At 31.9% G+C, this 84,012-nt stretch carries 69 protein-coding genes, 1 pseudogene and 1 riboswitch; of the genes and pseudogenes, 32 read left to right on the plus strand and 38 right to left on the minus strand.

Annotated features, from left to right (window positions below):
- Positions 1–715 precede the first annotated feature (715 nt).
- Positions 716–3,070, minus strand: a complete 2,355-nt coding sequence (pbpC, locus tag AQ1689_RS08850; protein ID WP_101955865.1) for a penicillin-binding protein 1C — start codon at positions 3,068–3,070, stop codon at positions 716–718.
- 143 nt (positions 3,071–3,213) lie between these two features.
- On the opposite strand from pbpC, the gene AQ1689_RS08855 reads away from it, so the two are divergent.
- Entirely contained in the window at positions 3,214–4,167 is a 954-nt protein-coding gene (locus AQ1689_RS08855) for a tRNA dihydrouridine synthase (RefSeq protein ID WP_101955866.1), read from the plus strand.
- Between the two features lie 84 nt (positions 4,168–4,251).
- Here AQ1689_RS08855 and AQ1689_RS08860 read toward each other — a convergent pair whose 3' ends face one another.
- On the minus strand, positions 4,252–5,565 hold the full coding sequence (locus tag AQ1689_RS08860) for a DEAD/DEAH box helicase (protein WP_101915746.1): 1,314 nt from the start codon (positions 5,563–5,565) through the stop codon (positions 4,252–4,254).
- 220 nt (positions 5,566–5,785) lie between these two features.
- Between AQ1689_RS08860 and AQ1689_RS08865 the strand changes: the two genes are divergently transcribed.
- Complete coding sequence (locus tag AQ1689_RS08865) at positions 5,786–6,568, plus strand: alpha/beta fold hydrolase (RefSeq protein ID WP_101955867.1); 783 nt, start codon at positions 5,786–5,788, stop codon at positions 6,566–6,568.
- A gap of 922 nt (positions 6,569–7,490) precedes the next feature.
- Here AQ1689_RS08865 and AQ1689_RS08870 read toward each other — a convergent pair.
- From AQ1689_RS08870 to AQ1689_RS08885, 4 genes are all read right to left on the minus strand, one after another.
- On the minus strand, positions 7,491–7,925 hold the full coding sequence (locus tag AQ1689_RS08870; protein WP_101915743.1) for a hypothetical protein: 435 nt from the start codon (positions 7,923–7,925) through the stop codon (positions 7,491–7,493).
- 223 nt (positions 7,926–8,148) lie between these two features.
- The gene (locus AQ1689_RS08875; protein WP_101915742.1) at positions 8,149–9,651 is read right to left on the minus strand and encodes an aldehyde dehydrogenase family protein; all 1,503 of its coding nucleotides are present in this window, start codon (positions 9,649–9,651) and stop codon (positions 8,149–8,151) included.
- 137 nt (positions 9,652–9,788) lie between these two features.
- Complete coding sequence (locus AQ1689_RS08880; protein ID WP_101955868.1) at positions 9,789–10,808, minus strand: PLP-dependent cysteine synthase family protein; 1,020 nt, start codon at positions 10,806–10,808, stop codon at positions 9,789–9,791.
- Between the two features lie 101 nt (positions 10,809–10,909).
- Positions 10,910–13,096 carry a S9 family peptidase gene (locus tag AQ1689_RS08885; RefSeq protein WP_394364672.1) on the minus strand — a complete coding sequence of 729 codons (2,187 nt, stop codon included), beginning with the start codon at positions 13,094–13,096 and terminating at the stop codon, positions 10,910–10,912.
- A gap of 124 nt (positions 13,097–13,220) precedes the next feature.
- Between AQ1689_RS08885 and AQ1689_RS08890 the strand changes: the two genes are divergently transcribed.
- From AQ1689_RS08890 to AQ1689_RS08905, 4 genes are all read left to right on the plus strand, one after another.
- A complete protein-coding gene (locus AQ1689_RS08890) occupies positions 13,221–13,544 on the plus strand; it encodes a YbaB/EbfC family nucleoid-associated protein (RefSeq protein ID WP_058884980.1) in 324 nt (107 codons plus the stop codon).
- Positions 13,545–13,546: 2 nt separating this feature from the next.
- The gene (locus AQ1689_RS08895) at positions 13,547–13,840 is read left to right on the plus strand and encodes a DUF2752 domain-containing protein (protein ID WP_232121076.1); all 294 of its coding nucleotides are present in this window, start codon (positions 13,547–13,549) and stop codon (positions 13,838–13,840) included.
- 13 nt (positions 13,841–13,853) lie between these two features.
- Entirely contained in the window at positions 13,854–14,186 is a 333-nt protein-coding gene (locus AQ1689_RS08900) for a CCC motif membrane protein (protein WP_058884978.1), read from the plus strand.
- Between the two features lie 281 nt (positions 14,187–14,467).
- Positions 14,468–17,494 (plus strand): DEAD/DEAH box helicase, encoded by a 3,027-nt coding sequence (locus AQ1689_RS08905; RefSeq protein ID WP_101955869.1) that lies wholly within the window; start codon positions 14,468–14,470, stop codon positions 17,492–17,494.
- Positions 17,495–17,951: 457 nt separating this feature from the next.
- On the opposite strand, the gene rocD is transcribed toward AQ1689_RS08905, so the two are convergent.
- Positions 17,952–19,196 (minus strand): ornithine--oxo-acid transaminase, encoded by a 1,245-nt coding sequence (rocD, locus tag AQ1689_RS08910; RefSeq protein WP_101955899.1) that lies wholly within the window; start codon positions 19,194–19,196, stop codon positions 17,952–17,954.
- Between the two features lie 455 nt (positions 19,197–19,651).
- Here rocD and AQ1689_RS08915 point away from each other — a divergent pair, with 455 nt between their 5' ends.
- The 8 genes from AQ1689_RS08915 (at position 19,652) to AQ1689_RS08950 (ending at position 26,399) form a co-directional block, all read left to right on the plus strand.
- On the plus strand, positions 19,652–20,833 hold the full coding sequence (locus AQ1689_RS08915) for a mechanosensitive ion channel (RefSeq protein ID WP_158508512.1): 1,182 nt from the start codon (positions 19,652–19,654) through the stop codon (positions 20,831–20,833).
- Positions 20,834–21,052: 219 nt separating this feature from the next.
- Positions 21,053–21,541 carry a lipocalin family protein gene (locus AQ1689_RS08920; RefSeq protein ID WP_101915737.1) on the plus strand — a complete coding sequence of 163 codons (489 nt, stop codon included), beginning with the start codon at positions 21,053–21,055 and terminating at the stop codon, positions 21,539–21,541.
- A 67-nt stretch (positions 21,542–21,608) separates the two neighbouring features.
- A complete protein-coding gene (locus tag AQ1689_RS08925; protein ID WP_101915736.1) occupies positions 21,609–22,304 on the plus strand; it encodes an OmpA family protein in 696 nt (231 codons plus the stop codon).
- Positions 22,305–22,406: 102 nt separating this feature from the next.
- Positions 22,407–23,858: a 23S rRNA (uracil(1939)-C(5))-methyltransferase RlmD gene (gene rlmD, locus AQ1689_RS08930; protein ID WP_101915735.1), complete on the plus strand. Its 1,452-nt coding sequence runs from the start codon at positions 22,407–22,409 to the stop codon at positions 23,856–23,858.
- 24 nt (positions 23,859–23,882) lie between these two features.
- A complete protein-coding gene (locus tag AQ1689_RS08935) occupies positions 23,883–24,359 on the plus strand; it encodes a DUF6452 family protein (RefSeq protein WP_101915734.1) in 477 nt (158 codons plus the stop codon).
- Entirely contained in the window at positions 24,340–25,038 is a 699-nt protein-coding gene (locus AQ1689_RS08940) for a DUF6048 family protein (protein WP_101915733.1), read from the plus strand. Before AQ1689_RS08935 ends, AQ1689_RS08940 begins: the two co-directional genes overlap by 20 nt.
- Positions 25,039–25,100: 62 nt before the next feature.
- Positions 25,101–26,048, plus strand: a complete 948-nt coding sequence (locus tag AQ1689_RS08945; protein ID WP_101915732.1) for an isopenicillin N synthase family dioxygenase — start codon at positions 25,101–25,103, stop codon at positions 26,046–26,048.
- 27 nt (positions 26,049–26,075) lie between these two features.
- A complete protein-coding gene (locus AQ1689_RS08950; protein ID WP_101915731.1) occupies positions 26,076–26,399 on the plus strand; it encodes a translation initiation factor in 324 nt (107 codons plus the stop codon).
- Positions 26,400–26,781: 382 nt separating this feature from the next.
- Here AQ1689_RS08950 and AQ1689_RS08955 read toward each other — a convergent pair whose 3' ends face one another.
- Positions 26,782–27,819, minus strand: a complete 1,038-nt coding sequence (locus tag AQ1689_RS08955; protein WP_101955870.1) for a cytochrome-c peroxidase — start codon at positions 27,817–27,819, stop codon at positions 26,782–26,784.
- 69 nt (positions 27,820–27,888) lie between these two features.
- Between AQ1689_RS08955 and AQ1689_RS08960 the strand changes: the two genes are divergently transcribed.
- The 5 genes from AQ1689_RS08960 to AQ1689_RS08980 all read left to right on the plus strand — a co-directional run bounded on the left by AQ1689_RS08960 (position 27,889) and on the right by AQ1689_RS08980 (position 31,595).
- Positions 27,889–28,587 (plus strand): HmuY family protein, encoded by a 699-nt coding sequence (locus tag AQ1689_RS08960; protein WP_101915729.1) that lies wholly within the window; start codon positions 27,889–27,891, stop codon positions 28,585–28,587.
- Between the two features lie 20 nt (positions 28,588–28,607).
- Positions 28,608–29,318, plus strand: coding sequence for a hypothetical protein (locus tag AQ1689_RS08965; protein WP_101955871.1), 711 nt, complete (start codon positions 28,608–28,610; stop codon positions 29,316–29,318).
- A 353-nt stretch (positions 29,319–29,671) separates the two neighbouring features.
- The gene (locus AQ1689_RS08970) at positions 29,672–30,541 is read left to right on the plus strand and encodes a nucleoside phosphorylase (RefSeq protein ID WP_101915727.1); all 870 of its coding nucleotides are present in this window, start codon (positions 29,672–29,674) and stop codon (positions 30,539–30,541) included.
- Positions 30,542–31,402 (plus strand): substrate-binding domain-containing protein, encoded by an 861-nt coding sequence (locus tag AQ1689_RS08975; protein ID WP_101955872.1) that lies wholly within the window; start codon positions 30,542–30,544, stop codon positions 31,400–31,402.
- Between the two features lie 28 nt (positions 31,403–31,430).
- Positions 31,431–31,595 (plus strand): hypothetical protein, encoded by a 165-nt coding sequence (locus AQ1689_RS08980; RefSeq protein WP_159459675.1) that lies wholly within the window; start codon positions 31,431–31,433, stop codon positions 31,593–31,595.
- Positions 31,596–31,647: 52 nt separating this feature from the next.
- Here AQ1689_RS08980 and AQ1689_RS08985 read toward each other — a convergent pair whose 3' ends face one another.
- A complete protein-coding gene (locus tag AQ1689_RS08985) occupies positions 31,648–32,289 on the minus strand; it encodes a protein-L-isoaspartate(D-aspartate) O-methyltransferase (protein WP_101915725.1) in 642 nt (213 codons plus the stop codon).
- Between the two features lie 317 nt (positions 32,290–32,606).
- On the opposite strand from AQ1689_RS08985, the gene AQ1689_RS08990 reads away from it, so the two are divergent.
- From AQ1689_RS08990 to AQ1689_RS09000, 3 genes are read left to right on the plus strand one after another with little or no spacing between them, the layout of a single operon-like run.
- The gene (locus tag AQ1689_RS08990) at positions 32,607–33,572 is read left to right on the plus strand and encodes a Gfo/Idh/MocA family protein (RefSeq protein WP_101915724.1); all 966 of its coding nucleotides are present in this window, start codon (positions 32,607–32,609) and stop codon (positions 33,570–33,572) included.
- 54 nt (positions 33,573–33,626) lie between these two features.
- Entirely contained in the window at positions 33,627–35,453 is a 1,827-nt protein-coding gene (locus tag AQ1689_RS08995; RefSeq protein WP_101955873.1) for a fibronectin type III domain-containing protein, read from the plus strand.
- 49 nt (positions 35,454–35,502) lie between these two features.
- Positions 35,503–36,390, plus strand: coding sequence for a 3-hydroxyacyl-CoA dehydrogenase family protein (locus AQ1689_RS09000; RefSeq protein ID WP_101955874.1), 888 nt, complete (start codon positions 35,503–35,505; stop codon positions 36,388–36,390).
- A 108-nt stretch (positions 36,391–36,498) separates the two neighbouring features.
- On the opposite strand, the gene bshA is transcribed toward AQ1689_RS09000, so the two are convergent.
- The 5 genes from bshA to dnaB form a co-directional block, all read right to left on the minus strand.
- Positions 36,499–37,626, minus strand: a complete 1,128-nt coding sequence (gene bshA, locus AQ1689_RS09005; RefSeq protein WP_101955875.1) for an N-acetyl-alpha-D-glucosaminyl L-malate synthase BshA — start codon at positions 37,624–37,626, stop codon at positions 36,499–36,501.
- Positions 37,627–37,744: 118 nt separating this feature from the next.
- Complete coding sequence (locus tag AQ1689_RS09010; RefSeq protein WP_101915720.1) at positions 37,745–38,590, minus strand: transketolase; 846 nt, start codon at positions 38,588–38,590, stop codon at positions 37,745–37,747.
- Positions 38,591–38,666: 76 nt separating this feature from the next.
- A complete protein-coding gene (locus tag AQ1689_RS09015; protein ID WP_101955900.1) occupies positions 38,667–39,851 on the minus strand; it encodes an asparagine synthetase B in 1,185 nt (394 codons plus the stop codon).
- Between the two features lie 76 nt (positions 39,852–39,927).
- Positions 39,928–40,227 carry a hypothetical protein gene (locus AQ1689_RS09020; protein ID WP_101955876.1) on the minus strand — a complete coding sequence of 100 codons (300 nt, stop codon included), beginning with the start codon at positions 40,225–40,227 and terminating at the stop codon, positions 39,928–39,930.
- A gap of 82 nt (positions 40,228–40,309) precedes the next feature.
- Entirely contained in the window at positions 40,310–41,836 is a 1,527-nt protein-coding gene (dnaB, locus tag AQ1689_RS09025) for a replicative DNA helicase (protein ID WP_101955877.1), read from the minus strand.
- A gap of 139 nt (positions 41,837–41,975) precedes the next feature.
- Here dnaB and AQ1689_RS09030 point away from each other — a divergent pair, with 139 nt between their 5' ends.
- The 4 genes from AQ1689_RS09030 to lysA all read left to right on the plus strand — a co-directional run bounded on the left by AQ1689_RS09030 (position 41,976) and on the right by lysA (position 47,073).
- The gene (locus AQ1689_RS09030; RefSeq protein WP_101955878.1) at positions 41,976–43,046 is read left to right on the plus strand and encodes a DUF3810 domain-containing protein; all 1,071 of its coding nucleotides are present in this window, start codon (positions 41,976–41,978) and stop codon (positions 43,044–43,046) included.
- A 16-nt stretch (positions 43,047–43,062) separates the two neighbouring features.
- Positions 43,063–43,635 carry a hypothetical protein gene (locus AQ1689_RS09035; RefSeq protein ID WP_145993749.1) on the plus strand — a complete coding sequence of 191 codons (573 nt, stop codon included), beginning with the start codon at positions 43,063–43,065 and terminating at the stop codon, positions 43,633–43,635.
- A gap of 44 nt (positions 43,636–43,679) precedes the next feature.
- Positions 43,680–44,918: a peptidase T gene (gene pepT / locus AQ1689_RS09040; protein ID WP_101955880.1), complete on the plus strand. Its 1,239-nt coding sequence runs from the start codon at positions 43,680–43,682 to the stop codon at positions 44,916–44,918.
- A gap of 946 nt (positions 44,919–45,864) precedes the next feature.
- The gene (lysA, locus tag AQ1689_RS09045) at positions 45,865–47,073 is read left to right on the plus strand and encodes a diaminopimelate decarboxylase (protein WP_101955881.1); all 1,209 of its coding nucleotides are present in this window, start codon (positions 45,865–45,867) and stop codon (positions 47,071–47,073) included.
- 454 nt (positions 47,074–47,527) lie between these two features.
- On the opposite strand, the gene rplI is transcribed toward lysA, so the two are convergent.
- The 4 genes from rplI to mqo all read right to left on the minus strand — a co-directional run bounded on the left by rplI (position 47,528) and on the right by mqo (position 50,215).
- Entirely contained in the window at positions 47,528–47,977 is a 450-nt protein-coding gene (gene rplI / locus AQ1689_RS09050) for a 50S ribosomal protein L9 (RefSeq protein ID WP_101915713.1), read from the minus strand.
- Positions 47,978–47,992: 15 nt separating this feature from the next.
- Entirely contained in the window at positions 47,993–48,295 is a 303-nt protein-coding gene (gene rpsR, locus AQ1689_RS09055) for a 30S ribosomal protein S18 (RefSeq protein ID WP_101915712.1), read from the minus strand.
- 3 nt (positions 48,296–48,298) lie between these two features.
- Positions 48,299–48,640, minus strand: coding sequence for a 30S ribosomal protein S6 (rpsF, locus tag AQ1689_RS09060; RefSeq protein WP_101915711.1), 342 nt, complete (start codon positions 48,638–48,640; stop codon positions 48,299–48,301).
- A gap of 90 nt (positions 48,641–48,730) precedes the next feature.
- On the minus strand, positions 48,731–50,215 hold the full coding sequence (gene mqo / locus AQ1689_RS09065; RefSeq protein ID WP_180947564.1) for a malate dehydrogenase (quinone): 1,485 nt from the start codon (positions 50,213–50,215) through the stop codon (positions 48,731–48,733).
- Positions 50,216–50,502: 287 nt separating this feature from the next.
- Between mqo and AQ1689_RS09070 the strand changes: the two genes are divergently transcribed.
- The 3 genes from AQ1689_RS09070 (at position 50,503) to AQ1689_RS09080 (ending at position 54,545) form a co-directional block, all read left to right on the plus strand.
- The gene (locus AQ1689_RS09070; protein WP_101955902.1) at positions 50,503–52,719 is read left to right on the plus strand and encodes a RelA/SpoT family protein; all 2,217 of its coding nucleotides are present in this window, start codon (positions 50,503–50,505) and stop codon (positions 52,717–52,719) included.
- A gap of 75 nt (positions 52,720–52,794) precedes the next feature.
- Positions 52,795–53,244: a Fur family transcriptional regulator gene (locus AQ1689_RS09075; RefSeq protein WP_101915709.1), complete on the plus strand. Its 450-nt coding sequence runs from the start codon at positions 52,795–52,797 to the stop codon at positions 53,242–53,244.
- 29 nt (positions 53,245–53,273) lie between these two features.
- Entirely contained in the window at positions 53,274–54,545 is a 1,272-nt protein-coding gene (locus AQ1689_RS09080) for an adenylosuccinate synthase (protein WP_058884946.1), read from the plus strand.
- A gap of 69 nt (positions 54,546–54,614) precedes the next feature.
- Here the strand turns inward: AQ1689_RS09080 and AQ1689_RS09085 are convergent, their stop codons facing one another.
- Positions 54,615–56,045 (minus strand): pyridoxal phosphate-dependent decarboxylase family protein, encoded by a 1,431-nt coding sequence (locus AQ1689_RS09085; RefSeq protein WP_058884945.1) that lies wholly within the window; start codon positions 56,043–56,045, stop codon positions 54,615–54,617.
- 153 nt (positions 56,046–56,198) lie between these two features.
- Here AQ1689_RS09085 and AQ1689_RS09090 point away from each other — a divergent pair, with 153 nt between their 5' ends.
- Both AQ1689_RS09090 and AQ1689_RS09095 read left to right on the plus strand, forming a co-directional pair.
- Positions 56,199–57,839, plus strand: a complete 1,641-nt coding sequence (locus AQ1689_RS09090) for an OstA-like protein (protein WP_145993750.1) — start codon at positions 56,199–56,201, stop codon at positions 57,837–57,839.
- 10 nt (positions 57,840–57,849) lie between these two features.
- Positions 57,850–59,031, plus strand: a complete 1,182-nt coding sequence (locus tag AQ1689_RS09095; protein ID WP_101955882.1) for an aspartate aminotransferase family protein — start codon at positions 57,850–57,852, stop codon at positions 59,029–59,031.
- A 461-nt stretch (positions 59,032–59,492) separates the two neighbouring features.
- On the opposite strand, the gene ilvA is transcribed toward AQ1689_RS09095, so the two are convergent.
- From ilvA to AQ1689_RS09160, 13 genes are all read right to left on the minus strand, one after another.
- Positions 59,493–60,755: a threonine ammonia-lyase IlvA gene (gene ilvA / locus AQ1689_RS09100; protein ID WP_101955883.1), complete on the minus strand. Its 1,263-nt coding sequence runs from the start codon at positions 60,753–60,755 to the stop codon at positions 59,493–59,495.
- A 4-nt stretch (positions 60,756–60,759) separates the two neighbouring features.
- Positions 60,760–62,277, minus strand: a complete 1,518-nt coding sequence (ilvC, locus tag AQ1689_RS09105) for a ketol-acid reductoisomerase (RefSeq protein ID WP_101915706.1) — start codon at positions 62,275–62,277, stop codon at positions 60,760–60,762.
- Positions 62,278–62,310: 33 nt separating this feature from the next.
- The gene (gene ilvN, locus AQ1689_RS09110; RefSeq protein ID WP_101955884.1) at positions 62,311–62,829 is read right to left on the minus strand and encodes an acetolactate synthase small subunit; all 519 of its coding nucleotides are present in this window, start codon (positions 62,827–62,829) and stop codon (positions 62,311–62,313) included.
- A 21-nt stretch (positions 62,830–62,850) separates the two neighbouring features.
- The gene (ilvB, locus tag AQ1689_RS09115; RefSeq protein WP_101915704.1) at positions 62,851–64,584 is read right to left on the minus strand and encodes a biosynthetic-type acetolactate synthase large subunit; all 1,734 of its coding nucleotides are present in this window, start codon (positions 64,582–64,584) and stop codon (positions 62,851–62,853) included.
- A gap of 11 nt (positions 64,585–64,595) precedes the next feature.
- Complete coding sequence (ilvD, locus tag AQ1689_RS09120) at positions 64,596–66,275, minus strand: dihydroxy-acid dehydratase (protein ID WP_101955885.1); 1,680 nt, start codon at positions 66,273–66,275, stop codon at positions 64,596–64,598.
- A gap of 690 nt (positions 66,276–66,965) precedes the next feature.
- Entirely contained in the window at positions 66,966–67,685 is a 720-nt protein-coding gene (locus tag AQ1689_RS09125; protein WP_101955886.1) for a hypothetical protein, read from the minus strand.
- A 51-nt stretch (positions 67,686–67,736) separates the two neighbouring features.
- Positions 67,737–67,949: a hypothetical protein gene (locus AQ1689_RS09130; RefSeq protein WP_101915701.1), complete on the minus strand. Its 213-nt coding sequence runs from the start codon at positions 67,947–67,949 to the stop codon at positions 67,737–67,739.
- A gap of 357 nt (positions 67,950–68,306) precedes the next feature.
- The gene (locus tag AQ1689_RS09135; RefSeq protein WP_180947565.1) at positions 68,307–68,480 is read right to left on the minus strand and encodes a hypothetical protein; all 174 of its coding nucleotides are present in this window, start codon (positions 68,478–68,480) and stop codon (positions 68,307–68,309) included.
- 171 nt (positions 68,481–68,651) lie between these two features.
- A complete protein-coding gene (locus tag AQ1689_RS09140; RefSeq protein ID WP_101955887.1) occupies positions 68,652–70,616 on the minus strand; it encodes an AAA family ATPase in 1,965 nt (654 codons plus the stop codon).
- A gap of 218 nt (positions 70,617–70,834) precedes the next feature.
- Positions 70,835–71,950 (minus strand): 3-isopropylmalate dehydrogenase, encoded by a 1,116-nt coding sequence (gene leuB, locus AQ1689_RS09145; RefSeq protein ID WP_101955888.1) that lies wholly within the window; start codon positions 71,948–71,950, stop codon positions 70,835–70,837.
- Between the two features lie 10 nt (positions 71,951–71,960).
- A complete protein-coding gene (gene leuD, locus AQ1689_RS09150; RefSeq protein WP_101915697.1) occupies positions 71,961–72,539 on the minus strand; it encodes a 3-isopropylmalate dehydratase small subunit in 579 nt (192 codons plus the stop codon).
- A 2-nt stretch (positions 72,540–72,541) separates the two neighbouring features.
- A complete protein-coding gene (gene leuC / locus AQ1689_RS09155) occupies positions 72,542–73,924 on the minus strand; it encodes a 3-isopropylmalate dehydratase large subunit (RefSeq protein WP_101955889.1) in 1,383 nt (460 codons plus the stop codon).
- A 32-nt stretch (positions 73,925–73,956) separates the two neighbouring features.
- Entirely contained in the window at positions 73,957–75,132 is a 1,176-nt protein-coding gene (locus AQ1689_RS09160; protein WP_101955890.1) for a 2-isopropylmalate synthase, read from the minus strand.
- Between the two features lie 131 nt (positions 75,133–75,263).
- Here AQ1689_RS09160 and AQ1689_RS09165 point away from each other — a divergent pair, with 131 nt between their 5' ends.
- Positions 75,264–76,856 carry a hypothetical protein gene (locus tag AQ1689_RS09165; RefSeq protein WP_101955891.1) on the plus strand — a complete coding sequence of 531 codons (1,593 nt, stop codon included), beginning with the start codon at positions 75,264–75,266 and terminating at the stop codon, positions 76,854–76,856.
- Here the strand turns inward: AQ1689_RS09165 and metF are convergent.
- The 6 genes and pseudogenes from metF to AQ1689_RS13310 form a co-directional block, all read right to left on the minus strand.
- Positions 76,848–77,804, minus strand: coding sequence for a methylenetetrahydrofolate reductase [NAD(P)H] (gene metF, locus AQ1689_RS09170; protein ID WP_101955892.1), 957 nt, complete (start codon positions 77,802–77,804; stop codon positions 76,848–76,850). The genes AQ1689_RS09165 and metF overlap by 9 nt on opposite strands.
- 310 nt (positions 77,805–78,114) lie before the next feature.
- Positions 78,115–80,805 (minus strand): methionine synthase, encoded by a 2,691-nt coding sequence (gene metH, locus AQ1689_RS09175; RefSeq protein WP_101955893.1) that lies wholly within the window; start codon positions 80,803–80,805, stop codon positions 78,115–78,117.
- Complete coding sequence (locus AQ1689_RS09180; RefSeq protein WP_101955894.1) at positions 80,796–81,788, minus strand: homocysteine S-methyltransferase family protein; 993 nt, start codon at positions 81,786–81,788, stop codon at positions 80,796–80,798. The genes metH and AQ1689_RS09180 overlap by 10 nt, the downstream gene beginning before the upstream one ends.
- Positions 81,789–81,838: 50 nt before the next feature.
- Positions 81,839–81,997: riboswitch (SAM riboswitch) on the minus strand.
- Positions 81,998–82,065: 68 nt separating this feature from the next.
- Positions 82,066–82,956, minus strand: a complete 891-nt coding sequence (gene cysM, locus AQ1689_RS09185) for a cysteine synthase CysM (protein ID WP_101955895.1) — start codon at positions 82,954–82,956, stop codon at positions 82,066–82,068.
- 3 nt (positions 82,957–82,959) lie between these two features.
- Positions 82,960–83,715 carry a serine O-acetyltransferase EpsC gene (gene epsC, locus AQ1689_RS09190; RefSeq protein ID WP_101955896.1) on the minus strand — a complete coding sequence of 252 codons (756 nt, stop codon included), beginning with the start codon at positions 83,713–83,715 and terminating at the stop codon, positions 82,960–82,962.
- 138 nt (positions 83,716–83,853) lie between these two features.
- Positions 83,854–84,012, minus strand: a pseudogene (locus tag AQ1689_RS13310) (ferredoxin--NADP(+) reductase); the annotation flags it as partial.

The following is an 84,012-nucleotide window of genomic DNA, read 5'->3' on the forward strand; positions in this document are numbered from 1 at the left end:
TCAATATTTTCAATGAACCTGATTTATTAAAATCAGAGATAAGTTACACTTATCATTTTTTGTAGAAATGTTAGAATTGAACTAACTGATTTTTATTAAAAATCATTCCGAAATTTCTTGATCGTTTTGCTTTAGTGTATTTCTTAAAGCGGTTGCAAATATACATCTTTTAATTTGTTTTAAACAAGCTAAATTTAACTTATTTTAAAAAATGTTTTAAATGAACGTTTATAACACTGCGATAACTAACATCGCTGTTACGGACTACAAACTTACGACTCTTTTTTGTGTTTTTAAGCTTTTTTATGCATTTATTTTTAATAAATTTAACGAATTACTGATTATCAGTTAATTGGTCTTTTAGCACTACTTTTTACTGTTGGCTTTTGGGGTCAAGTTTAGCAACAATTGTATTATGAACTAATATATTTTTCTGGCGACACATAGGTTTACCCCTACTTTATTTTTGTCCTTATATATATAGGTGTTAAAATTTGAAGTTATTTTGATTATTGTCGTCACCTGAAAGATGCTCACGATAACCAATTCATAGTCGATTGGCTTGGTTTGCAAAAATTATTATTGATTTATCAAATTATCAAAATGAGCACAAATGCCTAGCCCCGATTGACGCTTTGTTTGAGCTCTTTTTTGTTTTTCTTTTTTAAAAACAAAAAAAGCGAGTGCGGAAAGCGGGAAATTGCTTCAAAAAAAATTAAATAACAGCTATAAAGCAAATTTTCTCATTTCCTAGATTGTCTATTACTGTAATTTTATGGTTTCCTTTTTTAGGAATTATCGCCTGTTCGTGATATTGAGTCGTATTACCTATAAAAACACCGTCTAAACACCAATATAAAACAGCATCCGCACTAGTATGAGTTACTTTTAAAATAATTGGATTTAATTTCTCAACGCCTTTTGTTAGTGATATTTTAGAACGAAATTTTGTTGGAAAAACAAAACTCATCATATTATTTTCGAACTCATTACAGCCATTTTTAAAGCTTGGTAATTCACGGTAATTTGCGTTTTTTTGCTTGTAATAATGCGCCATTAAAGGAGGTAAAACAAACCAAGTTTTCGCTTTCATATTACTTACAGCTTCGCAATTAGAGGTTACTTGAAAAATTTCTGACGCATCAACTGTTATTTGCTTGTGATATGGACAAGGCTTTGCTCTTACGCCATTTTTAGGAATTCTCTTTATAACCGATTTACAAATTGGCAACGCCAAATATCCGCTTTTTTCGCAGATATCTCCTTCAATTAATGCTTCAAAAGGTTCTAAAAACCAATCTGATTTTGGCAACACATCAAAAACGTTAAATAGCAAAGGAGCGGCACTTCCTACGCCTGTTAAATCAGGCCTTCCTTCTCCGTCAGAATTTCCAACCCAAACTCCGACAACATATTTAGGAGTTACACCAATTGCCCAAGCATCTTTATTGCCGAAACTTGTACCCGTTTTCCATCCTATTTTTTGAGAAGAATCAAAATATTTCCATGATTGATCGACAAGAGGTCTGTTTACTTGAGTTAAAGTATTTAATGTTGTAAAGGCTACGCCTGCATCAATATGTGTGTAGTTTTTTTGGGTTTTACCAAAATTTATTTTAGCTGAATTTAAATAACTCGGTTCTAAAAATTCCTTTGAATAATATTGATGTTTTGTAGCTTCAAAATGATTTACAATACTCGCATAGCTTGCAAATGTTTTACACAAATCCCACAAACTCGCTTCTGCTCCACCTAAAATTAACGATAATCCATAATAATCTGCCGATTTATCGATGTCATTAATATGATACGCTTTTAAATTTTCTCTGAATTTTTCTAATCCGTATGATTTTAACATTAAAACCGATGGAATATTTAAAGAACGGGTTAAGGCTTGGTTGGCAGGAACGGCACCATCAAAAGTTAAATCGTAATTTTTGGGGGTATAACCCGCTATTTCAATAGGAATATCAGCCACTAATTGCGTGGGTAAAACACCTCCTGATTGCAACATTTGTGCATATAAAAAAGGTTTTAAAGTACTTCCCGTACTTCGTGCCGAAATAACATTGTTTACATCTTTTTGATGCGCTTTATCCGTTGGCGAATTACCTACATAACTTATGACTTTTCTGGTAGCAACATCTAAAACTACTACAGACATATTATATACTTCATTCTGTTTTTGATGTAAATAGTGCTGTTTTACCAAGTTATTTACCTGTTTTTGTAAATGGATATCTAAAGAGCTTTGTATATATTTTCCTTGGTGTTTTTTAGCTATTTCTTGCACAAAGTGTGGTGCTAAGTTTGGTAATCCGTAAGGTTTTTGAGGCAAGGTTTCTTCTAATGCTAATTGATAGGTTATTTTATCTATAATTTTCTGTTGATATAATTTTTTAAGTAATCTATTTCGTTTTTCTTTTAATCTTTGTTGATTTTTCCCTGGATAAATTAACGAAGGTGCATTTGGTAATACAGCTAAAGTTGCTGTTTCTGCCCATGATAATTGATGTGGTTGTAATCCGAAATAGCGCCAAGAAGCCATTTCTAAGCCAACGACATTTCCCCCGAAAGGAGCGTGAGAAGCATATAACTTTATAATATTTTCTTTTGAATATCTAAATTCTAATCGAGTTGCTAAAACGAGTTCTTTTATTTTCTCGATATAAGACCTACTTTTATTTTTTCTTGATAATCGAATTACTTGTTGTGTAAGCGTACTTCCGCCTCTAATTACTCGTTTTGCTTTGATATTTTCAATAAAAGATTTTCCTATTGATATTGGATTGAAACCAAAATGCTGATAAAAATGAGCGTCTTCAAATTGTAAAATACAGGCTTCAAATTTTTTAGGTACGGAGTCTAATTCAGGAAATCGCCATTGCCCATCTTTTGCAATAACAGCTCCTAATAATTCATTGTTTTTTGCAGTTACAACGGTTGATGTTGGCACTAAAAATAATTGTTGTGGTAAACAAAAATAATATAGTATTGTTATCAATGAAAAAATGCTAATAACCAGTTTTTTAAATTGATACTGTTTTAAAAAGTTAAAAAGTGTGTTCATGTAAATTTTTCATGCAGATTTAATACAGATTATGTTTCTAATCTTTATTTTAAAAGTATACTTTCAAAAGTATAAAGTTTAAGCGTAAAAAATCAAGGATAAGTAAGTTATCTTTGTGACTTATTAAACATCAGAAATTTTACATGAGTTTTACGTTACTTTCATCACCATTACAAGGTTTTACCGATTTTAGATTTAGAAATGCACAACATAAATATTTTGGTGGTATTGATACCTATTATGCGCCATATATTCGATTGAATGGCAAAATGGTTATAAAATCGAGCTATAAGCGTGATTTATTACCCGAAAACAACAATACGTTAACCGTTATTCCTCAGGTTATTACTAATGATCCTGATGAATTTTTATTCGTTGCTAAATATGTACAAAGTTTAGGTTACAAAGAATTAAACTGGAATTTAGGTTGCCCGTATCCGATGGTTACAAAATCGGGAATGGGTTCTGGATTAATTTGTAATCCTGCTAAAATTGACGAAGTTTTACACAAAGCACACAACGAATCGGATATTTTAGTGTCAATGAAAATGCGAATGGGTTATGAAAATAGTGAGGAGATTTTAAACTCCTTCCCTATTTTAGATAAATATCCTTTAAAAAACATCGCCATTCATGCACGTATAGGAAAGCAATTATACAAAGGCGGTGTTGATTTAGATGCTTTTCAAAAATGTATTGATGTTGCTAAACATCAATTATATTACAACGGAGATATTACTAATGTTGCTGGTTTTAAAGCGATGCAAGAGCGTTTTCCTAGTATTAGTCATTTTATGATTGGGCGTGGTTTAATTGCCGATCCGTTTTTACCACAAATGATTAAAGACAATACCACGGAATATCCTGAAGATAGATGGAAAATTTTTGAAGCTTTTCATAATGAAATTTATCAGCAATATGACGAAGCTTTATCGGGACCAACACCTATAAAAATGAAAATGTTAGGTTTTTGGGAGTATTTTTCGAAGTCATTTGATAATCCGCAGAAAACCTACAAACAGATTAAAAAAGCTGGAAATCAGAAAAAATATCAACTAGCTGTAAAAGAAATTTTAAGTAATGAAAAAAAGCTTTAATCGTTATTCTGTAATTAATTTATAATAAAAAAGGCTATTTCTTAAATTTAAGAAATAGCCTTTTTTATTATTTTTGATTAATTATTAAGCCAAAGTAATACGTACTTTTTTATTTTTTAAACGCGTATTATTTAATTCTTCAATTAATTTTTTTGCTTCACTTACAGGAACTGCGATAAAAGCACAATCTTGCTTTAATTCAATAACTCCTAATTGTTCTTTTGTTAAGTTTCCTTTTTTAAAGAATAACCCTGCAATATCTCCTTTTGATATTTTATCTTTTCTTCCTCCTGAAATAAACAACGTTTCCCAATAATGCGCTTTTATTTTTTGTTTCTGAGAAATATCTTCATTAGGAATATTTTTAAGAAAGTCTGGTAAATTTTCTTTCTGCCATTTTAAAATATATGCTGTTCCTTTTTCATTTACACGTGCAGTTCTACCATTTCTATGCGTAAATTCCTCAATTCTTTCTGGTAATTCGTAATGAATAATATATTTCATTTCAGGAATATCAATACCTCTTGCCGCTAAATCGGTTGCAATTAATACTTGACTTGTTCCGTTTCTGAATTTTATTAATGAACGCTCACGATCTCTTTGTTCCATTCCTCCAGAAAAACAACTGTGTGCAATTTTATTTTTTTCTAAAAATTCGCTTACGTGATTGATGCTATCTTTTAAGTTACAAAAAATAATTCCTTGCTGATTTCCTACATGTTGTAATAATTCATGTAAGGTTTTATTTTTGTTTTTAATAGGAGAAACAACTGTTTTTAAAGTTAATTGTCTTGATTTTTTTCCTGTTAAATAATTTAATACCGTTGGTTTGGTTAAACCTACAAATTGTGGAATTTCTGTTTCTTGCGTTGCAGAAGTTAAAATACGTTTTTTCAGATTTGGTAATTGATTGATAATTCCTCTCATTTCAGATTCAAAACCAACTTCTAATGATTTATCGAATTCATCTAAAATTAACGTTTTGATACCATCTTTAGAAAAACGTTCGTTTGCAAAATGATCTAAAATTCTACCAGGCGTACCAATTAAAATACTTGGTATGTGTTTTAATTCAATTTTATCTTTTGCCATTGAGCGCCCACCGTACACAGCATTTACTTTAAATCCTGTTCCCATTTCACGAATTACCTGTTCTATTTGAATGGCTAATTCTCTTGATGGCACTAAAATTAATACCTGAATATCTTTATTTTCTGGGTCAATTAACTTCAAGGCTGGTAATAAAAACCCTAAAGTTTTACCCGTTCCTGTTGGCGATAATATAACCGTATTTGCGTTTGTTTCTACTACTGAAATGGCTTTTTTTTGCATTTCGTTTAACTCATAGATATTTAGTTTTGCTAAAATATCTTCCTGTGTTTTTACTGTCATTGCCATAATATTTATATCTATGAAGTTTTTTTATGAACTTTTAAAGCCGCAAAGATAGGCAGTGTATCTTTATTTATCTTAAATTTAGCCTAAAAACACGCGTTATTAGTTACTGCTTGTTTAAAATGAAGCCTAATTTGATTTTTTTAAATCAATTCAATAAAAATTTTAACCAGTAAAGTTGTTTAATTGAATTATTTTTGCGTGAATTTTAAATATTTTTAATTTGTTAAATTACTATTCTTACGAGCACACAAGTTCATTACAATGGGTAACATTTGTACACGGAGCAGGTGGAAGCAGCGCTATTTGGTACAAACAAGTTCGAGAATTTAAAAAACATTTTAATGTTTTAATTTTAGACTTACGTGGTCATGGCGATAGCAAATCAATACTAAAAACACCTTTTCAGAAAAAATATACTTTTGATGCTATTACTGATGATATTTTAGAGGTCATCAATCATTTAAAAATTACAAAATCGCATTTTGTAGGCATTTCACTAGGGACTATTTTAATAAGAAACCTTGCCGAAAAAAAACCCGATTTGGTAAAAAGCATGATTATGGGCGGTGCGATTATCAAGCTAAACTTACGCTCTCGTTTTTTAATTTTTGCAGGAAACTTATGTAAATCTATTGTTCCTTACATGCTATTATACAAGCTTTTTGCCTTTGTGATTATGCCGAATAAAAATCATAAAAAATCACGATTACTTTTTGTGAATGAAGCTAAAAAATTATATCAAAAAGAATTTTTACGATGGTTTAAACTAACTTCTGAAATAAATCCGTTATTGCGTTTATTTAGAATGAATGACCTTAAAGTCCCTACCCTTTATATTATGGGCGAAGAAGATTATTTGTTCTTACCGAGCATTAAAAACATAGTCGAAAAACACCTAAAAGCATCTTTAGTGATTGTTGAAAAATGTGGACACGTTGTTAATGTTGAAAAAGCAACTATTTTTAACAATAAAACCATTCAGTATATTAATTCAATTGCTTAACGCCTATTTTTTTCATCAAAAAGTCAAGTTAAAGAAAAATCTAACGAAAGATAATTTGAAGCAATTTCCCGCTTTCCGCACTCGCTTTTTTTATTTTTTTGAAGAAAAAAAACAAAAAAGAGCTCAAACAATTGCTACAATCGGGGCTAGGGTTTTTAGTTTCAAAAGAAATTAAGACTACTCAAAAGATAATTTTAGTTAGCGCCTGTTTAAAAATTAAATAAACTGTCAGTTCGAGTGTTTTTTTCCTTCAAAATAAATCAACAGAAAACAATTCAAATTCTCGATACAATTTCAATTCCTTTTAGTCATTAAAATCACTCGAATTGACAAGAATCATCAAAAAAAGTGAATAACTACGGAAAATAAGGATGCGAAACTTAAGCTAAACTCAGTTTTACGGATGGAAAATTTAAATATAATTTAAAACAAGTTCTTAAAAGCTTAAAAACTGTCAGTTCGAGTGTTTTTTTCCTTCAAAAAAAGGTATCGAGAACTTTTTTATCATCAAAATAAACCAACAGAAAACAATTCAAATTCTCGATACAATTTCAATTCCTTTTAGTCATTAAAATCACTCGAATTGACAAGAATCATCAAAAAAAAGGAAATAACTACGGAAAATAAGGATGCGAAACTTAAGCTAAACTCAGTTTTACGGATGGAAAATTTAAATATAATTTAAAACAAGTTCTTAAAAACTTAAAAACTGTCAGTTCGAGTGTTTTTTTCCTTCAAAAAAGGTATCGAGAACTTTTTTATCATCAAAATAAACCAACAGAAAACAATTCAAATTCTCGATACAATTTCAATTCCTTTTAGTCATTAAAATCACTCGAATTGACAAGAATCATCAAAAAAAGCCTAAACAAATAATTGCTTAGGCTTTTATCAGTACTATTTAAAAATAGTAATAACCATATTACATACTAAATAACTTATTTACCTCATCTAAGGTTAACAATTTAGATTCAGTTAAAACATCTGGCTCTCTACTTACGTATTGTTGAATTTTCATTTTAACAATTCCTTGCTCTCTTACATACTTAAAGTAAACAGCTTCTCCGTTTGCTTTAATTTGATACCTACTACCAGTAGATTCCTCAAAACCTCTAGCAATAATTTGATGTAATTTAGCGGCGTCGTTATCTACATTTTTAAATGAAAACGAAATGTATTCATTTACCGTATTGTTAATGTTTTTATAAAACAAATTATACGCCTCATTACCTACTTTTTCTAGGTAAACAAATTCTACTTGCCCAACAACATCTATTTTTGTTTTTTCAACAAATTCAATTTGAGAATACGATGCAACAGAAAAAAACAATGTTGCAAAAAAAAATAGTTTCTTCATAAATATTAAAATTTTAATTCGCTATAAATATATTTTATTATATTAAAAGAATAACGCTTTATTATAAAAAATTGTATTTTTTTTTGCATTAAATAAAACAGCTATAAAAAACTCAAGTAAAAATAACCTAACACTTTATTTCTACAGCCTATTTTATATGATACAAACAATAAATGCTTCTAGAATATTCTAGAAGCATTTATATCATGTTTTTTAATTAAATTTAAAAGAATCCCATTGGTTTTTTATCATAAGAAATTAGCATGTTTTTTACAACACGGTAATGATCTAAAGCCATTTTGTGGTTTTCACGACCAAAACCAGATTCTTTTACCCCTCCAAAAGGTGCGTGAGCAGGATAAGTATGATATTGATTTACCCAAACTCTACCAGCCTGAATAGCACGAGGAACCTCATATAATTCATGAGCATCACGAGACCAAACACCAGCACCTAATCCGTAAGGAGTATCGTTTGCAATTGCAATAGCTTCTTCCGTAGAACTGAATGTTGTTAAAGCTACAACTGGGCCAAAAATTTCTTCTTGGAAAATACGCATGTTATTCTTTCCTTTTAAAACAGTAGGTTGAATATAGTATCCTTCTGAAAGCTCTCCCTTATAGTTACCTGCTTCTCCACCAGCAATTACAGTAGCACCTTCTTCTTTACCAATTTTAATATAGCTAAGAATTTTATCATACTGAGGTTTCGATACTTGAGAACCAATCATTGTTTCAGGATCTAATGGATTTCCTGTTTTGATAGCTCCTAAACGCTCTTGCATTTTTTCAATAAATTGATCAGCAATATCTTCATGTACTAAAATACGAGAAGGTGCTGTACAAATTTCTCCTTGATTAAGTGCAAACATTAATGCTCCTTCAATAGCTTTACTAAAGAAATCATCATCATGATCTGCTACAGATGGGAAAAATACATTTGGAGATTTACCACCCAACTCCATTGTTACAGGAATAATGTTTTCAGCTGCATTGTGTAAAACTTTACGACCTGTTTCTGTAGAACCAGTGAAAGAAAGTTTAGCAATACGCTTAGATGTTGCTAGAGCTGCACCAGCTTCTGCACCAAAACCAGTTACAATATTTAATACACCTGCTGGTAAAATATCACCAATAAGTTCCATTAAAGCGATAACACTTGTAGGTGTTTGTTCTGCTGGTTTAACAACTGCAGTACAACCTGCTGCTAAAGCTGGAGCAATTTTCCACGCTAACATTAACATTGGAAAGTTCCAAGGAATAATTTCACCAACAACACCAATAGGTTCGTTTAATACAATACTAACGGTGTTTTTGTCGTGTTCAGAAATACTTCCTTCATCTGCACGAATAACTCCTGCAAAATAACGAAAATGATCAATACAGTAAGGGATATCTGCCGCACGAGATTCACGAATTGGTTTCCCATTATCAATAGTTTCTAAAGTAGCTAAGTACTCGAAGTTGTCCTCCATTACTTGCGCTATCTTTAATAACATATTACTACGATCTGTTACTGAAGAAGTACTCCAAGAAGGAAATGCCTCATGTGCTGCGTCTAAAGCAAGATCAATATCTTCTTGCGTTGAACGTGCAGCTTTGGTAAACACCTTACCATCTACCGGTGATACATTATCAAAATACTGTCCTTTAACAGGAGCTACGAATTTACCTCCGATAAAGTTATCATACTTTTCTTTAAAAATAGGTTTAGTTACATTTGCCATAATTATTTTTTTTTTAAAAAACCTGCTAAAACAAGTCTTGTAATTATGTTACAAATATAGGTTGATTTGCAAATTCGTTACTTATTGATACAGTTCAATCACTTATGAAATAAGTTCAATTTTATTTCAGCCTATTTTTAAACCTCAACGAAAGAATTACATTCTAAAAAACCCTGCTCTTTCATCCAAGTATCCGAATATATTTTATTCATATAACGAGAACCGTGGTCGGGTAAAAGTAATACAACGACACTATCTTTGTCAAAATATCCTTTTTCGTTGTATTGTTCGGTCGCCTGTAAAACAGCGCCAGAAGTATATCCGCAGAATAATCCTTCTGTTTTTACTAATTTTCTTGCAGTAAGCGCAGCATCTTTATCGGATACTTTTTCATAAATATCAATCACATCAAAATCCGTGGCTGTTGGAATTAAATTTTTCCCTAAACCTTCAATTTTATAGGGTGATATTTCATTTTCATCAAACTCGCCTGTTTCATGATATTTTTTCAAAACAGAACCAATGGCATCAACTCCTAAAACTTTTATCTTCGGATTTTTCTCTTTCAAATACTTCCCTGTACCCGAAATCGTTCCGCCTGTTCCGCTTGCAATAACTACGTGTGTTACCTTTCCTTTCGTTTGTTTCCAAATTTCAGGACCTGTACTTTTATAATGTGCTTCTATATTCAGCTCATTGAAATATTGATTGATATAAATAGACCCTGGATTTTCTTTATGTAATCTTTTTGCTACTTCGTAATACGAACGAGCATCATCCGCAGGAACATTTGCAGGACAAACATGTACCTCAGCCCCCATTGATTTTAACATATCAATTTTATCTTGTGATGATTTATCGCTTACCGCTAAAATACATTTATAGCCTTTAATAACACTAATCATCGCTAATGAAAAACCGGTGTTTCCTGAAGTTGTTTCAACAATTGTATCTCCTTTTTTTAAGATACCTTTTTTCTCGGCACTTTCAATAATATGCAACGCAATTCTATCTTTTGCCGAATGCCCCGGGTTAAAAGCTTCTACTTTGGCGTAATACGTTCCTAAAAAGTTTTTTGTTATTTTGGCTAACCTTACCATAGGGGTTTGCCCTATTAAATCTAAAATTGAATTGGTAATTCCTTTGTGTCTGTTCATTGTTCTCTTAATAATAAAGCGTCATTGTAAAAGTCATTCTAAAAATATAAAAATTGACTTCTTACAATGACGCTTGCACTAAATTAGCTACAAAAGTATCATTATTTTTCTAACTTATCCTCTAACATTAAAAAGAAGCTATATTCTTCTGCTATTTCTTTTAAGGCATCAAACCTACCAGAAGCACCTCCATGACCTGCATCCATGTTGGTATGTAGAAATAATAAATTATCGTTTGTTTTTACATCTCTAAGCTTAGCAATCCATTTTGCAGGCTCCCAATATTGTACTTGACTATCGTGTAGTCCTGTAGTAATTAACATATTCGGGTATGCCTTCGGAGCTACTTGGTCATAAGGAGAATACGATTTCATATACTCATAATATTCTTTATCATTCGGATTTCCCCACTCGTCATATTCACCTGTGGTTAATGGAATGGTATCGTCTAACATGGTCGAAATAACATCTACAAAAGGAACAGCAGCTATAATTCCGTTATATAATTCAGGATTCATATTAATAATTGCTCCCATTAATAAACCACCCGCAGAACCACCCATGGCATATAAATGCTTTGGCGATGTATAATTATTATCTATTAAATACTTAGAACAATCTACAAAATCGTTAAACGTATTTTGCTTGGTTAGCATTTTACCATCTTCATACCAAGCGCGTCCTAAATACTCACTTCCTCGAATATGTGCCAAGGCATATACAAAGCCTCTATCTAACAAACTTAAACGTGTTGTTGAAAATCCGTCAGAAATTGTATGCCCATAAGAACCGTACGCATATTGTAAAATTGGGGTATCTTTGGTAAGCTTGGTATTTTTATGATGTACAATTGACAACGCCACTTTTTTACCATCACGAGCTGTTACCCAAATACGCTGACTTACATAATTATTTTTATCAAACTTCCCACCTAGAACCTCTTGTTCTTTTTTAATTTCTTTGGATTGATCTCTCATATTAAAATCAATCACAGAACTTGGCGTAGTCATTGAATTATATGAATAACGAATTACATCAGTATCAAAGTCTGGATTTCCGTGTACTCCTGCCGAATAGGTTTCTTCCGAAAAAGGTAAATAATAATCTTCGGTATTATCCCAACGTTTAATACGAATTTTATTTAAACCGTTGGTTCTTTCCTCTAAAACTAAATACTCTTTAAAAATTGAAAAATCTTCAAATAAAGTATCTTCTCTATGCGGAATTACATCCACCCAGTTTTCTTTGGTTGTTTTATTTTCTGGAGTTTTCATCAACTTAAAATTCGTTGCGCCATCTTTATTTGTTTTGATATAAAAATGATCTTGGTAATGTGCAATATCATATTCTAAATCACGCTCACGAGGTTGAATCATTCTAAAAGTTCCGTTAGGATTATCGGCCTCTAAAACCTGATATTCGTTAGAAACCGTACTATAAGAACCCATTACTAGGTATTTCTTCGATTTTGTTTTGGTGATAAAAGCACCAAAAGTTTCATCTTTTTCTTCAAAAATTAATACATCATCAGCTGTATCAGTTCCTAAAATATGTTTGTAAATTTGAGAGCTACGTAAGGTTTCAGGATCTTTTTTAGTGTAAAAAATTGTTTTATTATCGTTTGCCCAAACAGCCCCACCCGTAGTATTTTCTATTTTATCAGGATAAATTTCACCTGTTTCTAAATTTTTTATTTTGATACTATATTGACGACGACTTACCGTATCGGTGGCAAAGGTTGTTAATTTATTATCAGGAGAAATACTTAAACCTCCTAATTGAAAATAATCATATCCTTTCGCTTCATTATTTACGTTGAACATAATTTGTTCATCAGCCTCTAAAGTTTCCTTTTTACGACTGTGAATAGGATATTGCTGTCCTTTTTCGTAGCGTGTAATATAAAAATAACCATTACTTTTATAAGGTACAGATTGGTCATCTTCTTTAATACGCCCTTTCATTTCCTCAAATAATTCTTCTTGAAAACCCTTGGTATGCTTTATTTTTTGCTCGTAAAAGGTATTTTCATCAGTTAAATAATCGTACACTTTTTGAGTTTGTGCGTCTTTAACTTCTGCATTTTTTTGCGCATCTGTTAAACGCATCCAAAAATAATCGTCGGTACGTATATCTCCGTGCTTTTCTAAGGTTTTTGGTTGCTTATCAGCAATTGGAGCAGTACTATTTTCTTGATTATTTTTTATATTATTTTTATTCATGTCTTTGGTTTTGCAACCAACAAAAATAAGGCTAAAAGCAATGATATACGGTATGTTTTTTTTCATTTTAGTTAAAATTAGTTAAATTATTGTCTTATTATTTCCCTTTTTCTTCGGATAAATTAAATTATTAATTTGCTTGTGAAAGTACTATTTTTGCTATTACTATAAACCATTAAATAGAAAACAAATGTTTGGAGATATTTCAGGAATGATGAGTAAAATTAAAGATGCTCAAAAAAATGTAGAAGCTACAAAAAAGAGGTTAAACACCGTTTTAATTGACGAAGCAACCGATAGCGGAAGTTTAAAAATTACAGTAACAGCTAACAATGAAATTAAAGCAATTTCAATTCACGAATCTTTATTAGAAGATAAGGAAGAGTTAGAAGATTATTTAATTTTAACCTTAAATAAGGCATTAAAAAGAGCAGGACAAATTAACGAACACGAATTAGCTGTTGCCGCTAAAGATGGTATGCCAAACATTCCAGGAATGGATATGTTTAAATAAAAATGTTTTTACAATTAGAAAACTATATGTTGCCTTGCCTAAACAAAAAATTCTTCGGAATTGATTGTTTAGGCTGTGGTATTCAGCGGGCTTTAAGCTTTATTATACAAGGCGAATTTACCGCTGCCTTTAAAATATACCCTGCTATTTACACGCTTTTATTACTAGCCTTAGTACTTGTTATCAACTTCTTTTTTGATGTTAAAAATGCTCAAAAAACAATTCGTATTTTAGCTGTAATAAATGTGCTTATTATAGTAATCAGTTATGTTATGAAAATGAATCAACTATTTTAAAAAAAGAAACTATATGGATCAAGAAAATTTACCAAACGCAACCGTTGCTTTAGTCTTAGGGATTTTATCAATTTTAACCTGTTGTTTTTACGGAATTATAGGGTTACCCTTAGGAATCACTGCCGTTATTTTAGGAAATAAAGCCGTAAAATTAGATGCTGAAAACCCAGAACAATATACGGGTGTTAAAAATGCAAGCGCAGGTAAAATACTAGGAATTATTGGTATTGTACTTAATGTTCTTTATGTTCTTTGTATTGTATATGTATTTTCATTAATCGGATGGGATGCTATAGGAAATGAAGAGTTAATGCTAGAAAGATTAAACGAATTACAGAATCAATAAATATTATTATTTTTGATAAAAAGCAACTTATTATAAAATAAGTTGCTTTTTTTATGCTTAAATTTTTAATCTAGTACAGACGCGATTTATCGCGTCTCACATAATAATTTTCAAAACATAATAAATATCATCAAAAATATTAATCCTCAAAAAAGACGCCATAAAAAAAGACGCGAGGCATCGTGTCTCTACCCCCACCCGTTTTTTGATGATAAAAAATTAATGTAATTTTGTGAACTATTTTAGTACAGAATTTATAAACTACGCACTTCTTCACAGGCATGAAAAACGAAAAAACTTGGTTACAATATTATAAAAATAGTTTATCTGATAGCGAAAACTTAGCCATTGATATTGATAAAATAAAAAACTTATTTCAACAAGAAACAACTGATTTAAGCAATGCGATTATCAACACAAAACAAGCCAATGAATTGTTGGATATCGAAGAAAGACGAATTAACCGAATAAAAGGAATTCGTAAAAAAGACGACCCTAAATGGTACAAAGTAGCACAAACAAAAATAGTTTTATCTCCTTTTCATTTAACATATCAAACCGATAATTCTAACGATAATTTAAAACACAAACCAAAAGATATTTATCCGTTTTGGATAATTGCCACAGTAAACCGTTCGGGAGAATTAAAAGCTCCTAAAGAATTATTTCCGTTAATTGTCCGTAATTATTTAACACCGATTGCCGATATTAAAAATGATTTTATTTTTTCTGAAATTGATACCGTTTTAGATGCAAAAGATATAGAAGCTCCTCAAACTGATTATGAAGACGAAACGGTATCTTGGGCGGAATATTGGGCATATATAAATGATGTGTTTTCACAAATTACTACAAATAGTTTACAAAACTATCAAGTAGAAAAATACAACACGCAATATCAATTGACCTATTTTGCTATTAGTTCAAAAATTTCTACAGCAAAAAGCATTCTTTTTTTATATGAAAACCTCTTAAAAGAAGAAGAATACAAGGATGAATTACCTGTTTTATCAAAAATAATTGACCCTTTTGCCAAAGATGAAAAAGATAAAAAACATCCCATTACCGATGCTGATTTTTTAAATTACAATCACTTGCACTTAGGGCAAATGTCAAATAAATTTCCGCTATCTATCAGCCAACGTAAAACCTTATTATCTTATTTAACATCCCAAGAAAATGCCGTAACAGCAGTAAATGGTCCTCCGGGAACAGGAAAAACCACTCTTTTACAAAGCGTAGTGGCTACCGAATTTGTAAAAGCAGCAATACAAGGAGAAGATGCGCCAGTAATTTTAGCCTGTTCAAACAACAACCAAGCGGTTACCAATATTATTGATAGTTTTATCAATTCTAAAAGTTCGTTAGAAGAATTATCGGCACGTTGGATTCCTAATTTTAACGGATACGCAACCTATTTACCTTCCAATTCTAAAAATGAAAAATCATTAAAAAACATCAATTTTTTAAAAGGAAATATGTTTGGCAATGAAGGAACTTTATGCGATTTAGAAAATGAACAGTATATCTATGAAGCTGAATATTATTTTTTAACCAAATACTGTTATTATTTTAATACAGAAACCAATTCATTAGAAGATGTTTGCGACCATTTACAAGATGAAATAATTACCATTCAAAACACCTTAATTGAAGGTGTTAATTTTTCAAAAGATTATATAAGTAGCATTAATTTTATCAATACAATTCTTTTAAATAAAGCAGATTATATTCAAAAAGATGCCTTTAAAATTGCCAAATTAAAAGAATGGCGCACTGTAATAACTCGCCTGAAATCAACAATAAATAAAACTAATTTTACGGATAAAATAATTCAATATTTTAAAATAGAAAGTACTATTTCTAACGCTAATAATCATGCCAATAATTCATCCGAAGCTATTTTTAAAATATCCGAAGAAACAAGTGCTGATTTTGATAAAACCATTTTATTAATCAAAGAATGTATTACAAATTTAAACACCGCCTTACAATCAAATTTGCAGTTAAAAAACTGGAAAACTCAAAACAGTATTAAAGGATTCCCTTATATTTCAGAGGCTAAAATGTGGGATAACGAGTATGAAAAAATAAATTCAAACAATCATACTCCTCGTTTTTTTTACGATGAAATAGACATGGAATTACGCCATAAAGCATTTTTATTTGCTGTTCATTATTGGGAAGCTCGTTGGTTAATTGCTACAAAATACGCACTAAACAATAACACTGAAAAAGGAACTGGCGAAAATTCTATTAAAAATAAATGGAAGCGTAGAGCCATGCTAACCCCCTGTTTTGTAGCCACTTTTTATATGGCGCCGAGTCATTTTTTATACAGCCAATTTTTGGGCGAAAATGACAACGGAAAACCTGATTTCGACTATTTACCTTTATATAATTTTTTAGACCTTCTAATTGTTGATGAAGCTGGACAGGTAACTCCCGAGGTTAGCATTCCAATGTTTTCTTTGGCAAAAAAAGCCTTTGTTATTGGCGATTTAAAACAAATTGAACCAATTTGGTCTATTCCTTCAAAAATTGATATTGGAAATTTAACCACTCTTAATATGCTTCAAAATGAAGAAGATGAAAAATATTTAAAAAATAAAGGATTTTTAGCCTCAAGCGGTAGCATTATGAAAATGGCACAAAATGCCTGTGCATTTGAAACAGTAATATCCGAAGAAAAAATACAAGGATTGGTTTTATTAGAACACCGAAGATGCAACGATGAAATTATCAATTTCTGTAATGAACTCGCCTACAACGGTATTTTAAAACCCATGAAAGGAAAGGCGAAAGAGAATCAAATTTTCCCGTCAATGATGGCGTATCATGTAGCAGGAATTAGCGAACGTAAATTTAACAGTCGCTGTAATATTAGCGAAGTAAATGCCATTATTACCTGGCTACAACAAAACAAAGAAAAAATTCAAAAGGCTTATAATGTTGAAAATATTGAAAGTATTTTAGGAATTATCACGCCTTTTGCCAGTCAAAAAGGAGAATTATCACAAGCATTAACCCAGGCAGGTTTTAAAGTAAACGATATTAAATTAGGTACGGTTCATGCCTTGCAAGGTGCCGAACGCAATATTATTTTATTCAGTTCGGTATATTCGAACGAAGATCAAGGAACGCTATTTTTTGAAAAAGATAACAAACCTAATATTTTAAACGTAGCAGTTTCGAGAGCTAAAGATAGTTTTATTTTATTTGGTGATACTAGAATTTTTGACGCATCAAAAAACACGCCGTCTGGAATTTTAAAAAAGCATTTACATATTTATGAAATGGAGAAGTAATATATAATTGTCAGAAGTAAAACTGTCAGTTCGAGTAATTTTTTTCTTTCAAAAAAATTGTATCGAGAACTTATTTAATAGTAAATTCAAATTTATCAACGTAAAATAATTCAAATTCTCGATATAATTTTAATTCCTTTTAGTCATTAAAATCACTCGAATTGACAAATAACTGCGGCAAATCAGAATATAAAATTTAAACAGGCACTACAAAAGATTTATTTGAAGCAATTTCCCGCTTTCCGCACTCGCTTTTTTTTGAAGAAAAATCAAAAAAAGAGCTCAAACAGATGCTTCAATCGGGGCTAGGCATTTGTACTCTATTTTTTATTCTTTCAATATTGAATAATTATTTCATCCGAAGAAAAAAATACAAAAAATTACGCACAAAAAAAAAGGAACGATTAAAAAATCGTTCCTTTTATATACTCACTTTTATATTAAAAATTTCAGAAGCTTATTTTTTAAACTCAGAAATAGTTTTCTTAATAATAGCGATACAATCCATTAATTGCGCTTCAGTCATCACTAAAGGTGGTGCAAAACGGATAATATTTCCGTGTGTTGGTTTTGCTAATAATCCGTTATCACGTAACTTCATACAAATATCCCAAGCAGTTGAGCTTTCTTCAGTATCGTTAATTAAAACAGCGTTTAATAACCCTTTTCCTCTTACAGACAATACTAAATCACTTTCTTTTGCAAATTCAGCTAATTCAGCTCTAAAAATTTGCCCTAAACGCTCTGCATTATCCGCTAAATTCTCATCTAATATAACTTCTAAAGCAGCCGTTGCTACAGCAGCAGCAATTGGGTTACCACCAAAAGTAGAACCGTGATTTCCTGGCTTAATAACATCCATAACGTTGTTATCAGCTAAAACAGCAGACACAGGATATGCTCCTCCTGAAATCGCTTTTCCTAAAATTAAAATATCTGCTTTTACATTTTCATGGTCAATAGCTAACATTTTACCAGTACGTGCAATTCCTGTTTGAACCTCATCAGCGATAAATAATACATTGTGTTTTGCACACAAAGCTTTTGCCGCAGCTAAATATCCTTCTGAAGGTACGTAAACACCCGCTTCTCCTTGAATTGGCTCTACTAAGAAACCAGCAATATTCTTATCGCTTTCTAAAGTTTCTTCTAAAGCTTTTAAGTTATTATATTCTATTTTAATAAATCCGTTTGTAAATGGACCAAAGTTCTTACGAGCTACAGGATCATTAGAAAAAGAAATAATGGTAGTAGTACGCCCATGAAAGTTATTTTCACAAACAACTATTTGCGCATCATTTTCGTTAATTCCTTTTACTTCATAAGCCCATTTTCTACATAATTTTAAAGCCGTTTCAACAGCTTCAGCACCAGTATTCATTGGTAATAATTTGTCAAAACCAAAAAGTTCAGTAGCAAATTTCTCATATTTCCCTAAGATATCGTTATAAAAAGCACGAGAAGTTAACGTTAATGTCTTTGCTTGGTTTACCATTGCATCTACAATTCTTGGATGACAATGCCCTTGGTTTACTGCAGAATATGCTGATAAAAAATCATAATATTTTTTTCCTTCAACATCCCATACGTGTACACCTTCACCTTTACTCAGTACTACTGGTAACGGGTGGTAATTATGTGCTCCGTACTTGTTTTCTAATTCAATCGCTTCTTGCGACGTTAATTGTTTTAAATCAGCCATTTTAAAAATAATTTTAGGTTTGTACTTTGGTTTAAACAAAGCATCGTTTAGCATATTTACCATGCAAACATTTATAAATCTCGCTAAGCAAGTAAAATAAGCGTTCCTTATCTACCTTTATCCTTCCGAAGAGGTTTCGAAAATTCAGCGTGGGAAAGAAATCATCCCTAAAAAGAGTTGCAATTTACTAAATATTAAATAGCTTTTAAAGCCTTGGTCTTACATTTTTTTAACAAAAACAAAACTTCTAATTATTCATCGTTTATTCATCGTATTCTTATCTTTTAACACCCCCCTTTTACAGTTTTAATTAGCGGTTATAAATCAATATATTACAAGTATATTTTGTTTAATTATTTTCTTTAATTAAACAAAAATTAAATTTATTTAACCAACTATAAAAGTGACTAAAAAGAAAAATAAGGGTCATAATGATAACTAAAAACCAAAATATTATGAATCAGATATTAAATACTTACAATCAAATTACAGGCAGTTTTGGTAAACCAATTAGCGCTTTACTTATTATTGTGCTAGGATGGCTAATTGCCAAATTAATAAAAACACTAATCGATAAAATAAGCGACAGCAGTGGTTTAAATAACACGCTAAGCAATAGCAAAGTGCGTTTTGGTGACTTAATTTCAAAATTAGCATACTATTTAATAATGATCTTTGTTTTTATGTTAGCTCTAGACAAACTAGGAATGACAAGCGTTTTAGAGCCAATTAAAGGATTATTAAACGGGTTTACTCAATTTATTCCTAATATTGTAGGCGCAGGGCTTGTAGGCTATATTGGTTATATGCTAGCTACTATAGTTTCTGAATTAGTGGGCTTATCGGGAGGAACAATTCAAAAATTTGCACCAAAATTAAACCTACCTGAAAATATTAATATTGTTACTATCCTTAAAAAGGTTGTATTTATTTTTATATTTATTCCGCTTTTAATTGCCGCTTTAAATATTTTAAATATTGAATCTATTTCTGAACCAGCAACAAACATGCTAGAGATTTTCTTTGCTGCAATTCCTAAAATATTAGTTGCTACATTAATCTTAATTATTTTTGTTATTGGTGGTAAGTTTTTAAGTAATTTAATTAAAGATTTATTAGATAGTTTAAACTTAAACGAAATATTAAAAAGCGCTAATTTAGATTCTTTTACAGGTAAAGCAAATGTTGAAAAATTAATTTCAAATATTGTATATGCTTTTATCGTATTATTTGGTGTAATGACTGCTATTGATAAATTAGAATTCAGCAAGCTTTCTGAAATTATGAATACCGTTTTAAACCTTGCAGGAAATATTTTATTCGGATTACTTATTTTAGCAATCGGAAATTGGATTGCAACTATCGCTTCTAAAAACTTTATGAAAAGTGATGACAATAAATTTGTAGGAAGTATTGTTAAAGTTGCTATTTTGGCAGTTTTCTTAGCAATCGGATTAGGTAAAATGGGTATTGCTGATGATATTATCAATTTAGCGTTCGGAATAACACTTGGCGCAGTAGCATTAACAGTAGTACTTTCTTTTGGATTAGGTGGTCGTGAGGCTGGCGGTAAACAAATGGAAAAAATATTAAATAAATTTAGCAAAAACACAAATGATGTTGCCGATAAAAAATAAGGTTAAAACAACGGCTATCAACTAATTACAAAAGCACCTCTATTGAGGTGCTTTTTTATTAAAATAAAAATGGATATTTTAATTGGTTTACAAGTATTTTTAAGTGACCTTTAAGCAGCAAATGTATCTTACTTATAGTGAAGATAAATACCGCATATTTTTCATCAAAAAAACAACTTACTTAAATTCTTATAAACCTAAATCAAATTATAAAAAAAAATGAAAAAGACCTTACTTTTTATGCTATTTTTAGCTACAATTTCAACAACTATTGGCTGTAAAACGACCGCATCGGCGGTAAACACCAAACTAGACAATAAAACCGAAAAAATCCTAAAAGGAAACTGGACTATTAGCGCAGTCAATTACACAGGTGCTAACTTATTTAAAGTAACCTCGTTTAATATTGCCGATTCTAACTGTTTTGTAGGAAGTAATTGGAGTTTTATTTCTAACAATAACAAAGGGCAAATGAGCCTTAACAACCCGAGTACTTCTTGTGTTGATTTTAATTCGCCAACTACTTGGTACATTAACAAAGATGGAAATTTTGTATTAAAAATAATCAACAGTCATAAAGCGAAAAACGTAAATAATGGCTTTGTTTTAAACATCAATAACTTAACACAAACAAGTTTTGATTTAGTTGATAAAATTAACGTTGCAGGTGCAATTAAAAACATCACTTACTCTTTTCAAAGAAAATAATACAACACTCATTTAGCAGTAAAAATCACATACTTTTAAAAACAACATCATTTTTAAAAAATACATCATGAAAAAAACAATTATTTATAGCTTTTCGGTTTTAGTTCTAACAAGTAGTTTACTTACTTCTTGTGGCGCTGTTAAAAATGCTAATAACACCCAAAAAGGAGCCGTAATTGGTACTACTGCGGGCGCAATTTTAGGCGCTGTTCTTGGTAATAATTTAGGGAATGGTAAAAACTCAGAACTAGGCGCTGTTTTAGGAGGCGTTGTAGGTGGTGTTGCCGGCGGAACTATCGGTAATAAAATGGACAAACAAGCCCGTGAAATTAAAGAAGTTTTACCCGGAGCTGAAGTAGAAAGAGTTGGTGAAGGAATTATGCTTACTTTAGGTGAAAGTGCCGTTCGCTTTAACACCAATAAATCGAGTTTAACAACAGCTGCTAAAGCAAATTTAGACAAATTAGTTCCTGTTTTTGAAAGCTATAACAATACCGATATTGTAATTTATGGCTATACCGATAGTACTGGTAGGGCTGAATACAACCTAACTCTTTCGGGTAAAAGAGCCGATGCGGTAAGAAATTACTTAGCTAGTAAAGGACTTTCAGCAAGCCGATTTAAAACCAAAGGTTTAGGAATTAACGACCCAATTGCCTCTAACCAAACAAAAGAAGGAAGAAGTAAAAACAGGCGTGTTGAATTTGCTATTGTAGCTAACCAACAAATGATTAAAGAAGCGAAACAAGAAGTAAAACAATAAGAATTTCGTTATTTTATATAAAAGGCTACTCAAATGAGTAGCCTTTTTTGTGCAATCAATCCATAACTTTTCATAATTTTGCAAACTTATACATAACAGAAGATGCCACGTAGAGAACGAAATAAATTTGTAAGAAAGAATCAAGTTTTAGAATTAAGAATTGAAGATTATGCTTTTGGAGGAAAAGGAATCGCAAGAATAAAATCCGAAGAAGGTAGTTTTGTTGTTTTTGTACCTAATACGTTACCAGGTCAATTGGTAAAAGCACAAATTAGCAAATCGAGTAAAAAATATGCCGAAGCAAAATTAATTGATGTTTTAGAAGCGTCAAAAGATGAAGTTGCCCTGCCTTTTCAAGACATTCCAGGAGCACCTTATATTCAATTACCCATTGAATTACAACATCAATATAAAAAAGAAAGTACCTTATCGTTATTTAAAAGGATTGGTAAAGTTGAAAATATTGAAGACTTATTTGATGAATTTATCAGCTCTCCAAACGTATTTCACTACAGAAATAAAATGGAATATGGTTTTTCAGCAATTGGATATGATAGAGTTAACAAAACCGATGCCGATTTTTTTACCTTAGGATTTAAACGCCGTGGAACTTGGTGGATGGGTGATAACCTAAACAAAGATTCTGGTTTATTTGACACCCAAGTTGAAGACAGCTTAAAAATAATTCGTGAATACTGTGAAAAAACAGGTTTAGCGCCTTGGCACGGACCAAAAAGAGAAGGTTTCTTCCGATATTTCGTAGTACGTAAATCGTACAAAACCAACGAATTATTATTTAATTTAGTAACTACTTCTGCTGATTTACCAAAATTTGACATGCCCGCTTTTGTGAGTTTATTAAAAGATATTTTTGGAGATCGTTTAGCAGGATTACTACACACAATTAACGATGAAGTTGGCGATAGAACCATTGCAACATCAGGAAGTATTGAGCTTATTACTGGTAAAGATAAAATTGTGGAAGAATTATTAGGTTTAAATTTTGAAATTAGCATGAAAAGCTTTTTTCAAACGAATCCTAAATCGGCAGAAAAACTATACACCAAAGTAGTTGATTATGCTTTAGAAAACAAAGAAGCTATTGACAACACCGTTGTAATGGATTTATTCTGTGGAACAGGAACTATCGGGCAAATTTTAGCATCAAGAAGTGAAAATGCCAAAATAGTTGGAGTTGATATTGTAGCCTCTGCAATTGAAGATGCCAAAGAAAATGCCAAACGAAATAACATTGAAGGCTTACAATTTTATGCTGCCGATGTTGGTAAATTTTTATATGAACATCCGCAGTATCAAAATAAAATTAAAACCATTATTTTAGATCCTGCTCGTGCTGGTATTGCTCCGAAAACATTGCGTAAAATCATCCGCTTAAATGCCGACAGAATGGTCTATGTTTCTTGTAATCCTGCAACACAGGCTCGTGATACTGAAGAATTAATGAACGCTGGTTATAAACTAAAAAAGATTAGTTTAGTAGATCAGTTTCCGCACACAGCACATATAGAAACTGTTGTTTTATTCGAAAAATAAACCTTTTACCTTATTAATTATTAAATGAAAAAATATATCCTTCTTTTGTGTAGTTGTTTTATAGGATTTTCAGCTTGTGAAAAAGATGATTTCTGTATTCAAAACCCTGTAACACCTAACTTAGTGTTGCGTTTTTATGATAAAAAAGATACTTCTAAAAAAAAGAAGGTTACCCGTTTTTCTATTATAGCACAAGGTAAAGACAGTCTTTTTGTAAATAAAGAAGCTGATTCAATAAATATCCCTTTAAACAGTTTGGCTACCCAAACTGTTTATACCTTAAAAATGAATGCTACCGATAATTTAGCAATCAATAACAAAATAGCGACATTAACTATAAATTATAAGCCCGAACAAGCTTATGTTTCTCGTTCGTGTGGCTATAAAGTTATTTTTAATGATGTAAATTTAAAGCATACAGGTTGGATTGATAACATATCAACTTCTGAAATTACGACTATTGACAATCAAACAAAAGCACATGTACAAGTATATTATTAGTAGCTATTTACTATTTGTTTCTGTAAATGGTTTTTCTCAGAAAACAGCATCATCTGAAATAAAAAAAGACACGCTAACCTATAAAACACGTACAGGTTTACGTTTAGGTGTTGATATCAGCAAACCCGCATTAGCAATTGTTGACAAAAGTTACAGTGGTTTAGAATTTGTAGGTGATTATCGTGTTTCTAAAAATTGGTATGTAGCCGCCGAAGTAGGCTACGAAGAAGAAATTAGCTTTGAAGACTTTACCTGTTCAACCGCCAAAGGAAATTTTATTCGGCTTGGTGCTAACTACAATGCCTATAAAAATTGGCTAGACATGAATAACGAAATTTATGTTGGCTTTAGGTATGCTGCGGCGCTTTTTGATCAAACTTTAAATAGCTATAAAACAAATGTTGGCACGCCTTATTTTCCTTCAAACACTATAAAAAAACCGATTACAGAAACAGGGCTTACCGCACATTGGACTGAAATTCAACTAGGTATTAAAGTAGAAACATTTAAAAACTTATTTTTAAGCGCAGGCGTTTCTTATAAGGTAATGCTTCACTTAAACGATCAAAAAAACTTTAAAACATTATATGCCCCAGGCTTCAATCGTGTTTTTGAAAGCAATACTGGTTTTGGGTTTAATTACAGCATTTCCTACTTTATTCCTTTTGTTAATAACTAATTTAAGCTACTAAGCCTTATTTTTACTACCTTTACACCTTGTAATCATTAAACTTATTAACAATGAATAAAATTCCAAGCGTAAATTTAGCAGATTTTTTATCTGAAGATAAAAATAGAAAACAAAAATTTATCAATGAAATTGGTGACGCTTATCAAAACATCGGTTTTGTAGCTTTAAAAGGTCATTTTTTAGATGATGAGTTAGTTGATAATTTATATACTGAAATTAAAAACTTTTTCGATTTACCAACCGAGATAAAAGAGAAATATGAAATTCCTGGTATTGGCGGACAAAGAGGTTATATTTCTTTTGGAAAAGAAAGTGCTAAAGGAAAAAAAGAAGGCGATTTAAAAGAATTCTGGCATTTTGGGCAGTATGTAGATGCGGCATCTAAATACGCTAAAGAATATCCTGAAAATGTAAACGTTGAAGAACTTGCTAAGTTTAATGAAATAGGTAAAAAAACCTATCAAATGCTAGAGAAAACAGCCAAATATGTGCTACGTTCATTGGCGTTACATTTAGATTTAGAGGAAACTTACTTTGATAATTTCATTAAAGATGGAAACAGTATTTTGCGTCCTATCCACTACCCGCCTATTCAAAGCGAACCTAAAGGTGCTGAAAGAGCAGCTGCTCATGGCGATATTAATTTAATTACCTTATTAATGGGTGCGCAAGGAAAAGGATTGCAAGTTCAAAACAATAATGGTGATTGGCTTGATGCCGTTGCGCAACCTGATGAATTGATGATTAATGTGGGTGATATGTTGTCGCGCCATAGTAATAATAAATTAAAATCAACCATACATCGAGTAACCAATCCGCCGAAAGAATTATGGGGAACATCGCGTTATTCAATTCCATTTTTTATGCACCCTGTTTCTGATATGAAATTAGATGTTTTAGAAAATTGTATTGACCAGCAAAACCCAAAACAATTTGAAGATATTACCGCTGGTGAATTTTTAGACGAACGCCTACGTGAATTAGGCTTAAAAAAATAAGCCAAAAAAACAACAATATAAACAAGCATGGATTTTAAAGATCAATTAAAAAACTTATTTCCCGATCATCAAGAAAGCGAAGTAAAGGTTGAAAAAAAGTCAGCAATTTGGCTACAAGACGACCCGATACTTTGTAAGTATGAAAAACGCAAAGGAAAACCTACTACTATTTTAGATGGCTATACCGGCGCTACCGAAGATTTTAAAAAATTAGCCAAAGAGATTAAAACCAAACTTAGTGTTGGTGGTAGTTTTAAGGATGATAAAATAATTATCCAAGGTGATTATCGTGATAAAATCATGCAAATTTTAAAAGATAAAGGCTTTAACGTTAAACGTGTTGGAGGTTAATCTAAATCATAAAAAAAAGTGTTAGAATTTACAAATTCTAACACTTTTTTTTATTTTAAGAGCCTAGCCTCCAAAAAATTTTGTAACATCAAAATAGTATGGCAAGGGTTTAAAACCCTTGTTTTAAAAATAAAAATGCGTCAAACTGAATTTAGTTCAGTTTCACATCCTGATTTGCCGTCGTTTTTTGCCACTATATTTTTTCAGATGAAATTGAAACAAATTCTAATTATCTTTTAAGTTTAAAATTTTCTTTGTAGCAAAACCCCCTAGCCCCGATTGAAGCATTTGTTTGAGCTCCTTTTTTGATTTTTTTCAAAAAAGAGCGAGTGCGGAAAGCGGGAAATTGCTTCAAATAAATATCAAAGAAAACAAATACTTTTTATAAATTTTCTTTATCTGAAGTAAGAGTTTCTAAAAATGCTTTTATACTCTTAATATCCGATGCTTCTAAATCTTTGTCTAACTGAACTTTCCCCATTATTCTGATGGCATCTTCTAATTCAGCAACACTTCCGTCATGAAAATAAGGCGCTGTTTTTGCTACATTTCGTAACGATGGCACTTTAAAAGCATACAAATCAACCTCTTTATTTGTTAATAAAAACACGCCTTTATCAATCACTTTACTTTTAGTATGCTCCCAGTAAGGTCTTATATCACTACCAAAACCTCTAATTTTTCCGCCACCAACTCCCGGGCCGTCATGGCAATTAACACAACCTCGAGACATAAAAACAAACAAGCCTTTTTTCTCTTGCTGATTTAATGCTTGCTGATCTCCTTTTAAATATTCGTCAAATTTTGAAGGCATTAATAAGGTTCGCTCAAAAGCGCCAATGGCTTTTGTTAAATTATCAAAACTGATTGGATTCGCTTGATTTGGATACGCTTTTTTAAATAAATTTTGGTATTTTTCAATTTTACTAATTTTATCAACAACGGCTTGTTCACTTTCCATTGCCATTTCTACAGGATTTAAAATGGGCATTCCTGCTTGTTCTTCTACCGTTTTTGCTCGTCCGTCCCAAAATTGAGCAATATGCAAACTCGAATTAAATACCGTAGGCGCATTTCTAGTACCTGTTTTACCATCAACTCCTTTTGATACCGCTTCGGTATCGGCACCAAAATTTTCTAAATCATGACACGATGCACAACTAATCGTATTATCTTTTGATAACCTTTTTTCTTCAAATAATAATTTCCCTAAAAATACTTTATCGTTAGTAAGCTCATTAAAAGAAACATAATCGTTTGCTGGCAATGGCGAAAAAATTCTAGTTGCTTCCGATAATAAATTTTTATAATCGTCTTTTTCAGGTATTTCAACCACTTCTTTATTTTTACTACACGAATAAAAAATAGCAAAGCCAACTATCAATATTATTCTTAAGTTAAAAAAATGTTTGTTTTTCATTATTTTTATTTGATTTTAGTTTAAATTAAATACATTTGCAAATATATAATTAATCTAAATAAAGATAGAATGAAATTTAAATATCTTTTAGTGCCAATTTTAGCTAGTATGCTAAATATTTCATGTAATAGCGATGATCAAAAACCAACTAAAAAAGAAGAAGCTTCCTTTTTAGACCCTCGAATTACTGATTTTACAACTATTGAAAAAAAAGGCAATACGGTATATGTTAAAAACATGTTTACCTCTCCTGAAGATCAAAACAAAGACCTTGTATATACCAAGTTTGATCTTGAAAAGGCAAAATATGTAACTGATGATTCTTGGGATATTGCATTTGCAAGTAGAATTATCATTATAAATGGTGGCGAATGGACGCAAGGTTACACCTCGGGAGGTGTTCACGAACCTATGCGAACAAAAAACGCCTCCGCAGCTATTATTAAAGATGATTATGAAAATATATCTGTAGTTCCTACCGATGCTATTTTTAAGCAAGATGGTGTTGGAAAAACGGCTATTGATGATTTCGGAAAAGGAATGTTTGACCCTTATGCAATGCACGCTGACCACACACTTCGAGTAAAAAAGAACCGTACTTTATTGGTAAAAACTAAAAATGGACACTACGCTAAAATAGCTATTGAAGATATTTATAAAAACGGCGATACCTCTGGTACAATGAATGAGGTTCTTGGGCATAAATACCCGTATTATACCTTCAAATATTTTTTAAACCCTGTTGCAGGAAACAAAAAACTTAATTAAATAATCATAAATAAATAGTCATGAAAAAAACAGGAATTCTGTTAACAAAAGCAATTTTAGTACTTCTTTTTACAACCTTTACAGCATGTTCAGACAGTGGAGATGATTTACCTGTAGTAAAAACAAATACCAAAACTTTAGAAATTACAACAAGTGCTATTGGTGACCAAACCCAAACAGCAAAACAAACTGGTGACTTTCAAAAATTCAGTTTTAAAGAAGGTGCTTTAGAGGCAACTAGTGATGCTTGGGATTTTGCTATAAGAGGACGTATTTTTCTAGTAAATGGACTTTCAAAATATGGTGGTGGCGAAAAAATCGGATTAGCTAACGAGCCTACAAGAACTCAAAATGTTGCTGTTTGTGAAGGAAATGACATGTTTGAAACTCGTACTTCTGCCCTTGGTTTACCAGACCATATTTACAAGCAAGATGCTTTAAATATGGGCTACGAAAACTATGCTGCAGCAATTAGCTGGTTGCCTAGAAGAGGTGGCGCTGACCCTAGAGAAACTTGGTATTTTAGATCGTCTCAAGACCGTGAACTTTTATTATTAAAACCGATGGTTTTTGTATTTAAAACTCACGATGGGCATTTTGCTAAAATGGCTATAAAATCAATTGTTAGAACAAATACTGATTTTGACAAAAAGGAAGATATTGACTATGTAATTCAATATTATTACAATCCTGAAAAAGGAAACCCTAATTTAGATGAAAAAATACAATAATTTTTAATTTTAGTTTCTCATAATTTTTCTAAATGTTTAAAATAGGACTGTGTAATAGCAGTCCTATTTTTTTTTATAATTATTTTTTTTTAATTTAATTATTTGAAGCTATTTCCCGCTTTCCGCACTCGCTCTTTTTTGAAAAAAATCAAAAAAGGAGCTCAAACAAATGCTTCAATCGGGGCTAAAAAACCTCACTTATTAAAAAAAGACAAAAAACAGTACTTTTTTTAAAAAAAACTAACAATCTAAATAAATACTTTAGTAAAATACCTGCTATTTTTTATATATTACACCCCCTTAAAAAAAGCGATTTATATATAAAATAAATACGCAATTAAAAATTACATTAAATGAACATTCAAAATTCTGAACTTATTTTAAATCCTGACGGTAGTATTTATCATCTAAATTTAAAACCAGAACATATAGCGACTGATATTATCTTTGTAGGCGATCAAAACCGTGTAGAAAAAGTAACCGAACACTTTGATTCTATTGAGTTTACCACACAAAAAAGAGAGTTTAAAACCACCACAGGAACTTATAAAGGCAAGCGACTTACCGTAATTTCAACAGGTATTGGTCCTGATAATATTGACATCGTTTTAAATGAATTAGACGCCTTAGTTAATATTGATTTAGAAACACGTAAAATAAAAGAACAGCATACGGCGTTAAATATTACCCGTATTGGAACTTCAGGATCTTTGCAAAAAAGTATTCCTGTTGATAGTTTTTTACTAAGCACTCACGCTCTAGATTTAAACGGAATGCTACATTCATATCAAGTAACTGAAATTTCTCACCCAGAAATGGAAGATGCTTTTATAAAACACACCGATTGGAGTGCTAAAAAACCATCACCTTTAATTGTTGCTAACAGTACATTTTTAGAAGATAAATTAACCTCAGCAAAAATTTATAAAGGAATTACTGCTACCGCAGGAGGTTTTTACGGACCTCAAGGGCGTGTATTGCGTTTGGCTTTGCAAGACGCTACCTTAAATAATAAAATAGATAGTTTTGAGTACCAGCAAAATAAAATCACTAATTTAGAGATGGAAACTTCTGCTATTTATGGTTTATCAAAATTATTAGGACACAATGCGGCATCAATGAATGCGATAATTGCCAACAGAGCAAATGGTACTTTTAGTGAAAACCCTAATAAAGTAGTTGCCGATTTAATTATATACACATTAAATAAATTAGTTTCGTAAATGACAAACTTAAAAGTTGGTGGTGTACCAGAACACTTTAATTATCCGTGGTATGTTGCTTTAAAAAACAAAGAATTTACCAAGCAAAATATCAATTTACGTTGGCAAGATTTCCCTGGCGGAACAGGTGCTATGTGTAAAGCATTACGATCTGGAGAAGTAGATATCGCTATTGTTTTAACCGAAGGAATTATTAAAGATATTAGTAATGGAAACCCGTCTAAAATAACACAAACTTTCGTGAAAAGCCCTTTAATTTGGGGAATTCATGTTGCTGCAAATTCAGCCTTTAAAAAAATTGAAGACCTCGAAAATGCCACGGTTGCTATTAGTCGTTTTGGTTCAGGATCTCATTTAATGGCCATTGTAAATGCGCATAATAATGGTTGGAATATTGACCAATTAAAATTTAAAGTTGTTGGTAGTTTACAGGGCGGAATTGACGCCTTAACAAATGGCGATGCTGATTATTTTATGTGGGAGCATTTCACCACAAAACCGTTGGTCGATAACGCTACTTTTAGACGCTTAGGAGATTGCCCAACTCCTTGGCCTTGCTTTGTTATTGCTGTTAGAAATGAAGTATTAGAAAATAATTTTGAAGAAGTTAAAAAAGTCTTAACTATTATTAATCAATATACAGGTAATTTTAAAGACACCCCTGATATTGATAAAATACTAGCCCATAGATATGAGCAACAATTAGACGATATTCAAAAATGGCTTTCAATAACCCAATGGAATGATGGCGAACCTGTAACTGAAAAATTAATAAGCAGCATACAAAATAAAATGCAAGGTTTTAACGTTATTGATACTAAGAGAGATTCACCTGAGTTAATCAGAAATATGTATCTTTGATTTTTTAAAGATTTTTAAACCAAACAAAATGAAAAAATTAGTAGTTATTGCCATTTGTACGCTTAGTCTTATCGGTTTTACTTCATGTGGAAGCACAAGCCCTTGTGGTTTGGCTAAAACTGAGCAAACAAAACAAAATCAACAGCAATTAGAAATAATTGTTGCCGATGACGCAACTGAACTTACCGCATAAATATTTGATGTATCAAGTATCATAAAAATCCGCTTTTTTTAAGGCGGATTTTTTAGTTTTTCTTTTGTAACATTGGTACAAATTTAAAATCACCTAATTCATGTTTTTCAAATTCTTTTGCTGATTTTCTAATAAACAAAGTCATTACTTGCTCTTTATCGCCTACAGGAATTAACAGCCTTCCTCCTACTTTTAATTGACTCAACAAGGGTTTTGGCACAAAAGGTGCACCTGCGGTTACAATAATTTTATCAAAAGGCGCTTCTTCGGATAAACCAATATAACCATCACCAAAAATAAAACGCTTTGGACGGTAGCCTATTTTAGGTAAAAAAAGTGATGTTTTTTTAAACAATTCATGCTGACGCTCAATAGAATATACTTTTGCTTTTAATTCTAACAACATCGCTGTTTGATATCCTGAGCCTGTTCCTATTTCAAGTATTTTATCGCCAGTTTCAACAGCTAAAACCTGCGACTGAAACGCTACCGTATATGGATGTGAAATTGTTTGTTCGGCAGCAATAGGAAATGCTTTGTCTTGATAAGCATGTGCCTCAAAACTGCTATCAATAAATAGGTGTCTAGGAATTTTACGCACTGCATTTAATACCTTTTGATCAATAATTCCTTTTGATGCTAAAACAACTGCTAGCTTATTTCTTAAGCCTTGATGCTTAGTGGTGTCTCTCATTCCTTGTAATATAATATTTAATTTGATACTATGACAAAAATATCACAGTAGTAATACGCTAATTATCAACAAAATTTAAGCATAAAAAATGTATGATACTATACGATAGTACTTGACATGAATTGTCTGTAATAATTTAATTTCAACATTTCAAAAGTAGTAATAAATATGTATAAAATTGTATCTTTGTTTGTATTGCTTTTTTGGGTACATCCGAAGCGATTTTTAAATTAAAAATACGGTTATTTTAAAGAGGTTTTTTTATTGAAATTTCAAAAATAATCACATAAAAATAATTACACAAAATTAAACACATTATGTTAAAAGCTGGAGTTTTAGGTGCAGGTCATTTAGGTAAAATTCACTTGCGTTTGTTGCAAGAATCTGAAAAATATGAATTAGTAGGGTTTTACGATCCTTTTACTGAAAATGCTAAAAAAGTAGCCCAAGAATTTGGCTACAAACTTTTTAATTCTGTTGAAGAATTAATAGATGCTGTAGATGTTATCGATATTGTTACCCCAACATTATCTCATTTTGACTGCGCTAAAAAGGCTATCGAAAAAGGAAAGCATATTTTTATTGAAAAACCAATTACAAGTACGGTACAAGAAGCCGAAGCCATTAGAACATTGGCAAGTCAATATCATATTAAAGGACAGGTTGGGCATGTAGAGCGTTTTAACCCTGCTTTTACCGCAGCAAAAGATATGATAAACACACCAATGTTTATTGAAACTCATCGATTAGCCGAATTTAATCCTCGAGGAACCGACGTGCCTGTGGTATTAGATTTAATGATTCATGATATTGATATTATTTTATCTGTAGTACAATCAAAAGTAAAAAGTGTACACGCAAGTGGTATTGCCGTAATTTCTGATACCCCTGATATTGCCAATGCACGTATTGAATTTGAAAATGGTTGTGTTGCTAATTTAACAGCAAGCAGAATTTCAATGAAAAACATGCGTAAAAGTAGGTTTTTTCAAAAAGACGCCTATATTTCTGTTGACTTTTTAGAGAAAAAATCTGAAGTTGTAAAAATGAAGGATGTTCCTGAAAACCCTGATGAATTTGCCATGATTTTACAAAATGCCGAAGGTGTTAAAAAGCAAATTTATTTTGACAATCCTAACGTTGTTAAAAACAATGCTATTTTAGACGAATTAGAATCATTTGCCGATGCTATTAATAATGAAACAACTCCTATTGTTTCTTTACGCCAAGGAACCGAAGCTTTACGCGTAGCTCACATGATTATTAACTGCTTTAAAAAATAAAACACAAACCTTGTTTTTGGCGTTATTTTAATTTAAATAATTTTAATTATATCAATGAAAAAAAATTTAACCTTCACACCTAGTTTATCAATACAATCTTTTATTTTCTTATTTTTTATAGCTTTAAGCTCCTTAACTTCTTGTTCGGAAGAAGAGCAAGAAGATCGCTCGATATCTATCAATAGTATTGATGCTGAAAATATTCAATTTAACAGCACAACGCTTAAATGGTATTCAAGTATTTCAGGAGAAAAAACGACAACAGTTTTTGATATTTATTTAAATGATAAATTAATTAAAAAAGGGTATGAAAAGAACTCTTTTGAATTATATAATTTAACGCCAAACACTCAATATTCGGGTAAAATTATCGGAAGAACTAATTTCGATACCAACGTTGAAAAAATATTTTCTTTTACAACTGCCGACTATCCTGATCCTTTATCTTTTAATGTTTTAGCCACTAAAATAACTTCTGAAAGTGCCGTTATTACCTGGAAAACACCTAAAACTTTAGATCAAGCAACTTTAACCTATAGCATTTATGTTAATGGTGAAGTTAAAAAAGAGAATATTGCCGAAAATACCGCAGGAAACTTCTATAAAATAACCGATTTAGTTCCTTATAAGGAATATATTATACGAGTTATTGCAACAACTGATAAAAATAAACAAACATTTAAAGAAATTAGCTTTAATGCTTTTGCAACCAGTTTTCAAGAGCTGACATTAACTTCTAAAAATATTACACAAACAGCAGCGAATATTGATTGGAATGTTTCAACGGTAGATTATTTAGATGCTAATATTATTACTTATGATATTTATTTAAACGGAACTTTACTTATTGAAAACACTACTGAAACAACACATCTTTTACAAAACTTAACACCGAATAAATACTATACCGCTAAAGTAATTGCCAAACTAAAAAATGGCGATTCAATACCTAAAAAGATTGAATTTAAAACCTTAGGAACACCTCCTTCTGATTTTACAGTGTCATTAAAAGGGGAAGCTCAGCCAAATTGGACGGAAACTCAATGGACACTACCAACCGTTGCTGATGATGTTTCGTTTAAATATAATCTTTATTTAAATGATGAAATTATTGAACATGATATTTTATCATTCGTTGATAACCGTACACTTACTGACTTAAAAGAAGCTACTCTATATACGCTTAAATTAGTTGCAATTGCCAATAACGGAACAGAAACTTTTTCGAATACAATTACATTTAAAACTATAACTTACCCTAAAATAAATGGTGATTTAATACTTAATTTTAGTAATAATTTAGGAACTTCAGTCATCGCTTATTGGACACCTGTTAGCTATACTCATAATAATGAAAACAAAAGAGTTTATTATAATATATCAATAAAAGAATTAAATAATTATGATGACTCTACTACTAAATTAAGCCGTTACTTAAACAATTTAAAGCCCAACACAAGCTATACGGTTCGTATAAAAGCAACCGTTACTGATAGTGGTTTTAATAATTACATCCCTTCAAAAACGATAGAAAAAACAGTTACAACAGCCCAAGATTATCCATTACACCCAACTATAAAAATTACAGAGGCTATTTTATATGCTAAAAATAGCAGGTATTTTCCTGGTCAAATTAGGGTTAAATTTTCAGAAAAAATCAGTGATATTGATGTGGAAACTTTTTTTGCTTCTACCATGTTTATGAATAATTTTCAAACCTATTCTTCTTCTATTTTAAGTAATAAATTATCTAACAGCAAATATGATTATATCGTAAATAATTTTGGAGGTAATGTTATTGTAAACCAAGGTTATGTTGTATTTAATGATGCTGGAAAAACATACCGAATTCCATATAGTTTTCATATAGTTTTCATATAGACAGTAATTAAATTCATTATATATAACACATTAAAAAAATCAAAAGAACATGAAAAACATCGCTGTAATAGGAGCTGGAACTATGGGAAATGGTATTGCACATACCTTTGCTCAATTCGGATACACCGTTCAACTTATTGATATTTCTCAAACTGCTTTAGATAAAGGTATTGCTACGATTACCAAAAATTTAGACCGAATGCTTGGTAAAGAGAAAATATCCGAAGAAGATAAAAAAAACACCTTACAAAATATTTCAACACATACTTCTATCAAAAAAGGCGTTCAAAATGCCGATTTAGTGGTAGAAGCTGCTACCGAAAACCTAGCGTTGAAATTAAAAATATTTAAAGAATTAGACGAAGTTTGCCCTGAAAAAACCATTTTAGCAAGCAATACCTCTTCTATTTCTATTACACAAATTGCAGCGGTTACCAACAGACCCGAAAAAGTAATTGGTATGCACTTTATGAACCCTGTGCCGATTATGAAATTGGTAGAAATTATCAGCGGTTACAATACTACTGATGATGTATTGAATTTCACCGTTGATTTATCTAAAAAAATAGGTAAAACACCTGTTAAAGTAAACGATTACCCAGGTTTTGTAGCAAATCGTATTTTAATGCCAATGCTTAACGAGGCTATTGAAACCCTATATAATGGCGTTGCTGGTGTTGCTGAAATTGATACGGTAATGAAGCTCGGAATGGCACACCCAATGGGACCGTTACAACTAGCTGACTTTATTGGTTTAGATGTTTGTTTATCTATATTAAACGTATTGTACGACGGTTTTAAAAACCCTAAATATGCACCCTGCCCCTTATTGGTAAACATGGTAAATGCAGGTAAATTAGGCGTAAAATCGGGTGAAGGTTTTTACGATTATTCAGAAAATAGAAAGGCTGAAAAAGTTGCTAAAATGTTTTTATAATTTTTTTATTTTTATTGATTCATATAAAAAATCAGCAACTTTTTCTATTGAAAATTTTGCTGATTTTTTTTTTAACTTAACACCTCTTTTACAGATTATTTCTTAGAATTATTTCTTAGAACATTTTTTATAAATATCTTCATACATTGGCAATATCTTTTCTAACGAAAATACTTTAATATGTTGTTTTGCGTTTTCTTTAAATTCTGCTAAAATAGCTTCATTTTTTAAAATTTTAATCGCATTTGTTGCCATATCGTTTACATCGCCTAAATTACTTAAATACCCTGTTTTTCCATGGATATTCACCTCAGGTAAACCACCACAATTTGTTGAAATAACAGCTGTACTAGCTGCCATTGCTTCTAAAGCTGCTAAACCAAAGCTTTCAGTTTCTGAAGGCAATAAAAAAACATCAGAATAACATAATATTTTAGCTACTTCATTACTATTTCCTAAAAACAACACTTTGTCTTCAATATTTAGTTTTTTAGCTAAATTTTCAGCTTTTAAACGCTCAGGACCATCACCTACCATTAATAATTTTGAAGGAACTTCTTTTTGAATTTTATTGAAAATTTCAATAACATCTTGGGTTCGTTTTACAGGACGGAAATTACTAACATGAGTTACAATTTTTTCTTCAGCAGTAGCCAAAGCAATACGTTTACATTCTCCTTGATGTGCTTGATCGTATTTTTCGCCATCAATAAAATTATAAATTACTTTAATATCTTTTTCAATGTTAAATAAACGCAGCGTATCTGCTTTTAAACTATTAGATACTGTGGTTACCTCATCCGATTGATTAATACTAAACTCAACCGCAGTTTTATAAGTTGGATGGCTTCCAACTAGCGTAATATCGGTACCGTGAAGCGTAGTTACTACTTTTATATTAATATTCTTTTCTTGAAGCATTTTCTTCGCCATATACGCCGCATAAGCATGTGGAATCGCATAATGTACGTGTAAAACTTCTAATTGATATTTTTCAACAACCTCCACCATTTTACTTGATAAAGCCAATTCATAAGGTTGGTATTGAAATAACGGATACTCTTCTAAAACAACTTCGTGAAAATGCAATCGATGCGAAAAAAAATCTAATCGAACAGGCTGATTATAGGTTATAAAATGAACCTCATGTCCTTTATCGGCAAGTGCCATTCCTAATTCTGTCGCCACAACGCCACTTCCTCCAAAAGTTGGATAACAAACAATTCCTATTCTCATAATTAAAGTTGATGATTATAACAGTAAATTTACAGTATTTCTTATGTTTTTATGTGAATAAAAGCATAAAAAAATCCCGCTATAAAGCGAGATTTTAATTTTTTATCTAAAGAATAATTTAGTAATCTCCTAATGTTTCAGGGTTTTGAGCTAATGATTCTGCTAATTGTGCATCACTTGGAGCTTTACCATGCCAAGCGTGTGTATTCATCATAAAATCGATTCCATTCCCCATTTCTGTATATAATAATACACAAACTGGTTTTCCTTTACCGGTGCGAGATTTTGCTTCAGCCATTCCTTTTAAAATAGCTTCTACATCATTTCCTTTTTTAATTTTTAATACATCCCAACCAAAAGCTTCAAATTTCGCTTGTAAGCTTCCCATTGCTAAAACCTGGTCCGTTGTACCGTCAATTTGCTTTTCGTTTACATCAATTGTTGAAATTAAATTATCAATTTTTTTCGCTGATGCATACATTGCTGCTTCCCAGTTCTGCCCTTCTTGTAATTCACCATCACCATGTAATGTATATACAATTTTATCATCTTGGTTTAACTTTTTAGCCTCTGCTGCACCAATAGCAACACTCATTCCTTGTCCTAAAGAACCCGAAGCAATACGGATACCTGGTAAATGATCGTGTGTTGTTGGATGCCCTTGTAAACGGGTGTTTAATTTTCTAAAAGTAGCCAATTCTGCTACTGGAAAAAAACCACTATGTGCTAAAACACTATAAAAAACTGGCGATATATGCCCATTTGATAAAAAGAATAAATCTTCTTTATCTCCGTCCATTTTAAAATCAGTAGAATATTCCATGATTTCTTGATACAAACAGGTAATAAATTCTGCACATCCTAAAGAACCTCCTGGGTGTCCTGAATTTACTGCGTGTACCATTCGAACGATATCTCTACGAACTTGTTGTGTAAAATCTTGTAGTTGTTGTGTTGTTGGCATTGTTGTGTTGTTTTGATGTGTCTTGTTATATCTAGGCAAAAGTAACGGTTTATAAAACAATTGCCAATTACTTTTTTTAAGTTTTTTGCTTTTTCTTTTTTGCCGCAGGAAATAACACATTATTTAAAATTAAACGATATCCTGGTGATGTAGGATGTAACTCTAATTCGGTTTTTGGGTCGCCAATTCTATGTTGATAATCCTCAGGGTCGTGACCTCCATAAAAAGTAAACATTCCTTTTCCTTTTGTTCCGTGGATATATTTCCCTTCTCCATTGGTCGGATTCTCACCTAAAACTAGCACGGTAGATTTTATTGTATTACCATCAAACGAAGTAGTTTGCCCCATAAACCCTTTGACTAATTGCGTATGATTCTGGGTAAGCATGGTAGGCACTTGATCCCACTTTGCCGAAAACTCTTTCAAGGTAAAATAATCTACTTCTTTTTTTATTTTACGCTTACGAGTCATATCAATAGAAGAAAATTCGTAGGTTGTTGGGTTACGAATCAATTCAAAATCTTTAAAAGCAAAGGTCTTATTAAAATTTATTTTTGATTGATAATTAGCTTCCGAAGCATCTGAGTCAAACATTCCTTCACAAATATCTACGCCATCGGCGGATAAAGCGATGTCAAAACTATCGGTTGCTGAGCACATGGCAAACATAAAACCACCACCAATTACATAATCTCTAATTTTTTTAGCAACAGCACTTTTTTCTTCGGATACTTTTGCATACCCTAATTTTGTTGCCAATGCTTCTGCATCTTTTTTCTGCTGAATATACCAAGGAGCTGTTCTAAAAGCTCCGTAAAAACGACCATATTGCCCTGTAAAATCTTCGTGATGCAAGTGCAACCACTCGTATAATAACAATTTATCATTTAAAATTTCTTGATCATAAATTACATCAAAAGGAATTTCGGCATAGGTTAACACCATGGTTACCGCATCATCCCAAGGCATTTTTCCTTTTGGAGAATACACCGCTATTTTAGGCGCTTTTTCGAGCGTTACAGCTTCTTGATTCTTTGAAGGTGATGAAATTTCTTCTAAAATTAATTGGGCTTTAGCATCTGAAATTACTTGATACGAAACTCCTCTAATTTTACATTCTTTTTCTAGCGAATTATTATTTTCTAGTAAAAAAGCACCACCATCATAGTTTAACAACCACTTTGATTTTAAGCCGTTTTCTAAAGCATAATAAACAATTCCGTAGGCTTTTAAATGATTTTTCTGATTTTCGTTGCTCATCGGAACATACAAAAAAGATGCCCAAAGCGAGTTTGAAATCAATAAAAATAATACGATATGTAGTGTTTTTTTAAAACTAACCATTATCAATCGGTAATTGATTTACAATTTCATTAATTTTACTTCTTAACTCTGGTTTTGTTAGGTAAGCGTTCATCAATGTGTACAAATCAAAATCTCCAACCGAACCTGCATTAAGATTTAATACATCTGTAAACGCTACTACTGCCTTATCAATATCATTATTATTAATAAATTGCGGAGAAGCAGGTTTTTTCTTTTTAGTTAATGCTGGCTGACCATTATATTGGTATTGTGAAAATTGATTTAAAAAATCAATAATTTTTTCATGTCTTTCTTGATTACTTAATTTCATATCTAAATATTTTTTAAACTAAAATACACAATTACCAAGTAGCAATTGTGTATTTTATATGTTTTTATGATTTTTTTAAAAATTAAAACGGCACATCGTCATCGCTAGGACCAAAAGCATCTTCTGGCGAAGCAAAATTACTAGAGGCTACTTCGTTATTAAAACTGTCGGCAATACCGCCATTCATACTCGATTCAAATTCACTACTATTTCCTTCATCTAAATCAGAAAACAAGGCTAAATGTCCTGTAAATTTCAAACGAATATTATCCATTCCTCCGTTACGATGTTTTGCAACAATAAACTCTCCCTGTCCTTCACATGGCGTATGATCGTCGTCATCCCATTCGGTCATTCCGTAATATTCAGGACGAAAAATAAACGAAACAATATCAGCATCTTGCTCAATTGCTCCTGATTCACGTAAATCAGAAAGTAATGGTCTTTTTGAACCTCCACGAGTTTCCACGGCACGTGATAACTGCGATAATGCAATTACAGGAATACTCAATTCCTTTGCCAATGCCTTTAAATTTCGAGAAATTGTTGATATTTCTTGTTCACGATTTCCTGACGAACCTCCTGCAGTCATTAATTGTAAATAATCAATCACAATTATTTTCACATCGTGTTGCGATACTAAACGCCTGGCTTTTGCACGTAAATCAAAAATTGAAAGTGCAGGTGTATCATCAATAAAAATTGGCGCATCTGAAAGTTTTTTAACCTTTACATTTAGCTGTTCCCATTCATGAGGTTCTAAATCTCCTTTACGTAATTTTTCTGATGTCAAGCCTGTTTCCGAAGAAATCATACGGGTAATTAACTGTACCGATGACATTTCTAATGAAAAAACAGCGACACCATGCCCAAAATCAATTGCCATATTTTTAGCCATTGAAATTACAAATGCCGTTTTTCCCATACCAGGACGTGCGGCAATAATAATTAAATCGGAAGGTTGCCAGCCCGATGTTAAGGCATCTAATTTGCTAAAACCTGTTTGCAAACCACTCATTCCGCCTTTTCCTGAAATTTCTTGTATTCTATTAATAGATTGCTGTACTAATGAATCGGCTCTTTCGGCTCCTTTTTTAAGATTTCCTTGGGTTACTTCAAATAATTTACCTTCGGCTTCGTCTAATAAATCAAAAACATCAACAGTTTCGTTATAAGAGTTTTCAATGATTTCCGAAGAAATGGTAATTAACCTACGTTGAATGTATTTTTCTAAAATAATACGGGAGTGAAACTCAATATGTGCCGAAGAGGCTACTTTTTGAGTTAAACCGATTAAGAAAAAATCACCCCCAGCTACGGCTAATTTTCCTGTCTTTTTTAATTGATTTGATACTGAAAGCAAATCAATTGGTTCAGAATTTTGAAAAAGCGTATAAATTGCCTGATACACTTCTTGATGTCTTTTGTCATAAAAAGATTCAGGCGCAAGAATATCAATTACCTCGTCAATTCCTTTTTTATCAATCATCATAGCACCCAAAACTGCCTCCTCTAGCTCTAAAGCTTGTGGTGGTAATTTTCCTTTTTCAAGACTAACAGTTCTACTGTTATTCGTTTTTCTTCCTCTGTCAGATTGAGTTCGTTCCATGGGGCAAAGATAATTTTTTCAACTGATATTTTTAGTAGCAGTCTTTAACTTTATTTATCAAAAAATAACCTACAAAAAATAGTCATTATTTTGCTTAAAACCTAGTGTTTTTACAGCTAACTTTCTTATTTTTGAAGATATGAAACAGGCTAAAATAAAAATAATTATAGCACTTACCCTACCTATTCAACTATTTCTTGTACATTTTTTAAGTAAAAAACCACAATGGATAGCTCACTATTATAGCAACGGAATTTATCCTTATATTTCTAAAACACTACGGCTGATTTTAGGTTGGATTCCTTTTTCTGTAGGCGATATATTGGGTTTAGTTTTATTATTTCTAATGATAAAAGCCTGTTACTCTTTGATTAAAAATAACTTTAAAAATAGTGTTTCAAAATTTTTACAGTTTACAGGTATTTTATCGCTGCTTTATTTTTGCTTTTATGCCTTTTGGGGATTGAATTATTTTAGAGAACCTTTGGCTGAAAATTTAGGATTAAAACAAGCAAATTATAGCACGGAACAACTTATTGAAACTACGCAAAAAATTATTTTTGAATTAAATAAAACACATCTAGATATTACCCATAATGATACTATTAAAGTAACTGTTCCTCACACTCGAAAACAAATATATGGCTTAGCCACTAGCGGATACAAGCAGTTAGAAAAGCAATATCCGCAGTTAAAATATCAATTTCCATCAATAAAAAGCTCGGTAGTTAGCTTATTTCAATCTTATAACGGAACTGGCGGCTATATTAACCCTATTACTAGCGAAGCACAAATAAATGACCTGCTTCCTAAAACAGGTTATCCTGCAACAACTTGCCATGAAATGGCGCATCAAATTGGTTGGGCAGCTGAAAATGATGCCAATTTTGTAGGCTTTTTGGCGGCTATTTCAAATGAAGATCTGTATTTTAAATATTCTGGATACAGAATGGCGTACACCTATTGTATTAACCAGGTTTATAAAAGAGATAAAAACAGCGCGAAAAAGCTAAGAAACACCGTAAATAAAGGGATTTATAAAGATTATAACGACAGTTATTTACATTGGCAGCAATTTAAAAACCCTATTGAACCGTATTTTAAAAAAGGATACAACGCTTATTTAAAGGCAAACAACCAAGTAAATGGTATAAAATCGTACAGTTATGTAGTAGATTTGCTCATTGCTTATTTTACTCAAAAAAACTAAAATTAATTACTTATTTATGAACTATTTTTCAGCTTTTGTTGCATTTTCTGCAAGCCTTATTTTACTAACTTCTTGTAATTCATCTTCCGAATTAAAAAAAGATTTCACCTGTAAAAATGATGCTTTTTATCAGGAAAACACTCTTAAAGAACAAGAAGATTTCCGAAAATATTTTACAACCTACTTCCCTAAAAATTGGAAAGTAAATTTATATTACGACACTAAAAAAACATCTATTTATGCCGCAGATACCACTGTTAATTTAACAAAAACAACGCTTATCGATGTAACATTGGTACACAATACTGTTTATATTGATCAGACTTTTGCCCAAAAAATTACAGCAGACAACAAAAAAATGGGCTTAACAGAACTTAAAACAAAGCACTTACAATTATTTAAGAAACCTTCTTATTATAGTTATGCCCAAGGAAAAAAAGGCAAACATTCCTATCATATTTTAAATACCTTTACAAAAATAAACACCGATAATTTTTTACACGTTAAAACGGAAGTTTATGGCGATTCTTTGGTTACAGAACGCTTCTGCAAAGCCATCGAATTAATCGAAAAAATAAACCTAAATTAATATTTTTAGAACATCCAATAGAAAATAACATAAATAAAAACACAATGAACAAACAACATATTATCAATCGTTTTATCAAATACGCAACTATTGATACCGAAAGTAACCCTAACAATCCTGCGTTTCCAAGTTCTGAAAACCAATGGGATTTAGCAAAAGTTCTTGAAAAAGAGCTAAAAGAAATGGGAATGGAAGACGTTGAATTAGACGAAAACTGTTACCTAATGGCTACTTTACCTAGTAATTTAGACTACGAAGTGCCAACTATCGGTTTTGTTGCACATATTGATACCAGCCCAGATTTTACGGGTAAAAATGTAAAGCCTCAAATTCATGAGAATTACGACGGAAAAGACATTCTTTTAAATAAAGAAGAAAACATTGTGTTGTCTGCTGATTATTTTGAAGATTTATTACAATATAAAGGACAAACAATTATTACTACAGACGGTACCACGCTTTTAGGTGCCGACGATAAAGCAGGTGTTACCGAAATTGTTTCGGCAATGGAATACTTAATCCAAAATCCTGAAATTAAACACGGTAAAATTAGAGTTTGTTTTCCACCTGATGAAGAAGTTGGTAAAGGAGCGCATATGTTTGACGTAGAAAAGTTTGGGGCTAAGTGGGCATATACCATGGACGGAAGTCAAATTGGAGAGCTTGAATATGAAAACTTTAATGCTGCAGGTGCTAAGATTACTGTAAATGGTAAAATTGTACATCCTGGTTATGCCAAAGGAAAATTAATTAATTCAATGACTATTGCTAGCGAATTAATTAATAAGTTACCTAAAAATGAAGTTCCTGAAAAAACAACAGGGTATGAAGGATTTTTTCACTTACACCAACTAGAAGGTAAGGTTGAAAAAACTGTTTTACAGTACATTATTAGAGACCATGATATGGAATTATTTTTAGGTCGTAAGCAAGCTATGTTAAATTTAGTATCAGAAATGAATGCTGAATTAGGGCAGGATTTAATTGATATTGAAATTAAAGATCAATATTATAACATGAAGGAAAAAGTAACTCCTGTTATGCATATTGTTGATATTGCCGAAGAAGTTATGAACGATTTAGGTATTAAACCATTAATTAAAGCAATTAGAGGTGGTACTGATGGTTCTCAATTATCGTACAAAGGTTTACCATGCCCTAATATTTTTGCCGGTGGGCATAATTTTCACGGACGTTATGAATACGTACCTGTTGAAAGCATTTTAAAAGCAACCGAAGTAATTGTTGGTATTGCTCAAAAAGTAGCGGTTAAATTCAAATAAAAAATAGTTGAAATATTTTTAAAAACGCTGGCAATATTGCTAGCGTTTTTTTTATGCTTTTAATTAAAAATTATTTTTTTAAGAGCCTGTTTAAGTTTCATCTGAAAAAAATATAAGAAATCGAAATCACATACTGATTTGCCGTAGTTATTCACTTTTTATGCTGATTCTTGTCAATTCGAGTGATTTTAATGACTAAAAGAAATTAAAATTATATCGAGAATTTGAATTCTTTTATATTGATTAACTTGATAATAAGTAAGTTATCAACACCTTTTTTGAAGAAGAAAAATCACTCGAACTGACGACAGTTTCTTTAATTATTAAACAGGCTCTAACAAAATATATTCAGCTCAAAAACACATAAATTATAAATTTAGATAAAAAACATGTCGTTTGTAACAAAATTGTGTCGTTCATATCATTTTTTGATATAATTCATAAATAGGTAGTACTATTGTATCATATTAATGAAAAGTTCTGGGGGGGGGCTTCATCATTTAATAAAACAGGCTATCTCAAAAGGATAGCCTGTTTATCTTTTTAAGACAACTTATTTAAAAATAACACCCCCCTTTTAATAAATTTCATCTCCTTTTTTCTGTTATAAAAAATTTTCAGCAGATTTTTTTAAGAGCCTGTTTAAATTTTAAAGAAAGTTTTTTCAAAATAGCTAAACGTCATGCTGAATTTAATTCAGTATCGCATCAATAGGATAACTACGGCAAAATCAGCATGCGAAACTTAAACTAAATTCTCGTTAACCGATGCGATTTTTTACTTTTCGACTATCATTTTTTTTAGATAAAATTTAAACAGATTACGATACAAATTATTTTTTTACAAAAAAACGTGATTTGTCTATTTTTTACAATTAATTTTTTGAAGAAAATTCCTTTTCTACATTTGTCGGGTATAAAAACATTCCTAAAATAATACAAGTACAATGAATAGAGAAGCATTATTAAATTTAGCAAACAAATACGGTTCGCCGCTTTATGTATATGATACTGAAAAAATAATAAATCAGTATAAAAATATTACCACTGCTTTCTCTAAGGTTAAAAATTTAAAAATAAACTATGCCGTAAAAGCACTTTCTAACATCAATATTTTAAAGGTTTTTAAAACCTTAAATAGTGGTTTAGATACCGTTTCTATTCAAGAAGTAAAACTCGGTTTACTTGCAGGATTCGCTCCTAAAGATATTATTTATACACCAAATGGTGTTTCATTACAAGAAATTGAAGAAGTTTCAAAATTAGGAATTCAAATTAATATTGATAATTTATCTATCTTAGAATTGTTTGGGCAAAAACACCCAAAAACACCTGTTTGTATTCGTATAAATCCGCATATTATGGCAGGTGGAAATAGTAATATTTCTGTTGGGCATATTGATTCTAAGTTTGGAATTTCAATTCATCAAGTACCTCATATAAAAAGAGTTGTTGAAAATACAGGCATGCGTATTAACGGTATTCACATGCATACTGGTTCTGATATTTTAGATATCGATACTTTTATTAGAGCATCCGATATTTTATTTGATGTTGCTCGACAATTTAAAAACATTGATTTTATTGATTTTGGAAGCGGTTTTAAAGTTCCTTATAAAAAAGATGATATTTCTACTGATATTGTTGAATTAGGTGAAAAATTATCTGAAAGATTTAATCAATTCTGTAAAAACTATGGTAAAAATGTAACCCTAATGTTTGAGCCTGGGAAGTTTTTAGTAAGTGAATCAGGAAAATTTTTAGCAAAAGTAAATGTAATTAAACAAACTACATCAACTGTTTTTGCAGGTATTGATAGTGGAATGAATCATTTAATTCGTCCGATGCTTTACAATTCGTACCATAGTATTGAAAACTTATCTAATCCAAAAGGAAGAGAACGTTTTTATAGCATTGTCGGTTATATTTGTGAAACAGATACCTTCGGTTCTAACAGGCGTATTAATGAAATATCAGAAGAAGATATTTTATGTTTTAGCAATGCGGGCGCTTACTGCTACTCGATGGCATCAAATTACAATTCAAGGTTTAAGCCTGCCGAAGTAATGATTTACAAAACAAAAGATTACTTAATTAGAAAAAGAGAAACTATAGATGATATTCTTAGAAATCAAGAGAATATTAAAATTGATTAGTTTGATATAATTAACACGAATAAAAATACTTAAAACCTGAGCAATATTGTTCAGGTTTTTTTATGCTTTGTATTTAAGTAAACCTAAGACCTCACAGGTTTTAAAAACCTGTGAGGTCTATTTATTTCAGCATCGCATAAAGCGAAGAACTACGGCAAATCAGGATGAGAAACTGAAATAAATTCAGTTTGACGGATTCGATTTTTTTAGCTATAAAATGTTTTTAATTTAAACAGGTTCTTAAAAATATTAAATAAATACAAATTATAAAAAGAAACTAAAACCCCTAGCCCCGATTGAAGCGATTGTTTGAGCTCTTTTTTGTTTTTTTTAAACAAAAAAAGCGAGTGCGGAAAGCGGGAAATTGCTTCAAAAAAACAATCTAAAAGTTTGAAACAAAAAAATCCTACTCAAAAAAATGAGTAGGATTTTTATATAGTTTAATTTAAAATTCTTACTTTTCAGCAACAACCTCAAATACGATATCAGCAACAACAGCTCTGTGTAAACGTACAGCAGCGTTATATTTACCTAATCTTTTTACACTACCTCCAGTAACTTTGATAAATTTCTTATCAATTACAGTACCAGCTTTAGCTAATGCTTCAGCAACATTAATGTTGTTTACTGAACCAAATAACTTATCACCAGAACCTACTTTAGAAGTAATTTTGATTTCGTATCCTTTAACAGCTTCGGCAACCGCAGTTGCTTCTTCTACTAATTTAGCTTCTTTAAAAGCACGTTGCTTTAAGTTTTCAGCTAATACTTTTTTAGCTGAAGAAGTAGCTAATATTGCATATCCTTTAGGAATTAGGCTGTTACGACCATAACCATTCTTAACAGTTACAACATCGTCTTTAAAACCTAAATTTTCTACGTCTTGTCTTAGTATCAATTCCATGTTTCTACTTCTTTATTATTTTAATAAATCACCAACATATGGCATTAACGCTAAGTGACGAGATCTCTTGATAGCTTGAGCCACTTTACGTTGATACTTTAATGATGTTCCTGTTAAACGTCTTGGTAAAATTTTACCTTGTTCGTTTACTAAATACATTAAGAAGTCAGCATCTTTATAATCGATGTATTTAAAACCGTTCTTTTTAAAACGACAGTATTTTGCTTCTTTTTTTGTTTCAATATCAAGCGGAGTTAAGTAACGTACTTCACCTTGCTTGTTTCCTTTTGCCTGTTGATCTATAGTTGTTGACGCCATTTCTTACTTTTTTGCAGATTTAACACGTTCTCTTCTCTTTTCAGCCCACGCTTCAGCATGCTTATCTAACCTTACAGTTAAATAACGCATAACGCTATCGTCTCTTCTGAATTCTAATTCAAAAGCAGAGATTGCATCTCCAGCTACTTTGTAGTCTAATAAGTGGTAAAATCCACTTTTTTTCTTTTCAATTGGATACGCTAATTTTTTTAAGCCCCAATCTTCTTTAGAAATCATTTCTGCACCTTTAGAAAGTAAATAGTCCTCAAACTTCTTTACTGTCTCCTTTATCTGAGTTTCAGATAAAACGGGATTCAAAATGAAAACAGTTTCGTAATGATTCATAATTGAATTGTTTAAATTTTTATAAGTCTGCAAATCTACTGTTTTTTAATTGTTTTAACAAACAAATTCACAAAACTGTTTTTAAATACCTTACAACTTCAACGCTTTTTTACAAGAAGCTAACTGCTTGTCAAATAATTCTTTTGTAATTTCTGTATTATAAAAAGGAACGATTTCTTTTAATTTTTGCCTCGATTCTGGCGTATCTAACAATTCAGGAAAAGCTTTTTCTAGTACCTGCAACATAATTGCTGTTGCCGTAGATGCGCCTGGCGATGCACCTAATAAACACGTAATACTACCGTCTTTACTACTGATAACCTCTGTACCGAATTGCAATTTTCCGCCTTCAAATTCATCTTGTTTAATAATTTGAACTCTTTGCCCAGCAAGCACCACGTCCCAATCATCATTATTGGAATTTTTGATAAATTTACGCAGCGAATCCATTCGCTCATCTTTGCCCATCATTACCTGCTCAATTAAATATTTGGTCAGCGGTAAATTGTGCCAAAAAGCCCCCAACATTGGTGAAATATTATCAAATTGAACCGATTTAAACAAATCTAAATTAGAACCTTCTTTTAAAAATTTTGGGCTAAACCCTGCAAAAGGACCAAACATTAATTGTTTTTTACCATCAATATAACGGGTATCTAAATGCGGTGTTGACATTGGCGGATCACCAATATCAGCCTTACTATATACCTTTGCATCGTGCTGTTTAATTAGGTTTTCGTTATTACAAACCAACCACTCACCGCTTACAGGAAAACCGCCGTAGCCTTGCTTTTCATCAATTTCCACCTTTTGAAGCAATAACAAACTTCCACCGCCAGCACCAATAAATACGTGTTTTGCATCCATTTGATGCACCTGATCAGTTTTGGTATTTTTAACGGCAACCGTCCAATCTAAATCGGTATCAGGATCAACATCTAAAACCTCCATATTACAATGAACAGGCGTGTCAAATTCATCTTCTAAAATAGCAAAAAGCGACTTTGTTAAAACGCCATAATTCACTTCCGTTCCTCTGTCAATCCTTGAGGCTGCCATTGGTTCATCAGCAGTTCTGTCTTTCATTATTAAAGGAAACCAGGTTTTCATTTTGGCTTTATCTTGAGTAAAATCAATAGTATCAAACATAAAATGATTTTTAAAAGCCTGGTATCTTCGCTTTAAATAATCGCTGTTTTCAGCACCTGTAACCCAACTGTGATGCTTTACTGATGTTACAAAATCGGTCGGATTCTCTAAATATTTTTCAGTTACCAAATACGCCCACAACTGCTTTGATATTTCATATTGCGAACAAATTTTAACCGCTTTTTCTATCGAAATACTTTTATCATCATTTTCTGGGCAATAATTCAATTCACACAACGCCGAATGCCCCGTTCCTGCATTATTCCATGCCGCCGAACTCTCTTTAGCAACGCCATCTAAACGCTCTAAAATTAAAATTTTCATTTCAGGATTCAACAACTTTGCTAGCAGTGCTAAATTGGCGCTCATTACACCACCGCCTACACAAATTAAATCATATTCTTTTTCAATATCCTTAATATCCATGGAGTTTTCATTTAGGTTTTAGGTAAAAATAGTCTTTTTTTTTTGAAGCTATTTCCCGCTTTACGCACTCGCTTTTTTTATTTTTTAAAAGAAAAAACAAAAAAGAGCTCAAACAAACGCTTCAATCGGGGCTAGGGTTTTGAGTTTTTTTTGATAATATCACTCGAACTGACAGTTTATTTAATTTTTAAACAAGCTTAAAACATTTCGCTTTAAAACTTGCTCAGTAAAATTCTTTAGACTATTTTTATTATGAAACAGCGCTAATATAAAGAGGCAAGCATATGATGAGTTATAACGCAACGATAGAGGAAGAAAACAAAGAAATAGCCCACAGGTATAAAAATTTATTACAAGGAACCTATCAAACATTATCCGAAGAAGATAAAAAACTGATTCGTAAAGCTTTTGACATTGCTGTTGAAGCACATTCAAAACAACGTAGAAAAACAGGTGAACCTTATATTTACCATCCAATAGCGGTGGCTAAAATTGTAGCAGATGAAATTGGCTTAGGTGCTACTTCAATTGCAGCAGCGCTTCTTCATGATGTTGTAGAAGACACCCATTATACCATTGATGATATGGAACGTTTGTTTGGCGAAAACATCGCCCGTATTGTTAGCGGACTTACCAAAATATCTAATTTAAAAAAGGAACAAGATTATTCTATACAGGCGGAGAATTTTAGAAAAATGCTCCTTACTTTGCATGACGATGTACGTGTAATTTTAATCAAAATTGCCGATCGCCTGCACAATATGCAAACCATGGACGCAATGCCTGGTTATAAACAGGTTAAAATTGCTTCAGAAACCTTATATATTTATGCCCCTTTAGCGCATCGTTTAGGCTTGTATAATATTAAAACCGAACTAGAAGATTTAGGTTTAAAATATACCGAGCCTGAAATTTACAACAGTATTTTACTTAAAATTAAAGACAGCAAAGAAGAGCAACAAAAATATATTGATGCTTTTACAGGAACTTTAAAAGAGTCATTAAATAAAGAAGGTTTTAACTATACCATTAAAGGACGTTTTAAATCCATTTATTCTATCCGAAGAAAAATGCGAAAACAAAACGTAACTTTTGAAGAGGTCTATGATAAATTTGCGATTCGTATTATTTATGAGCCTACTTCTACGGATGAAAAATTTGATGCTTGGAAAATATATTCTATTGCCACTGATTTCTTTAAACCCAACCCTGCTCGTTTGCGCGATTGGATTTCGCAACCAAAATCAACAGGTTACGAAGCCCTTCATATTACCGTTATGGGACCGCAAGCAAGATGGGTAGAAGTGCAAATTCGCTCTCAAAGAATGGACGAAATTGCCGAAAAAGGATATGCAGCACATTTTAAATACAAGCAAGGTGCAGCAAAAGAAAATGGACTTGACGGATGGTTAAATCGTTTAAAAGAAACACTTGAAAATCAAAGTATTAACGCAGTCGATTTTGTAGAAGATTTTAAACTGAATTTATACGCCAAAGAAATATATGTTTTTACCCCAAAAGGTGATTTAAAATCATTGCCTAAAAAAGCATCCGCTTTAGATTTTGCCTTCGCCGTACATACCGATGTTGGTTTAAAATGCCGTGGCGCAAAAGTAAACGGAAAATTAGTTCCTTTAAGCCACACTCTTAGAAGTGGTGATCAGGTAGAGGTTCAAACCGCTACCAATAATAAACCCAATGTGCGCTGGTTAGACTTTGTAATTACCGCTAGAGCACGTACTAAAATTAAATCGGCATTAAAAGCCGAAGAAAAAATTATTGCCGAAGAAGGAAAAGCAATTTTATTTAGAAAATTACGTCATTTAAAACTAGGGTCTGGCGAAAAAATAATTAACGAACTTGCTAATTATTTCGAATTAAAAACAAGCTTCGATTTATTTTTTAGAGTGGGTAACGGCGCTATTGATAACGCAAAATTAAAAGAATTTGTTGCGCAAAGAAGTGGGCTTATTATGGGCTTTATTAAAAATACTTTTCGCCGTGCTCCTACTAAAGATATTTCAGAAAAAGAAGAAGTTAACCATAAATATGACGCGCTTGTATTTGGTAAAGACGAACAAACTCTTGATTATACCTTAGCGAAATGTTGCACCCCTATTGCTGGCGATAAAGTTTTTGCCTTTACAACAATAAATGAAGGGCTTAAAATTCATAAAAACAACTGCCCAAACGCCATTTCTTTACAATCGAATTACGCATACCGAATTATGTCGGCAAAATGGATTGATTCAACTAAAGAAGAATTTACCGCTATTTTACACCTATCAGGAATTGATAATAAAGGAATCATAAACGATATTACCCGTATTATTTCTAATAGTATGGATGTTTTTATACATAGCATTAATTTTACTGGATCTGAAGGTGTTTTTGATGGGAAAATTTCGTTAAGTATCAAGAATAAAGTACAGTTAAATAAAATAATTGACGCGATGAAAAAAATAGAAGGGGTACAAAAAGTAGCACGTGTTAACACATTATAGTATCATTTTTAAGATACTGCTTTTTTTATCAATAAATAACTGTAAATTTGTCCGTCCGTAAATTTTTAAAATATAATGAGTAGTTCAATCGAAAATCAAGAAGTTGTAAAAAAAGTTTTCACTACTTTTTTAGAAGAAAACAAGCATCGTAAAACACCAGAGCGTTACGCTATTTTACAAGAAATATATGTTGCGGAAGAACATTTTGATATAGAGTCACTTTATATCAAAATGAAAAATAAAAATTATCGTGTAAGTAGAGCTACGCTTTACAATACGATAGATTTACTTTTAGACTGTGGATTGGTTCGTAAACATCAGTTTGATGGGCAATCAATGGCACGTTATGAAAAAAGTTACTTCGATAAAAACCACGATCATTTAATTATGACCGATTCTGGCGAAGTAAAAGAATTTTGTGACCCCCGAATTCAAGTAATCAAAAAAACAATAGAAGAAGTTTTTGATATTGATATTCACAACCACTCTCTTTATTTCTACGGAACAAAAAGAAAAAAACAATAACAACACAAATACACTTAATAACACACTAAATGGCAGTAGATTTATTACTCGGATTACAATGGGGAGACGAGGGAAAAGGTAAAATCGTAGATGTTTTAACAAGAGATTACGATATTATTGCAAGATTTCAAGGAGGACCAAATGCAGGACATACCTTAATCTTTGACGGTAACAAACATGTTTTACACACAATTCCTTCAGGGATTTTTCATAAAACCGCTTTAAACGTAGTAGGTAACGGTGTTGTAATTGACCCTGTTATCTTTAAAAAAGAATTAGAAAATTTAGACGTACATAACATCGATTATACCTCTAAATTATTAATTTCTAGAAAAGCACACTTAATTTTACCTACCCACAGATTATTAGACGCAGCGTCTGAAACATCTAAAGGAAAAGCGAAAATTGGTTCTACTTTAAAAGGAATTGGTCCTACTTACATGGACAAAACCGGTAGAAACGGAATGCGTGTTGGTGATTTAGAGTTAGATAACTGGAAAGATAAGTACAGAGCTTTAACCAAAAAGCATTTAAGTATGCTTAGCTTTTTTGATGTTCAAGTAGAATATGATTTAGACGAATTAGAAGCTGAATTTGACTTAGGTATTGAAAAATTAAGAACATTACAGTTTATTGATTCTGAAGAGTATTTAAACAGTGCAATTAAAGCTGGAAAAACAATTTTAGCTGAAGGAGCGCAAGGTTCTTTATTAGATATTGACTTTGGAACGTATCCGTTTGTAACATCTTCTAATACAACTGCCGCTGGTGCTTGTACTGGTTTAGGAATTGCTCCTAACAGAATTGGAGATGTGTTCGGAATATTCAAAGCCTACACAACTCGTGTTGGTTCGGGTCCTTTTCCTACTGAATTATTCGATGAAGATGGTGCTGAAATGGCTAAAGTTGGGCATGAATTTGGCGCTACAACTGGTCGTGCAAGACGCTGCGGATGGTTAGATTTAGTTGCTTTAAAATATGCAGTTGATGTAAACGGAGTTACCAAGTTAATGATGATGAAAGGAGATGTTCTTTCAGGATTTGATACTTTAAAAATCTGTACTTCTTACAATTATAAAGGTGAAGAAATTACACATTTACCTTACAATATTGAACCTGAAAATGTAACTGTAAACTATACAGAATTCAAAGGATGGGAAGATGATTTAACAAAAATGACAACGGCTGATCAGTTACCTAAAAACTTATTAGACTATGTTGCTTTTATTGAAAAAGAAACAGGTGTTCCTGTAACAATTGTATCTGTAGGTCCAGACAGAATGCAAACAATTAATAGATAAATTTATTTCTATTTTATATAAAAAGCCTTCATTTTTAATGAAGGCTTTTTTGTTTTTATTTATTGAAACTTATTTTTCTGATAAAATTTCTTGCCCAAATTTATGACACAATGCTAATGTTTCTTCTACATCATCAATGGTGGTTTTTGGGTTGATTAAACACATTCTTAAAACTACTTGTTTGTTCAAAATAGTGGTTACTAAAAATGCTTCTTTAGAATCCATTACTTTTTTAGAAATTTGATTGTTTAACACATCAATTTCTTTTTCTGATAAATTTGCTCCAATCGGATTATATCTAAAATTAATAATCGCTAAAGTTGCTGGCGAAACAATTTCCCAATCCCTACTTTTACGCAACACTTTTTCAACCCTATCGGCTAAATCAATATTATAGGTTACCGCTTTTTTAAACGTATCTAATCCGTATGTTTTTATCGACATATAAAATTTTAATGCTCTAAAACGACGGGTTAATTGAATTCCATAATCATAAAAATTAATTTCAGATTCATTTCCTTCAATATCACGTAAATATTCTGGTTTTTCGCTAAAAGTACCGCTTAACCAAGAAGAATCTTTCACCAATAAACAGCCTATTTCATAAGGTTGATAAAACCATTTATGCGGGTCAACGGTTAACGAATCCGCTCTTTGAATTCCTCGCAATGCTTTTGCTCCTTTTTCAGATAAAATAGCAGCGCCACCATAGGCTCCATCAATATGAAACCACAAATTTTCAGCTTCACAAATATCAGCGATATCATCTAAAGGATCAACAGTTCCTGTGTTTGTTGTTCCTGCGGATGCAATAAAACAAAAAGGCTGTAACCCTTCTAAACGATCTTTAGCAATGGCATTTTTTAATTTATTGATACTTATTCTAAATTCAATATCGGTAGGTAAAATACGTATTTGTTCTTTTTTAAAACCTAAAACACGAATTGCTTTAATATTTGAAGAATGCGCTTGATCAGACAGATAAATGATTGCTTTCGAAAAATCATCGCCACATTTTATACGTCTAGCTGTTGCTAATGCCGTTAAATTTGCCATAGAACCACCACTTGTAAAAATACCACCACCTTTTTCAACAGGAAAATCGTACATTTTTAACAACCAGTTCATCGTTACAATTTCTAATTCTGCAGCCGCAGGAGAAACTACCCAACCTCCTGAAAAAATATTAAAACCAGTAGCCAAACTATCTGCCATGGTGCTAATAAAATTACTTGGTCCTGGCACAAATGAATAGGCTTTAGGATGCGAAATAACCGTGCTATTCGGTATTACATTATCAATTACAAAGTCTAAAACTTCTGTTGGATTCATGCCTTTTTCAGGAACTTGCTCTAAAAACAAATCGTCCATTTCTTGACGTGTTGCCGAGGTTACAGGTTTTTTATTCTCTAAAGTATCCCAATGTTCAGCAATTAGATCTACTATCTTATAACCATAAGATTTCATTTCTTCTAAGGATAAATCAAAATGGGCGCTCATAAATGTATATTTTTTATTATTTCCGCAAAATTAACCTTTAAATAGAAGCTTGCTCAGTTTTTTTTCGAATAATTTTATTCCATAATTTTATTGATTTATTAAGAAATATAGCGCCTTGTTTTCATTATTTTTGCTATCTAAAATCGTATTCATTTGAAAAAGTTATTTCTTTTCAGTTTTTTAATTATATCAATAGCTAGTTTTTCTCAAGCAAAAAAAATCAAGATACTTTCTACACAGTTAAGTACCACCGATCAAGAAAAATATCCTGATGCCACCATTCTTATAGGTAATGTAAAAATGGCACACGAAGGAGCTACCCTCGAATGTAAAAGAGCCTTACTTTATCAAAAAGAAAATATTTTTAAAGCCTTAGGAGAAGTTGTTATTGAACAAGGCGATAGTATTATTCAATACAGTGATTTTGTACTTTATAACGGAAACACTAAAAAAGCAACCTCTTGGGGAAATGTTGAAATTAACGATAAAGAAATGAAGCTAAGTACCGATACACTTCATTTTGATAGAAAAAATCAACTTTTATATTATCCTAGCGGAGGTACAATTCGCGACAAAAAAAACGTACTAAAAAGCATCCGAGGAACGTATTTTTTAAAAGAAAAAAAGTTTACCGCCAAATCAAAAGTTAGCGTTGTAAACCCTCAAAATAAGCTAGAATCTGAGCATCTAGATTATTATACCAACTCACATTTAGCCTATTTATACGGTAAGAGCACCATTACAAATTTAAAAGATAGCACCAAAGTTTATTGTGAACGTGGTTTTTACAACACCAATACTGATGTGGCTTATTTTGTAAAAAATGCCAAGCTATTTTTAAAAGAACGCACCATTTCTGCCGATAGTTTATACTATGATAAACGCCAAGGTTTCGCTTCTGCAACAAATAATATCAAGGTAATTGACACAGTTCAAAAAATGGTAACCAAAGGTAATTATGCCGAATTATATGAAAAAAAAGATTCGCTTTTTATTATTGATAAAGCCGTAGCTATTACCGCTATTGATAAAGACTCAATGTATGTTGCTGGTGATAAAATTTTATTAACAGGTAAAACTAATAAAAGAATTATTCGAATTTTTAACAATGTCAAAATTTTCAAATCAGACTTGCAAGGAAAATGTGATTCTATTCATACAAGCCAAGTTTCAGGGCTTACCAGAATGTTTAAAAACCCTATTATTTGGTCTGGAAAAAATCAAATTACAGGCGATAGTATTCAGTTAAAAAACAATACTGTCACCAATAAATTAGATTCTTTGAAAGTTTTAAAAAATGCTTTTATGATTCAAAAAGACTCGCTATCTGAAGATGATTTTAATCAGATAAAAGGACGAAATATTTACGGTAAATTTGAAAAAAGCAAGTTAAAAACCATGCTTGTAAAAGGAAATGCCGAATCGTTGTATTATAACAGAAACGAAAATACCAAAAAATTAGAAACCGTTACCAAAGAAATTGCCAGCGATATTGAATTTACCTTTGCTGAAAATGAAATTATAGAAACGAAATATTTTAAATTATCCGAAGGAAAAACATTTCCTCCCTCTGAATTCCCATCCGAAGAAAAAAAATTCAGAGGCTTTATTTGGCGTGGCGACGAACAACCTTTAAGCGTTGATGATCTTTTCAAAAAAGATAAAAAACCCTTGACTTCTATAAAAAAAATCATCAAAAATGATACCGCTGTAAAAAAGGTGAAAAAACAGTATTTAAAAGCACAATTCAAAAAAAGTGCGCCTAGAAAACAACTTTTAAGAAAAATTAAATAGCCGTATAAAGATGAAAACCGATTTTTTAAAATACCAAGGACAAACAACACCACATCCTTTAGCTATTGAAATTTCTCACGCAAAAGGAAGCTATATTTACGATAAAAAGGGCAAAAAAATGCTCGATTTCGTAGCTGGAGTTTCGGCAAATAGCCTCGGGCATAATCATCCAAAAGTTACCCAAGCTATTAAAAAACAGCTCGATTCTTATACCCACGTTATGGTTTATGGTGAGTTTATTCAGCAACCACAATTAGATTTATGCAAGACTTTGGCAAAAACATTGCCTGAAAATTTATCGTCAGTGTACTTGGTAAATTCAGGAACAGAAGCAACCGAAGGTGCTTTAAAATTAGTAAAACGCTTTACAGCAAGGGCTGAAATTATTGCCGCTAAAAACGGGTATCACGGAAACACCCAAGGCGCAATGAGCGTTTGTGGAGCCGAAGCTCAAAATAGAGCATTTCGTCCTTTAATTCCTGGTGTAAAGTTTATCGAATTTAATAATGAAATCGACTTAGAAAAAATTACCACAAAAACAGCAGGCGTTATTTTAGAAACCATCCAAGGTGGAGCTGGTTTTATCGAACCTAAAAATGATTATTTATCAAAAGTAAAAAAACGCTGTGAAGAAGTTGGCGCTTTATTAATTTTAGATGAAATTCAAACTGGTGTTGGGCGTACGGGTAAATTTTGGGGATTTGAAAATTACAATGTTATTCCTGATATTATTATTACAGGAAAAGGCTTAGGCGGCGGTATGCCAATTGGTGCGTTTATTGCTTCTTTTGATGTAATGAATTGCTTAAAAGAAAACCCTAAATTAGGGCATATTACTACTTTTGGCGGGCATCCTGTAATTGCCAGTGCTGCTTTGGCAACTGTTGACGAAATTACATCGTCAAATCTTATTAAAGAATCCCTACGAAAAGAAGCGATTATTAGAGATAAATTTAAAAACCATAAGGCTGTAAAAGAAATTCGAGGAAGAGGTTTAATGCTTGCTTTAATAGTAGAATCGCCTGAAGTAGCATCAAAAATAATTTTAAATTCTTTAGATAAAGGGCTGATTTTATTCTGGTTACTTTTTGAAGGAAGTGCTATAAGAATCACGCCTCCATTAACTATTTCAGATGATGAAATTAAAGAAGGATGTGATTTAATTTTAAACGAATTGAATCTTTTTATATAATATTACTTACATCTCTAGATGCTAAAAAAATGATACACCTATCTCTCTTTAAAATAAATTTTTAATTCTAAAGGTACTGAGTCTTGTTTAAAATTTTTATGTGTACTCCAATTGAAACTTTCTTGTTTAGATTCAATAAATATTCTAGCTATTTTATTTGGAATTAGATATAATCCTTCAGGGTGTTTACCTTTTATAGGCGATGTGTTTATCTTGAGTTTTGAGTCAGGATTAATAATAAGTTCTTCATAAATTTTTTGAGTAATATAAAATCGAGTTGAAGAATATTCATTTCATAGTTTTTTAATTCCTTTAAAATAGTTCATCATTACATACTGTTTTCATCAAAATAGTAATAATTATACTTAACAAAAAAACCGCAATTTTTTTTCGTCAAAATAGATTTAAAAAAATCTAAAAAGACCAAGAAATTGCGGCTTTATATTTTGATGAAAAATATTTTAAACCAAAAACTCAAATAAATTAGGTTTATCATTTAAATATTCTCCATAGAAATTAAGCGCTTTCATTCTTGCAATTAAAGGCGCTAAATCTTCTTTTTTTACCAATTCAATTCCAACCACGGCTGGGGCATTTTCTTTACTCGATTTTTTGGAATATTCGAAAAAAGTAATGTCATCATTTTTACCTAAAACATCCATTAAAAAATCTTTTAACGCGCCTGCTCTTTGCGGAAATCGGATGATAAAATAATGTTTTAATTCGCTATATAATAAGGCACGTTCTTTAATTTCGGCAGTTCTAGCAATATCGTTATTACTTCCGCTAATTACACAAACAACGTTTTTACCTTTAATTTCTTCGGCAAAAAAATCTAATGCTGTTATGGTTAACGCTCCTGCAGGTTCTACCACAATGGCTTCTCTGTTGTATAAATCTAAAATTGTTTGACACACTTTTCCTTCAGGAACGGTTATCATATCGTATAAATTTTCTTTACAGATATCGAAGGTTAAATTTCCTACTTGTTGTACTGCCGCGCCATCGATAAACTTATCAATTTTAGCTAATTTTATGTTTTTATTTGCCTCAATCGAAGTTTTCATAGATGCTGCTCCTGCTGGTTCTACGCCGATAACTTTGGTTGTTGGTGACAATAATTTAAAAATACTCGACACCCCAGAAGCCAAGCCTCCACCGCCTACGGGAACAAATACGTAATCAATAATTTCTTTAGATTGCTCGATAATTTCTAAACCAACGGTTGCCTGTCCTTCAATAATTTTTTGATCATCAAAAGGATGCACAAATGTTTTTTCTAAAGTATCGCAAATATTTTTTGCATATTTATAAGCATCGTCAAATGTATCGCCCGATAATTGAATATCAACATAATCGCCACCAAACATTTTTACCTGCGCTACTTTTTGCTTTGGCGTAGGTGCTGGCATTACAATTGTACCGTGAATTTGAAGTTTTTTACACGCAAAAGCAACCCCTTGCGCATGGTTTCCAGCACTTGCACAAACAATTCCGTTTGCTCGTTGGGCTTGTGTTACCGAGTTCATTTTATTGTAAGCGCCTCTAATTTTGTACGATCTTACTTGTTGTAAATCTTCTCTTTTTAAGAAGATATTTGCGTTATATTTTTCGGAATAAATATAATTATTTAATAGCGGAGTTTCTATAGCCACACCTTTTAGTGTAGCTACAGCCTCTCTTACCGCTTTTATTGTTGGTGAATATATGGTTTGTGTTTGCATATTTTTAATGAAAAACTACGGCTTCTTTTTCTTGTTCTTGAGTTATTGTTTTCATTGCCGTCATTGACGCTCTTAGTGTTTTACCAATTGCTTCAATCGGGTGGTTTTGAATTGCCGTATTTACAGCGATTAACGCTAAATTATCTACTTCGTTCGAATTTGTCGCTGAATTTTTAAACGCTTTACCGATAATATTGGTATCAACAGTTTTCATAAAATCAACTAATAATGGTTTTGCGGCGTGGTCAAATAAATAACAACCATATTCAGCAGTATCAGAAATAATACGGTTCATTTCGTATAATTTTTTTCTAGCAACCGTGTTTGCAATTAAAGGCAATTCATGTAACGATTCATAATATGCCGATTCTGCTTTAATTCCTGATGCTACCATGTTGTCGTAAGCCAACTCTACCCCTGCTCTTACAAAGGCAACCATTAAAGTTCCGTGGTCAAAAAATTCTTGATCGCTAATTTCTGCGGATGTAGCTGCTGTTTTTTCAAAAGATGTTTCACCAGTTTCAGCTCTCCAAGACAATAAATTTACATCGTCATTTGCCCAGTCTTCCATCATTGTTTTAGAAAAATGCCCCGACATAATATCGTCCATATGCTTTACAAACAACGGTGCCATAATTGTTTTTAACTCTTCTGAAATTTCAAAAGCTTTAATTTTTGCAGGATTCGATAAACGATCCATCATGTTGGTAATTCCTCCATGTTTTAGAGCTTCGGTAATCACTTCCCAACCGTATTGAATTAATTTAGAGGCGTATGTAGGTTCGATTCCTTTTTCAATCATGCTATCAAAAGATAAAATAGAAGCCGTTTGTAACACCCCACATAAAATGGTTTGTTCGCCCATTAAATCTGACTTTACCTCCGCTACAAATGACGACTCTAAAACTCCTGCTTTATGTCCTCCCGTTGCCACTGCGTAGGCTTTTGCTTGTGCCCATCCTTTATTTTCAGGGTCATTTTCTGGGTGAACTGCAATTAACGTTGGTACTCCAAAACCTCGTTTATATTCTTCTCTTACTTCTGTTCCAGGGCATTTTGGAGCGACCATAATCACGGTTAAATCTTCACGGACTTGCATTCCTTCTTCTACGATATTAAAACCGTGCGAATACGATAAGGTAGCACCTTTTTTCATCAAAGGCATTACCGTATTTACAACTCTTGTGTGCTGTTTATCAGGTGTTAAATTTAAGACTAAATCGGCAGTAGGAATTAAGGCTTCAAAAGTATCTACCGTAAAATTATTTTCAGAGGCATTTTTAAAAGAAGCTCTTTTTTCTTGAATTGCGGCGCTACGTAACGCGTAAGAAACATCCAAACCTGAATCTCTCATGTTTAACCCTTGGTTTAACCCCTGCGCTCCACAACCGATAATAACTACTTTTTTTCCTTCTAATGCTTTTACACCCTCAGAAAATTCTGAAGCTTCCATAAATCTGCATTTTGCTAATTGTTCTAATTTTCCTGCTAACGATAATGTATTGAAATAATTTGTTGCCATTTTTATAGTTGTTTGGTGTTGTTATTTTATGAATTAATCTACTAATAAACTTGAAATTCTCATTTCATCCTTGGTAATTGCAATACGCCCTGAACGTACAAATTGCATAATTCCATGTTTATCTAAAGTATGATATAAGGCTTCAATTTCTTCTTTTGTCCCTGATTTTTCAAGCACAAAAAAATCTTTATTAATATTGATAACTCTCGATTGACTACTATTTATGATTGTTTGAATTTCATTATTTTCAAGCAACGATTTAGAGCTTAATTTAAACAGACAAGATTCTTGATAAATCGTATTTTCATCGGTATGATAATACGCTTTAATAACCTCAACTTGTTTTTCAATTTGCCCGATAATTTTTTTAATTTGTTCTTCGGATACTTTTACAAGCAGTGTAATTCTTGAAACACTTTTTATTTCTGATTTAGAAATATTCATGCTTTCAATATTGATATTTCGTCTTAAAAAGACTCCTGAAATTCTATTCAACAATCCTACATTATTTTCTGTATAAACAGAAACGGTATATGTTTGTTTATTTTCCATGTTTTCTATAATTACGATATTTTATGATAATCTTATATCTGAAACTGATGCTCCTGTTTCTATCATAGGAAACACATTATTTTCTTTTTCAACACAAACCTCTAAGAAATAAGCATCTTTTGACGCCATCATTTCTTTAACCGTGCTTGCTAAATCTTCTCTTTTGCTAACTCTTTTCGCATCGATGCTATATCCTTTTGCTATTGCCACAAAATCAGGATTTGTCATTTCTGTAGATGCGTATCTTTTATCAAAAAATAGTTGTTGCCATTGGCGAACCATTCCTAGAAATTCGTTGTTAAGCACCACAATTTTCACCGCTGTTTTATTTTGTAAAATAGTCCCTAATTCTTGAATGGTCATTTGAAAACCACCATCACCAGCAATCATTACAACCTCTCTTTCAGGAGCTCCCATTTTTGCGCCAATTGCAGCAGGTAAGGCAAAGCCCATAGTTCCTAATCCGCCAGAGGTAATATTACTTTTTGTTTTGTTAAATTTCGCATAACGACAGGTGAACATTTGGTGCTGCCCAACATCAGAAACAATAATTGCATCACCACCTGAAGCGATATTGATTTCTTTTAAAACCTCCGCCATGGTTAAGCCATCTTTTGATGGAAATAAATCTTCTTTCTTTACTTTATCATATTCAATAGCTTCTAATTTAGTAAATTCTTCTAGCCATTTATCATGATTATTTTTATTGATTAGCGGTAAAATTTCGGCTAAACTTTCTTTAACATCACCTAAAACAGCGACATCAGCTTTTACATTTTTATCAATTTCGGCTGGGTCTATTTCAAAATGAATAACCTTTGCCTGCTTTGCGTACTTACTTAAATTTCCTGTAACACGGTCGTCAAAACGCATTCCTACGGCAATTAATACATCACATTGGTTGGTTAAAACATTGGGTGCATAATTTCCGTGCATTCCAACCATTCCAACATTTAATTGGTGATCGGTAGGCAATGCCGATAACCCTAAAATTGTCCAAGCTGAAGGAATATTTGCTTTTTCGATAAAATCTTTAAATTCTTGTTCAGCTTCTCCTAAAATAACCCCTTGCCCAAAAACGATTAAAGGTTTTTTAGCCGAATTAATTAATTTAGCTGCCTCTTGAACCTGTGTTAATTCAACAGCTGGTTTTGCTTTATAACTACGTACCGAAGTACATTTTTTGTATTCAAAATCGAAGGTTTCAAACTGAGCATCTTTAGTAATATCAATTAAAACAGGTCCTGGACGACCCGATTTAGCGATATAAAAAGCCTTTGCAAAAACTTCAGGAATTTCCGAAGCTTTTGTAATTTGATAATTCCACTTGGTTACAGGCGTTGAAATACCAACAATATCAGTTTCCTGAAAAGCATCAGAACCCAATAAATGTGACGCTACTTGCCCGGTTACGCAAACCATTGGCGTAGAATCTATTTGCGCATCGGCAATTCCTGTAATTAAGTTGGTAGCCCCCGGCCCTGAAGTTGCTAGCGCCACTCCTACTTTACCTGTTGCTCTGGCAAACCCTTGTGCGGCATGTGTTGCTCCTTGTTCATGACGTGTTAAAACGTGGTTTATTTTATCTTGATACTTATATAATTCGTCATAAACTGGCATAATTGCGCCACCAGGATACCCATAAATTAAATCTGCTCCTTCTGCTAATAAACATTTTACAACAGCTTCTGCCCCTGAGATATGTACTTTTTGATCTGAAACTGCTTTAGGTTGTGTTTGTGTGTTTGTGTTCATAATTTCAGTTATTAAAATGCATCAGTAACACATCCTTTCGATGCTGAGGCTACTGTTTTTGCGTATTTATATAAAATTCCTTTTTTATGCTTTAATTCTGGAGCAACCCAATTTTTTCTTCTTTCTGCTAATTCTGGAGCAGAAAGTAACACGTTTATCGAATTATCTTCCGCGCTAATTTTAATTTTATCGCCTGTTTTTAAAAGTGCGATATTTCCTCCTGATTGCGCTTCAGGGGTAATATGCCCTACTACAAAACCATGTGTTCCTCCTGAAAAACGACCGTCGGTAATTAATGCAACCGATTTTCCTAAACCTGCTCCCATAATTAACGAAGTAGGTTTTAACATTTCTGGCATTCCTGGTCCTCCTTTTGGTCCAACATATCGAATAACAACAACATCGCCTCTTTCAACTTCTCCGTTTGATATTCCTGTATTTGCGGCTTGTTCACCGTTATAAACAACTGCTTTTCCTTCAAAAAGTAAACCTTCGTTTCCTGAAATTTTAGCCACAGCACCTTCGGAAGCTAAATTCCCGTAAATTATTTGAATATTTCCGGATGTTTTTAACGCTTTATCGGTTGGATGAATTACATCTTGCTCGTCAAATTCCATTGGGGCAACATCGGCTAAATTTTCGGCTAATGTTTTTCCTGTTACCGTTAAACAATCGCCATGTAAATAGCCGTTATCTAATAAATATTTCATCACCGCAGGCGTTCCTCCTACCGAATGAACATCTTCCATTAAATATTTCCCTGAAGGTTTTAAATCGGCAATTAATGGAGTTCTATCACTTACTTTTTGAAAATCATCTAAGGTAAAATCAATATCCGCAGCATGGGCAATTGCTAAAAAGTGCAATACCGCATTGGTTGATCCTCCTAAAGCATTTACAAGCGCAATAGCATTTTCTATGGATTTTTTAGAGATAATATCCAAAGGTTTTAAATCTAAAATCAATAAATTTTTAATTGCCAAAGCGGTTCTTTCAGCTTCGGATAATTTATTAGGATTTTCCGCAGGAATTGACGAGTTATAAGGCAATGTAAACCCCATACATTCAATTGCCGAAGCCATGGTGTTTGCAGTGTACATTCCGCCACAAGCACCCGCCCCAGGGATCGCTCTTTTTATAATTTCTTTATATTCGTCTTCGTCAATTTCGCCAGCAACTTTTTGCCCTAAAGCTTCAAATGCCGATACGATATTTAATTTTTTTCCTTTATAATTTCCTGATGCAATTGTTCCTCCGTACATCATTATTGATGGGCGGTTTAAACGCAACATCGCTATTACAGCTCCTGGCATATTTTTATCACAACCAACTACCGACACCAGGGCATCATAACTTTGTGCGTTCATCACAATTTCAATAGAATCGGCAATAACATCTCTTGATGCTAACGAATAATTCATCCCTGAAGTTCCCATTGAAATACCATCAGAAACACCAATTGTATTAAAACCTAAGCCTACTAAACCAGCAATTTTTGTTTCAATTTTAACTTCCGCAGCCAAGTTATTTAAGTGCATATTACACGGGTTTCCGTCATAACCTGTACTTGCAATACCAACTTGGGCTTTGCTCATATCTTGATCAGTTAAACCGACGGCATACAACATTGCTTGTGATGCGGGTTGCGATTCGTCTTGTGTTAACCTACTACTGTGTTTGTTTAATTTCATTTTATTTCTTTTTAATCGTACTACTTTTTTATTTTTATCAATTGATTAATTGATCTGCTTTTTTCACCTTACTAAAAACTAACGTTATTTTTTTATCCTTTATAAACCTTAATTTTTATTGATTTTTACCTGCTGCTATTCAAAATTATTTTATTGTATTGCAATTGCCATCTTTTTTTAGTTCATTTAATGATATCTAACAGGCTATTTAAAACCTCAACCGCCTGACAATTAATTGTTTACTGTTAAAATTATATACTATTCAATACTTTAAATTCCTGCTATAAAAACAGTAATTAACAAACACATAGCCTTTTATTTAAAAACTCATACTATTATTTTGCTAACAAAAAAAGCTTCCTAAAATAGGAAGCTTTTTAAATTTATAAAATATAAAATACACTTCCTTATCCTTGCGAAATAATCACAACGACAATAATAGAAATAATATTTAAAATTTGTTTTTTCATTTTATTTGGCAAATATCAGTATTTTTTATTAAATTATCCTAACTAAAACCCACTATTTTACACAAACTACACATTTTACGAAATTCTTAATTTAAGCAATAATTTCAACTTGTTTTTTTTTATAAATTAACCAGATGCGGCTAATTACAAAGTATCTTCTAATTTAAGTAGGTATTTTTTAGATATAAAATAAAGTAGTGACTAAAAAATTGGTATTTTTTTATTGATTTAAGTAATATCTTTTTAATTTAAACAGCGCATGTTCATATTTTGATTGGCAACTTTCAATATTTCCTTCAAAGCGTATTGCTTTTTTTATTCCAAAACAAAAAATGCCTTTACCTTTTGCCATTCGTCCTAATTTACGTGCTGCTTTAGCTGATAACTTTTCATAAAGTGGCGTTACTATTTGACATTGCTCTATTTTTGTGTTTTTAGCATCCCATTGTTTTGCCCTTTCTCCTTTTAGTATCTTTTCAGAAAAAAGAATATTTTTAAGCAGTGGAAAATAATATTTCAACACATTTTTAGAACCTTGATTTGCAAACCAAATTATTTCTTTATTTCTGATAAAAATTTTTCGAATAAAATAGTTATCAATTTTAGAAAACTGCGTTGCTACGACAGCCATTATTCCTACGGAAATTATTTCGTGTCCGTTCTTTTTTCGAGCCTTGTCAAACCACCGATAAAAATCACGAATTTGACTTATTTTTTGATATTTTAAATAGCCATTATTTATAGATAGATTATATGTATTGGCTTTTTTCCATATTTCTGTATCTTTTTTTCTATCTTTTTTAAGCCAACAGCCTTTACAAAGAATGCTTTTATTGGTTACTTTTTTATAGCTTCTTAAATTTTTCCATTCTTGAGAAAAACTAGTACATGTATTTAAGATAAGTAAAAAAAATACGGCGCTAAATAGCTTTTTATTCATTTAATAATTATAAATTTTATGCTTTTTTATATTGTTTAATACTTCTATAAACTAGGCATTATGCTTTATTTTAGCGGTATTATATATTGATTTTAAAAATTGTGATATAATCAGAAAGGCAATTCCGGTCATTAAGCGATATTTACTAAAAATAGTATTCGGGTATAAGTCTGTCAGCGATATTATTAGAATAATTAAAGCAGAAACCCAAACGATTCCAATTGCAATTAAGGTTGTTTTTTTCATTTTAAAAACTGTATTCATAAATTTTTTAGCTTCAAAATTAAGGAAATTTATTTAAGTGTTTTTTTAAAAATTAAAAAAAGTGTTTTTCAAAACAGCTAAACATCAATAAACGTCATGCTGAATTTATTTCAGTATCGCATCAACAGGAGAACTACGACAAATCAGGATGCGATTTCTTATTTTTCTGTGATATTTTTTTTTCCGATGAAATTTAAACAGGCGCTTACATCTTATTGAAAAAATCCCGCACTAAAAAGCACGGGATTTTATTATATTTTTCAAAAATCATATTATTCAGCAACCAAAGCGAGCAACTATATAATAGTACTCTGCCCCATGTGAATATTTTTAAAGTTGATATTGCTATTTTATTATTTACGATACCAATTTTCCTTTTCTATCAAATTTTGGCAATCCAATATTTTTCAACATTTCATTTGCTTTTTTTACTTTCTCAGGGAAAAGTGAAATATTTTTGTTGTAAAAATCTAATGATTTATCTATCTCAATAATAGGTTTTTTTCGAGTATTTATATCTTTTGTTTTCATAATATATTATTTTATTCTAACAAGAAAAGCATCCTAATTTTTTCCTTTTTCAAAGAGTCTTAAAAATAATGGTGAAATCTACCAAATTTTCAAGAAACACAAAAATAGTTTTCGAATTACTTCTTATTCTTAGGAACACATCAGTCGATAATACATATAAGGCCATAATGCTTAGTTATTTATTATGTTTTTTATATTCTCAATCCAATCTAAAAATTTTGGTTCATCTTTTTCTACAGAAATCTCAATATATTTCTCAGCAAAATCAAGTTTATTTTGTCCTAAGTTTTTATTAAAAAACTCTTTAATAACGTCTTTTTCAGAATCTCTTAAATCTAAAGCACTTTTAGAATATACTGAACCTTCTTTAATATTTTTGTCGACTAATAAAGACTCCAACTCGCTATTTTCAATAGAAAAATATTTAAGTGTATCTATATAAATACTGGAATCTAATGAATCTTCAATTGTTGTTTCTTCGGTTAGGTCAGAATTAACATCGTATAAAATAGTATCATCTTTTTTATTAAAGACTAGTCTCTTAAAGTATAAATTTTTGTGTTTGATTACAGTTTCAACATCAACTCTGCTTGCATCTGTATCGATTAAACAAATAATTTTACCTTTTTTATCATAATCAGAATCTTTAAAGGGGCCTAATAAGTAATTGTATATTTTCATTACTTCTTGATAACCACCTACAGGCAAGATTCTTAATTTATTATCTTTAATCTCTTGATTAAAGTAATACTCAAAATATATTTTTTCAGAAGAACCTTCACATATAATCCAATTATATGGTTCTTCTTGTATTATCGAAATTACGATAGATTGAATTAAATCATTATATGATTTAATTCTATAGTCAATAGATAAAGGCTCTCTGCTTTTTTCTTTTTTAAGTCGAGCTTTTTCTTGTTTTATGAACTCTCTAAAGTTACTTAAACTAAAGAAGTTAGAGGTAATTTTATTATCTATACTTTTGTTTATTGAGGTAGCAGTTCCTTTAGTAACTATTGGTAAAAATCCATACCAATGAGTTGTTATTAATACCTGATGACCCTCTTTGGCTATTTCGATTAGTTTTTCAAACTGCTGATAACAACTACTAACGTGTAAAGAAGATTCAGGTTCATCAATTGCAATTATTAAATTAGAAGTTCTATCTGTGTTCCTTTTAAGAAAAGAATAAGCTAAATCGATTAAGGCTTTTCGTTTTTCTCCAGAACTTAACTCTTTAACAGGAATTGTTTTTGTCGAGCCAACTATTTTTTTATTTAATTCTTTTGTTGAAAAATAAGATTCAATTATTTTAGAAACTAAATCAGGCATCGTTAAACTATTTTTAAATTTACCTTTATATTTATACTTTTCTAAAACCCCTTCAATATCTTTTACAAACTTATCTAATTGTTTATTAATTTGATTAACCGTTTTTTGTGTTATTGCATTTTCAATTTCTATTTGGATGTTTTTATCCATTAGTTTTTGCATATCCTGAGTTTCTAACTGAGTGTAAGTTTGAACATCTGTTTCGACAGGTATGTATAAATACGAGTAGTGAGAAATTATATACTCGTAGAAACCTTTAAAATATTTCTGTAACTCATCTTCTTCGTATCCCTTTTTGGGTTCATCATTTATAAAAGAAAGTTTTCTATGATAAGACCCAAAAAAGCAACCGTTATCCCTGTATCTTTTACCTACGGCTAATAATAAATAATCCTCTGAATTAATTTTTTCTTTAAGAGTCTTTGTCTGTTTGTAAAATTCATCTAGAGAGGTATCTTTTGCTTTTTCTGTTGCACTCCATAAAAATTCAGATAATTTTTCAGCTTTTTTATACTGCTCAACATCTGCATTTAATGTATTGCGTAATTTATTTTTTGATATTAAAAAAAAAGGAAGAATGTATGGACGGTTATCTCCACTCACTCCTTCTGCTTTAGCTTCGTAATTTATAGACCAATCTGTAAAAGGTTTTTTATTGAAAAAACAATCAAATGCTTCTAATATAGAACTTTTTCCAGCACCATTTTCCCCCAAAATACTTGAAAATTTAGTTCCATCAGATAAAGGTATATAGTTAATTCCTTTATACACCTTGTAATGTCTTATTATTAAAGCTATTATCATATTTCTATTTTTTTTAATTAGGCACAACAACTTAATATAATTACCCTTCAAAATAAAACACACTCTTATTTCTGTTTTAAGAGCACTAATTTAATTCTTTCTAAACAATTAACAACAACTATCTTACATAAAAACCCAACAAAAAACCCCGCACTAAAAAGCACGGGATTTCATTATATTTTTCAAAAATTAAATTATTCAGCAACCAAAGCGAGCAACTATATAATAGTACTCTGCCCCATGTGAATATTTTTAAAGTTGATATTGCTATCCTCTTTATTATAGATATAATCGGCAATAAAATCACCAACTTTACTTGTTCCAAAATTCTTATCAGAATTAATATCTTGAGTCGTTATTCCTAATTCTAACGATTTATCAACAGCTGCCTCTACAACAAACGATTCTTCGTGCAAACCTAAATGTTTCAACAACATCGCTGCCGATAAAATAGCTGCTAACGGATTGGCAATATCTTTCCCTTTTGCCTGTGGAAATGAACCGTGAATTGGTTCAAAAAGTGCATTTTCTTTTCCGATAGATGAAGAAGCCAATAAACCGATAGAACCACCAATTACACTTGCTTCATCCGATAAAATATCGCCAAATAAATTTTCGGTTAAAATAACGTCAAACTGCTTCGGGTTTAAAATTAATTGCATCGCAGCGTTATCAACATAAATAAAATCAAGCGCTACATCAGGATATTGTTTTGCTAAAGCGGTAACTGTTTTACGCCACAATCTTGAGGTTTCTAAAACGTTTGCCTTGTCGACTAAGGTTAATTTTTTACGCCTGTTTTGTGCTGCTTTAAAAGCCAAATGCGCAATGCGTTCAATTTCAAATACCGAATAAGAACAGCTATCAGAAGCCGTTTGCTTATCGGCACTTAATTCTTTTGTTCCGAAGTAAATTCCACCTGTTAATTCTCTATAAATGGTAATATCAGTCCCTTGGATAATTTCTCTTTTTAAGGGAGAATTATCAATTAATTGACTGTATGATTTTACAGGACGCTCGTTGCAAAAAAGCCCTAATTCTTTTCGTAATTTTAACAAACCTTGCTCTGGGCGCACCGTTGCAGTAGGGTCGTTATCATATTTAGGATCACCAATTGCCCCAAATAAAATAGCATCACTTTTTTTACATAAATCAATGGTTTCTTCTGGCAACGGATTTCCCGTTTTATCAATAGCGCAAGCACCCATTAAAGCCTCTTTAAACATAAAGGTATGATCATACACATTTGCCACAGCTTTTAACACTTTTTGTGCCTGAGCAGTTACTTCTGGACCAATACCATCCCCGGGAATTACAGCGATATTAAATTTCATCTTTTATCTTTTATAATGAAGCCTCAAAAGCTTCTATTTTATCTTTTTTACTTACTAAAAAATCAATGTCATCATAGCCATTAATCATACATACTTTTTTATATGGATTAATTTCAAAACTACGCGTACCAACAGCTGTTTTAATTTCTTGATTTTCTAAGTCAATAATAACACTTGTCGTTGGATTTTCAGTGATTTTTTTCAATAATTTTTTCAAATACTCTTCGGATACCTGCACAGGTAAAATTCCGTTATTCAAAGCGTTCCCTTTAAATATATCGGCAAAAAAGCTACTAACCACTACTTTAAAACCGTAGCCAGACAACGCCCAAGCCGCGTGTTCTCTACTCGAACCGCATCCAAAATTATCGCCAGCAATTAAAATACTTCCTGTATAATTTTTATTATTTAAGATAAATTCTTCGTTTACGCTTCCATCTTTATGAAAACGCCAATCTCTAAAAACATTATCGCCAAATCCTTTTTTATCAGTCGCTTTTAAAAAACGAGCAGGAATAATTTGATCGGTATCTACATTTTCTGTTAGCAACGGAACCGCTGTATCGGTTAATTTTATAAATTTTTCCATTTTTAATTTAACTGTTTTGTAATGTCAATAATTTTTCCTGCAACAGCAGTTGCTGCGGCAATTAATGGGCTTGCTAAAATAGTTCGAGATCCTTGCCCTTGCCTACCTTCAAAATTTCTGTTAGAGGTAGAAACGCAATATTCACCTTCCGGAATTTTATCGTCATTCATTGCCAAACAAGCCGAACAACCAGGCTGACGCAGTTCAAAACCAGCAGTTTCAAAAATAGTTTTTAAACCCTCCGCTTCAATTTGTTTTGCCACTTTTTGCGATCCCGGAACTAACCAGGCATTTACATTTTGCGCTTTTTGCTTTCCTTTTACGTAATTTGCAACCTCTCTAAAATCTTCAATTCGAGAATTTGTACAACTTCCGATAAACACATAATTTACTTGTTTATCAATTAAAGTTTCCCCTTTTTTAAAATTCATGTACGCCAATGATTTTTCAAAAGAAGCATCATTTTCCTGCGGAATATTTTCAGAAATTTTAATTCCCATTCCTGGATTTGTTCCGAAGGTTAGCATCGGCTCAATATCTTGGGCATTTAACGTATATTCCTTATCAAAAATAGCATCAGCATCCGTTTTTAAGGTTTTCCAATAAGCTACTTTTTTATCAAACTCACTATCTTTTGGCGCAAATTCTTTACCTTTTACGTAGTCAAAAGTAGTTTTATCAGGCGCTATCATTCCTCCTCTTGCGCCCATTTCAATACTCATATTACAAACCGTCATTCTGCCTTCCATCGACATTTCTTCAAAGACATTTCCTGCGTATTCGCAAAAATACCCTGTCCCTGAGTTGGTTCCTAATTGAGCTATAATATAAAGTATCACATCTTTTGGTAAAACACCTTTTTTCAATTTTCCGTTTACCGTAACACGCAAGCTTTTGGGTTTTTGAAGCAACAAACATTGGCTTGCAAAAACTTGTGCCACTTGACTTGTTCCAATTCCGAAAGCAATGGTTCCAAAAGCTCCATGCGTAGAAGTGTGAGAATCTCCACAAACCATGGTCATTCCTGGCTGTGTAATTCCTAATTCTGGCGCTATAACGTGAACAATTCCGTTATTTTCATGCCCTAATTCGTATAAAGTAATATTATTTTCCTTACAATTTTTAGTTAATTGTTCTAATTGATTTCTCGATAAATCATCCTCAATAGGTAAATGTTGGTTTACCGTTGGCGTATTATGATCAGCGGTGGCAACAATTTTATCGGGACGTGCTACCGAAATACCACGTTCTTTTAGTTCGTTAAAAGCCTGAGGGCTGGTAACTTCATGAATTAAATGCTTGTCTATATATAAAACCTGTGGACCGTTTTCAATGGTATCTACCACGTGAGCGTCCCAAACTTTATCAAATAATGTTTTTCCCATTATCATTTATGCTATTATTTATTTGTGCTAATTTATGCTACTATTATTTTTGATATTTTATTGACTTCCTCCATTAATCTATGAAGATCTTGATCAACTACTTCTTTTTGTTTATCAGCTAGCTTTAAAAATATTTTATACGCCGAATCTAACTGTATTTTGGTCAATTCGTAGCCTATATTTTTAGAACGATATGCCAATGCCGCTCTTCCGCTTCGAGCAGTTAAAACGATCGCACTTTCAGTTACACCAACATCCAACGGATTCATAATTTCGTAGGTTTCACGGTTTTTAATAACCCCATCTTGATGAATTCCTGAACTATGCGCAAAGGCATTGGCTCCTACAATTGCTTTGTTTGCCTGTACATCCATTCCCATACTTTCACGCACCATTATACTCGTATCGTACAATAATTTGGTATTAATATCGGTCTGTAAATTCAAATACGGATGTTGTTTTAAAATCATTACCACTTCCTCTAAAGCGGTATTTCCTGCACGCTCCCCGATTCCGTTAATCGTACATTCTATTTGTCTTGCTCCATTAATAACTCCAGCAATTGAATTTGCGGTTGCCAAGCCTAAATCGTTATGACAATGACAAGATAAGATTACATTTTCAATTCCTTTTACATTCTCTTTTAAATACTTAATTTTCGCACCATATTCTTCAGGCAAACAATATCCTGTGGTATCAGGAATATTTAAAACCGTTGCACCCGATTTTATCATTTCTTCACAAACCTTTGCCAAGAAAACATTGTCAGTTCTTCCTGCATCTTCTGCGTAAAATTCTACATCGTCCACAAAATTTTTAGCATAAGAAACCGCTTCTTTTCCTCTTCGGATAACTTCACTTTGCGACGAATTAAATTTATATTTTATATGAGAATCACTTGTTCCGATTCCTGTATGAATTCTTGGTTTCACCGCATTTTTTAACGCTGCGGCTGCCACTTCAATATCTTTTTTAACCGCGCGTGTTAATCCACAAACGGTAGCATTTTTAACAATTTTTGAAATTTCTTGTACCGAAGCAAAATCTCCAGGACTTGACACAGGAAAACCAGCTTCAATAACATCGACTCCTAAAAAATCAAGCCTTTCGGCGATAATTAATTTTTGTGTCGTGTCTAACTTACAACCAGGCACTTGCTCGCCATCACGAAGTGTTGTATCAAAAATTTGTACTTTATCGTTTTGCATCTATCTTAATTTATTTACCTTTAATTAATCAAATATAGCTGTTGATGTCTTTAATTTATTAAAAAAAAAGGGATAACCTACGATATTTAAACCTAAATCAATTATTTTAAAGCACTGATAATCAAATAACTATGCGCAACCATACTACACCATCCAATCAACAAAACGATACATTGTTTGTTTTGATAAAGTCTTTATCAAAATCTGAAAAACGTCAGTTTAACCTTTACGTTGGTCGTTTAGAAGGAAATAATGATGCTAAATTTTTTGCGCTTTTTAAATTTTTAGACAAACAAAAAAAATATGATGAAAAAATTATCATCAAAAATAATATTGTAAGCAAACAGCAGCTCTCTAATTTAAAAGCACATTTATACAAGCAAATCTTAGTTAGTCTTCGGATGAATCCTGCACATAAAAACATCCGAATTCAAATACGAGAATTGTTAGATTTTGCGACTATTTTGTATCAAAAAGGATTATACAAACAAAGTTTAAAACTACTCGATAAAGCCAAAAATATGGCGATTGATAGCGAAGAAAAAAACATTGCTTACGAAATTGTAGAATTTGAAAAAGTTATTGAAAGCCAACATATTACCCGAAGTATTAACACCCGAGCAGACCAATTAACCATTCAAGCAAAAGAACTGAGTCAGCAAAATGTAATTGCTAGTAAATTGTCTAATTTATCGCTACAATTATATGGCGCTTTGTTAAAAAACGGCTATGTAAAAAATGATATTGAGCTTCAAAAAGCAACTTCTTATTTTAATTCAAGATTGCCAAATTACCAGTATGACACCTTAGGATTTAGAGAAAAATTATGGCTTTACAAGGCTCATTTATGGCGTAGTTTTTTAACACAAGATTTTTTACAAAGCTATAAATATGCCAATAAATGGGTCGATTTATTTAAAAACGACCCTAAAAACATTGCAATTCATCCTGTTTTTTACTTAAAAGGAAAAAACTATTTATTAGAAAGCTTATTTTTCATCAAGCATTTTACCAAATTTAAAGAAGAACTACTTTTTTTTGAAAAAGAAATCGAAAATAACGACATCCCAATAAATAGCAATACCGAAATTTTAATTTTTCAATATTACTATGCAAACAAATTACACCTGCATTTTTTAGAAGGAAGTTTTTCAGAAGGAGCATATTTAGTCGCCACTATAAATAGTAAAATTGCACTTTATAAAAACAAGTTAGACAACCATCATATTGTTGTGTTGTATTATAAAATAGCCAGTTTATATTTTGGAATGGGCAACAATAAAGAATGTATTTTTTACTTGAATAAAATTATAAAATCGAAAAAAATACATGTAGCCCAAGACCTGCAATGTTTTGCCAGAGTTTTAAGTTTAATTGCCCATTACGAATGCGGTTTAGATTACGATTTTGAATTACAATTTAAAGACACCTACCGCTTTTTATTAAAAATGGAAAACCTTCAAGAAGTTCAAAAAGAACTTATATCGTCAATAAAAGCGCTAGGCGACGTATATCCGCATCAAATAAAAAAGGAATTTAAAAAAATTTATGATCGATTAAAAGTCTATGAAAATCATCCGTATGAAAAAAGAGCCTTCCTATATTTAGACATTCTTTCGTGGTTGGCATCTAAAATAGAAAATAAAACAGTCGCCGAAATCATCAAAAATAAATACCTTAAAAATAAAAAAACTCATAAAAACAGTGCTAAAAAATTAAAATAATGCCTTGGAAATCGCTTTAATATTGTCACTTTTCCCCATAGAATAATAATGTAAAACAGGCACACCCGCCTTTAATAACTCTTGCGATTGTGCAATTGCCCATGCAATTCCAAGCTCTCGAACCTGCTGATTATTTTTACAAAATTCTATTTCGGTGATTAAATTTTGTGGCAAATCAATTTTAAAAACCTGTGGCAATAATTGCAAATGACGCTTTACCGAAATCGGTTTTATTCCAGGGATAATCGGCACGGTAATGCCCATTTTTCTTGCATGTTTTACAAACTCAAAATACTTTTTATTGTCAAAAAACATTTGCGTAACCACATAATCTGCCCCTGCATCGACTTTTTCTTTTAGGCGTTTTAAATCGGTTTGTAGCGACGGAGCTTCTAAATGTTTTTCGGGATATCCCGCAACGCCAATACAAAAATCAGCCTTATGATTTGCCTCAATTACATCGTGTAAATATTTCCCTTGATTCAAGTTTTTAATTTGCGCCACCAATTGTGTTGCATATTGATGCCCACCTTTGCTCACCTCAAAATACCGCTGATGACTCATGGCATCGCCTCGTAACGCCATCACATTTTCGATACCTAAATAATGGCAATCGACCAATAAATATTCAGTTTCTTCTTTACTAAAACCACCACAAAGCACATGCGGCACGGTATCGACATCGTATTTATGTTTTATCGCCGCACAAATACCAACTGTTCCAGGACGCATTCTTGTTATTTTTCTATCCAATAAACCGTTTCCTTTATCAATATATAAATGCTCTTCTCTTGAGGTTGTAACATCAATAAAAGGTGGATTAAATTCCATTAACGGCTCAATGTTTTGATATAAATCTTGAATATTATTTCCTTTTTTCGGCGGAATTATTTCAAACGAAAATAATGTTTTTCCGTTTGATTTTTTTATGTGTTCTGTTACTTTCATAAAATTTATTTTTAATTATTTAAAGCCTGTTTAAATTTTATTTAAAAAGGTTTTATAGCTGAAAAATCGAATCCGTCAAACTGAATTTATTTCAGTTTCGCATCCTGATTTACCGTAGTTCTTTACTTTTTTTTGATGATTCTTGTCAATTCGAGTGATTTTAATGACTAAAAGGAATTAAAATAGTATCGAGAATTTGAATTATTTCATGTTGATTAACTTTAATATTAAAAAAGTTCTCGATACAATTTTTTTGAAGAAAAAAAATCACTCGAACTGACAATTTATTATTTAATTTTTAAACAGGCTCTTATACATCGGCAATAGCAGGATGTAACCATTTTCGAGCTTTATCTAGCGTGATATTTTTTCTAGTAGCAAAATCACGAACTTGGTCATCTGTAATTTTCCCTAATCCGAAGTATTTCGCTTCTTTATTTGCAAAATAATATCCCGAAACTGCTGCTGCTGGCCACATCGCTAAACTTTCGGTAAGGGTTACGCCTATTTTTTCTTCGACATTTAAAAGACTCCAAATCGTTTGTTTTTCTAAATGGTCAGGACAAGCAGGATACCCTGGTGCAGGGCGGATTCCTTTATAATTCTCTTTAATTAATTCTTCGTTCGATAAAGTTTCATCAAATGCATATCCCCAATGTTTTGTCCGTATTCTGTGATGCAAATATTCCGCAAAAGCTTCGGCAAAACGATCGGCAATTGCTTGTACCATAATCGCATTATAATCGTCTTCTTGGTCTTTATATTTTTTAGCTAACTGGTCAGCTCCAAAAATTGCAGTACAAAAAGCGCCCATATAGTCTTGTTTTTCTGATTCTTTTGGAGCGATAAAATCGGCTAAAGCAATACTTGGTTTTCCATCTCGCTTTTTTAATTGCTGACGCAGGGTTCTAAAAACAGCAATTTCTTTTGAATTTTTCTGAATGGAAATATCATCATCGTTTATAGAATTTGCTTCAAATAAACCAAAAATCCCTTTAGGTTTTAATAATTGTTTCGTGATGATTTTATCTAAAATAATTTTTGAATCTTCAAATAATTGTGTTGCCTGTTCACCGACAATTTCATCAGTTAAAATAGCGGGATATTTCCCGTGCAAATCCCAACTTCTAAAAAACGGACTCCAATCAATAAAAGGTACTAATTCTTTTAAACTTACTTGTTCTAAAGTTTGAACACCTAATTCTTTGGGTTTTACTATTGATGACGTTTCCCAGTCAATTTTAAATTTACGTTTACGCGCTTGCTCAATAGAAATATACGCTTTTGATTTACCTCGTTTTAAGAACTTCTCACGAAATTCATCGTAGTCTTTTTTAAGTTTTGCAACATAAGCGTTACTTGTTTCTTTATTTAATAAATCGCTGACAACCGTTACCGCTCTTGAAGCATCATTTACATGAACCACCGCATTTTTATATTGAGTATCTATTTTTACCGCCGTATGTGCTTTTGACGTTGTTGCCCCGCCAATTAGCAAGGGAACCGTAAAATTCTGACGCTCCATTTCCTTTGCCAAATACACCATTTCATCTAAAGAAGGCGTTATTAACCCTGATAAACCGATAATATCAACATTCTCTTTTTTAGCAGTTTCAATAATTTTTTCAGGCGCTACCATTACGCCTAAATCGACAATTTCATAATTATTACAACCCAAAACAACACTTACAATATTTTTACCAATATCATGCACATCGCCTTTTACGGTTGCCATTAAAATTTTCCCTAAAGCTTGTTGTTTTTCGCCTTTTTCGGCTTCAATAAAGGGGTTTAAATATGCCACTGCTTTTTTCATCACCCGAGCCGATTTTACCACTTGAGGCAGAAACATTTTTCCTGCACCAAATAAATCGCCAACCACATTCATACCGATCATTAAATTTCCTTCAATAACTTGAATTGGTTTTTGGGCTTCTTGCCGTGCTTGTTCAATATCTTCTAAAATAAAAGCATCAATTCCTTTTACCAAACAATGCGTAATTCGGTCTTGCAATGGCAAACTTCGCCAAGCTAAAACAGTTGCTTCATCTTGTTTTTTAACACCTTTTACGGTTTCTGCAAAATCTAACAAACGCTCCGTTGCGTCTTCTCTTTTATCTAAAATAACATCTTCAATATGCGCTAATAAATCCTTTGGAATATCATCATAAATTTCTAACATCGCAGGATTTACAATCCCGATATTCATCCCTGCTTGAATCGCATAATACAGAAAAACGGAGTGCATTGCTTCTCGCACGGTATTATTTCCTCGGAAAGAAAAAGACACATTACTAACGCCACCACTTACGCTTACGTTTGGCAAATTTTGACGCACCCAGCGAGTTGCTTCAATAAAATCGATGGCATTTTTTCGATGTTCTTCCATTCCTGTAGCGACAGGAAAAATATTCAAATCAAAAATAATATCTTCGGATGCAAAGCCTACTTTATCAACCAAAATACGGTACGAACGTTCAGCAATTTCGATACGTCTTTGATAAGTATCAGCTTGCCCAACCTGATCAAAAGCCATAACAATTACCACCGCTCCGTATCTTTTAACCTGCGTTGCTTGCCAAATAAAATTTTCTTCGCCTTCTTTTAAAGAAATAGAATTTACAATACTTTTTCCTTGTACAACTTGTAAACCTGCTTCAATAATTTCCCACTTTGAGCTATCAATCATCAGCGGAACACGGCAAATATCAGGCTCGGCGGCAATCAAATTTAAAAACCGAACCATGGCTTGTTTTCCATCAATCAAACCATCATCCATATTAATATCGATAATTTGCGCTCCGCCTTCTACCTGATGCCTTGCAACAGCTAATGCTTCTTCAAATTTTTCTTCTTTTATCAATCGTAAAAACTTACGAGAACCTGCAACATTGGTACGTTCTCCAACGTTAATAAAATTGCTGTTTTCATTTAAAACTAATGGTTCCAAACCCGATAAATGCAAATATTTTTCTTGTTTAATTTCTTTTTTTATAGGCATTTTCTTGGAGGATATTTAGTTGCTAATTGGGCAATTACAGCAATATGTTCTGGCGTTGTTCCGCAGCATCCGCCGATAATATTTATCAGATTTTTCTTGAAATATTCTTCAATTTGATCTGCCATTTCTTGAGCAGTTTCATCGTATTCGCCAAAAGCATTTGGAAGTCCAGCATTTGGATGCGCCGAAATTGCAAAGTTGGTTTTCGATGCGATTGCTTCTAAGTGAGGTTGCAATAAATTAGCGCCTAAAGCACAGTTAAATCCTACGGATAACAGCGGAATATGAGAAATAGAGATTAAAAAAGCTTCGGCAGTTTGCCCCGACAACGTTCTTCCGCTGGCATCGGTAATTGTACCGCTTAACATAATTGGAACGTCTATTTTTCGAGCTTCTTTTACTTCTTCAATCGCAAATAATGCCGCTTTTGCGTTTAGGGTGTCAAAAACAGTTTCTACTAATAACATATCGCAACCGCCGTCTAAAAGTGCTTCCACTTGTTGCCTGTAAGCGATGCGTAATTCATTAAAAGTAACAGCTCTATACCCAGGATCGTTTACATCTGGCGACATACTTGCAGTACGATTTGTTGGACCAATTGAACCTGCTACAAATCGTGGTTTATGCGGTTCTTTTTGGGTAAATTCATCGGCAACTTCTTTGGCTATTTTTGCAGATTGATAATTTAATTCATAGACTAAATTTTCCATTTGATAATCAGCCATCGCAATTGTTGTACCTGAAAAAGTATTGGTTTCTATAATATCAGCGCCTGCTGCAAAGTATTTTGCATGGATTTCTTTTATAGCTTTTGGTTGTGTAATAGAGAGTAAATCGTTGTTTCCTTGCAACGATGTTGGATAATTTTTAAAGCGTTTTCCTCGGAAATCTTCTTCGGTAAATTTATACGCCTGAAGCATGGTTCCCATTGCTCCATCGAGCAGCAGAATACGTTTTTGTATTTCTTGATAAATGTTTGACATTCCTGATTTTATAGTAGAAGCTATCAGGAAAAGAGGAAAAAAGTTCTTTGCCGTTATCTCTCTTAAAAAGCTGTAATTTTGTAATAAAACAGTTTTTAAGTAGAATTTAGCACCTTCTTTATCTAACTAATTTAAATATTTTAAACTACTTACATAAAGGGTTGCTAAGGTTTCTTTGGGTCTAATCCCTCCACCTTTCTTGATAACATTCTTATTAAATTAATGAACTAATAAAGTGCAAATTAACGAACTTTTTTATATTTTTGAACTATAATTTTTAATAATTATACAAATTTGATGACAAATATCTGTCACCGATATCACAAATAATAGCGACAATAATTCCTTGGTCAATTTCCTGGGCAACTTGCAAAGCTGCATGTACTGCTCCACCACTACTCATACCGCCAAAAACACCTTCTTGACTGGCTAATTTTCGAGTCATATTACGGGCTTGATTTTCGCTTATTTCAATAACTTGATCTACTTTAGAGCGGTCAAATATTTTTGGTAAATATTCTTTTGACCATTTTCTGATACCCGGAATACTAGCATCATCACAAGGTTGCACACCAACAATTTGAATGTTTGGATTTTGCTCTTTTAAATAAGTAGAAACACCCATAATCGTCCCTGTAGTTCCCATTGCCGATACAAAATGAGTTACCTCACCGTCGGTATCTTTCCAAATTTCAGGACCTGTAGTTTTGTAATGAGCCTTCCAATTATCATTATTTTCAAATTGATTTAGCATAAAATAGCCTTTTTTGTAGCGTAATTTTTGAGCTAAATCTCTCGAACCTTCTATTCCTTCTTCTTTTGGTGTTAATACAACTTCTGCTCCGTAAGCTTTCATAGTTTTCACTCGTTCTACCGTCGAATTTTCAGGCATTACAAGGGTCATTTTTAAGCCCAATACATTTGCGATAAAAGCCAATGCAATTCCTGTATTTCCACTTGTTGCTTCGACTAAATGGTCTCCTTTTTTAATATTTCTTCGGTTTAACGCCTCCAAAATCATATTATAAGCAGCCCTATCTTTTACACTTCCTCCAGGATTATTTCCTTCTAATTTCAAAAAAAGACGCACGCCTTTTTTATCCAAAATATTACTAACCTCTACTAAAGGCGTATTTCCAACAAAGTCGGTTATTTTTTTTGCTTTCATAATTTAAGCGTTGTTTAATGAAACAATTTTATTTTCTGTTTGATAAATTACTAATGATTTTGGCGGTACCGATTCTGTAACGCACACATTAGCTCCTATAATACTATTTTTACCTATAATAACATCGCCACCTAAAATAGTCGCATTGGCATAAATTGTTACATTATTTTCAATTGTCGGATGTCTTTTTGTTTGCGCTAAACTCTTTTTCACCTGAATTCCACCAAGGGTAACTCCTTGATAAATTTTCACATTATTTTTAATCAATGTTGTTTCACCAATAACGATTCCCGTGGCATGATCTATAAAAAACGAACTACCAATCGTTGCTCCTGGATGAATATCAGTACCCGTTAATCCATGGGCATATTCGCTCATCATTCTTGGTAAAGTTGGCACTTTCTGTTTATTTAGTTCATGACTTAATCGATATACCGCAATGGCATGAAACCCTGGATACGCCAAATAAACTTCTTCTAAACTTTTTGCTGCCGGATCTGTTTTTTCAAAAGCAATAGCATCCAAATCTAATTTTCGTCTTATTTCTGGTAATTTATCTTGAAATAACCTCCAAATTTTATCCGCATTTTTTATTTTTAAACGGGTTGTTATTTCAAAGAAATTCTGTGTGATATTTTCTTGATTATTATCTTTAAATTCTTGGTCAAACAATGCGTAAAATATCTTTTTTGTAAAAACCTCTACCGTGTCTTTTAAACAAATATTATAGTTTTCTAGTGACTTTTCTATTGTACTCATTACTTCTCAAATTCTCAATTACCAATATAACTTATTGTTTTATTTGCTACTTATAACATTTTAAAAGTAGCAAATAGAACATTCTATGTAACTCGTAAAATTATGCTTTTATTTTGAGATTTAATCAAATCAATGAAGTTAATTTATGGCTTTTACCACCGCCTTTGGCGCTTCTTTTCGAGTTCCATCGAAACCGTCAATACCGCCTACTGTAGTGTATTTCATTACGTATTTTTTATCAGGATAAATAATTTTAAACGCACTTTGACACATTAAAGTTGCTTCGTGAAAACCACA

Origin of the sequence: Tenacibaculum finnmarkense (assembly GCF_900239185.1) — a bacterium.
GTDB classification, from domain to species: Bacteria; Bacteroidota; Bacteroidia; order Flavobacteriales; family Flavobacteriaceae; genus Polaribacter; species Polaribacter finnmarkensis.

Excerpts from the sequence above, each read along its gene's own strand:
- AQ1689_RS08885 (WP_394364672.1), bottom strand. The coding sequence starts at position 13,096 with ATGAAAAAAAACATACCGTATATCATTGCTTTTAGCCTTATTTTTGTT.
- AQ1689_RS08875 (WP_101915742.1), bottom strand. The coding sequence starts at position 9,651 with ATGGCAAATGTAACTAAACCTATTTTTAAAGAAAAGTATGATAACTTT.
- AQ1689_RS09015 (WP_101955900.1), bottom strand. The coding sequence starts at position 39,851 with ATGAGCAACGAAAATCAGAAAAATCATTTAAAAGCCTACGGAATTGTT.
- AQ1689_RS08920 (WP_101915737.1), top strand. The coding sequence starts at position 21,053 with ATGAAAAAGACCTTACTTTTTATGCTATTTTTAGCTACAATTTCAACA.
- AQ1689_RS08990 (WP_101915724.1), top strand. The coding sequence starts at position 32,607 with ATGTTAAAAGCTGGAGTTTTAGGTGCAGGTCATTTAGGTAAAATTCAC.
- AQ1689_RS09095 (WP_101955882.1), top strand. The coding sequence starts at position 57,850 with ATGAAAACCGATTTTTTAAAATACCAAGGACAAACAACACCACATCCT.
- ilvN (WP_101955884.1), bottom strand. The coding sequence starts at position 62,829 with ATGGAAAATAAACAAACATATACCGTTTCTGTTTATACAGAAAATAAT.
- AQ1689_RS09000 (WP_101955874.1), top strand. The coding sequence starts at position 35,503 with ATGAAAAACATCGCTGTAATAGGAGCTGGAACTATGGGAAATGGTATT.
- metF (WP_101955892.1), bottom strand. The coding sequence starts at position 77,804 with ATGAAAGTAACAGAACACATAAAAAAATCAAACGGAAAAACATTATTT.
- pepT (WP_101955880.1), top strand. The coding sequence starts at position 43,680 with ATGAACAAACAACATATTATCAATCGTTTTATCAAATACGCAACTATT.
- ilvA (WP_101955883.1), bottom strand. The coding sequence starts at position 60,755 with ATGCAAACACAAACCATATATTCACCAACAATAAAAGCGGTAAGAGAG.
- AQ1689_RS09125 (WP_101955886.1), bottom strand. The coding sequence starts at position 67,685 with ATGAATAAAAAGCTATTTAGCGCCGTATTTTTTTTACTTATCTTAAAT.
- ilvB (WP_101915704.1), bottom strand. The coding sequence starts at position 64,584 with ATGAACACAAACACACAAACACAACCTAAAGCAGTTTCAGATCAAAAA.
- AQ1689_RS09075 (WP_101915709.1), top strand. The coding sequence starts at position 52,795 with ATGAGTAGTTCAATCGAAAATCAAGAAGTTGTAAAAAAAGTTTTCACT.
- mqo (WP_180947564.1), bottom strand. The coding sequence starts at position 50,215 with ATGGATATTAAGGATATTGAAAAAGAATATGATTTAATTTGTGTAGGC.
- AQ1689_RS09140 (WP_101955887.1), bottom strand. The coding sequence starts at position 70,616 with ATGATAATAGCTTTAATAATAAGACATTACAAGGTGTATAAAGGAATT.
- AQ1689_RS08995 (WP_101955873.1), top strand. The coding sequence starts at position 33,627 with ATGAAAAAAAATTTAACCTTCACACCTAGTTTATCAATACAATCTTTT.
- epsC (WP_101955896.1), bottom strand. The coding sequence starts at position 83,715 with ATGAGTACAATAGAAAAGTCACTAGAAAACTATAATATTTGTTTAAAA.
- AQ1689_RS08950 (WP_101915731.1), top strand. The coding sequence starts at position 26,076 with ATGGATTTTAAAGATCAATTAAAAAACTTATTTCCCGATCATCAAGAA.
- AQ1689_RS08965 (WP_101955871.1), top strand. The coding sequence starts at position 28,608 with ATGAAAAAAACAGGAATTCTGTTAACAAAAGCAATTTTAGTACTTCTT.
- AQ1689_RS08935 (WP_101915734.1), top strand. The coding sequence starts at position 23,883 with ATGAAAAAATATATCCTTCTTTTGTGTAGTTGTTTTATAGGATTTTCA.
- AQ1689_RS08955 (WP_101955870.1), bottom strand. The coding sequence starts at position 27,819 with ATGAAAAACAAACATTTTTTTAACTTAAGAATAATATTGATAGTTGGC.
- AQ1689_RS09135 (WP_180947565.1), bottom strand. The coding sequence starts at position 68,480 with ATGAAAACAAAAGATATAAATACTCGAAAAAAACCTATTATTGAGATA.
- AQ1689_RS08985 (WP_101915725.1), bottom strand. The coding sequence starts at position 32,289 with ATGAGAGACACCACTAAGCATCAAGGCTTAAGAAATAAGCTAGCAGTT.
- ilvC (WP_101915706.1), bottom strand. The coding sequence starts at position 62,277 with ATGGCAACAAATTATTTCAATACATTATCGTTAGCAGGAAAATTAGAA.
- AQ1689_RS08855 (WP_101955866.1), top strand. The coding sequence starts at position 3,214 with ATGAGTTTTACGTTACTTTCATCACCATTACAAGGTTTTACCGATTTT.
- ilvD (WP_101955885.1), bottom strand. The coding sequence starts at position 66,275 with ATGAAATTAAACAAACACAGTAGTAGGTTAACACAAGACGAATCGCAA.
- rpsR (WP_101915712.1), bottom strand. The coding sequence starts at position 48,295 with ATGGCGTCAACAACTATAGATCAACAGGCAAAAGGAAACAAGCAAGGT.
- AQ1689_RS09035 (WP_145993749.1), top strand. The coding sequence starts at position 43,063 with ATGAACTATTTTTCAGCTTTTGTTGCATTTTCTGCAAGCCTTATTTTA.
- leuD (WP_101915697.1), bottom strand. The coding sequence starts at position 72,539 with ATGGAAAAATTTATAAAATTAACCGATACAGCGGTTCCGTTGCTAACA.
- AQ1689_RS09030 (WP_101955878.1), top strand. The coding sequence starts at position 41,976 with ATGAAACAGGCTAAAATAAAAATAATTATAGCACTTACCCTACCTATT.
- AQ1689_RS09080 (WP_058884946.1), top strand. The coding sequence starts at position 53,274 with ATGGCAGTAGATTTATTACTCGGATTACAATGGGGAGACGAGGGAAAA.
- bshA (WP_101955875.1), bottom strand. The coding sequence starts at position 37,626 with ATGAGAATAGGAATTGTTTGTTATCCAACTTTTGGAGGAAGTGGCGTT.
- AQ1689_RS08905 (WP_101955869.1), top strand. The coding sequence starts at position 14,468 with ATGAAAAACGAAAAAACTTGGTTACAATATTATAAAAATAGTTTATCT.
- AQ1689_RS08980 (WP_159459675.1), top strand. The coding sequence starts at position 31,431 with ATGAAAAAATTAGTAGTTATTGCCATTTGTACGCTTAGTCTTATCGGT.
- AQ1689_RS08880 (WP_101955868.1), bottom strand. The coding sequence starts at position 10,808 with ATGAACAGACACAAAGGAATTACCAATTCAATTTTAGATTTAATAGGG.
- AQ1689_RS08860 (WP_101915746.1), bottom strand. The coding sequence starts at position 5,565 with ATGGCAATGACAGTAAAAACACAGGAAGATATTTTAGCAAAACTAAAT.
- AQ1689_RS08970 (WP_101915727.1), top strand. The coding sequence starts at position 29,672 with ATGAACATTCAAAATTCTGAACTTATTTTAAATCCTGACGGTAGTATT.
- AQ1689_RS09130 (WP_101915701.1), bottom strand. The coding sequence starts at position 67,949 with ATGAATACAGTTTTTAAAATGAAAAAAACAACCTTAATTGCAATTGGA.
- dnaB (WP_101955877.1), bottom strand. The coding sequence starts at position 41,836 with ATGGAACGAACTCAATCTGACAGAGGAAGAAAAACGAATAACAGTAGA.
- AQ1689_RS08895 (WP_232121076.1), top strand. The coding sequence starts at position 13,547 with ATGTTTTTACAATTAGAAAACTATATGTTGCCTTGCCTAAACAAAAAA.
- AQ1689_RS08900 (WP_058884978.1), top strand. The coding sequence starts at position 13,854 with ATGGATCAAGAAAATTTACCAAACGCAACCGTTGCTTTAGTCTTAGGG.
- rpsF (WP_101915711.1), bottom strand. The coding sequence starts at position 48,640 with ATGAATCATTACGAAACTGTTTTCATTTTGAATCCCGTTTTATCTGAA.
- AQ1689_RS09010 (WP_101915720.1), bottom strand. The coding sequence starts at position 38,590 with ATGCCAACAACACAACAACTACAAGATTTTACACAACAAGTTCGTAGA.
- metH (WP_101955893.1), bottom strand. The coding sequence starts at position 80,805 with ATGCCTATAAAAAAAGAAATTAAACAAGAAAAATATTTGCATTTATCG.
- AQ1689_RS08940 (WP_101915733.1), top strand. The coding sequence starts at position 24,340 with ATGTACAAGTATATTATTAGTAGCTATTTACTATTTGTTTCTGTAAAT.
- AQ1689_RS09020 (WP_101955876.1), bottom strand. The coding sequence starts at position 40,227 with ATGAAATTAAGTAATCAAGAAAGACATGAAAAAATTATTGATTTTTTA.
- AQ1689_RS09180 (WP_101955894.1), bottom strand. The coding sequence starts at position 81,788 with ATGTCAAACATTTATCAAGAAATACAAAAACGTATTCTGCTGCTCGAT.
- pbpC (WP_101955865.1), bottom strand. The coding sequence starts at position 3,070 with ATGAACACACTTTTTAACTTTTTAAAACAGTATCAATTTAAAAAACTG.
- AQ1689_RS08975 (WP_101955872.1), top strand. The coding sequence starts at position 30,542 with ATGACAAACTTAAAAGTTGGTGGTGTACCAGAACACTTTAATTATCCG.
- cysM (WP_101955895.1), bottom strand. The coding sequence starts at position 82,956 with ATGAAAGCAAAAAAAATAACCGACTTTGTTGGAAATACGCCTTTAGTA.
- leuB (WP_101955888.1), bottom strand. The coding sequence starts at position 71,950 with ATGAAATTTAATATCGCTGTAATTCCCGGGGATGGTATTGGTCCAGAA.
- AQ1689_RS09070 (WP_101955902.1), top strand. The coding sequence starts at position 50,503 with ATGAGTTATAACGCAACGATAGAGGAAGAAAACAAAGAAATAGCCCAC.
- rocD (WP_101955899.1), bottom strand. The coding sequence starts at position 19,196 with ATGGCTGATTTAAAACAATTAACGTCGCAAGAAGCGATTGAATTAGAA.
- leuC (WP_101955889.1), bottom strand. The coding sequence starts at position 73,924 with ATGGGAAAAACATTATTTGATAAAGTTTGGGACGCTCACGTGGTAGAT.
- rplI (WP_101915713.1), bottom strand. The coding sequence starts at position 47,977 with ATGGAATTGATACTAAGACAAGACGTAGAAAATTTAGGTTTTAAAGAC.
- AQ1689_RS08890 (WP_058884980.1), top strand. The coding sequence starts at position 13,221 with ATGTTTGGAGATATTTCAGGAATGATGAGTAAAATTAAAGATGCTCAA.
- AQ1689_RS09160 (WP_101955890.1), bottom strand. The coding sequence starts at position 75,132 with ATGCAAAACGATAAAGTACAAATTTTTGATACAACACTTCGTGATGGC.
- AQ1689_RS08945 (WP_101915732.1), top strand. The coding sequence starts at position 25,101 with ATGAATAAAATTCCAAGCGTAAATTTAGCAGATTTTTTATCTGAAGAT.
- AQ1689_RS08960 (WP_101915729.1), top strand. The coding sequence starts at position 27,889 with ATGAAATTTAAATATCTTTTAGTGCCAATTTTAGCTAGTATGCTAAAT.
- AQ1689_RS09085 (WP_058884945.1), bottom strand. The coding sequence starts at position 56,045 with ATGAGCGCCCATTTTGATTTATCCTTAGAAGAAATGAAATCTTATGGT.
- AQ1689_RS08925 (WP_101915736.1), top strand. The coding sequence starts at position 21,609 with ATGAAAAAAACAATTATTTATAGCTTTTCGGTTTTAGTTCTAACAAGT.
- AQ1689_RS08915 (WP_158508512.1), top strand. The coding sequence starts at position 19,652 with ATGAATCAGATATTAAATACTTACAATCAAATTACAGGCAGTTTTGGT.
- rlmD (WP_101915735.1), top strand. The coding sequence starts at position 22,407 with ATGCCACGTAGAGAACGAAATAAATTTGTAAGAAAGAATCAAGTTTTA.
- AQ1689_RS09165 (WP_101955891.1), top strand. The coding sequence starts at position 75,264 with ATGCGCAACCATACTACACCATCCAATCAACAAAACGATACATTGTTT.
- AQ1689_RS08870 (WP_101915743.1), bottom strand. The coding sequence starts at position 7,925 with ATGAAGAAACTATTTTTTTTTGCAACATTGTTTTTTTCTGTTGCATCG.
- lysA (WP_101955881.1), top strand. The coding sequence starts at position 45,865 with ATGAATAGAGAAGCATTATTAAATTTAGCAAACAAATACGGTTCGCCG.